Origin of the sequence: Candidatus Accumulibacter sp. ACC003 (assembly GCF_907163085.1) — a bacterium.
In the GTDB taxonomy this organism is placed as follows: Bacteria; Pseudomonadota; Gammaproteobacteria; order Burkholderiales; family Rhodocyclaceae; genus Accumulibacter.
The window spans coordinates 113,809-229,151 of the sequence record NZ_CAJQTX010000007.1 but is presented as its reverse complement, the minus strand read 5'-3'; the positions used below and the strand labels follow the sequence as shown (position 1 = coordinate 229,151).

Annotated in this window: 102 protein-coding genes, 5 pseudogenes and 1 riboswitch (2 of these 108 only partly in view); of the genes and pseudogenes, 40 read left to right on the top strand and 67 right to left on the bottom strand. The window is 64.6% G+C overall.

Features of this window, described 5'->3' with window-relative positions; genetic code table 11:
* Together QZ656_RS16460 and QZ656_RS16455 are read right to left on the bottom strand one after the other, a co-directional pair.
* A protein-coding gene (locus QZ656_RS16460) for a DUF1302 family protein (protein ID WP_291994406.1) crosses the window boundary here: on the bottom strand, positions 1-752 show its beginning. 1,030 nt of this gene lie to the left of the window's left edge; only the first 752 of its 1,782 coding nucleotides appear in the window; its start codon is at positions 750-752; the stop codon falls past the left edge of the window.
* On the bottom strand, positions 745-1,566 hold the full coding sequence (locus QZ656_RS16455) for an ABC transporter ATP-binding protein (protein ID WP_291994405.1): 822 nt from the start codon (positions 1,564-1,566) through the stop codon (positions 745-747). The genes QZ656_RS16460 and QZ656_RS16455 overlap by 8 nt, the downstream gene beginning before the upstream one ends.
* 64 nt (positions 1,567-1,630) lie before the next feature.
* Between QZ656_RS16455 and QZ656_RS16450 the strand changes: the two genes are divergently transcribed.
* The 6 genes from QZ656_RS16450 (at position 1,631) to QZ656_RS16425 (ending at position 10,941) form a co-directional block, all read left to right on the top strand.
* Positions 1,631-2,422, top strand: a complete 792-nt coding sequence (locus tag QZ656_RS16450) for an outer membrane lipoprotein-sorting protein (RefSeq protein ID WP_291994404.1) — start codon at positions 1,631-1,633, stop codon at positions 2,420-2,422.
* Positions 2,423-2,521: 99 nt separating this feature from the next.
* Positions 2,522-3,313 carry a PEP-CTERM/exosortase system-associated acyltransferase gene (locus QZ656_RS16445; protein WP_291994403.1) on the top strand — a complete coding sequence of 264 codons (792 nt, stop codon included), beginning with the start codon at positions 2,522-2,524 and terminating at the stop codon, positions 3,311-3,313.
* A 78-nt stretch (positions 3,314-3,391) separates the two neighbouring features.
* The gene (locus QZ656_RS16440) at positions 3,392-5,599 is read left to right on the top strand and encodes an HDOD domain-containing protein (protein ID WP_291994402.1); all 2,208 of its coding nucleotides are present in this window, start codon (positions 3,392-3,394) and stop codon (positions 5,597-5,599) included.
* A gap of 37 nt (positions 5,600-5,636) precedes the next feature.
* A complete protein-coding gene (locus QZ656_RS16435) occupies positions 5,637-7,835 on the top strand; it encodes an EAL domain-containing protein (protein WP_291994401.1) in 2,199 nt (732 codons plus the stop codon).
* A gap of 70 nt (positions 7,836-7,905) precedes the next feature.
* A complete protein-coding gene (locus QZ656_RS16430; RefSeq protein WP_291994400.1) occupies positions 7,906-10,272 on the top strand; it encodes an SEC-C metal-binding domain-containing protein in 2,367 nt (788 codons plus the stop codon).
* Between the two features lie 432 nt (positions 10,273-10,704).
* Positions 10,705-10,941, top strand: a complete 237-nt coding sequence (locus QZ656_RS16425) for a hypothetical protein (protein WP_291994399.1) — start codon at positions 10,705-10,707, stop codon at positions 10,939-10,941.
* A 410-nt stretch (positions 10,942-11,351) separates the two neighbouring features.
* Here QZ656_RS16425 and QZ656_RS16420 read toward each other — a convergent pair whose 3' ends face one another.
* Both QZ656_RS16420 and QZ656_RS16415 read right to left on the bottom strand, forming a co-directional pair.
* On the bottom strand, positions 11,352-12,356 hold the full coding sequence (locus QZ656_RS16420) for a DUF4325 domain-containing protein (protein ID WP_291994398.1): 1,005 nt from the start codon (positions 12,354-12,356) through the stop codon (positions 11,352-11,354).
* 73 nt (positions 12,357-12,429) lie between these two features.
* Positions 12,430-12,534: pseudogene (locus QZ656_RS16415) on the bottom strand (IS1595 family transposase); the annotation flags it as partial.
* Between the two features lie 207 nt (positions 12,535-12,741).
* Here QZ656_RS16415 and QZ656_RS16410 point away from each other — a divergent pair.
* Entirely contained in the window at positions 12,742-13,326 is a 585-nt protein-coding gene (locus tag QZ656_RS16410; protein ID WP_291994397.1) for a hypothetical protein, read from the top strand.
* A 45-nt stretch (positions 13,327-13,371) separates the two neighbouring features.
* Here the strand turns inward: QZ656_RS16410 and QZ656_RS16405 are convergent, their stop codons facing one another.
* Both QZ656_RS16405 and QZ656_RS16400 read right to left on the bottom strand, forming a co-directional pair.
* Positions 13,372-14,295, bottom strand: coding sequence for an amidoligase family protein (locus QZ656_RS16405; RefSeq protein WP_366522182.1), 924 nt, complete (start codon positions 14,293-14,295; stop codon positions 13,372-13,374).
* An 87-nt stretch (positions 14,296-14,382) separates the two neighbouring features.
* The gene (locus QZ656_RS16400; RefSeq protein ID WP_291994396.1) at positions 14,383-14,817 is read right to left on the bottom strand and encodes a hypothetical protein; all 435 of its coding nucleotides are present in this window, start codon (positions 14,815-14,817) and stop codon (positions 14,383-14,385) included.
* 398 nt (positions 14,818-15,215) lie between these two features.
* Here QZ656_RS16400 and QZ656_RS16395 point away from each other — a divergent pair, with 398 nt between their 5' ends.
* Entirely contained in the window at positions 15,216-15,428 is a 213-nt protein-coding gene (locus QZ656_RS16395) for a hypothetical protein (RefSeq protein ID WP_291994395.1), read from the top strand.
* 71 nt (positions 15,429-15,499) lie between these two features.
* Here the strand turns inward: QZ656_RS16395 and QZ656_RS16390 are convergent, their stop codons facing one another.
* The 3 genes from QZ656_RS16390 to QZ656_RS16380 all read right to left on the bottom strand — a co-directional run bounded on the left by QZ656_RS16390 (position 15,500) and on the right by QZ656_RS16380 (position 17,425).
* The gene (locus tag QZ656_RS16390; protein ID WP_291994394.1) at positions 15,500-15,736 is read right to left on the bottom strand and encodes a hypothetical protein; all 237 of its coding nucleotides are present in this window, start codon (positions 15,734-15,736) and stop codon (positions 15,500-15,502) included.
* Between the two features lie 371 nt (positions 15,737-16,107).
* Positions 16,108-16,575 carry a hypothetical protein gene (locus QZ656_RS16385; RefSeq protein ID WP_291994393.1) on the bottom strand — a complete coding sequence of 156 codons (468 nt, stop codon included), beginning with the start codon at positions 16,573-16,575 and terminating at the stop codon, positions 16,108-16,110.
* A gap of 619 nt (positions 16,576-17,194) precedes the next feature.
* Positions 17,195-17,425 carry a hypothetical protein gene (locus QZ656_RS16380; RefSeq protein WP_291994392.1) on the bottom strand — a complete coding sequence of 77 codons (231 nt, stop codon included), beginning with the start codon at positions 17,423-17,425 and terminating at the stop codon, positions 17,195-17,197.
* A gap of 93 nt (positions 17,426-17,518) precedes the next feature.
* Here QZ656_RS16380 and QZ656_RS16375 point away from each other — a divergent pair.
* From QZ656_RS16375 to QZ656_RS16365, 3 genes are all read left to right on the top strand, one after another.
* Positions 17,519-19,083 (top strand): IS3 family transposase gene (locus tag QZ656_RS16375; RefSeq protein ID WP_291992948.1). Its coding sequence is split into 2 segments (ribosomal slippage): positions 17,519-17,960 and positions 17,960-19,083, totalling 1,566 coding nucleotides; the frame shifts between segments, so codons are not numbered across the junction.
* A 292-nt stretch (positions 19,084-19,375) separates the two neighbouring features.
* Complete coding sequence (locus tag QZ656_RS16370; RefSeq protein ID WP_291994391.1) at positions 19,376-19,609, top strand: antA/AntB antirepressor family protein; 234 nt, start codon at positions 19,376-19,378, stop codon at positions 19,607-19,609.
* Between the two features lie 33 nt (positions 19,610-19,642).
* Positions 19,643-20,137 (top strand): hypothetical protein, encoded by a 495-nt coding sequence (locus tag QZ656_RS16365; RefSeq protein ID WP_291994390.1) that lies wholly within the window; start codon positions 19,643-19,645, stop codon positions 20,135-20,137.
* Between the two features lie 284 nt (positions 20,138-20,421).
* Here QZ656_RS16365 and QZ656_RS16360 read toward each other — a convergent pair.
* The 3 genes and pseudogenes from QZ656_RS16360 to QZ656_RS16350 all read right to left on the bottom strand — a co-directional run.
* Positions 20,422-20,853: pseudogene (locus tag QZ656_RS16360) on the bottom strand (Fis family transcriptional regulator); the annotation flags it as partial.
* A gap of 136 nt (positions 20,854-20,989) precedes the next feature.
* The gene (locus tag QZ656_RS16355; protein ID WP_291994389.1) at positions 20,990-23,437 is read right to left on the bottom strand and encodes a PEP/pyruvate-binding domain-containing protein; all 2,448 of its coding nucleotides are present in this window, start codon (positions 23,435-23,437) and stop codon (positions 20,990-20,992) included.
* On the bottom strand, positions 23,434-24,054 hold the full coding sequence (locus tag QZ656_RS16350) for a TetR/AcrR family transcriptional regulator (protein WP_291994388.1): 621 nt from the start codon (positions 24,052-24,054) through the stop codon (positions 23,434-23,436). The genes QZ656_RS16355 and QZ656_RS16350 overlap by 4 nt, the downstream gene beginning before the upstream one ends.
* Before the next feature lie 158 nt (positions 24,055-24,212).
* Between QZ656_RS16350 and QZ656_RS16345 the strand changes: the two genes are divergently transcribed.
* Positions 24,213-24,644 carry a VOC family protein gene (locus QZ656_RS16345; protein ID WP_291994387.1) on the top strand — a complete coding sequence of 144 codons (432 nt, stop codon included), beginning with the start codon at positions 24,213-24,215 and terminating at the stop codon, positions 24,642-24,644.
* A 387-nt stretch (positions 24,645-25,031) separates the two neighbouring features.
* On the opposite strand, the gene QZ656_RS16340 is transcribed toward QZ656_RS16345, so the two are convergent.
* Entirely contained in the window at positions 25,032-25,700 is a 669-nt protein-coding gene (locus tag QZ656_RS16340) for a hypothetical protein (protein ID WP_291994386.1), read from the bottom strand.
* Between the two features lie 397 nt (positions 25,701-26,097).
* Here QZ656_RS16340 and QZ656_RS16335 point away from each other — a divergent pair.
* The 4 genes and pseudogenes from QZ656_RS16335 to QZ656_RS16315 all read left to right on the top strand — a co-directional run bounded on the left by QZ656_RS16335 (position 26,098) and on the right by QZ656_RS16315 (position 31,202).
* Positions 26,098-27,032: pseudogene (locus tag QZ656_RS16335) on the top strand (site-specific integrase).
* A complete protein-coding gene (locus QZ656_RS16325) occupies positions 27,029-28,135 on the top strand; it encodes a transposase (protein ID WP_291991620.1) in 1,107 nt (368 codons plus the stop codon). Before QZ656_RS16335 ends, QZ656_RS16325 begins: the two are co-directional and overlap by 4 nt.
* Before the next feature lie 512 nt (positions 28,136-28,647).
* Complete coding sequence (locus tag QZ656_RS16320; RefSeq protein WP_291991655.1) at positions 28,648-30,348, top strand: IS66 family transposase; 1,701 nt, start codon at positions 28,648-28,650, stop codon at positions 30,346-30,348.
* Positions 30,345-31,202 carry a DUF4338 domain-containing protein gene (locus tag QZ656_RS16315; protein WP_291991654.1) on the top strand — a complete coding sequence of 286 codons (858 nt, stop codon included), beginning with the start codon at positions 30,345-30,347 and terminating at the stop codon, positions 31,200-31,202. The genes QZ656_RS16320 and QZ656_RS16315 overlap by 4 nt, the downstream gene beginning before the upstream one ends.
* Positions 31,203-31,302: 100 nt before the next feature.
* Here the strand turns inward: QZ656_RS16315 and QZ656_RS16310 are convergent, their stop codons facing one another.
* The 11 genes from QZ656_RS16310 to QZ656_RS16260 form a co-directional block, all read right to left on the bottom strand.
* Complete coding sequence (locus tag QZ656_RS16310) at positions 31,303-32,790, bottom strand: nickel-dependent hydrogenase large subunit (protein ID WP_291994385.1); 1,488 nt, start codon at positions 32,788-32,790, stop codon at positions 31,303-31,305.
* Entirely contained in the window at positions 32,787-33,785 is a 999-nt protein-coding gene (locus tag QZ656_RS16305; protein WP_291994384.1) for a HupU protein, read from the bottom strand. The genes QZ656_RS16310 and QZ656_RS16305 overlap by 4 nt, the downstream gene beginning before the upstream one ends.
* Positions 33,782-35,242 carry a sigma-54 dependent transcriptional regulator gene (locus tag QZ656_RS16300; RefSeq protein WP_291994383.1) on the bottom strand — a complete coding sequence of 487 codons (1,461 nt, stop codon included), beginning with the start codon at positions 35,240-35,242 and terminating at the stop codon, positions 33,782-33,784. Before QZ656_RS16300 ends, QZ656_RS16305 begins: the two co-directional genes overlap by 4 nt.
* Positions 35,239-36,966, bottom strand: coding sequence for a hydrogenase maturation protein (locus tag QZ656_RS16295; RefSeq protein ID WP_291994382.1), 1,728 nt, complete (start codon positions 36,964-36,966; stop codon positions 35,239-35,241). The genes QZ656_RS16300 and QZ656_RS16295 overlap by 4 nt, the downstream gene beginning before the upstream one ends.
* Positions 36,967-36,978: 12 nt before the next feature.
* Positions 36,979-38,028, bottom strand: a complete 1,050-nt coding sequence (gene hypE / locus QZ656_RS16290; protein ID WP_291994381.1) for a hydrogenase expression/formation protein HypE — start codon at positions 38,026-38,028, stop codon at positions 36,979-36,981.
* Entirely contained in the window at positions 38,025-39,179 is a 1,155-nt protein-coding gene (gene hypD / locus QZ656_RS16285; RefSeq protein ID WP_291994380.1) for a hydrogenase formation protein HypD, read from the bottom strand. Before hypD ends, hypE begins: the two co-directional genes overlap by 4 nt.
* A gap of 164 nt (positions 39,180-39,343) precedes the next feature.
* Positions 39,344-39,613: a HypC/HybG/HupF family hydrogenase formation chaperone gene (locus QZ656_RS16280; RefSeq protein ID WP_291994379.1), complete on the bottom strand. Its 270-nt coding sequence runs from the start codon at positions 39,611-39,613 to the stop codon at positions 39,344-39,346.
* 13 nt (positions 39,614-39,626) lie between these two features.
* Positions 39,627-41,930, bottom strand: a complete 2,304-nt coding sequence (gene hypF, locus QZ656_RS16275) for a carbamoyltransferase HypF (RefSeq protein ID WP_291994378.1) — start codon at positions 41,928-41,930, stop codon at positions 39,627-39,629.
* A gap of 1 nt (position 41,931) precedes the next feature.
* Positions 41,932-42,987: a hydrogenase nickel incorporation protein HypB gene (hypB, locus tag QZ656_RS16270; protein WP_291994377.1), complete on the bottom strand. Its 1,056-nt coding sequence runs from the start codon at positions 42,985-42,987 to the stop codon at positions 41,932-41,934.
* A 14-nt stretch (positions 42,988-43,001) separates the two neighbouring features.
* Entirely contained in the window at positions 43,002-43,343 is a 342-nt protein-coding gene (hypA, locus tag QZ656_RS16265) for a hydrogenase maturation nickel metallochaperone HypA (protein WP_291994376.1), read from the bottom strand.
* On the bottom strand, positions 43,336-44,337 hold the full coding sequence (locus tag QZ656_RS16260) for a nickel-dependent hydrogenase large subunit (protein WP_291994375.1): 1,002 nt from the start codon (positions 44,335-44,337) through the stop codon (positions 43,336-43,338). The genes hypA and QZ656_RS16260 overlap by 8 nt, the downstream gene beginning before the upstream one ends.
* A 172-nt stretch (positions 44,338-44,509) precedes the next feature.
* On the opposite strand from QZ656_RS16260, the gene ccmA reads away from it, so the two are divergent.
* From ccmA to ccmI, 9 genes are all read left to right on the top strand, one after another.
* Positions 44,510-45,151 (top strand): cytochrome c biogenesis heme-transporting ATPase CcmA, encoded by a 642-nt coding sequence (ccmA, locus tag QZ656_RS16255; protein WP_291994374.1) that lies wholly within the window; start codon positions 44,510-44,512, stop codon positions 45,149-45,151.
* Between the two features lie 8 nt (positions 45,152-45,159).
* Entirely contained in the window at positions 45,160-45,828 is a 669-nt protein-coding gene (ccmB, locus tag QZ656_RS16250) for a heme exporter protein CcmB (RefSeq protein WP_291994373.1), read from the top strand.
* A 202-nt stretch (positions 45,829-46,030) separates the two neighbouring features.
* Positions 46,031-46,780: a heme ABC transporter permease CcmC gene (gene ccmC / locus QZ656_RS16245; protein WP_291994372.1), complete on the top strand. Its 750-nt coding sequence runs from the start codon at positions 46,031-46,033 to the stop codon at positions 46,778-46,780.
* Positions 46,781-46,784: 4 nt separating this feature from the next.
* A complete protein-coding gene (ccmD, locus tag QZ656_RS16240; protein WP_291994371.1) occupies positions 46,785-47,003 on the top strand; it encodes a heme exporter protein CcmD in 219 nt (72 codons plus the stop codon).
* Positions 47,000-47,479 (top strand): cytochrome c maturation protein CcmE, encoded by a 480-nt coding sequence (gene ccmE / locus QZ656_RS16235; RefSeq protein ID WP_291994370.1) that lies wholly within the window; start codon positions 47,000-47,002, stop codon positions 47,477-47,479. Before ccmD ends, ccmE begins: the two co-directional genes overlap by 4 nt.
* Positions 47,480-47,503: 24 nt before the next feature.
* A complete protein-coding gene (locus QZ656_RS16230) occupies positions 47,504-49,507 on the top strand; it encodes a heme lyase CcmF/NrfE family subunit (RefSeq protein WP_291994369.1) in 2,004 nt (667 codons plus the stop codon).
* A 10-nt stretch (positions 49,508-49,517) separates the two neighbouring features.
* Positions 49,518-50,102: a DsbE family thiol:disulfide interchange protein gene (locus tag QZ656_RS16225; RefSeq protein WP_291994368.1), complete on the top strand. Its 585-nt coding sequence runs from the start codon at positions 49,518-49,520 to the stop codon at positions 50,100-50,102.
* Positions 50,099-50,584, top strand: coding sequence for a cytochrome c-type biogenesis protein (locus QZ656_RS16220; RefSeq protein WP_291994367.1), 486 nt, complete (start codon positions 50,099-50,101; stop codon positions 50,582-50,584). The genes QZ656_RS16225 and QZ656_RS16220 overlap by 4 nt, the downstream gene beginning before the upstream one ends.
* Positions 50,581-51,801 carry a c-type cytochrome biogenesis protein CcmI gene (ccmI, locus tag QZ656_RS16215; protein ID WP_291994366.1) on the top strand — a complete coding sequence of 407 codons (1,221 nt, stop codon included), beginning with the start codon at positions 50,581-50,583 and terminating at the stop codon, positions 51,799-51,801. The genes QZ656_RS16220 and ccmI overlap by 4 nt, the downstream gene beginning before the upstream one ends.
* Positions 51,802-51,939: 138 nt before the next feature.
* Here the strand turns inward: ccmI and pssA are convergent, their stop codons facing one another.
* The 6 genes from pssA to QZ656_RS16185 form a co-directional block, all read right to left on the bottom strand.
* On the bottom strand, positions 51,940-53,364 hold the full coding sequence (pssA, locus tag QZ656_RS16210; protein ID WP_291994365.1) for a CDP-diacylglycerol--serine O-phosphatidyltransferase: 1,425 nt from the start codon (positions 53,362-53,364) through the stop codon (positions 51,940-51,942).
* Positions 53,365-53,678: 314 nt separating this feature from the next.
* The gene (locus QZ656_RS16205) at positions 53,679-53,864 is read right to left on the bottom strand and encodes a DUF5668 domain-containing protein (RefSeq protein WP_291994364.1); all 186 of its coding nucleotides are present in this window, start codon (positions 53,862-53,864) and stop codon (positions 53,679-53,681) included.
* A gap of 90 nt (positions 53,865-53,954) precedes the next feature.
* Entirely contained in the window at positions 53,955-55,397 is a 1,443-nt protein-coding gene (locus QZ656_RS16200) for a bifunctional 2-methylcitrate dehydratase/aconitate hydratase (RefSeq protein ID WP_291994363.1), read from the bottom strand.
* Between the two features lie 303 nt (positions 55,398-55,700).
* Entirely contained in the window at positions 55,701-56,897 is a 1,197-nt protein-coding gene (gene prpC, locus QZ656_RS16195; protein WP_291994362.1) for a 2-methylcitrate synthase, read from the bottom strand.
* Positions 56,898-57,032: 135 nt separating this feature from the next.
* Complete coding sequence (locus QZ656_RS16190; protein WP_291994361.1) at positions 57,033-57,644, bottom strand: septal ring lytic transglycosylase RlpA family protein; 612 nt, start codon at positions 57,642-57,644, stop codon at positions 57,033-57,035.
* Positions 57,645-57,829: 185 nt separating this feature from the next.
* Entirely contained in the window at positions 57,830-58,012 is a 183-nt protein-coding gene (locus QZ656_RS16185; protein ID WP_291994360.1) for a hypothetical protein, read from the bottom strand.
* Positions 58,013-58,189: 177 nt separating this feature from the next.
* Between QZ656_RS16185 and QZ656_RS16180 the strand changes: the two genes are divergently transcribed.
* On the top strand, positions 58,190-58,708 hold the full coding sequence (locus tag QZ656_RS16180) for a hypothetical protein (protein WP_291994359.1): 519 nt from the start codon (positions 58,190-58,192) through the stop codon (positions 58,706-58,708).
* A 74-nt stretch (positions 58,709-58,782) separates the two neighbouring features.
* Here QZ656_RS16180 and lipA read toward each other — a convergent pair whose 3' ends face one another.
* The 5 genes from lipA to QZ656_RS16155 all read right to left on the bottom strand — a co-directional run bounded on the left by lipA (position 58,783) and on the right by QZ656_RS16155 (position 62,784).
* Entirely contained in the window at positions 58,783-59,775 is a 993-nt protein-coding gene (gene lipA, locus QZ656_RS16175; RefSeq protein WP_291994358.1) for a lipoyl synthase, read from the bottom strand.
* Positions 59,772-60,386 carry a lipoyl(octanoyl) transferase LipB gene (gene lipB / locus QZ656_RS16170; protein ID WP_291994694.1) on the bottom strand — a complete coding sequence of 205 codons (615 nt, stop codon included), beginning with the start codon at positions 60,384-60,386 and terminating at the stop codon, positions 59,772-59,774. Before lipB ends, lipA begins: the two co-directional genes overlap by 4 nt.
* Positions 60,387-60,454: 68 nt before the next feature.
* Positions 60,455-60,724: a DUF493 domain-containing protein gene (locus tag QZ656_RS16165; RefSeq protein ID WP_291994357.1), complete on the bottom strand. Its 270-nt coding sequence runs from the start codon at positions 60,722-60,724 to the stop codon at positions 60,455-60,457.
* The gene (locus tag QZ656_RS16160) at positions 60,717-61,577 is read right to left on the bottom strand and encodes a D-amino acid aminotransferase (RefSeq protein WP_291994356.1); all 861 of its coding nucleotides are present in this window, start codon (positions 61,575-61,577) and stop codon (positions 60,717-60,719) included. The genes QZ656_RS16165 and QZ656_RS16160 overlap by 8 nt, the downstream gene beginning before the upstream one ends.
* A 73-nt stretch (positions 61,578-61,650) precedes the next feature.
* A complete protein-coding gene (locus tag QZ656_RS16155; RefSeq protein WP_291994355.1) occupies positions 61,651-62,784 on the bottom strand; it encodes a D-alanyl-D-alanine carboxypeptidase family protein in 1,134 nt (377 codons plus the stop codon).
* Between the two features lie 262 nt (positions 62,785-63,046).
* Between QZ656_RS16155 and QZ656_RS16150 the strand changes: the two genes are divergently transcribed.
* A complete protein-coding gene (locus tag QZ656_RS16150) occupies positions 63,047-63,898 on the top strand; it encodes a GAF domain-containing protein (RefSeq protein WP_291994354.1) in 852 nt (283 codons plus the stop codon).
* Here the strand turns inward: QZ656_RS16150 and QZ656_RS16145 are convergent, their stop codons facing one another.
* From QZ656_RS16145 to QZ656_RS16120, 6 genes are all read right to left on the bottom strand, one after another.
* Positions 63,899-65,002 carry a septal ring lytic transglycosylase RlpA family protein gene (locus QZ656_RS16145; protein ID WP_291994353.1) on the bottom strand — a complete coding sequence of 368 codons (1,104 nt, stop codon included), beginning with the start codon at positions 65,000-65,002 and terminating at the stop codon, positions 63,899-63,901. It abuts the gene before it with no gap.
* Complete coding sequence (rodA, locus tag QZ656_RS16140) at positions 64,999-66,105, bottom strand: rod shape-determining protein RodA (RefSeq protein ID WP_291994352.1); 1,107 nt, start codon at positions 66,103-66,105, stop codon at positions 64,999-65,001. Before rodA ends, QZ656_RS16145 begins: the two co-directional genes overlap by 4 nt.
* Before the next feature lie 3 nt (positions 66,106-66,108).
* Positions 66,109-68,004: a penicillin-binding protein 2 gene (gene mrdA, locus QZ656_RS16135; protein WP_291994351.1), complete on the bottom strand. Its 1,896-nt coding sequence runs from the start codon at positions 68,002-68,004 to the stop codon at positions 66,109-66,111.
* 93 nt (positions 68,005-68,097) lie between these two features.
* On the bottom strand, positions 68,098-68,619 hold the full coding sequence (mreD, locus tag QZ656_RS16130; protein WP_291994350.1) for a rod shape-determining protein MreD: 522 nt from the start codon (positions 68,617-68,619) through the stop codon (positions 68,098-68,100).
* A gap of 3 nt (positions 68,620-68,622) precedes the next feature.
* Positions 68,623-69,555, bottom strand: coding sequence for a rod shape-determining protein MreC (gene mreC, locus QZ656_RS16125; protein WP_291994349.1), 933 nt, complete (start codon positions 69,553-69,555; stop codon positions 68,623-68,625).
* A gap of 48 nt (positions 69,556-69,603) precedes the next feature.
* On the bottom strand, positions 69,604-70,647 hold the full coding sequence (locus QZ656_RS16120; RefSeq protein WP_291994348.1) for a rod shape-determining protein: 1,044 nt from the start codon (positions 70,645-70,647) through the stop codon (positions 69,604-69,606).
* Positions 70,648-70,747: 100 nt separating this feature from the next.
* Here QZ656_RS16120 and gatC point away from each other — a divergent pair, with 100 nt between their 5' ends.
* The 3 genes from gatC to gatB all read left to right on the top strand — a co-directional run bounded on the left by gatC (position 70,748) and on the right by gatB (position 74,032).
* The gene (gene gatC / locus QZ656_RS16115) at positions 70,748-71,044 is read left to right on the top strand and encodes an Asp-tRNA(Asn)/Glu-tRNA(Gln) amidotransferase subunit GatC (RefSeq protein ID WP_291994347.1); all 297 of its coding nucleotides are present in this window, start codon (positions 70,748-70,750) and stop codon (positions 71,042-71,044) included.
* Positions 71,041-72,510 carry an Asp-tRNA(Asn)/Glu-tRNA(Gln) amidotransferase subunit GatA gene (gatA, locus tag QZ656_RS16110; RefSeq protein WP_291994346.1) on the top strand — a complete coding sequence of 490 codons (1,470 nt, stop codon included), beginning with the start codon at positions 71,041-71,043 and terminating at the stop codon, positions 72,508-72,510. The genes gatC and gatA overlap by 4 nt, the downstream gene beginning before the upstream one ends.
* Positions 72,511-72,580: 70 nt before the next feature.
* Positions 72,581-74,032, top strand: a complete 1,452-nt coding sequence (gene gatB, locus QZ656_RS16105) for an Asp-tRNA(Asn)/Glu-tRNA(Gln) amidotransferase subunit GatB (protein ID WP_291994345.1) — start codon at positions 72,581-72,583, stop codon at positions 74,030-74,032.
* A 39-nt stretch (positions 74,033-74,071) separates the two neighbouring features.
* Here gatB and QZ656_RS16100 read toward each other — a convergent pair whose 3' ends face one another.
* Both QZ656_RS16100 and pyrE read right to left on the bottom strand, forming a co-directional pair.
* Entirely contained in the window at positions 74,072-74,701 is a 630-nt protein-coding gene (locus tag QZ656_RS16100) for a hypothetical protein (RefSeq protein ID WP_291994344.1), read from the bottom strand.
* Complete coding sequence (gene pyrE, locus QZ656_RS16095; protein ID WP_291994343.1) at positions 74,682-75,332, bottom strand: orotate phosphoribosyltransferase; 651 nt, start codon at positions 75,330-75,332, stop codon at positions 74,682-74,684. Before pyrE ends, QZ656_RS16100 begins: the two co-directional genes overlap by 20 nt.
* Positions 75,333-75,374: 42 nt before the next feature.
* Here pyrE and QZ656_RS16090 point away from each other — a divergent pair, with 42 nt between their 5' ends.
* The gene (locus QZ656_RS16090) at positions 75,375-76,166 is read left to right on the top strand and encodes an exodeoxyribonuclease III (protein WP_291994342.1); all 792 of its coding nucleotides are present in this window, start codon (positions 75,375-75,377) and stop codon (positions 76,164-76,166) included.
* A gap of 15 nt (positions 76,167-76,181) precedes the next feature.
* Here QZ656_RS16090 and QZ656_RS16085 read toward each other — a convergent pair.
* A pseudogene (locus tag QZ656_RS16085) lies at positions 76,182-76,568 on the bottom strand (transposase); the annotation flags it as partial.
* 195 nt (positions 76,569-76,763) lie between these two features.
* On the opposite strand from QZ656_RS16085, the gene QZ656_RS16080 reads away from it, so the two are divergent.
* Complete coding sequence (locus tag QZ656_RS16080; RefSeq protein WP_291992871.1) at positions 76,764-78,917, top strand: helix-turn-helix domain-containing protein; 2,154 nt, start codon at positions 76,764-76,766, stop codon at positions 78,915-78,917.
* A gap of 38 nt (positions 78,918-78,955) precedes the next feature.
* Here the strand turns inward: QZ656_RS16080 and QZ656_RS16075 are convergent.
* A pseudogene (locus QZ656_RS16075) lies at positions 78,956-79,630 on the bottom strand (IS630 family transposase); the annotation flags it as partial.
* A gap of 249 nt (positions 79,631-79,879) precedes the next feature.
* On the opposite strand from QZ656_RS16075, the gene QZ656_RS16070 reads away from it, so the two are divergent.
* The 3 genes from QZ656_RS16070 to QZ656_RS16060 are packed head-to-tail and all read left to right on the top strand — an operon-like array spanning position 79,880 to position 80,980.
* Complete coding sequence (locus tag QZ656_RS16070) at positions 79,880-80,203, top strand: DUF883 family protein (protein WP_291994693.1); 324 nt, start codon at positions 79,880-79,882, stop codon at positions 80,201-80,203.
* Positions 80,204-80,262: 59 nt separating this feature from the next.
* Complete coding sequence (locus tag QZ656_RS16065; RefSeq protein WP_291994341.1) at positions 80,263-80,676, top strand: phage holin family protein; 414 nt, start codon at positions 80,263-80,265, stop codon at positions 80,674-80,676.
* Complete coding sequence (locus QZ656_RS16060) at positions 80,657-80,980, top strand: YqjK-like family protein (RefSeq protein ID WP_291994340.1); 324 nt, start codon at positions 80,657-80,659, stop codon at positions 80,978-80,980. The genes QZ656_RS16065 and QZ656_RS16060 overlap by 20 nt, the downstream gene beginning before the upstream one ends.
* A gap of 95 nt (positions 80,981-81,075) precedes the next feature.
* Here QZ656_RS16060 and QZ656_RS16055 read toward each other — a convergent pair whose 3' ends face one another.
* The 14 genes from QZ656_RS16055 to QZ656_RS15990 all read right to left on the bottom strand — a co-directional run bounded on the left by QZ656_RS16055 (position 81,076) and on the right by QZ656_RS15990 (position 96,703).
* A complete protein-coding gene (locus tag QZ656_RS16055; protein WP_291994339.1) occupies positions 81,076-81,807 on the bottom strand; it encodes a uracil-DNA glycosylase family protein in 732 nt (243 codons plus the stop codon).
* Positions 81,774-83,033 (bottom strand): AmpG family muropeptide MFS transporter, encoded by a 1,260-nt coding sequence (locus QZ656_RS16050; protein ID WP_291994338.1) that lies wholly within the window; start codon positions 83,031-83,033, stop codon positions 81,774-81,776. The genes QZ656_RS16055 and QZ656_RS16050 overlap by 34 nt, the downstream gene beginning before the upstream one ends.
* The gene (gene metW / locus QZ656_RS16045; RefSeq protein ID WP_291994337.1) at positions 83,033-83,656 is read right to left on the bottom strand and encodes a methionine biosynthesis protein MetW; all 624 of its coding nucleotides are present in this window, start codon (positions 83,654-83,656) and stop codon (positions 83,033-83,035) included. Before metW ends, QZ656_RS16050 begins: the two co-directional genes overlap by 1 nt.
* Entirely contained in the window at positions 83,653-84,780 is a 1,128-nt protein-coding gene (locus QZ656_RS16040; RefSeq protein ID WP_291994336.1) for a homoserine O-acetyltransferase, read from the bottom strand. The genes metW and QZ656_RS16040 overlap by 4 nt, the downstream gene beginning before the upstream one ends.
* Positions 84,781-84,834: 54 nt before the next feature.
* Positions 84,835-84,909: riboswitch (SAM riboswitch) on the bottom strand.
* A gap of 31 nt (positions 84,910-84,940) precedes the next feature.
* Positions 84,941-86,683: a phosphoenolpyruvate--protein phosphotransferase gene (gene ptsP, locus QZ656_RS16035; protein WP_291994335.1), complete on the bottom strand. Its 1,743-nt coding sequence runs from the start codon at positions 86,681-86,683 to the stop codon at positions 84,941-84,943.
* Positions 86,684-86,690: 7 nt separating this feature from the next.
* Positions 86,691-86,960: an HPr family phosphocarrier protein gene (locus tag QZ656_RS16030; RefSeq protein WP_291994334.1), complete on the bottom strand. Its 270-nt coding sequence runs from the start codon at positions 86,958-86,960 to the stop codon at positions 86,691-86,693.
* 23 nt (positions 86,961-86,983) lie between these two features.
* Complete coding sequence (locus QZ656_RS16025; RefSeq protein ID WP_291994333.1) at positions 86,984-87,373, bottom strand: PTS fructose transporter subunit IIA; 390 nt, start codon at positions 87,371-87,373, stop codon at positions 86,984-86,986.
* 76 nt (positions 87,374-87,449) lie between these two features.
* Positions 87,450-88,481, bottom strand: coding sequence for an FAD:protein FMN transferase (locus QZ656_RS16020; protein WP_291994692.1), 1,032 nt, complete (start codon positions 88,479-88,481; stop codon positions 87,450-87,452).
* The gene (gene gshB, locus QZ656_RS16015; protein ID WP_291994332.1) at positions 88,469-89,422 is read right to left on the bottom strand and encodes a glutathione synthase; all 954 of its coding nucleotides are present in this window, start codon (positions 89,420-89,422) and stop codon (positions 88,469-88,471) included. The genes QZ656_RS16020 and gshB overlap by 13 nt, the downstream gene beginning before the upstream one ends.
* Positions 89,413-90,447 carry a glutamate--cysteine ligase gene (gene gshA, locus QZ656_RS16010; RefSeq protein ID WP_291994331.1) on the bottom strand — a complete coding sequence of 345 codons (1,035 nt, stop codon included), beginning with the start codon at positions 90,445-90,447 and terminating at the stop codon, positions 89,413-89,415. Before gshA ends, gshB begins: the two co-directional genes overlap by 10 nt.
* Positions 90,448-90,451: 4 nt before the next feature.
* Entirely contained in the window at positions 90,452-91,777 is a 1,326-nt protein-coding gene (locus QZ656_RS16005; RefSeq protein ID WP_291994330.1) for a class I SAM-dependent methyltransferase, read from the bottom strand.
* 55 nt (positions 91,778-91,832) lie between these two features.
* Positions 91,833-92,282 (bottom strand): CreA family protein, encoded by a 450-nt coding sequence (locus QZ656_RS16000; protein WP_291994691.1) that lies wholly within the window; start codon positions 92,280-92,282, stop codon positions 91,833-91,835.
* Positions 92,283-92,370: 88 nt separating this feature from the next.
* Positions 92,371-94,737 carry a DNA topoisomerase IV subunit A gene (gene parC, locus QZ656_RS15995; RefSeq protein ID WP_291994690.1) on the bottom strand — a complete coding sequence of 789 codons (2,367 nt, stop codon included), beginning with the start codon at positions 94,735-94,737 and terminating at the stop codon, positions 92,371-92,373.
* Between the two features lie 16 nt (positions 94,738-94,753).
* Positions 94,754-96,703: a DNA topoisomerase IV subunit B gene (locus QZ656_RS15990; protein WP_291994329.1), complete on the bottom strand. Its 1,950-nt coding sequence runs from the start codon at positions 96,701-96,703 to the stop codon at positions 94,754-94,756.
* A 141-nt stretch (positions 96,704-96,844) separates the two neighbouring features.
* Between QZ656_RS15990 and QZ656_RS15985 the strand changes: the two genes are divergently transcribed.
* Both QZ656_RS15985 and QZ656_RS15980 read left to right on the top strand, forming a co-directional pair.
* Positions 96,845-97,111: a hypothetical protein gene (locus tag QZ656_RS15985; protein ID WP_291994328.1), complete on the top strand. Its 267-nt coding sequence runs from the start codon at positions 96,845-96,847 to the stop codon at positions 97,109-97,111.
* 304 nt (positions 97,112-97,415) lie between these two features.
* Positions 97,416-101,681 (top strand): hypothetical protein, encoded by a 4,266-nt coding sequence (locus tag QZ656_RS15980; RefSeq protein WP_291994327.1) that lies wholly within the window; start codon positions 97,416-97,418, stop codon positions 101,679-101,681.
* A 382-nt stretch (positions 101,682-102,063) separates the two neighbouring features.
* Here the strand turns inward: QZ656_RS15980 and QZ656_RS15975 are convergent, their stop codons facing one another.
* The 3 genes from QZ656_RS15975 to aceK form a co-directional block, all read right to left on the bottom strand.
* Entirely contained in the window at positions 102,064-102,621 is a 558-nt protein-coding gene (locus QZ656_RS15975; RefSeq protein ID WP_291994326.1) for a hypothetical protein, read from the bottom strand.
* 35 nt (positions 102,622-102,656) lie between these two features.
* Positions 102,657-103,217 (bottom strand): cob(I)yrinic acid a,c-diamide adenosyltransferase, encoded by a 561-nt coding sequence (locus QZ656_RS15970; protein ID WP_291994325.1) that lies wholly within the window; start codon positions 103,215-103,217, stop codon positions 102,657-102,659.
* 132 nt (positions 103,218-103,349) lie between these two features.
* Positions 103,350-105,101, bottom strand: a complete 1,752-nt coding sequence (aceK, locus tag QZ656_RS15965; RefSeq protein WP_291994689.1) for a bifunctional isocitrate dehydrogenase kinase/phosphatase — start codon at positions 105,099-105,101, stop codon at positions 103,350-103,352.
* A gap of 335 nt (positions 105,102-105,436) precedes the next feature.
* Between aceK and icd the strand changes: the two genes are divergently transcribed.
* On the top strand, positions 105,437-106,666 hold the full coding sequence (gene icd / locus QZ656_RS15960) for an NADP-dependent isocitrate dehydrogenase (protein ID WP_291994324.1): 1,230 nt from the start codon (positions 105,437-105,439) through the stop codon (positions 106,664-106,666).
* Positions 106,667-106,770: 104 nt separating this feature from the next.
* The gene (locus tag QZ656_RS15955; RefSeq protein ID WP_291994323.1) at positions 106,771-107,970 is read left to right on the top strand and encodes a CaiB/BaiF CoA-transferase family protein; all 1,200 of its coding nucleotides are present in this window, start codon (positions 106,771-106,773) and stop codon (positions 107,968-107,970) included.
* A 27-nt stretch (positions 107,971-107,997) separates the two neighbouring features.
* Here QZ656_RS15955 and QZ656_RS15950 read toward each other — a convergent pair whose 3' ends face one another.
* The 5 genes from QZ656_RS15950 to QZ656_RS15930 form a co-directional block, all read right to left on the bottom strand.
* Complete coding sequence (locus tag QZ656_RS15950; RefSeq protein WP_291994322.1) at positions 107,998-108,837, bottom strand: DUF6544 family protein; 840 nt, start codon at positions 108,835-108,837, stop codon at positions 107,998-108,000.
* Positions 108,838-108,922: 85 nt separating this feature from the next.
* Positions 108,923-110,245 carry a UDP-glucose/GDP-mannose dehydrogenase family protein gene (locus tag QZ656_RS15945; protein WP_291994321.1) on the bottom strand — a complete coding sequence of 441 codons (1,323 nt, stop codon included), beginning with the start codon at positions 110,243-110,245 and terminating at the stop codon, positions 108,923-108,925.
* 97 nt (positions 110,246-110,342) lie between these two features.
* Complete coding sequence (locus tag QZ656_RS15940) at positions 110,343-112,796, bottom strand: cytochrome P450 (protein ID WP_291994320.1); 2,454 nt, start codon at positions 112,794-112,796, stop codon at positions 110,343-110,345.
* A gap of 78 nt (positions 112,797-112,874) precedes the next feature.
* Positions 112,875-113,954, bottom strand: a complete 1,080-nt coding sequence (locus QZ656_RS15935; RefSeq protein ID WP_291994319.1) for a glycosyltransferase — start codon at positions 113,952-113,954, stop codon at positions 112,875-112,877.
* 59 nt (positions 113,955-114,013) lie between these two features.
* Positions 114,014-114,199 (bottom strand): hypothetical protein, encoded by a 186-nt coding sequence (locus QZ656_RS15930; RefSeq protein ID WP_291994318.1) that lies wholly within the window; start codon positions 114,197-114,199, stop codon positions 114,014-114,016.
* Between the two features lie 215 nt (positions 114,200-114,414).
* Between QZ656_RS15930 and QZ656_RS15925 the strand changes: the two genes are divergently transcribed.
* Positions 114,415-115,343 carry the 5' portion of a VanZ family protein gene (locus tag QZ656_RS15925; RefSeq protein WP_291994317.1) on the top strand. Its footprint extends 208 nt past the window's final position, so 929 of the gene's 1,137 nt are visible here — the first part of the coding sequence; it begins with the start codon at positions 114,415-114,417; its stop codon lies off the right edge, out of view.

The window sequence follows — 115,343 nt, the reverse complement described above, 5'->3', positions numbered from 1 at the left end:
GGGTAGAAGTCGCTCATCGGATAAACGGCGTCGAAGTCGACGCGCGCACCGAGTTTCCATTTGATCCCGCCGCCGAGATCACCATGCCCGCTGAGGTCGGCGCGCATCATCGCCTGCGACCAATGCGATGGCTTGGGCGTGGTATAGGCCATGATGTTCTCGACAAAGCCGCTGATCCGCGCCGGGCGTTCCGTCGGCGCCAGCGCGGCGACCTGCCGCTGCGGCGAATCGACGTCACCGAACAGCGAGTCGCGACTCGCTGGCGCGGCCGGCGCGCTGGCCGGCGGCTCATCGGCAAACAGCGATTCCCGACTCGCTGGCGCGGCCGGCGCACTGGCCGGCGGCTCATCGGCAAACAGCGACTCCCGGCTCGCTGGCGCGGCCGGCGCGCTGGCCGGCGGCTCATCGGCAAACAGCGATTCCCGACTCGCTGGCGCGGCCGGCGCACTGGCCGGCGGCTCATCGGCGAACAGCGATTCCCGACTCGCTGGCGCGGCCGGCGCACTGGCCGGCGGCTCATCGGCAAACAGCGACTCCCGGCTCGCTGGCGCGGCCGGCGCGCTGGCCGGCGGCTCATCGGCAAACAAGGACTCCCGGCTCAGCGGCAGGTCGGCATCGGCCTTGGCGGCCAGCAACGTCGGCGCGGCGTGTGCAAGACCCGGGACAGCCGGGCTTTCGGCAGAGTCGGCCAGCGCCGACCATGGCAGCGCCGCCAGGACGAGCGCGAGATACGTGCAGGATGGTCTAGTCATCGGTCTTCTCATGATCGGCATTACTGTTTTCCCCGGCTGCAGCAGACGCCTCGCTGGGCGCGCTGGTCGGTGATTCGCTGCCGCTGGCTTCGGGCGGTCGATGCCGCGCGACCGACCATCGGGACTGCGAGCGGACGCCGAGCAAGGCGATCTCGCCGTCCTCGACGCGCACCAGTCGGTCGGCCTTGGCGATCACCCGCTTGTCGTGCGTCGAAAAGATGAAGGTCGTTTTCAGCGCGCGGTTGATCTTCTTCATCAGCAGAAGAATTTCCTCGCCGGTCTTGTGATCAAGGTTGGCCGTCGGTTCGTCGGCCAGGACGATGGCCGGTTTGATCACCAGCGCCCGGGCAATCGCTACCCGCTGCCGCTGCCCGCCGCTCAATTGGTTGGGACGATGACTGGCGTATTTCGCCAGGCCGACGATGTCGAGGAAGTAGTCCACGCGCCTTTTCCGATCGGCAGCGCTCATTTCCTTGCGTTGCAGCAGCGGATACTCGACGTTTTCGGCGGCGGACAAGACCGGCAAGAGATTGAAGGTCTGGAAAATGAAACCGATCGTGCGGGCGCGCAGATCGGCAAGTTGATCGGGCGTCCGACCGCTGACGTCGCGATCGTTGATGAAAATCTTGCCGCTGGTCGGCGTATCGATACAGCCGATCAGGTTCAGCAGGGTGGTCTTGCCACTGCCCGACGGACCGGCAATCGCCAGGAAGACACCCCGGTCAAAGGCCAGGGTAATGTCTTTGAGAGCTTGGACTTTCTGGTCGCCGAGCAGATAATCCTTGCAAACGTGTTCGATGCGGACAACGCTCATTCGGTGGCACTTCCTGCCAACCGCCTAAACGATCAGCACACGGGGGGTAAAAATTTTGGAAAGCATGACGATCCGCCATGGTGGTGTCAAGGCTCGCTTGACTCTTCTCGCTGCGCTCTTCTTTGCCGCGGCCGCGCCAGCGAGCGCGGCCGACACCATTCAGGCCGATACGGCGGGCGCCGAGGCGCAAGCACGGCTGATCGTCGAGAAGGCCGACCTGGTTCGCTTTCCCGCTGACGGCTTTCAGGTCGACGTAACGATCACCACGACCGGCGGCGACCCGGGCAGCGAAGTGCGCAAGTATCGCGTGCTCTCCAAGGGCAACACCAACAGCGTCGTGATGGTCGTCGAGCCAGCCTCCGAGCGTGGCCAGATCCTCTTGATGAGAGGCCGCGACCTGTGGGTATTCATGCCCGACGTGTCACAGCCGATTCGCCTCGCGTTATCGCAAAGGCTGACCGGCCAGGTCGCCAACGGCGATCTGGCGCGCGCCAACTTCGCCGCCGACTACAACCCGAAGCTGCTGCGCAGCGAAAAAATCGCCGGCGACGACTACCAGGTCCTCGAATTGACGGCAGCCGACCGCGGCGTGACGTATCAACGGGTCATCTACTGGGTTCGCGAGAAGGACTCCTGGCCGCACCGGGCCGAGTTCTATTCGCTCTCCAATCGCCTGCTGAAGACCTGCAAGTACGAAGACTTCAGGAACATGGAAGGCCGCAAGCGGCCCACCCGACTGGTCATGGAAGACGCGCTGCGCGGCGGCGAACAGTCGGTGATGGAATACGGCAACATGCGCCTACGCGACCTACCGGACAAGGTCTTCACCAAGGACTATCTCAAGAAGCTCGATTAAGGCCACTGTCGCCGGCAATGCCGGCGGCACTTCGTAGTACCATGCACAGCTTATTTCGGCAGCGCGCCGGACAGCACGCAATCAGCACAAGGGCGGCGAATGTTTCTTTCGAATCTGACCGAACTGACGATGAGCCAGGGCTATCGGCGCTTCTTCAAGGTCGTCCCGGCGCTGTCCGACGAGCTACGTGCCGAGAACTACCGCATTCGGCACGAAGTGTACTGCCGCGAACTGGCCTACGAGTCGCTGCGACCGGAAGGTCTCGAGGCCGACGCCTACGACGAACGCTCGGTGCACTGCCTGGTGCAATCGGTGTCGACCGGACTGTTCGTCGGCTGTGCTCGCCTGGTGCTGGTCGATCCGGCAAATCCCACGGAGTCGCTGCTACCCGTCGAGATTTCCTGCGCCGCGACGATCGACCGCTCGATCGTCGATCCGCTGGCACTCGACCGCGGCCGCATCGCCGAAATTTCGCGCCTGGCAGTGGTCGGCAGTTATCGCCGTCGGCAAGGCGAACAGAACCAGCCAATTTCGATCTCGGAAGAGGACTTCGGAACTCCCAAAAGGCCACGCCAGCCTTATCTGGCGCTGGCCGTCTACCTGTGCCTGATCGCTCTCGCGCGCCACTACCGCATCAGCACGCTGTTCGTCCTGACCGAGCCGCGACTGGCGGCAAACCTGTCGCGTCTCGGCGTGCGCGTCGAACAGATCGGCGGCGCCATCGAGCATCGCGGCACCCGCGTTCCATCGATGCTGTCAGTGGACGAAATCATCGGCGGCATGAATTTTGTCGTCCGCGCACTCTTCGAGGTTGTCTCGCGCGAGGTCAGGGACGGCATCGAAGCCGCCGGACCGGCAGCCGTCCGGGCCAGCCACCCCCCTTTCGTCTAGCAACGCCGGCCGCCATGCACGCTCGATTCGTTTCATCCATCAGCGCCAGCAAGGTAGTCAGCAGCCTCCTCGACGGTCATGCTTAGCCTGCCGGAGCCGATCCGGCACGCCATCGAGTCGGGACGCGCGCCGTCGCCGCCGCAAGTACTGCTACGGCTCCTGCAGATGGTCGACGACGACAGCACGACGATGGCCAGACTGGCGGCGCTCGTCGAGCAGGATGCGGGCTTGTGCACGCGCGTGCTGACCGCCGCCAACTCGCCGGCCATTCGCCGCGGCACGGCGTTTCGCAATATCGAAAGCTGCCTGATCGCCCTCGGCACCCGGCTGGTTCGTTCGATTGCCACCTGCCTGTCGGTACAGAGCCTGTTCGACGAACGAACGAGCAGCCGCTCGGTCGATCTGGCGGCGTTCTGGACGCACTCCCTGCTGGTCGCCGAATTGTCGCGCAGTGTCGCCAGCAGCGCCGGCCAGCCGCGTCCCGACGAAGCCTACCTGGCCGGCCTGCTGCACGACGTCGGCGAGCTGATCCTGCTCTCGGCACTTGGCGAACCCTATCTGCAACTGCTGGCCGCCTGCCCTGGTGAAAGCGAACTATCGGACCGGGAAAGCGCGCAGTTCGGTGTGCACCACGGCCAGATCGGCACCTGGCTGGCCGATCAGTGGCAGCTCGATTCGTCGTTCGCCGACGGCATCCTGTTCCACCACGTGCCGGCCGAGCAGATCGTCAGCGCGGCGCCGCTGCCGCAAGCGGTCTGGCTGGCGCACGCGCTGGCTTCATCTTCGCCGGCGCCGGCGGCGATCGAGGAACTCGAACGAGTTGCCGTACAGATGTTCGGCGAGCGCCATGGCCAATCGCTGAGCAGCTTGCGCGATGCCGCCGCGCAGCGCATGCAGGTCTTTGCCGAAGCGCTCGGCATCGCGCCGCCAGCAAGTGCCGGCGACGGCAGCTCGAGCGGCCTACCACGCGTGCTCGGCCTTGTTGGCCAGCACAGCAGCGGCGCCAGCGACGGCGACGCGCACAGCCAGATGGCGACGATGATCGGCGACAAAGCGCTGCTTCAGCCCTTGCAGCAAGACCTGTGCACGCTCGAGACCGACGCCGAATTGCTGCTCTCGCTGCGCGAGTCGGCACGCATCCTGTTTGACCTGAACCACGTCGCCTTTCTGCTCTGCGCGCCCGATGGCCGCCTGACGGGACAAGGAATTGCCGGCCAGCCAGCGCTTTTCGCGCAAGTCAGCATCGTCCCCGAAGCGCCGCGCAGCCTCGCTGCCGCCGCCGCACTCGGCGGCAGCATCACTTCGTCTTACGAGCCGGCGCCGGCAGCCGCGCCGTCGCTGATCGACATCCAGTTTGCCCGCGCGCTGGCGAGCAGCGGTCTGCTGTGTATTCCGATGCCTGGCCGCAGCCGCAGCATCGGCGTCATCGTCGTCGGGCTGAGCGCCGGCCAGCACCAGCGCCTCGCTCGCCGCCGGCCCGGCCTGAGCAACTTCGGACGGCTTGCCGGCGTCTCGCTGGAAAGTTGGGGCGACGCGCAGAACGTTCGCCAGGAGAACGAAGCCGCCACTCTGGCGCACTTCACACACCACAGCCGGCGCGCCGTCCACGAGGCCGGCAACCCGCTGACGATCATCAAGGGCTACCTGAAAATTCTCGACGCCAAACTGCCTCACGACGCGGGCGTGCACCACGAACTGAGCATCCTGGGCGAAGAAATCGAGCGCGTCGCCAAGATCGTGCGGCGGCTCAGCGAGGTGCCGGCAAGCGGCGTCGGCGAAGCGCTGGTCGACGTCAGCGAACTGCTTCGCGAACTGCTGCTGCTTTACCGCCAGACGCTCTTTGATTCGCGAGGGATTGCCGTCGAGACGAGCTTGCCGGGGCAGCCGATTCGCGTCGCCTGCGATCGCGACAGTCTCAAGCAAATCGTCCTCAATCTGTGGAAGAACGCCTCCGAGGCCTTGTCGCGCGGCGAGCGCTGCAAGCTGTCGCTGACCGCCGACATCCTGCACCAGGGTCAGCGCTTCGCCGAACTGAAAATCGAGGACAACGGCCCGGGCATGAGCGAAGCGGCGATGGCAGCGCTGCACCAGCCCGCGCAGCGGCAACTCGGTGCCGAGCGCGCGGCGCGCGGCATGGGCCTGGCGATCGTCGGCACGCTCGCGCAGCGCCTGCAAATCCCGCTCAGTTGCCGCAGCAAGGCGGGTCACGGGACAATGATCGCGCTGCTCTTGCCGACCCCCGAGCGCGCCGAACAGCGCCGCGACCACGACAGCAAACACCACTGAAAACAATCGCATCGCCGGACACTTGTCAGGAGTCAGGATGAAGGCCATACCGAACGTCGATTTTTCACCACCGGCCCGACCAGCGCAGCAGGCCAGCAAGGTTCTGATCGTCGACGATGAGGAAAGGATCAGATCGGCCTACCGGCAACTGCTGGCCGCCGACGGACGCCATATCGACGACTGCGGCAGCGGCATCGAAGCGCTCCGCCGTCTCGAACAGCGCGACGTCGACATTCTGATCCTCGACCTCACTCTCCCCGACCTGCACGGCCTTGAGGTCATGGAATGGATGGTGCACAAGCACATCCCGACGGCGGTGATCGTCTTCAGCGCCGACGAATCGATCGACTCGGCGATCCGCGCGCTGCGCCATGGCGCTTTCGAGTTCGTCCGCAAGAATGGCGATCCGCAGCAGCTCATCGACACCGTAGACCGCGTCCAGCGTCGCCGCCAGCTCGAACGCGAACACACGCTGATGACCGTCCGCCTCGAACAATCGGAACGTCTGCACCGCTTTCTCGTGGAGCGGTCGCCGGACATCATCTACACACTCGACTGCACTGGCCATTTCATCTTCATCAACAGCCGCGTCGAAGCGCTGCTCGGCTACGCGCGCGATGAACTGCACGGCAAGCACTACTCGTTGATCGTCCATCCCGATGACCTGGAACGTGCCCGCTTTGCCTTCAACGAACGGCGGATCGGCGATCGGGCGAGCACCAACGTCGAAATCCGGCTGCAGACCAGGACCCAGGGCGTCCGCCATTTCGAGAACCAGACGATCGTCACCATCCTCACCTCACAAGGCATCTACGCGGCCACCGAAGAGCCCTCGACGCCACACTTCATGGGCACCTCGGGCGTCGCCCGCGACATCACCGACCGCAAGAAGGCCGAAGAGATAATCGCCTTCCAGGCCTTTCACGACCTCCTCACCGGGCTGCCCAACCGCGTCCTCTTCAAGGACCGGCTAGGCATCGCGCTGACGCAGGCGACGCGCAACGGCCAGCGGCTCGGCGTGATGTTCATCGACCTCGATCGCTTCAAGCTGGTCAATGACACCTACGGCCATCACGAGGGTGACGAGCTGCTCAAGTGTTTCGCCCAGCGTGCCCGTGCCTGCCTGCGTGCCGGCGACACGCTGGCTCGCCAGGGCGGCGACGAATTCACCGTCCTGTTACCCGACCTGAGCAGCGGCGACGACGCGGCGATCATTGCCGGCAAGATCCTCGGCGAGCTCAAACGGCCGTTCAAGATCGCCGGCGTGGATTTCCATACGACCATCAGCGTCGGCATCTCGCTGTTCCCGGAAGACGGTGATACGCCGGAAATTCTCCTGCGCAACGCCGACATCGCGATGTACCAGATCAAGGGGCGTGGCAAGAACGGTTATTTGCAGTTCTCGCCCGAAATGAACAGCGAGCACAGCCTGCGCGTGACGCTCGAGAGCGATCTGCGGCAGGCGCTGGCCAGCGGCGATCAGTTCGAGCTGTACTATCAGCCGCAGGTCAGCCACCGGCAGCGGCGGACGGTCGGCATGGAAGCGCTGCTGCGCTGGCACCACCCACGGCACGGGCTGCTACTGCCCGACGCCTTCATCCCTCTCGCCGAAGAAAGCGGATTGATCGTCGAGCTCGGCGACTGGGTCCTCGAACACGCGCTGCAACAGCTGGCCGAATGGCGCCGCAAGGGCTTCACCAGCCTGCAACTGGCGATCAACGTGTCGCCCAAGGAGTTCGACCGTAGCGACCTGCCCGAACGCCTGCTGCAGCGTCTCGAGGCGCACGCCGTGCCGGCCGACGCACTCGACGTCGAGATCACCGAGAACCTGCTGATGAAGGACGCCGAGAAGAACATCAACATCGTCACGCAACTGCGCAACGGCGGGCTGCGCGTGTCGATCGACGACTTCGGCACGCGCTACTCGTCGCTCAATTATCTACGGCGCTTTCCGATCAACAGCATCAAGATCGACCAGTCCTTCGTTCGCGACCTCAACCCGCACAACGACAGCTCGACGGCGATCATTCACGCCATTTCGTGCATCGCCCGCAGCTTCGGCTTGCGGGTCCTTGCCGAGGGCGTCGAAAGCGAAACCCAGCGGCAGCTGCTCAGCGGCCTGGCGTGCGACGACATGCAGGGCTTCCTGTTCAGCCGGCCGCTGCCGGCCGACGAATTCGAGACTTTCCTGCGCAGCAGCGATTTTCCCTGCCACGGGCACGCCAGCCCAGCATAGATAGCCACACGCAGGCGACGCGGCGTTCGCCGCCTGCGATCCCGCCTACTCAATCGAGGAGAAACAGCCTTTGGAACATCCCTGCCTGGTGCGCGCGCCAGCCCTGCGCGACGACGTCATCATGGTCGAATGGGCGCTCCGCTACTACGCCGATCTGCCACGCCACTCGCCACTGCGCGAGCGCATCGTCGCCGCGTGGTTTGACGATACAGCACTGGCGCAGTGGCTCGCTGGCGACGACCTGGAGACCATCGGTCTCCTGCTCCGTTATCTTCCCGAGCAAAGCTTCGCCCACTTCACCGCGACGATCGCCGAGCTTTACGGCGGCTGGCCGTCGTCGCTGGCCAACGCCGCCGCGCGAGTCCTGGCGCGCTGCGCTCCGGAGCTGGCGGCGCAAAGCTTCGCGCGAATCCTGCAGAGTCCCGAGCGATGCGTCAGCGAATACGCGCTCGGCATTCTTGAAAACCTCGATCAACTGCCGCCGACGGCCGCGCTGCCGCTCGCCGAGAAGCTGCTGCCGCTGGCCTGGCGCAAGGACCACCAGCTCGCCGCGGTGGCACGTCCGGCGGCTTTCGCCGTGGCGCTCAGGCTGCAGCAGACGCCGGCCTTGCCACGTCTGTTCGACGCCTTGTGCACGGCAAGGGAAAACCGTCTCGACGGCGAAATCAACGCCGCCGCGACGGCTCTTTTCGGTCACGACGCCTTCACCGACGTCTACTTTGCGCAGCGCAGCGCTTATGACAACGCCGCGTTCTTCAGCGACCTGGCGCCCTTGTTCGAAGACGACGCGCCGCTCGCCGCCATGGACGAAGTGCTGCGTGCGACCCCCGCACTGCCGCAGGCACTTCGTCTGCTGGACGACTGCCACGGCCGCTCGCCGGAGTCGGCGGCAGCATGGACGATGATCCAGGAAAGCGACGCTTACCAGAAGCAGCAGCTGCCCGAGCCGCTGACCGCTCTGCTGCTGGCGGCGGTCGCCTGCGCTTTCGAGCGCAAGACGCTGGACACGGCGACGATGACGATCGCCGACAGCGTCGATCTGCTGGCGCTAGAAGTGTCTACCAACATCCACCGCCAACAACTGCTGGCGCACTTGCGCCGCTTGCCACGCCAGCAAGTCGCCGCGGCGCTGTCCTTGCAGCTGACGAGCAGCGGCGATTCCTGGGCCAGCGTCACCCTGGCCAAGACCATGGGCGAGCTCGCCTGGGACGAATTCACGGCGCCGCTGTTGGCGCGCCTCGACGACAGCAACGGCGACATGCTGTGTGAGGCCGCCAGTGACTCCTTGAAGGCCATCGGCGAAGCCGCGCGCGATGCCTTGATCGAGCAATGGGAAACGCTCGACCACTGCCAGCGGATTTATGGGGGATCGGTTCTGGTAGCGATCGGCGGCCAGGCGGTCGCCGATTTCACGCTGCGCCATAGCGAGCAGCTGCTGCACGACGATATCGCTCGTATCGGCGCGCTGACCTCGACCGCACCCGACCCGCGCCTGCTCGAACTGCTGCGCGCCGAGCTGACGCTGCAGCAGCCCGCGATCAACAAGGCGTATTACTGCCTCGCTCGCCTGCTCGACGCGACCAGCCCCGAACTGAGCGACTTACGCGTGCAGATCATGCAGCGACGCGCAAAGCAGCAGCAGTCGCGCGCGCGCTTCGACAGTGCCTTCGGCCTCTTGCCGGCAGCGCCCAACAGCCTGGAGCTGACGCTGCGCTGCCCGGCCTGCGGTCGCAGCGGTCTCTATGACGTCAAGGGCGTTGTCGTCGGCGAGGCCAGCGAGCCGCTGATGCTGGCCGACGAACTGGCGTGCGTGGCCTGCGGCGAAGCCAGCGAACTCGAGTTCGGGCCGGAAGCAAAAATGGCGATCGTTGCCCAAACGATGCTGCTCGAGGTGGCCAGCACGGGTGCGGCCAGGACGACCAGCACGTGCTTGATCGTCGACAAGATCGAGTCGCCCGACGGCCGGCGCGAAACGATCCCGAAGGCCTACGCCCGCCTGCAGGAAAAAGTCCAGCGTGATCCGCTCGACTGGCGATCATGGTTTCGCCTTGGCAAGGTCCTGCGCCATATCAGCAGGCCGCGCGCGGCGCTGGCGGCGCTGCAACAAGCGCATGCGCAAAACCCGCTAGCGCTCGACGCGATCCTCATCCTGGCCGAGGTTCTGGTTGATGGCGGACGGCAGGACGAGGCCTTCCAGCTGTTGAACAAGGCCCGCCCCGACAGCGGCCGCTGGCACATCATCTCGACGCGGCCCGAGCAAACGCGCGGCGACTTCGCGGCGTTCTACCGCGAGCTGCAACAGCAACTCGGCCATGAAGATCCCCCGGCGGCTGCCGCGCCGAGCGTCCAGCACGATGCCAGCGAAGCCAAAGTCGGACGCAACGACCCCTGCCCTTGCGGCAGCGGCAAGAAATTCAAGAAATGCTGCATGCCTTGAGCACGCTGCACGCGGCGTGCCGGTTGAAGGAGGCGCAGGCGACACTGGACGAGCCAAAAAACCACCTGCCGCGTGCAACGCCTGCGCGAGCGACCCCTCCCACCCCCACCGTCATTGCGAGGAGGCGCAGCCGACGCGGCAATCCAGTGCCGGCCTGCCAGGAAACGAAAACGCAAGTCATCGTTTCTTCGCGAGCGCCCGGCCCCGCCCGCGCTTGCGAGGCTCACGGCCTCTCCGCCGCCTCGACCACGACAAACCGCTGGATTGCCGCGTCGGCTACGCCTCCTCGCAATGACGTGTTCGCGGCTGTCGTGCCGTGCCTCGACGCCGTGTGGCTAGCTGCCTTGAGCCACACAGCGGCTGCCGTTTCACGGTATCGCCAACGCACCCCGGCGGGATCCTCAAGGCCTCAACGACCGCGCCGAAAACATCATGGCGCGGATCGTCTTTTTCGACCTCGAGTCCAAACCCATCGATAAAGAGCTGAGCGCCGCCGACCAGCGCTGGCACCTGCGGGACATCGAGAAAGACATCCACTATTTCGGGAAAAGCTACCGACACGCCGACCTGCAGCTAGACATCGCCGGCCTTGACGTGCTGCACGCGGCGTGCCGGGTGAAGGAGGCGCTGGCGGCGCTGCAGAAGCCGAAAGAACCGCCCGCCGCCTGAAACCCCTGCGCGAGCGACCCCTCCCACACCCACCGTCATTGCGAGGAGGCGCAGCCGACGCGGCAATCCAGTGCCAGCCTCCGAGGAAACAAGAACGCAAGGCATCGTTTCTTTGCAAGAGCCCTGCCCGCGCCCGCGCTTGCGAGGCCCAGAAAGATACCCGCGCCGACGACCGGCCAACGCCCTGCCCGCGCCCGCGCTTGCGAGGCTCACGACCTCTCCGCCGCCTCGACAACAGCCAAACCGCTGGACTGCCGCGTCGGCTACGCCTCCTCGCAATGACGTGTGCGCGGCTGTCGTGCCGTGCCTCGACGCCGTGTGGCTAGCTGCCTTGAGCCACACAGCGGCTGCCGTTTCACGCTGTCCAGAGCGCACCCCGGCGGGGTCTCAAGGCCTGGCAGGTCACGCCGCTATGATTTGCTGGTGGCGCGTGAAATCATTTCCCGCACATGCTCGGTCATGTTGATGGGGATCAGCACCAGGCCGGGGTGTGACGAGGCAAATACCCGGAAGATCTCGTCAGCGAACGCCTGCCCGATGGCCTCCACGGCAGTGAAGTCGAGGACTACGGTCTTGAACTTGTCGAAACGCTGCGCCAGGCGCCGCGCCTGCGACCGTGAGACGAGCTTTTCGCCCTCGTGCTGTGCCAGGCGAACCGGAACGACGGTCTTCGCGAAGCTGTACTCGTCAGGCTCGGCAAACTGATCAAAGATCTCCTTTGTCGTGCGCTTGCTGTCGTTTGCCAATTCCATGGTCACAAAGGTTCCTGGTGAGTCGTCATCGACGTCAATCAGCCAGTCGTCGCGATCCGAGTCGTGAGAAAAGAACAGGTTTCGCGACAAGATGGAAAAACGATCAAACACGCGTGAGGTAAAGAACACCCCTTCTCCGCTGTGCCTCTCCGGGTCGGTCGTCAACTTCCCCTTGGCCAGTTCCAGGATAGCCTCCCGAGGATCATAAAAGCCCAACAGCCGCTGTAAGCGATGGAAAATCCCTTCGCCGTCGTCAGACACGCGAATCGTCGTCGTCAGCGCCGTTCTTTGCAGGCGCACAATTACTTCAGACCCTTCCGAGTGATCGACGGCGTTGTTCACCATTTCCGTGACGCCATAGCGACAGATGTCGACCACGTTCTCGGGCAAGTCCGCCAACAAGGGCGCGACATCTTCTTGCCACACTCGAAATTCGTCTATCCCCTCGCGCGGCCGCGCCTTGCTCACCGACAGGATCGGCACTAAAGCGTAGCAGCGCCCCCGCCCGCGACCGCTGCCCTCGATGAGTTGCGCATCCGCCAGCCGGCGAAGGCGTGCCGCGATGGTCTGTCGCGACAAGCCAAGCCGCCCAGCGGCGGCACTGGCCACATGTGGTTCACCCGAAGCGATGATCTTGAGGATCAATTTGTCGACGATGTCCATGGAGAATTTTTGTAAAGCGGCGGAAAGATAAATGTAAAGTCATGGAGTGGAAATGTAAAGGCGCTGACAGAGCACGCCGCGCGACGACGGAAGGCTGATGAATACACCCGGCATCGGTGAGCGCGCTGAAACAGGCCAGCCCATCGGAACAACCGGTACTGCCCACGGCCAGGTTCGTGCTGGTCGCGCGGCGTGTCGATACGCCGTGCGGCTGCACGCTCGGCGATTGTTTTTGGGCGCTCCCGGGCTACAATCGCCAACGCTCCCGTGCGTGGCGCGGAGGACGCCCACATGCCTCGCCACCGCCGCCAGACCTTGGCGCCTCCGTCGAGATTTTCCACGACGGGGCCGATGAACGCTATTCGCCAATTTCCAGAAAGCCATGATGCGTAAACTCGCCGCCCTCCTTGTTTCGCTTTGCCTTCTCCTCGCTGCACCGGCGACGTGGGCGTCGGGTGCACGCACCGTCGATGCGGCCATGCAGGATCTGGTTTCCTTGCTCAGCGACACGCAAACCCAGGAGTACACGGACGCCCGGACGACGCACCAGGTGCAGAACGCGGCCAAATGGGTGCTGGTCTTCTTCACTCTCGAAGGCTTTGCCGGCAGCAACGACTACACCCTCTACATGGCGGTGTTCGAACCCGACTTCGGTAGAGATACGCCAGAACACGAAGGCCGAAAACACGCCTCTGGCGAAGTCGACAAGTACAGACTCGTCGGCTATGCGCCCGTTGGTGGGAAGGGATGGCGGGAAGTCGACTTCGCGAAATTCAAAGTCGACTCCGACACGATCATTCTGCAAACCACCGAGTACCGGGACAGCGACTCGATGTCGACTCCGAGCCAGCCCGGCCGGGCGGTTTTCAAGGTCCAGCCGCGGCAGGTCGTGGAAGTTCTGCCGCCTGGCCAGGCGCCAGCGCCGGCAGCCGCCGGCAAAACGTCTGCCGCGCCGCGTGGGCCACATTGATCATTGGCGAGCGACCCGTCTGCAAGCCGTTTCCGCGCCGCCAACTCAGGTCATTCCGAGAAGTTCTTTCGCCCATTCGTCGGTCGGTTCGCCTTCGATCAGCCGCCGCAACAGCGTCTCGAAGAGTTCGATGTTCTTCAGGATCGGCGCGGCGTCGGCCAGCCCGGGAAGAATACGAACCTCGAAAGTGGGCTTGCCGGGAATATCGTGAACGAGATTCTTGAGGTTGAAATCGCAGTACTTGGACAGGCCAAGCGCCTGTAGCCGTTCCTGGGCGGCTGGCCAGTCAAGGTCCTCGAAGCCGGGCTCGGATACCGTTTGGCGGAGCTCGTCGGGCCAGCCGCCGAGCCGCCTGCACGCCGGGTTGGTGCCGACCCGCCGCCGCAGTTCCGGCCCCCAGCGCTCGAAAAAGCGGACCAGGCGCGCGATAGTTCGCGCCGAGCGCAGCGGCGCGGCGTCGAAGTGGACATGCGTGGCAGACTCGCGAGCGATCCGGAAGCCGAGCTCGCGCGCGGGCGCCAGCAGCGCCTCCAGGCGCTCGGCGCGATCGGCTCCCAGCGGTGGCGTGACGATTTCGCAGGGTCGCTCGCGCTCGCCGGGCAGCGGTGTGGCGATGGCGATCGGCGCCCGACTCTCGTCGCAGGCGCGGACCATTCCCCCGGGAAACAGCTCGGGCTGCGTCCCGAAGAGCTGGCACACCGGCGCCAGCGCTTCGAGCGGGCCGGCGTCGGCTCTGCCGGTACGGGCGACGAGGTGCAGCAAGCGCAAGTCGTCGCCGACGATGCGGAAGCAGCCCGGCTGCGGCAAGCATTGGCGATCGAGATCGTCCTGCAAGGTCAGATCGTCCACGCAGCGGGCGATCGGCTCGCCAGCGGCGCCGAGAACCTCGAAGCCGATCGTCAGGTTCTCGAAGACCGGCGTGCCCGGAACCAGCGAGAGCTCGGACTGCGGATGAAAGAAGGGCCGCACGCGGCCGCCGGCGTCGCTGGCCAGCCGCTCGGCAAGCGCACGGCGCGATCAGCTCAATTTCGACGCCGACGCGCCAGGGAACGCCCATCAGCGGCCTGGCTTGCGGCCGTTCTCGGCGAGAATCTGGCGAACGAGCAATTCATCGCCAGCCAGGATCTTCTCCTGCACGAAGGCCTTGGATTCGTCGATCGAGAGCTTCCAGACGCCGGCCAAGACCTCGGCGTCCTGGTAGTTCAAGCCCGCTTCCCAGAAATCGCAACTGCGCTTGGGATGCGTGCGCGCCTCGCCGCGCGCCTTGCGGAGCGCGCTGTTGAGCGTCTGCTGATCACCCCAGCCGATCTTGCGACCGATCATCGACTTCGACTCCCAGACCGATTCCTTCCACATGCCCGAGAGCATCTTGGCATCGCAGTAGGTGTACTGGCTGGCAGCGAACACCTCGATCTCTTTGTCGGTCGCCAGCGCCGTCGCCGGGATCCCCAGCGCGAGCAGAGCACAGGCGTAAGGTGAGTGTTTTTTCATGGCATCCTCGGAGCTAAGGGGGTAGCGATAGTGGGCGCAGATCGACGGGTGACGATGGCCGGGCGCTTACGGGCTTCAGCGTTGCGGCGACAATCGCCAGTTTCATCCGGCGTCCGCCAGCTTGAGGACAGGAACGCCAACGACCCTACCCGAGGCGAATATAGGCTGGTTGACGAGTCGCGCGTGGCCATTGCGCGAGGGGCGGCGCGCGTGCAGGCTGCGCAGACCAGGCGAGAGGCCATGGCGCCGCTTGCGGGCAAGCGTTGGCGAAGCCGAGTCGCCGGAAAATCTGGCTAGCTGGCAGAGCCTGGCGGCCGTCGGTGACAGAGAAAGGCAGGTGGCGCTTCGCTTCGCCGGCCCGGGCGCCAGGCCTTTGAACAGCGCGGGTCGAACGCTGGATGGCGTCGATCGAGCCGTCGATCGTCGGCGACCAGCGTTTGATCGAGGCGACCAAGGCTTCGACGCGTGACGGCGATGGCGGCGTGTTTTCGATCGCAGCGCCGAGCGCCGCCAGCGAAGCCTGCAGCGAATTGATCGGGCGCTGCAGGGATGTCGATCGCGCGTCGATCTTTTTGATCCATGCTGCACACTTTCCGATCCAGCGCCGATAGTTTTTGATCCAGCGCCGATACTTTTTAATCCAGCACCGATAGTTTTTGAACCAGCTTTCGTCCTTCCGCAATCATCGTTCCATCGCCGGAAGCGAACGATCAATGCGCGCTATCGATAGCGATCGATGCCGATCAAGGATCGTTCCATCGTCGCCATCGATCGGCCGATGGCGACGATCGAAGCGGCGATGATTTTTGCTGACGCGTGATTCTTTTTCACCCAGGCTTCGATCGCGACGATCCAGCGCCGATACTTTTTGATCCGGCGCCGATACTTTTTGATCCAGCTTTCGTCCTTCCGCAATCATCGTTCCATCGCCGGAAGCGAACGATCAAGGCGCGCTATCGATAGTGATCGATGCGGATCAACGATCGTTCCATGGTCGCTATCGATCGGCCGATGGCGACGATGGAAGCGAGGATGATTCTTGCTGACGGGTGATTCTTTTTCACCCAGGCTTCGATCGCGACGATCCAGCGCCGATACTTTTTGATTCGGCGCCGATATTTCAGGATCGGCGCTTCGAGGGCTGAACTCGCGCCATGATCGTCGATGACCACAGTCCGAGCGGGCGACGCTCGACGGTCAGCGGAGCGCATCGCTGGCGCCGTCCGCCGACCCGCGCCAGTGCCGGCGCCGGCGGCCCGGAACAGACGCCTGGCGGCCGGCTCGGCGTGCTCAGGCGGTCGGCGCGCGCGCGTGGCCCTTGCGGGCAAAACGCTGGCCGAGGTCGTCGAGCGTTTCCTCGAGAGCGCCGGAAGCGACGTTGTGCATCTTGGCGTATTGATAGACCAGCAGGGCGGCGGCGTAGGCCTCGCTACCGGCGGCGAAATAGGTATCGTCGACCTGGCGCGACAGTGTTTCGATGGCGTGGCGAAGCGGATAAAGGCTCTCGACGAGCGCCACGTCGGTACGGAATTCGTCGAGATGGAAGCTGTGCGGGAGCATTTCCGGCTGCGCTTCGGCAATCGCCAGCGCCTTGACCACGAAGGAGCGGTTCTTCTCGCCGAACTTGAGCATCGTCGTCCGCTCGTCGGCGCCCAGGTTAATCAGGAAGGGCAAGGATTCGGCGAGACTGGCCAAGGCCGCTCTGGCCTTTTCGCGCTGCTCGGAAGTAAAGGTGGCGTCGATGCGATTGGTGGGCACGGCAGTCTCCTCAATGGTCGTGCGTGCAAAGACATTTTGCACGCGATTTTATTAAAGAGCAGGCGCCACAGCGTCGTCAAGAATCTTTGCGAAAAACATTCCGGAGAAACGCCTGGAATGATAATCGGAAAGCAGCAGCGATCGTCGCCGTCGACAACAGCGCCGCGGCGCTAGCGCTTCACGGTGCCAACCTGAACTACAACCGGACATCTACGAGTCGCTAAAATCGGCCCGTGAAATATCCGCCGGGCGCTGATAGGCATACGGGGTTTGCGGCATTTGAAACTTCGTGACGGCTATTTGCCCAGGCGAAGGGGATGAAAGGAACGATAGTGGCCACATGGAATTAGCAAGTGATTAAGTTCGTCGACCCAGGCGCAGAAGCCTGGCAGGCAATACACGAAGTCCACTACGACGATGCCGGAAAGCCGACCGGCTACGGCTAAAATCCAGCTTCAATCTGGTCTGCCGACGTTGCCGGGAACAAAGCCGACGGCGGTATCGCATGGGTTCTGGACACGATGCGAGAGACTCTCGACAGACCTGTCCTGCGTGAGTCGGATTTCTCTTTTAGGGCTTGCCAATGCTGCGATCAGGCATGATCGCGCCCGTGTTTGGCTCAGAAGAACTGTTTGGCGAAGTTGGCCAGGGCCAGCGCCAGCACGGTGGTGACAATCCACTTGACAAGGAGCAACTCGGCCTTGACCTCGGGGAGGTCCACCTTGGTGGCTATTCTCTCGTCGATCAGGCGCGCCTGCTCTTCCGCGAGGATCTCCGCCTGTGCTTCAGGCATGCCCGCTTCGATCAGTCGCTTGACGAACTTGTGGGTGTCGAAAGTGATCGTGCTCATGCCGAGCATCCTACCCCCTTGACGACCCCCTGTGTCAGAGTAGTTGTCGCCTCGATAGAATCTGAAACTTGGGGGCGATAGCGAGGTGAAGAAATGGCACGATACGGACAAGCGATGAAGGATCGAGTGGTGGCGAGGTTGCTGCCGCCGGAGAGTGTGGCGATAGAGACCCTGTCGCAAGAGGTCGGGATCTCGGTGACAACGTTGGAGCGTTGGCGGGGAGAGGCGCTGACCAGGCCCGCTCGCGAGCGGGCCTGGTCAGCGGCCGCCCGGCTGGAGGCGGTGGTTGTCACGGCGGCGCTGGATGAGGCGGGACAGAACGCCTGGTGCCGGGAGCACGGGCTGTATCGCAGCGAACTCGAACGCTGGCGGCAAGGCGCGAGGGAAGCGCTCGCCGACCCGGGCGAGGCACGCGCCAGCCGCGCCGAGACACAGATCGACAGGAAGCGCATCAAGGAACTGGAACGGGAACTACTGCGCAAGGACAAGGCGCTGGCAGAAACCGCCGCGCTCCTGGTGCTCTCAAAAAAGCTCTCGGCGATCTTCCTGGGGGGCGCGGACGAATGATCCGTCTGGAAGATCGCCGAACCATCGTGGCCCACATCGACAGCGCACGTCAGGCCGGCGCCCGGCTTGCCAAGGCGTGCGAGATCGTCGGCATTGATGCGCGCACTTGCCAGCGCTGGAAGGCGGGCGCCGGCCTGCAAGACGGTGATGGTCGGCCACTGGCCGAGCGCCCCGTCCCGGCGCACGCATTGACTGATACCGAGCGTGCCGAGATTGTCAGCGTCGCCAATGAGCCCCGCTTCGCGGCATTGTCACCTGCCCGGATCGTCCCCGCCTTGGCCGACGAAGGGCGCTATATCGCCAGCGAATCGAGCTTCTACCGGGTTTTGCGGGAACACGATCAAGTGCACCACCGCGGTCGCGCGCAGGCGCCGAACGCCAATCCCAAACCTCCCACGACACAGATCGCGACCGAACCGCGTCAGGTCTGGTGCTGGGATATGACTTATCTGCCCACCCAGGTCATCGGCCAGTGGTTCTACCTCTACCTGATCCTGGACTTGTATAGCCGCAAGATCGTCGGCTTCACAGTCGAGGTTAAGGACGATTCTGACCACGCCGCCCATTTGGTCAAACGCACGGCCCTGGCCGAAGGTATTCACTCCCTGGCGTCCAAACCGGTTTTGCACGGTGACAATGGCTCAACCCTGAAGGCCACCACGGTCCTGGCGATGCTGCATTGGCTGGGGATCAAACCGTCCTACTCGCGACCGCGCGTGTCCGACGACAACGCCTATGCCGAGGCGCTCTTCCGCACCGCGAAGTACCGGCCGGAATTCCCGGCACGGGGGTTCGAGAGCATCGACCAGGCACGCCTCTGGGGCAGCGACTTCGTACGCTGGTACAACACCGAGCACCGCCATAGCGGCATTCGCTACGTCACCCCAGAGCAACGTCATGCCGGCAACGATGAGGCCCTCTTGGCAGCCCGTCATTTGCTCTACCAAGCCGCGCGTGCGAAGAACCCTGCGCGCTGGAGTCGACAGACTCGGAACTGGTCGCCCATCGCTGCGGTGACGCTCAACCCGGAACGGGATGGCGTCGTGGCCGCTGCTACCTCTACCAGCAAGAGTATGCCATTGGCAGCATGAACTCAGGCGACAACTATCTTGACATTTACCGACGAACCGCCAGCAACGGGCCTGGGGGGCTCCCCGCGTAGCTGCAGATCAGCGGCACGGGTTTAGCAGCCCGGCAATTTGGCGGACGAGCCGCCCTGAGCGGTATTTTTTCGTCTGATGCATGGCGTCCAAGTCTTGTGCGCTCGTGCGGGGAGCCTTTGGGCTCGCCGGTGCCAACTACCGGTCTGCTAAGCCGCACGATCGCCCACCCGTTTGGCGACGGGAAAGCGGAAAGACAAACCGTTTTCAGAGGATCATTGCCATGACCACCACCGATCTGCTGCCGGAATTCGTCGGCACGCTCGCAGGACAAGACACCCCACTCGGTAACGCCCGCGATCTGCACGCCGCTCTCGGCGACGGCCGCCACGTCGCCACCTGGATCAAGCAACGCATCGCAGAGTATGGCTTTGCGGAAGGTGAAGACTCTGTTTTTGATTCCCAAAAACGGGGGAATCAAACCGGACGAGGCGCCGATCGACGCAGCCGAGACTAGCACCTGACCATCGACACGGGCAAAGAACTGTCGATGGTCGAGAACAACGACACCGGCCGCCGCATTCGTCGCTACTTCATCGCCCTCGAAAAGCGACAGACCGCCGCGCTTGCCATCTCCGCCGTCCCGTCGACGACCCTGCGGCGCGGGCTGATTTCCTTCGATCACCTCGGCCGTGAGCAGGCCACGCCCATCGGCATGGACGAGTCGATCGTAAAGTGGGACGAGCTGCCGGCGCTGATCCGGGATCCGGGATCCGGGACTCTTGATCGAGGGACAGCTCCTGGCTGTTATCATCCGCGCTTGCGTCGATCGGACGTCCAGGAAGATCGCGGGCGGAGCGCACCGGGTACCTGCTTGACCAAGGCGCCCGCCATGGCTACGGCACGTGCGGCGTTCAGTCTGCCGGTTCAAGAACATCACGACGACCAATTGGGAAACCCTTGGCCGCAAGCGCTACGGCATCACTTTGCTTACCGCTTCGGTGGGTGCTTGGGACTAGCCGCTGTCGACCCAAAGCGGAAGTAGCGATCGCCCGATAGCGGCCATTCAGCTAAACCCAGGTTCAGCGAACTGGAATTCTCCGAAGCGGCCATTTGCGACCTCACCCTCCCGGCCATCACCTGCCGTTGGGCTGTCGCAGGGAGCCGTCATTCAGATGACTGGTCCAATCGGAAACCTGCCGGACGACCTACGGAAGGACCTCGGCCTGACCTGACGGTGGGGGTCTCAGCTCCCAGCGTCCGCAATGATTTCGGTTGCGGCCATTGAGCTGATGACATTCGCCAATACCCCTTTGCCTCTCGTCGACGTTACGGAATGGACACGATCTCTTCGGGGGTAAACCAGCCACTTTCGTCCTTGATGTGTGCGAGTGCCGCGGCTGGCTGTGCCGACCATAGAACCAGCGCCAGAGACTCGCAAGCTCGGCTGCAGGTGACGTACAGCAGGCGCAGACTACGATCGATGGTGGTTTCCTTGCCGGCATCCACGTTTGACATGTCCGTGTCGCTCAGCTCTTTTCCACCGAAGAGTTTATCGTACGAAATCTGGAAGCCTCCCGCTTGGCTGTCATCCATCACGACCATGACGTGCGCGAACTCCGCGCCCTTCACTACTTGGTGGGTAGCCAGTTCGGAGTTGCCGGCGAGATAGCGCCGGTACCTTCCAAGTTCTTCCCACGGTGCCGCAAAGAGCGCGCACCAACCGCGGCGCATCCTCGCTTGCGTGGTTTCCGTTTCCTTGTCTGACCGGGGTAACCCCTGCGACCTATCGCCGCATGTTCAAAGAGCTGCCCCAGGCGACCCCGAGCGGCGCCAAGGCTGAGCGAAGATGAGCCAAGCCGGGCCGCCCAGGATGGTGGCCAATCGACTGTTTGAATCAATCGACGAACGTGACCTCGCCACGTTGCCCGTCGACTCTGATTCGGTCACCGTCGCGCACCCGGGCGCGTATACCGGGCAGGTTCACGACGGCTGGAATTCCGAACTCCCGTGCCACGATCGCTCCGTGGGAGAGGTAGCCACCGGTTTCCATCACCAGGCCGCCTGCGCGAAGAAACAGCGGTGTCCAGGCCGGATCCGTAGACGGTGCAATGAGGATCTCGCCGGTCAGGAGTCGGTCTCCCTGCTCGGGCGAATCGATACGCCGCGCGGCACCTTCGGCAACGCCGGCACCAACGGCAATGCCATTCCAGGTCCTGGCGGATTGCCGATGCGGCTCGGCAGCCGGTAGCGCCCGGTTTCCGAGTACGACTTCGGGCGCTTCGCCCTTCTCGTACGCTTGGCGCTGGCTCCGGCGCCACGAGACGCGCGCCGTGAGGCAATGGCCTGTCGACTGGCCGAGCAATGCGGCAAGCGCTTCATGGGGAGTCAAGTCGAAGATGTCCTCTGGGCGCTTCAGCAAGCCGCGCGCGCAAATTCGCCTGGCGATTTCGAGCAACAGACGCCTCATCTCTGCGCCGTAGACGGTCATCGCGCTGCGCGCCAATTCGCGCTCGTTCGATTCCGTTTGGGCGAGCTTGACCAGCATGCGGGCTCGCCAGCGTTGCAGTGGCGACAATCGCCCGCGCAACTTCGCCCAGGCCTCCTCGCTGATCGCCTGCCGCTGCGCTTCGGCATCGCGGCGACGGTCGGACGATCCATTAATTTCCGCGGAGATCAGGTCCAACAGGTAGTCGGTGTTCTCCGCGAAACGGGGACTTGCCAGGTAGCTCTCGTAGATGCCGCGATGGCCGTACTTCCGCAGGAAATCATTTAGCGCCGTCCGGAATCGGCTGTCCTTTGGCAGGTCGGCGAGGTCGCGTGGCGGGGGGCCTGCCAGAAACGCGTGCGTCTTCGGTTCTTCTGCCGCGATCGCTGCCAGCGACCGTAGCTCGTACGCCTGGCGGGCCGTGATGCTGGGCGGACCGCCTGCCATGATCGCGGCAACCAGCGCGTGTCGCTCTGTCGGAAACGCTTTGCCGACGAGTTCCAGCAGGAGGTAGAGGTTTCCCCCGCTTGAACCCTGGAGGAACATGAGGCCTTCTCGCGTGCGCGCCTTCTCGGTCACCTCGCGCAACCGAGCGGCGAGTTGATCGTCTGACCATGAGGCTGGAGTTTCACCCCGGAATTGCGCCGCATCCTCGAAGGCGGCTTCGGCCTGCTGGCGCCCACGTTGCCGGCAAGCTGGCGAGCGTGCGATGAAGCGGAGCAGGCGCCCCAGGCGGCGCATCCGGTCGCCCAAGGACGGGGCAGGCACAGCGATCTCCGGGTGGTGGCCGCCCATGAGTTCGTTGAGCGCCGACGGCGCGAATCCCAAGGCGTCGAAGGCTTCCCACTGGATGAACGAGGCGTTCAGATATAGCCGGCCGTGCATGAGCGCCGACCGCCGTGCGCCAGACAGCAGCGGGTAGCCAGCCAGGCGGTAACCCTGTTCCAGCATCATGTCGACCATGCGGCGCCAGCCAATCCAATCCATCGCCCCCATCACATGCGGGACGACATCTCGCGTGTTGCCGTTCGACCAGAGCGCCTCCTGCCCTGCCAGCGCGGGGTAGGTGTGCCAGGGACGTGCGGTTACCGGACGAGCCTGGACGAGCCAGAATTCTTGTCCATCAAACACCCACTCGAAATCGAACGCGGGATCGGCGTAGTCGAGGGCTTGCGCGGCGTCGCGGAGCAGATGGCCGAGCGCGAGCGCCTGGGCCTCGGTCAACGGCATTGACTGCCCCTCCGCCGCCCGTTGGTTGAGCACGCTCAGGGTCTCGCTTTGCCGTTCCTCGGCGAGCACGATTTCGGCGCCATTTTCGGTGCCGCCGACCAGCCGGTCGGCCAGACCGTGCACGGCCTGCATCACGATCCGGTCGTCGCGACCGCTGACCGGATCGCAGGTGAAAGCGACCCCGGCAGCATGGGCATCCAAGAGCGGCATGACCAGAACCGCCATGCCGTCGTCGGCAATTCCCTTTCGCGACCGGTAGGCCACGGCCTGTGGGGTATCGCGCGAGCCGTATACGCGTGCAACCGCCGACTGGATGGCGGCGAAGCCGCGGACATCGAGCTCGCTGTGGAAGATGCCAGCGAAAGATGCGGTGGCGGAATCCTCTTGGGGAGCGGACGAACGGACGGCCAAAGCCTTCTCGGCCCACCCGCGACGAGTGATTTCCGCTTGCAGGTTTTCAGCGAGCGCCGGCGTGATTCCTGATGCGAGCGCCGGGGCGGTTACCACCAATCCGGGCGGGACTGGGAGGCCGAGCCGCTTCATGCGGCCAAGCGTGAGTGCCTTTCCCCCGACGACGGCGCTATGCGCGTCCGCAGCGTCGGCCAGATCGATGAGGGGCGGAATCACGAGGCCGTTCCTGCGGCACAGCCGTGGAAGAACATGTCAAGCATCCAGTCGAACGCCACACGCAGATCAGTCTCCGGTTGCGCCAGCCAGTGGAGCAGCGCGCCGAGGTGAAGGAACTGCAGGTGGGAGGCCAATTCCTCGGCCTTGAGGTGGGACGCGATTTCTCCACCCGCTTGCCCGGCATCGATCAGGTCAACGAAAACCTGGTCCAAGCCGCTACGGGTGGCGCCCTGCATGTCCGCGATCGGTTGGCCAAGCCGGTATTGAAGATAGGCGGGGAGGTACTCGCGCGCGCCCTGGAGGTAGTCCGCAGATGCATGCAGGAAGGCACGAAGGCGCTCGGCGCACCCGGCCCCGTCCGGAACGGCTTTCAGCAGGACGGGCAGATGGGCAGCCAGATCGGCGTGCATCCGGTGCCGCACCAGCGCCTCCTTGACCGGGAAGTAGTTGTACAGCGTCCCTTTGGCGACATCGGCCGCCGCGGCGATCTGCTCCATGGTGACTGCGGCGTAGCCATGCTCGGCAAAAAGCGCGAAGGCCGTCTGGACCAGGCGGTCCGCTGTCTGCTGGCGCTTTCGCTCGCGACGCGGGGTGTCGGGGATGGGTTCGAGTGGCACGGCTGACGCATGAGCTCCACAAAATATACGACGTACAGAATTGTACAACGTACCTTTAGAATGGCAGGCCCTTTGAAACCAATCGCTGTCACAGAGGCATCGTGTGACGGCGCCAGCTGGCCTGTTTAGGCTGGCCCAACGAAGAGGAGAGCAAGCAGATGACCGACGTCGGCCTAACCCACGTAGCGCTCACGGTAACGGATATGCAGCGCAGTCTTGCCTTCTATGCGGCCTACGCAGATCTGTACGAGGTTCACCGCAGGCAAGACAGCGCATCTGGCGCCGACGTGGCCTGGATCACGGACGGAACGCGGCCATTTGTCGTCGTTCTCATTCAGTCGAACGAAGTGACGGCAAGGCTCAGCCCCCTTGCCCACCTCGGTGTTGGATGTCGCAGCAGGCAAGAGGTAATTGAGCGCTGCGCGCGAGCCACTGTAGACGGGATATCGGTAGATGGGCCGACCGACAGCGGCCCTCCGGTCGGCTTCTGGGCGTTCCTTAGAGACCCGGACGGGCACACGCTTGAGCTTTCGTATGGGCAGGAAATCGGGCTCGCGGTCGCTACACCATCGAACGAACAGTCGAAATGACATCGGTTCAGATAATCAGGCGCCCGGATTTAAGCACCGCCAAGAGCGGCAGGTAACGTAATCAAAGCAGACGGAGTAGGAGTGAATGGCGTACGTCCGCAAAGGCCGACGACTTGTCCGTGACCATTCGTCACGAACGGCCGGTTCACTCAATCACCGGCCGTAGAACCTCGGGTACCGCGTAGGACCGCTGAGGGTCGCTACGCGACCGTCCTCTCGTCTAATTCGTCGCCGGAAAGCGGTCAGTGAAGTTTCGCTTCCCGTAAGCGGCCATTGATCACCGAGTGCTGACGACCCGATGCAGACAGTCGAGGTCATCGAGAGCGGACGCCCAACGTCCACGCTCAGCAGCCGCGGGGGCTCGGTGGGCTGTGAACTCCAGAAAGCCTACATGCCCCCGCGGTCTGCTGCAGCGGATGGTTCGGCCGGATTCGTTGTTGTCGCGAGCACGTGATCTTTCGACAGCTGAGCGAACTGCACGAGCCAGTTGCCGCCAATCAACCAGTTGACGGCGGCGAAGACGACAGCCCCGAGGGTCAACAGAACCGCAGCCCAAACCTGGGACCAGTCGAATGTCTTGCAGCCAAGCAACACGAACGCCAAATCAAAGGGGATGATTGCCAACATCATGCCCAGAACGGCAACCAAGGTGAAGACAACCGCGGGATCGCCGGGATCGCGGATGTACAGATTCGGATACTTGGGGTGTGGCTTCATCGCCGCCACGGCACCGCGGACAAACAGGTTTCCACTCGCAGAGACCTCTTGCCACGCCGTATGACAGAGGTCAGCAGTGCCCTTCTCTTTCAGTTTGGTAATCGCCATCAGCAACAATGCCGCCGCGTACCAGTGAGCGAACGTGAAGAGTAGGAAGGGAAACCAAGCATGAACAATGGGGTACTCGGCATCAAACAGCTTGAAGTTCTCCGCGCCTGTCAGCTTTACCAGCAAGATCATGCCGGCAAGCCCTGTCCCCGTCATGAGGACCTTCCCCACTGTTTCAGCATTGGTCACGACTCCTTTTTCCAGGAAGTCCGGATCCTTGTCGTCACTCACGGGCTTGCTCTCCTCAGGCACAGGAGCCCTTCGGCCCCACCTATAAGTTAACGTCCTGATGATAACCATCTCAGCAGACATGTTTAACGCCATGAAGCATATCACGCCCACAGAGGTTATATGCTCGGCTCATCATCGCTAGACCGGTTGAAGGTTTCGATGGGATGTCCGCTATGGGAGTGGCTCCCTCACTGGCTGCTTCTGGCCGAGTCGAGGCGGAGCGTACTTCAATTTACTCGCCGCAAACCCGTCATCCGGCGAAGTCCAGAGCTAGGAATTTCAACGGCACCTCAAATGGCTGGTTGGACGAAGCCGCTACGCGGAGGAAACCCCGGTGCTGTCGTCGCGTTGACTCAAGATGTGACCTCGCCCCTCATCCGAGGGACGTTCATGACGAATGCGAGGTTACCGCAAGATGGAAGAGATGTCCGCTGTCGCAACGACGATTTTTGACACGAACTACGAGCTGCACCAGAAGCACCTGAAGCTCAAGGGCTTGCAGCCGAAGACGATCGACGCGTATTCGCGCGCCGTCCGCCGGGTGGGAGATTACTTCGCTCATCAGATCGACGATCTGAGCGAGGCCGACCTGTTGGATTACTTCGCCGACCTGCGTGAGATGCACTCCTGGAGTTCGCTCAAGCTCGATCTGTACGGGCTCAAGTTTTACTACGAGCACGTGCTGAAGAAACCCTGGGTGGCGCCCGGTCTGATCAAGCCGCCGCGCTCGCTGCGCCTGCCGGACATCGTCACGGTCGAGGAGACCGAGCGGATTTTTCTGGCCACGCAGGTGCTCAGTTACCGCGTTTTCTTCTTCACCCTCTACAGTCTCGGCCTGCGCCTGGGCGAAGGCTTACGGCTGACGGTCGCCGACATCGACGGCGCGCGCGGGCGGGTGCATATCCGCGATGCCAAGGGCAACAAGGATCGCCTGGTGCCGCTGCCGACGGCCACCTACCGACTCCTGCGTTGTTTCTGGCAGCGCCACCGTAATCCCGTTCTGCTGTTTCCCAATCGCCGCGGCGGCTTGCCAGGTGCGAGCAGCGCCAGGACACCGCTCAATCGCAGCGGCGTTCAGAAGGCACTGCGGGCGGTGGTCGAATCCTGCGGGCTAAAAAAAACATTTCGCCGCACAGTTTGCGTCACGCCTATGCCACGCACCTGATCGAGGCGGGCGTCGAGCTCACCGAGGTGCAGAGCATTCTCGGCCATCACTCGATTCTCACGACGGTTCGCTACACCCATCTGACGGATCAAACCCGGCATCACGCCATCGACCGCATCAACGCGCTGATGGACCGCTTTTGTCTGAGCAAGGGGACGCCGCGATGATCCGCCTCGGCTCTGTCATTGCCGAATTCGAAGCGGACTTCATGACGCAATTTCGCCACCGCCTGAGCTTCGATCAGCTTCGGGCACTCTCGGCGATGCGCGATTGCCGCGGCCCGGCCAGCCCGATGATGCAGCTCCAGTGCGAAGGCTGCGATCAGCAAAAACTCGTTCCGCATTCCTGCGGCCATCGCCTTTGCCCGCACTGCCAGCACCACGAGAGCCAGCAATGGCTGGAACGTCAGATAGAGCGCCTCGTCCCGGCCGACTACTTTCTGCTGACCTTCACGCTGCCGGCCGAATTGCGCGGGCTCGCTGCGGCGCACGCCGACGTCGTCTTCGATGGCTTGATGCGCTGTGCCTGGGAAACGGTGCACCGCTTCAGTCAGAACGACCGGCAGTTGCAGGGCACGCCCGGCGCCATCGCGGTCCTGCACACGCACTCGCGTCGGCTCGACTTCCACCCGCATGTCCATCTCGTCGTCCCCGCGGCAGCGATCGATGCCGCGAAGCAGCGCTGGCGACGCAAGCGGCGCGGCAAGAACGGCACCTACCTGTTCAACGAGAAGGCGATGGCCAAGGTCTTCCGGGCCAAAATGCTGGCGGCGATCGAGGCGGCCGGCATTTGCCTGCCGGCGTCCTATCCGCGGGAATGGGTAGCGCACTGCAAATCGGTGGGCAGCGGCGAGAAGGCCCTGATCTACCTCGGTCGTTACCTCTACCGCGGCGTCATCCGTGAACAGGACATCCTCGCTTGTAAGGATGGGCGGGTGAGCTTCCGCTACCGCAACGCACAAACCGGCAAGTCGGAAAAGCGCTCGCTAGCCGGCGCCGATTTCCTCTGGCTGATCCTCCAGCACGTGCTACCCAAGGGCTTTCGCCGCGCCCGCAATTTCGGCTTCCTGCACGCCAACTGCAAGCGCCTGATCAGTTTGCTGCACCGCTTGCTGAAGTTCGATCCCAGCCGCTTCACGCCGCCGCGCAAGGAGCGGCCAGCGATGCTTTGCCCGTGCTGTGGCTCCGTGATGTCAATTGTCCGGACGCGTATTCGATCAACATCGCCCGCCTTCGTCGCTGCTCCACCGCTCGTCGCGATCGCTGCCTGATCGTGTAAGCCGCCTTCACAGCGCTGTCCGGCCGCCTTTGGGACTTCAGTTTCCCCAAGCTGAGTGACGGGGTCGCCCGGAGTTCAGTGGCCGGGACGCCAAAACGGCCGGATTTGCGCGATCTTCGCTGACGGTGCCGCAGCGCGCGGCGACGGCCCGCTCCCCGCCCTTCGGCATTCATGCCTGCGGGGTAAATCCAAAAAAGATATTTGCAGAGGGCGCGCCCAGCGCTCCGGCCCGGGCTCGTCCAACAAACGGATCAGATCGTGGCTTCGCACGATCTATCCTTATTCGTTATGGCCGGAAGCTGACCTCCGCGGTCTCTCTCGATGGCGCCGCTACCGCTGCCGCACCCACACAACTCTTCACCTTCTCGAAACAGCTACGCCGCGCAGTTGGTGTAAGTATTCGGTGAACCCGTAGCCCCCGCTTTTTTGGTCGGCGTGGTTCAGTCAGCGATTGGCGGGTAGACCGGAAATCTGGACTGGACACAGCAGCGGAAATCCGGCACCATGCGGCGCATGGACACGGGTGCGGACATCATTGGCGGAGGATCGGCGGCAAGTCACCGCCAAGTGGCGCCGTTCGCCGAGGTGTTGGTGACGTTGACCAAGGAGCAGGAAATCAAGCTCCGCTGGGAGGCCAGCTTCTGGCGGAGCCAACATCGACAAGCGCTGGTTCGGTTGGCGCAATCGGAGGCCGCTCATCGGGTGGAAATGGCGCAAGCGGCGGCGCGCGAGGCGGCCTTGCGCAGCGAACTGGAGCAGGCCAAGGGCAAGATCCGCGATCTGCAAAAACGCCTGTTTGGTCGCAAGTCAGAACGCTCTTCGGGAGCCGAGAAGAACCCGGCGGCGGACCAAAAATCGTCGCGAGCTCGAGGTCAGCAACCGGGAGCAGCGGGTCACGGGCGGAACCCGGAAAGTCACTTGCCGACGCAGATCGAGGTCATCGACATCGACTGCCCGCATTGCCCGGACTGTGGTCTGGGCTACGTCGACTTTCCCGGCACGGAAGACAGTGAAGTCCTCGAGATCGAGGTCAAGGCCTACCGCCGGAAGATCTGCCGGCGGCGCTACCGGCGGACCTGTCAGTGTTCGGGCGCGCGGGGTATTCTGACCGCGCCACCGCCGGCACGATTGATCCCGCGTGGAAAGTACGGCGTGTCGATCTGGGTGCACCTGCTGCTGTCGAAGTTCTTGTACGGCCAGCCGACGCATCGGCTTCTGCGAGACTTGTCCGACCACGGACTGACGCTCTCGGCAGGAACGGTGGCCGGCGGACTGCGTGCCTTGGCACCGCTGTTCGAGCCGCTTGAAGAAGCACTGCTTGGCCAACTACGCAGCGAGAAACAGTGGCACGCAGACGAGACCCGCTGGCGGGTCTTTGCCGAGACCGAAGGGAAGGTCGGACATCGCTGGTATTTCTGGGTGTTCCACGGCCCATCGGTCATCCACTTCGTGCTCGACCCGAGCCGCTCGGCGGCGGTGCCGATCCGGGAGCTCTCCGGTAGCGCCGGAGGAGTCATCATCTGTGATCGCTATTCGGCCTACAAGAAGCTCGCGCGAGTCCTTGACCACTTCATTCTGGCTTTCTGCTGGGCACATCAGCGGCGTGATTTCCTGGAACTGGCCAACGCCCATCCGGAGCTCGCGGACTGGGCACTGGCCTGGGTCGAGCAGATCGCTCAGCTCTACCACTTGAATGGACGGCGCCTGGAAGTCCGTAGCGACCCAGTACAGTGGGCCGAACGCGACCGCGCCTTGCGGCAGGCGATCACGCAAATGGCCAGTCAACGGGAAAGCGAACTGGCGAACCCGGCGCTCAAAATGCCGGCGAGCAAGGTGCTGCGAAGCATGCGCAAACATTGGTCCGGCCTGACCGTCTTTGTCGACCGCCCCGAGGTGGCGATGGACAATAATGCCGCCGAGCGCGCACAGCGCACGCCGGTGGTCGCACGCAAGAACTTCTATGGGTCGGGCAGTCTCTGGTCCGGCGCACTCGCCGCGACGATGTTCAGCTTGCTGCTGACGCTGCGCTTGTGGGGAATCAACCCGCGCACCTGGCTGACGGCGTATCTGGAGGCCTGCGCCGCCAACGGCAACCTGCCGCCGACGGACTTGAGTGCCTTTCTGCCCTGGGCGATGGCGACCGATCGACTGGCTCAGATGCGTGGCATCCCGGTCGATCAGAGCCGTCCCATCGATAGCTCGTGAAGCCTTATTGCGGGCGTCACTTTACCGACGACGAACTGCAGGCCCTCTGCCGCCTGATCGAAGCCCATCCTGGCAGCAGCCGCGCGCAACTGTCGCGCCAGGTGTGTGAGCTCTTCGACTGGCGTAAGCCCAATGGCGAGCTGAAGGATATGACCTGCCGGGTGGCCATGCTGCGTATGCAGGCCGACGGCCTGCTCACCCTGCCGGCGGCACGACGGGCCGCTCCTCGCCAACCCGAGTATCTGCCTACTCACGCCACCGATCCACAACCGTTGCTCACCCAGCCGGTGCATGAACTGCCGCCGCTGCGTCTGCATCAGGTCGTCGGTTCGGCGAACTCGCGTCTGTGGAACGAGTACATCGCCCGCTACCACTATCTCGGCCACACGCCCATGGCGGGCAGTCAGAGCCGCTACTTCGTCTTCGCCGGCGAGACCCTGGTCGCCTTGCTCAGCTTCGGCGCCAGCGCCTGGAAACTCGCCGCGCGCGAGCAATTCATCGGTTGGCACGATGAGCAGCGACAAAGGAACCTGCAACTGGTGGTGAACAATGCCCGCTTTCTGATCCTGCCCTGGATCCAGTGCAAGGGCCTGGCCTCCAAGATCCTCTCGCTTATGCAGCGGCAATTGCCCAAGGACTGGCTGGCGCGCTACGGCTACCGCCCCGTACTACTCGAAACCTTCGTCGAGACGCCCCGCCATCGCGGCACCTGCTACCAGGCCGCCAACTGGATCAAGGTCGGCCAAACCGCCGGCCGAGGCAAGAAGTGCCCCACCCGCAAGTCGATCCTCCCGATCAAGGATATCTGGCTCTATCCCCTTCACCGATCCTTCCGATCAGTCCTCTGCCGCTAACCCGCCTCGGCAATGGCGCTGGCGCGCTACGGGTTGGCCGAATACTTACCAGTTGGTAGCACGGGGCTCGTCCAACATCTTGGTTTATACATTCTGTTTTTCAATGCACGGTGCACACCATGCACGGATCAAACGAGCGCACGACGTGTTGCACCACGAGCGGCGCGCTTTCGCCCTCTTCTACCGGCAGGCCGACCAGCGCCTGTTCGAGTGCGCCGGGAACGCCGACGGCGTCGCGGGGTGAGAAGTTCCAGGTGGTCGGGGCGATGATCTGGTAGCGGCTGATCTTGCCGCGCTCGATGCGCAGCCAGTGGCCGAGCGCGCCGCGCGCGGCTTCGACGAGGCCGACGGCGTCGGCGTGGTCGGGGAGTTGCCATTGGCTGCAGAAGGCTTCGTCGGGAGTCAGCGCGTGTGCCCAGCGCTCCATCGCCGGGACGACCAGCGCCAGTTCGAAGACGCGGGCGACGACGCGCGCCAGGACGCTGCCGCCGCTGGCGGCGACCAGCGCGCGCAATAACGGCTGGCCGGCGACCATCTGCCGCGCCAGCGCGCCGGTCTCGACGACGTCGCCAGCGTAGCGCGGCGCCTTGCACCAGGTATAGGCGTCGGGGCGCTCGGCAAACTCGCCGAGCAGCGGCCGTGTTTCGCCTTGCCGCGGGTGCAGCGGCTGCTCGCCGAGTAGCCAGGCGTGCGTCACGTCTTCGCTGATCAGTGGTTCTTCAAGACGCCGCAGCGCGCCGTCGTGCCAGACGCCGCGGGCGAAGAGCGGCAGACTGCCAGCGCCGCCCTGCCCCTGATCGCTGCCAGCCGGCTGGCCGTAGGCACCATAGCTGAGGAAGCAGTCGCTGGCGCGACCGATGCGCTCGAGGCCGAGATCGTCGGCGATTTCGAGGAAACGCGGGAAGTCGCCTGGCCGCCCGCGCGCCCAGGCGGCGAGCTGCTCGACGCTGCTGATGGCGGTGACGTTCTCGAGCGTATCGCCAAACAGCGTGGCGCTGAGGAAGGCGCGAAACTCGCGCAGGACGGTCAGCAGGCGGACGCGCTCGGTAGCGCTCACCGCGCGCGTCGTGCCGCCGGGTTGCAGCGCCAGGCTATGCGGCCACTTGCCGGCCAGGTAGCCCATCAGCCGCAGCCAGTCGGCGCGCGCCGGCAGGACCTCGCGCAGCGCTTCGCCGGTCTCGGCCTTGAAGCGCCGCTCGGCGTGCGCGTGCCAGGCGCGGCCGCGATACGCGGCGCGCGCAAAGTCGGGCATGAAGAACAGGTAGAAGTGCGTCAGGTGGTCGGCAAGGTTTTCGCAAGCGAGGATCAGCTGGCTGGCGAGGCGGCCGTTGGCCGGCATCGCCACGCCGCTGGCGTCGGCCAGCGCGGCGGCCGCCGCGGCCGACTGCGAGACCGAGCAGATGCCGCAGATGCGCGGCACGATCACCAGCGCGTCGAGCGGATGCTTGCCGAGCAGCAGTTGCTCGAAGCCGCGATAGAGCGACGAGCAAACCTGCGCCGACTCGACGCGACCGTCGGCGATGCTCAGCGTCACTTCGAGGTCGCCTTCGACGCGATTGAACGGGCCGATGCTCAGCCGGCGAGTCATTTGGGACCGCTCTTGCGGATGCCGGGCCGGATCAGCGGATGGTCGGCGCGCGAGTTCTCGCGCACGCGCCGGGGCGTCGCCGACTTCGACAAGGCGGCGAGCGCGACGAACCACGCCTTCGGCATGTCGGTCGGCAAGCCGGTCGGGATGCCGGCGACCTTCGGCGTCTCCATGAACGGATGGCCGGGCTCCTCAAAACCCGGTTCGGTACACGAAATGCACGCAAAACCGCCGCGCAGGCACGAGCCGACGCCGTTCCACGGCCGCAGGTTGCAGTCGGCGTTGGCCTGGGTACCCTTGCAGCCCATGTTTTCCATCAGGCAGCCGAGGTCGGAAAGCTTCTGCGCGCTGGCCTTGAACTCGTAGTACTCGTTGCGTGGGCAGCCGTGATGGACCAGTTGTTCGCTGTAGAAGTGCGGCCGCTGCCAGGCGTCGAGATCGCTGGCGCCGAGCGCGCCAAGTCCCAGCGACAGCAGCGTGTCGACGATCCAGCCGGGATGCGCCGGGCAACCGGCGACGTTGATCACCGGCAAGCCGGCCAGCGCCCGGAAGTCGCCGCCGAGCACGCCGCCTTCCTGGTCGCCGTCGAACTGCAGGCCGCAGGCGTCGGTGAGATTTTCGCCGGCCGAGATGATGCCGCCGAAAGCGCTGCAACTGCCGATCGCCAACACGTAGCGCGCCCGCGCCGCGAGCTCGCGCAGCCAGTCGATCAGCGGCCGGCCACTGCCGGCGAGCAGCTGGAAGCGGCCGCTGCCGTTCGGCCCGCGCAGCAGCGCGCCTTCGACGCAGAGGATGTCGAAAGGCAGGCTGCCGTCGGCGGCGGCGCGCAGCAGCGCCAGCGACTCCTCGCCGCTGGCTTCCGACAGCGCCGGGTGGAAGAGCAGTTCGACGCCGGCGTCGGCGAGCTGCGCGAGAACGCCGGCGCGGTTCTCGGCGCCGAGCAGCGACTGCGTGCAGCCGCCGCAACCGGCGGCCTGTAGCCAGAGCAGTTTCATCCGCGCTCGAGTCCGTAACGCAGCAGTTTGTGGCGCAGGCCGACGCGCGACAGGCCCAATTCGCTGGCCGCCCGCGACTTGTTCCAGCGGTGGCGGATCAGCGTCTCCTTGAGGACCCGCACTTCGAGTCCTTCGAGGCGTTCCTTGAGGCCGCCATCGACGGCGATCAGCTCGAGCAGCTCGTCTTCGCGCTGGTCGAGCGCCGGCGTGCGCAGGATGCGCGGCGCCAGCAGGTCGGCGCCGAGGCGCGGCGATTCGGCGATCGCCAGCATGCGCAGGATCTCGTTCTGCAACTCGCGGACGTTGCCCGGCCACGCATACGCCGCCAGGCACGCCAGCGCCTCGGTGGTGAAGCCGTCGACGTTCTTGCCGAGAACGCGCTGGCTGGCGTCGAGCAGACGACCGGCGAGCAGCGGAATGTCCATCGCCCGCTCGCGCAAGGCCGGCACGTGTAGCGGCACGGTCGCCAGGCGGTAGTAGAGATCCTCGCGGAAGCTGCCGGCACGGACGTCGGCCTCGAGGTCGTGATGGGTGGCGGCGACGACGCGGACGTCGGTCGATTGCGGCCGCGTTGCGCCGAGCGGCCGGAACTCGCCTTCCTGCAGGACGCGCAGCAGCTTGACCTGGAAAGCCGGGCTGGTGTCGCCAATTTCGTCGAGAAACAGCGTGCCGCCGTCGGCCTGCTGGAAGCGACCGCTGCGATCTTCGTAAGCGCCGGTGAAGGCGCCGCGCTTGTAGCCGAAGAGCTCGGCTTCGAGCAACTGGTCGGGCAGCGCGCCGCAGTTTTCGACGACGAAGGGTTTTTCGGCGCGGCGGCTGCAGAAGTGGATGGCGCGCGCCAGCATCTCCTTGCCGGTACCCGATTCGCCGCTGATCAGCACCGACAGATCGAAAGGCGCGATCTTCTCGATCAGTTCGCAGACCGCGTTGAGCGGGCTGTCGGGAGTGCGAATCAGGCCGTCGAGACCGAACTCGCGCTTGACGCGTTCGTATTTCATCGCGACGCGGCGGGCGAGCTCGGGTTCGGCGGTGCGCAGGTCGAGCGACAGCCGCTGATTCTCCTGTTGCAGGCGATAGAGCTTGGCGGCGGTCTGCAAGGTCAGCAACAACTGCTCGGGCTGCCAGGGCTTCATCAGGTACTGGTAGATGCCGGCTTCGTTGACGCCGGCGATGATTTCTTCGGCGTCGGTATAACCCGAGAGGATGATCCGCAAGGTGTCGGGCCACTGGCTGCGCACCGCCTTGAGAAACTCGACGCCGGTGGTCTGCGGCATGCGCTGGTCGCAGACGATGATCTGCACCCACTCGGTCTCCATGATCCGCTGCGCCTCTTCGGCGCTGGCCGCGGTGAACACCTCGAAGTCGTCCTCGAGCGTCCGCCGCAGCGCTTCCTGCGAGCGCAGCTCGTCGTCGACGACGAGCACCGTCGGCAGCTTGGGCCGCGCCCTGGCGCTCATTCCGGAACGCTCCAGCCGAGCTCGCGATGAATCGCCAGATGGCGCGGCGTCCACGACTGCGGCGTCTTGTGCACGAAATGGTAGCGGGCAACGTGATAGCTCGGGTCGAAGCCGTAGAAGTTGCGCTGCAGCTCGGCGAGTTCTTCGGCGCGATAGCTGGCCAGCGGTTTCGCCGCCTCGTCGGCCTGGCGGCGCGCGCGCTTGTTCTGCAAGCGCTCGGCGAGTTCGGGCGCCGCCGCCAGTTCGCCGGCGCGACGCGCGACGTCGACGCGGAAAGCGGCGGGGTCGGCCGCCAGGCAGGCGTCGACGAAGCCCGCCGCGACGCCGGCGGCGGCGCTCATCGGCAAGCGGTTGCGCATCATCGCCTGCGCGCCTTCGACGCCGACGCGCGGCGGCAGCAGATAGGTCCAGTACTCCGAACCGAAGAGGTTGCCCATGTTGCGGTAGTGCGGATTGAGGAGAACGCCAGCGCGCGCCCAGACCAGGTCGGCCGCGCGCGCCAGGAAGCAGCCACCGGCGCCACAATTGCCCTGCAGCGCGGCGACGGTCAACTGGCGATCGCCGCCGATGATCGCTGCGGCGAGGTCGTCGATGGCGTTGATGTTGGCCCACGACTCGTCGGCCGGTGATTCGGCAGCCTCGATGCTGTGCAGGTGGATGCCGTTCGACCAGTAGTCGCGGCCACCCATCAGGACGATGACGGCGACCGGCTGCTGCGTCGCCCAGCGCCAGGCGGCGAGCAGACGCTGACACTGGCGCGTGCTCATGGCGCCGTTGTAGAAGTCGAAATGCAGGAAACCGACGCCGCCGGCCTGTTCGTAACGGATGTCCTGCCAGGTTGCGCCACGCGGCGCGAAAGGCTGCAGGTCGCTGGCCAGCGGCGCCTCCGGAACATTCGCCAGTTGCGCGGCAAAGACCTGCGCCGCCGGCAGCTTGAACGACGTCGCCGGCTCTGATTGCCGGACATGGCCGATCCATAGCGCGCCATCGACCGTCGCCCGCAGGATCGCCGTTTCGCGCCAGGCGATCACGGCGCCAGGCGGGCCGCCAGCCAGCGTGTCTTCACGGCAGCCGTCGAACAGCCGGCAGGGCTCGCCAAACAGTTGATCGGCGACGCCCGGGAAACCATCGGCGGCGTTGAGGCTGGCGAGAATGGCCTCGCTGCTGTCGCACTGCCAGTCGATGGCGCGCTGCGCCTGCTTCATCAAGGGTCGCTGGCGGCCACGCACGCTGGTGTCGGCGGCATCGACCGGCAGCGGCGTGAAGGTGCCGCTGGCGAAGCGCTCGACGGCGCGCAGCACGGCGCTGGTCGCCGCTTCGCTGACTTCGTGGCGATAGACGCTAGCCTTGCTGGCGACGCGCATGGCAAAGCGTTCGCTGGCCCACACCGGACCGCCGTCGAGTTCGCCGGTCGCCTGCAGGACGGTGACTCCCCACTCCGGCTCGCCGTCCTGGATCGCCCAGTCGAGCGCCGACGGACCACGGTCGCCGACGATTCCGGGATGGACGATCAGGCAGGTGTGCGTTTGCCAGATCGACGCCGGGATCGCCCGCCGCAGGTAGGGCGCGACAATCAGCTCGGGCCGGAACAGCGCGACGGCTTCTTCGGCGACCGAATCGGCGATATCGAACTCGACGGCCAGCTGGTGGCCGCGGGCGCCGAGCTCGCTATGGACGCGCTGGCTGAGACTGTTGAAGGCGTGACACAGGAGAAGGATGCGCACGATCGTCCCGGCTTAGCAGATCCGCGGCAACTGCTCGCCGGTCAGCCAGTCGACGATCCGCCGGCCACCGAAACTGGTGGTCATCTGGACGAAATGGTGGGCGTCGGCATGGACGCTGCCGATCACCGCGGCGTGCACACCCAGGGGATGCGCGCGCATCGCCGCCAGTAGCGCATCGGCGTCAGCGGCGGCGACGATCGCCAGCAACTTGCCCTCGTTGGCCACATAGAGCGGGTCCAGGCCGAGGAATTCGCACGCGGCGGCGACCTCGGGCTGCACCGGGATGGCGCTTTCCTGGAGCATCATGCCGACGCCCGACTGGCGGGCGATTTCGTTGAGCGTCGTCGCGACGCCGCCGCGCGTCGGGTCGCGCAGCGCGCGGATCGCCGCGCCGCTGGCGCGCATCGCGGCGATCAGGCCGTGCAGCGCCGCGGTATCGGAAACGATCTGCGCCGCGAAGCCGATACTTTCGCGTTGCGCCATGATCGCCATGCCGTGCTCGCCGATACTGCCGGAAACGATGATCTGGTCGCCGACGCGCGCGCGGTCGCCGGAAAAGTCGTCGCCATCGGCGACGACGCCGACGCCGGTAGTCGTGATGTACACGCCGTCGCCGGCCCCCTTCTGGACGACCTTGGTATCGCCGGTGACCACCGGCACGCCGGCAGCGCTCGCCGCGCTGGCCATCGAATCGACGATCCGCGCCAGATCGGCGAGCGGAAATCCCTCCTCGAGAATGAAGCCGGCGGCCAGATAGAGCGGCGTCGCGCCGAGCACGGCGACGTCGTTGATGGTGCCGTTGACCGACAGGCAGCCGATGTCGCCACCGGGAAAGAACAGCGGCGAAACGACGTGCCCGTCGGTAGACATCACCAGCCGGCCCGGCGGCATCGGCATGACGGCGCCGTCGTTACCCTGGCGCAGGTAGGAATTGCCCAGCCGCCGCGCGAACAGTTCGTCGATCAGCTGCGCCATCGCCCGGCCGCCGCCGCCGTGCGTCATGTCGACGACGCCATTCTTGAAGTCCAGCGGCCGCACGTAGCCCTGGCGCACGCCACTCACGACGCCACCGCCAGATCGGCAAAGCGGCCGAACGAGTAATGCGCCGCGCAAGCGCCCTCGGACGACACCATGCACGAACCAATCGGGTTTTCCGGGGTGCACACGCTGCCGAAGATGCGGCACTCCTGCGGCCGCTTGACGCCGCGCAGGACGGCGCCGCACTCGCACGCCGGATGATCTTCGACCGCCTGATAGTCGACGCCGAAGCGCCGCTCGGCGTCAAACTCGGCGAATTCACGGCGGATGCGCAGTGCGCTATACGGCAGTTCGCCGAGTCCCCGCCAGGCAAACGAGCGCCGCAACTCGAAGACTTCAGACACCAGCTGCTGCGCCTTGCGGTTGCCGGCACGCGTTACGGCGCGCGAAAACTGGTTTTCGACCAACGCCCGGCCGGCGTTGACCTGCTTGATCAGCATCAGGATCGCCTGCATCACGTCGAGTGGTTCGAAGCCGGCGATGACCACCGGCTTGCGGTACTCGTCGGCGAAGAACTCGTAGGGCCGCGTACCGATGATCGTCGACACGTGCGCCGGGCCGATGAAACCGTCGAGCGGCAGCGTTCCCCAACGTCGGACTTCGGGCGACTCGAGGATGCTGGCGATCGCCGACGGCGTCAGCACGTGGCAGCAGAGCACCGAGAAATTGCGCAGGCCGAGCGCCTGCGCCTGCTTGATCAACACCGCCGTCGGCGGCGTCGTCGTCTCAAAGCCGATGGCGAAAAAGACGACCTGCCGCTCGGGGTGTTGCTGCGCCAGCGCCAGCGCGTCAGCGCCCGAATAGAGCATGCGAATCTCGCCGCCGCCGGACTTGCCGTTCAGAGCGGCTTTCGCCTTGAGCAGCGACAGCCCACCCGACGCCGGTACGCGCAGCGGGTCGCCGTAACTGCACAGGCTGACGCCGGCTTCGCGCGCCAGGCGAATCGCCATGTCGATGCGGCCGACCGGCAGCACGCAGACCGGGCAGCCGGGACCATGAATCAGACGCACGCTGGGCGGCAGCAGGTCGGTCACGCCATAGCGGGCGATGGCGTGCGTATGACCGCCGCAGAACTCCATGAAATGGTAGTCGCGATCGTCACGCGCCGCCTGCCGGATCGCGGCGGCCAGGCCAGTCGCCAGTTTGCCGTCCCGGAACTCGTCGATGAACCTCATCGACGGCAGCCCGTAGTTCTCGATGAAAGCATTCCCCGCCCCCCAAGCTGTGCTGCCATGCCGCGTCAAACAACGTTAATGTGAAAGTCGCGTACGCGACTCACGAATCTCCCGTCTCCCCTTGCGGGAGAAGGGCCAGGGGAAGAGGGAAACGGTCATGACTTTCATGATCTGGGGTATCTCAACATGTCATGACCGTTAGGCGATGTCTCCAGAGCCGCCTGGCCGAGTTCGGCAAACAGCGCCAGCGTCTTTTCGGCCTCTTCCGGATCGAGCCGGGTCAGCGCGTAGCCGACGTGCACGATGACGTAGTCACCGACGGCGACGTCTTCGACCAGCGCCAGCGAAATTTCCTTGCCGACGCCGGCGACGTCGATCCGCGCCTGCTCGGCAGGCAGCAGCTCGACGATTCGGCACGGCAGCGCAAGACACATGCTAGCCGTCCGCCTAATGCCGCGCCAGGTGCTGCAAGGCCACCCACGCCTGACCGAGGCTCAGGCCGCCGTCGTTCGGTGGCAGCTGCCGCGCTTCGATGATGCGCATGCCTTGCGCGCTGAGGCGCGCACGCAGACCGCGCACCAGGACCTGGTTGAGGAAGCAACCACCGCTACCGACCACCACCTGTTCGCCGGGAACCAGGACGCGCAGCCAGTCACCCAGCGCCGCGATCAGCGTCGCGTGAAAAACAGCGGCGCCACGCTCGGCATTCTTTTCGTCGGCCAGAACCGCCAGCAAGGGCAGCAGATCGAGGCGATCGCCGGCGATCTCCCAGCCCATGTCGAGCGGCAAGACGTCGCCGTAGCGCTGCGCCAGCCCCTCCAGCAGCATCGCCGCCTGGCCCTCATAAGCCATCACCTGGGTGATCCCGAGCAGGCCGGCAGCGGCGTCGAAGAGGCGGCCCATGCTCGAAGTCGGCGGGCAATTGACACCGCCGCTGAGCATCTGCGCGACGGCCGGAGCTGCGTGCTGCGCCGCAAAGCGCTCGGCGATCTCGCTGCCGCGGCCCAGTCGATGCAGTGCCGACGCGGCCATTCGCCAGGGTTCAGCGGCCGCGCGGTCGCCACCCGGCAGCGCCAGCGGCATTAAAGAGCCGAGGCGCTGGAAACGCTCGCCATCGACCCGCAACAGCTCGCCACCCCAGGCCGCGCCGTCGCTGCCGATGCCGACACCATCGAGCGCCAGGGCCAGCGTCCGACCCTGGATAGCGTGTTCGGCGAGTATCGCGGCGGCGTGCGCGTGGTGGTGCTGGACGCCGAGCAAGGGCACGTTCCAGCGCTGCGCGCACTCGGCCGCAAAATGCGTCGAGTGAAAATCGGGATGCAGGTCGTGCGCGACAATAGCCGGGTCGACGCCCAGCATCTTCACCATTTGCACGACGTTCTCTTCGAGAAACTCGCAGACAGCCGCGTTGTCGAGATCGCCGATATGCGGCGACACGAAGGCCTCGTCGCCGCGCGTGACGCAAATGGTGTTCTTGAACCAGCCACCGACGGCCAGCACCGAGGGCCCGGCAAGCGGCAACTTGATCGCCCGCGGCGTGTAGCCACGCGCCCGCCGAATGAACTGCAGGCCACCGCTGGTGATGCGCGCGACGCTGTCGTCACAGCGATTGACGATCTCGCGATCGTGCATCAGGAAGGCGTCGGCAATACCGTAGAGCCGCAGCAAGGCTTCGCTGTTGCCGATCACCAGGGGTTCGCCACCGGGGTTGGCGCTGGTCATGACCAGCGCCAGATCCTGTGCTCGCTCGATCCATCCCATACCCGGCGGACGCTTGGCTGCTTCGTGAAAGAGCAGGAACTGCAGCGGCGTGTACGGCAGCATGACTCCCAGCCAGGCCAGCCCGGGGGCCACACCGGGCAAGGCGGCGTCGCAATTGGCGCGCTTGCGGATGAGGATCGCCGGCCGCGTGGCCAGCGTCAGCAGACCCGGTTCGCCAATCCCCATCTGAACGAAAGTGGCCGCCGATGGCGCGTTGGCGAGCATCACTACAAAGGGCTTTTCGTCGCGTTGCTTGCGTTCGCGCAGCAGCGCGACGGCGACCGCATTGCGCGCGTCGCATACCAGGTGGAAACCGCCCAGGCCCTTGATGGCGACAATCTTCCCCTGCTGCAACAAGGCCAGCGCGCCGGCGATCGGATCGTCGGGCAAGGGATGTCCTTCGCCGTCGAGCAGGAACAGCTGCGGCCCACACTTCGGACAGCAGTTGGCCTCGGCGTGAAAGCGCCGGTTCTCGGGCTGCCGGTACTCGTGCTGACACTTCGGACACATCACGAAGGGCTTGAGGCTGGTGCGCACCCGGTCGTACGGCAAACCACGGCTAATCGTATAGCGCGGCCCGCAGTTGGTGCAGTTGGCAAAGGCGTAGCGCCAGCGCCGGCTGCTGGGCTCGAAAACTTCTGCCAGGCAGTCGCGGCAGACGGCCGTATCGTGCGCGATCATCGTCGCCGCGCGGCCGCTGCGACTGTCGACGATCACGAAATCGTGGCCAGTATGTCCTGCCGGTGCCGCGTCGCGAGTAACCACGGTATTGACCTTGGCCAGCGGCGGCGCATCGTTGCCGAGCCGGTCGATAAGACTTTGCACCTGCGCCGCGGCACCGCAAACCTCGATTTCGACGCCGCGAGAGTCGTTGCGAACCCAGCCGGCAAGACCCAGTTCCTTGGCCAGCCGCCAGACGAAGGGGCGAAAACCAACACCCTGAACAACGCCGCTGACGCGGATGTTCTGGCAAACCGTGTTCCCACTCATTTCAGGGCCTCCGTCCATCGCCAGCGAGCCGTTCTTCAAGTTCGACGATCCGCCGCCGTAGGGCCGCGATCGTCGCCGTTTTCTTCTCCTGGCTGGCGGCGCAACCCGCGCTCAGCCAGTCCAACCACTCGTCGAAGCCCGCGCCGGTGGTCGCCGAGAGCTGGATCACCTGCAAGCCCGGATTGACGCGTCGAGCGTAGGCGATCGCCAGATCGCTGTCGAAAGACACGTAAGGCAGCAGGTCGATCTTGTTGAGCAGCATCAGCGAAGCGGCGTGGAACATTCCAGAATACTTGAGCGGCTTGTCTTCGCCCTCGGTGACCGACAGGATCACCACCTTGTGCGCCTCGCCGAGATCAAAGGCCGCAGGACAGACGAGATTGCCGACGTTCTCGATCAGCAGCAGCGAATCGTCGGCCGGCGCCAGCTCGTGCAGCGCGTGCCCGACCATGTGCGCGTCCAGATGGCAACCCTTGCCGGTGTTGATCTGGACCGCCGCAACGCCGGTGGCGCGGATTCGTTCGGCGTCGTGACTGGTTTGCTGGTCGCCCTCGATCACCGCCATCGACAGCTTTTCCTTGAGCCGCTCGATGCTGCGACACAGCAGGCTGGTTTTCCCCGAGCCGGGGCTGGACACCAGGTTGAGGGCAAAGATCCCCTGCTCCTCGAAACGACGGCGATTCTGCGCGGCATAGCCATCGTTCTTGGCCAGGATGTCGCGTTCGATCTGCAGCATCCGCGAGGGGGTCATCGCTGGCGCTTCGGCAGCGGTGTCGCCGTGCGCCGGCGACGGCGCGTGCGCCTCCTGGTGCGAATGTTCATGGCCATCGGCGTGCCGGTGGCCATGCCCGTGCCAGTGGCCGTCGCCATGCTGATGACCGCCGTCAGCGCCGGCAACGGCACGGTAGCTCACCCCGGCGTGCCCGGCGCGGCCCGGCTCAAGCGCCGGCTGTGGCGGCGCATGGCCCTGCTGGTGGTGCGCGCCGTCCGAGTCGTCCGCCAGACGCTTTTCGCCGATGCGAGTCTCCCCGGCACCGCAACCGCATGTCGTACACATCTCCTGTCTCCTTATTATTCAACCTCCAGCTCCTTGACCCGCATCTCGGTACCACCGGTCGCCTGCACCGGGTACCCACCGCAGGCTGGGCAGGGGTCGTAACGAGCCGCAAGCGGCACCGTCTGATGGCAATTAAAACATAAACCTTCGCCGGCTACCTCGACTACGTTCAGAACAGCACCTTCGGCCAGCGTGCCGGCGATTACAGCGTCGAAACAGAAACGTATCGCCGCGGGTTCGACGGCCGAAAGTTCGCCGATTTCGACGAAGACCGACCTGACACGGCGAAAGCTCTGCGCCCGCGCCGCGTCCTCGACAATCTGCAGAATGCCCATGGCCAGCGACATCTCATGCATCCTCGAGTTCCTTGACGAGCACCTCGCAGGGCACGCAGGGATCGAGCGACAAGGCGACGCGACGAGCCGCCTGCTCGGCTTCGGCACGCGTCCGCGCCGCGCGGCCGCGGATCTCGTGGACAAAAGCGCCCTGCGGGTGGAAGTTCCACTCGGTCGGCGCGACGATGACGTAGCGTGCGACGCGCTCGCCGGCGAGCTCGATGGCGTGCAGCAAGGTGCCACGAGCCGTTTCGACGCGCGCCAGCCCACCGCCTTCGGCCAGTTCTGCCGCGTCGAGCCAGGTCGCCAGGCGCGCCGGCTCGACGAGTCCCTGCGCCAGCCAACGCAAATCGGCGTAGCGCGCGGCCAGACGCGCCTGCAAGCGTTGCCCGCCGTTGAGCAGCGCCGCCACCGCGCGATCTTCGGCGTGCCGCGCCAGCGCGCCGGTCTCGGCCACCTGCCCAGCGAAGGTGGGCAAGCCGACAACGGCCGCCGCGACCAAGTGCGCGCGCCATTCGGCAGCCGTCAGGCAGGGCAGCAAGGGCACCGCGGCGTGCGTCGTTCGAGCGTCGGCTAGCGGCAGCTTCTCGTCATCCAGCCAGGCCGCCAGACGCGCTCCGAAAGCCGCCGCAGTCGCCTCATCGACGACCGCCAGCAGGCCTTTGCGCCAGCTCAGGAACTCGCTTTGGCGAACCGGCTGGGCGCACAGTTGTGGGCAGTCGAGCAACAAGCGCCACAGGTGCTCGCCGATTGCTTCGCAGGCGACCGCCCGTGCCAGTACCGCGCTGAGCGCAGGCGCCGGTCGCTGACCGCGCGCGGCGTAGCACGCCAGACGCGCCGCCGCTTCCTGCGCGCAACGGCAAATGCTGAACACGCGGGGGACCACTTCGAGAACGCGCGCGACCGGCAGGCCGCGCAGCGCACGCGCCGCCGCTGGCCGGGTCGAAACGACGCCGGCGGCGACAATTTGCCGCCGGTCCCAGCTCAGAGTCAGCTGCAGAACACCCTGTTCCACGATCACCCTCCGCGAAGATTTCTCGCCACCATAGCAAAAGCCATTGAATCGATTTTGATTTCGGTCAATCCGCGGCTAAACTGCCGCGTTCACAATACCGCCTCGGCGGCTTCTGGCCGCGGCCGTTGCCTGCCTCGGTCTGCCGCAGTCTTTTCCCCGGATCCCCTCGTGCATGCTTGAAGCTTCAAATCTGGAATGCGTACGCGGCGAACGCCGGCTGTTCGCCGACCTCAGCTTTCGGCTGGCCGCTGGCGAAATGCTCTACCTGCAGGGCAGCAATGGTTCGGGCAAAACCAGCCTGCTGCGCATGCTCTGCGCGCTGACGCCAGCGGCCAGCGGCGATATTCGCTGGCGCGGTAGGGCGATCGGCAAGCTCGGCGAGGAGTTTCGTAGCGAACTGTGCTACCTCGGACACCTCAACGCGATCAAGGAAGAATTGACGCCGCTCGAAAACCTGCTGTTGGCGGCGCAACTGGCGCAGGAGTCGCTCGACCACGATGCGGCGCTGGACGCGCTCGAACTGGTCGGGCTGCTGGGCCGCGAGGACCTGCCCTGCCGCTACCTTTCGCAGGGGCAGAAGCGGCGCGCCGCGCTGGCCCGTCTGGTCAACGAAAGACGCGCGCTGTGGGTCCTCGACGAGCCCTACGTGGCACTCGACGCGGCCGCCGTCGAACTTGTCGCCGGACTGATTGGCGCGCATCTGCAGCGCGGGGGACTGGCCGTCCTGACCACTCACCAGGCGGTGCCGGTAACCGCCGGAACGGTACGTGAACTGTCGCTTGACGGCGCTCATGCAACGTCCGGCTGGGGCTAGCTGAAGCGATGCTGCGAGCTCTCCGGGCGGTGATCGGCCGCGACCTGCGATTGGCCATGCGGCGGCAGGCGGACATCGTCGCGGCGATGTTCTTCTTCATCATCGTCGTCAGCCTGTTCCCGCTCGGCGTCGGGCCAGAACCCGATCAACTGCGGCGGCTGGCGCCGGGCGTGCTGTGGGTCGCCGCGCTGCTGGCGACGATGCTGTCCCTGCCACGGCTGTTCGCCGACGATCACCGCGACGGCACGCTCGAACAATTGGCGCTGGCGCCACAGCCGCTGGGCTTGATCGTTCTCGGCAAGGTCATCGCGCACTGGCTGGTCGCCGGACTGCCGCTGGTCGTGCTGGCGCCGGTGCTCGGCATTCAGTTCGATCTGCCGAGCGACGCGCTGGCGGTACTGACGCTGTCGCTACTGATTGGCACGCCGGCGCTGTCCGGAATCGGCGCCATCGGCGCGGCGCTGACGCTGGGGGTGCGCGGCGGCGGCGTGCTGTTGTCGCTGCTGGTGCTACCGCTGTACATCCCGGTGCTGATTTTCGGCGCTGGCGCGGTCGACGCCAGCGTCAGCGGCCTCGGGCCGCAAGCCCACTTGTCGCTGCTTGGCGCGCTGGCGCTTGGCGGCGTGTTCTTCGCGCCGTGGCCGACCGCGGCGGCTTTGCGAGTGGCGCTGGAATGAAGGCGATTCGCAAGCCGCCAGACGGCGCATCGAAAATGCTCGCGCCAGCACTTGCGGTAGAATCGCGAGTTACCGTGCACAGCGTCACCGCCTGATTCATTGTGGAAAGCCTCATGTATCCCAGTAGCACCATTCTTTCTCGAGCGTATCCGATCAGCACTGCCGCGACCCAGCGGCGCGCACCGACGCCCTTGGCGCGGCGATGAGCAACGGCTTGATCAACTGGTTCAAGTACGCCAGTCCGCAAAGCTTCTACCCGCTTGCCGGCAAGCTGATCCCGTGGTTCTGGGCGCTCGCCGCGTTGTTCGGCGTCGCCGGACTGAGCATCGGCTTTCTGCTGGCGCCGACCGACGCGCAGCAGGGCGAGGGCTACCGGATCATCTTCCTGCACGTGCCGGCGTCTTGGCTGTCGATGTTCATCTATCTGGTGATGGCCTTCTGGGCCGGCCTCGGGCTGGCGTTCAACATCCGCCTGTCGGGAATGATGGCCTCGGCACTGGCGCCGACCGGCGCGCTGTTCGCTTTCCTCTCGCTGTGGACCGGCGCCCTGTGGGGCAAGCCGATGTGGGGAGCCTGGTGGGTCTGGGATGCGCGCCTGACGTCCGAGCTGATCCTGCTTTTCCTGTATATCGGCTTCATCGCCCTGCAGGCGGCGATCGACGACCCGCGCCGCGCCGACAAGGCCGGCGCGATCCTGGCGCTGGTCGGCGTCGTGAACATCCCGATCATCTATTTTTCGGTGAAGTGGTGGAACACCCTGCACCAGGGTGCTTCGGTCAGTCTGACCAAGGCGCCGAGCATGGCCGCGATGATGCTCTGGGGGATGCTGCTGTGCGCGCTGGCGTGCTGGATGTACAGCATTGCCGTCGCCCTGATGCGCGTGCGAACGATCATGCTCGAACGCGAGCGACACACCGATTGGGTGCGCGCGCTGCTCACCAACCAGGAGTAAGAACGTGCATTGGAACAGCTTTGGCGATTTTCTGGCGATGGGCAACCACGGCCTCTACGTCTGGGGCTCGCTGCTGGTGATGGCGCTGCTGATGGTAGCGGAACCGACCCTGGTGTTGCGTGGTCGCAGGACACTTGTTGAACGTTTGCGACGCCAGTACCGTGCCGAGAGCGGCGAAGCCAGCCGATCGCGCAGCGCCGCTGGCCGCAGGAGAAACGATTGAAACCTCGTCACAAACGCCTGGCGCTGATCGTCGGCGGTCTGGTCATTCTTGGCGTCGCCGCGATGCTGGTGCTCAATGCCTTTCAGAGCAATCTGGTGTTCTTCTTTTCGCCGACGCAGGTCGCCGCCGGTGAAGCACCCAGCGGCAAGAGTTTCCGCATCGGCGGCATGGTCAAGGAAGGCTCCTTGCAGCGGCAGGCCGACGGCGTGACGATGCGTTTCGTCGTCACCGACACCGACCAGGAGATGACCGTCGCCTACCGCGGCATCCTGCCGGACCTCTTCCGCGAAGGCAAAGGCGTCGTCGCGCAAGGCAAACTCGGCGAAGGCGGCATCTTCGCCGCCTCCGAGGTGCTCGCCAAACACGACGAAAACTACATGCCGCCGGAAGCTGCCAAGGCCGTCGGCGACGCGCACCAGCGGGCGGCGGCCAACAAGGCCGCGGCAGAAGCCGCCAGCAAGACCGTCACGCAATAACGCGGACCTACGGACGATACGCTCATGATCCCTGAACTCGGCAATTTCGCGCTCATCTTGGCGCTCTGCGTCGCGCTCACGCAGAGCACACTGTCGCTGCTCGGCGCCCACCGCAACCAGCCGCAATGGATTGCCCTGGCCCGCCCGGCGACGATCGCGCAGGCGCTACTGGTGGCGGTCGCTTTCGCCTGCCTGATGACCGCTTTCGTGCAGAACGACTTCTCGGTGATCTACGTCGTCCAGCATTCGAACACCCTGTTGCCGCTGCAGTACCGAGTCGCCGCGCTGTGGGGCGGCCACGAAGGCTCGCTGCTGTTGTGGGTGATGATGCTGATGCTGTGGGCACTGGCGGTGGCGCTACTGTCCCGGCAACTGCCCGACCACATGGTCGCCCGCGTGCTTGGCGTTCTCGGACTGCTGACCGCCGGCTTCCTGCTCTTCATTCTATTCACCTCGAACCCCTTCGACCGCCTGCTGCCGGGTGCCGAAGAGGGGCGCGACCTGAACCCGCTGCTGCAGGACCCTGGCCTGATCTTTCACCCACCGATGCTGTACATGGGTTACGTCGGCTTTTCGGTGGCCTTCGCCTTCGCCATCGCCGCCTTGCTCTCGGGTCAGCTCGACGCCGCCTGGGCACGCTGGTCGCGACCGTGGACCACCGCGGCCTGGGTCTTCCTGACACTCGGTATCGCGCTCGGCTCGTGGTGGGCGTACTACGAACTCGGCTGGGGCGGCTGGTGGTTCTGGGACCCGGTCGAAAACGCGTCGTTCATGCCGTGGCTGGTCGGCACGGCGCTGCTGCACTCGCTGGCGACGACCGAAAAGCGCGGCAGCTTCAAGAACTGGACGGTGCTGCTGGCGATCTCGGCGTTTTCGCTGTCGCTGCTCGGCACCTTCCTGGTCCGCTCGGGCGTCCTCACTTCGGTCCACGCCTTTGCCACCGACCCGCGCCGCGGCATCTTCATCCTGGCCTTCCTGGTCACGGTCATCGGCAGTTCGCTGGCATTGTTTGCCTGGCGGGCACCGAAGGTCGGCCTCGGCGGTCGCTTCGGCCTGTTCTCGCGCGAGTCGCTGCTGCTGACCAACAACGTGCTGCTGGTCGTCGCCTGCGCGTCGGTCTTGCTCGGCACGCTCTACCCCTTGCTGATCGACGCGCTGGGCGCCGGCAAGCTGTCGGTCGGGCCGCCCTACTTCGACGCCGTCTTCGTGCCCCTGATGTTGCCGGCGGCATTCCTGATCGGCGTCGCCCCCTTTGCCCGCTGGAAGCACGCCAGCGTCGGCGAAATAGCGCGCACGCTGCGCTGGGCGTTTCTGGCGGCAGCGCTGGTCGGCATCGGCACACCCCTGCTGCTCGGCGAGTGGCAGCCGCTGGTCGCGCTGTGCCTGCTGCTGGCGACATGGATCGTTCTCAGCGCCTTGCTCAACATCTTCAAGCGCGTGCAAGCGACGCGCGCCGGCCAGCCGTTCATGCGCGCCGCGGCCAGGCAACCGCGGAGCTTCTTCGGCATGCATCTGGCGCACATCGGCATTGCCGTATTCATCATCGGAGTAAGCATGGTCGGCGCTTACCAGGAAGAGAAAGACGTCAAGATGGAAATCGCCGACACGGTCAACGTCGGCGGCTACACCTTCCGCTTCAACGGCGTTCGCCAGCAGCAGGGGCCGAACTACCGGGCGCTGGTCGGCGAAATCGACCTGATCAAGAACGGCGTCCAGGTCCGGAAGATATTTCCCGAGAAACGCTTCTACGTCGCCTCGTCGATGCCGATGACCGAAGCGGCGATCGATACCGGTTTCCTGCGCGACGTCTATGTCTCGCTTGGCGAGCCGATCGACAAGGCCAGACCCGAAGCCGCGTGGGCCGTTCGCGTCTACTACAAGCCCTTCGTCGACTGGATCTGGGGCGGCTGCTTACTGATGGCGATCGGTGGCTTGATCGCCATGAGCGACCGCCGTTACCGGATCAAGGCGCGCGCCAGCGCCGCCAGCGCGCCTCTGGCCGGCGCATCGCTGCCGCAAAAAGCCTGAGGAATTGGCGATGAACAGATTTCTCTGGCCGCTGATCGGCTTTATCGTGCTGGTCGTCCTGCTCGCCGTCGGGCTCAACCTCAACCCCCGCGATGTTCCTTCGCCGCTGATCGGCAAGCCGGCGCCGAACTTCTCGCTGGCGCGGCTGCACGCGCCCGATCAGGAATTCTCGCCCAAGGAGCTGCTGGGCAAGGTCTGGCTGCTCAACGTCTGGGCGTCGTGGTGCGTCTCGTGCCGACAGGAGCATCCGGTGCTGGTCGAACTGGCGAAAAGCCAGACCGTGCCGCTGGTCGGCCTCAACTACAAGGAAGTGCGCGGTGACGGCGCCATCGACATGGACAAGGTCGCCGCCGGCAGCGAAAAAGGCATGGTCGTCGAACGCGCGGGCGCCTGGCTCAGCAAGCACGGCGACCCCTATACGCTGTCGGTGCTCGATATCGACGGTCGCGTCGGCATCGACTACGGCGTCTACGGTGTTCCCGAAACCTACGTCATCGACAAGGCGGGAATCATCCGCATGAAGCACACCGGTCCGATCACTCCCGAGATTTACTCCAGCAAGATTCTGCCCTTGCTCGCCGAGCTGTCGAAATGAGGCGCGCACTGATGCTCCTGCTGCTCGCCATGGCGGCCATCGCCGGGCAGGCGACGCACGCCGGTAAAGCCAAGCCGCTCGCCGACGACGAACTGACCGAGAAACGCCTGATCGCCATTTCCTCCGAGTTACGCTGCCTGGTCTGCCAGAACGAGTCGCTCGCCGGCTCGCACGCGGAACTGGCCAACGACTTGCGCCGCGAGATCCGGACGCTGATCCATGACGGCAAGAGCGACAACGAAATCATGGAATTCATGGTCAGCCGCTATGGTGACTTCGTCCGCTATCGGCCACCCTTGAAGGGAAGCACTTTGCTGCTGTGGTTTGGTCCCGGGCTGCTGTTCGTGCTGGGACTTGGTGGGCTGGTTCTCTACCTGCGCCGCCGCGATCTGGCGATCAAGGACACGCCCTTGACCGCCGACGAGCAGCGCCAGGCCGATGTGCTGCTGCACGACCACGAATCCAGCCAGGGACGCTCATGACCGCTTTTCTCATCGCTGCGGCGCTGCTTGTCGTCGCCGTCCTGGCCATTCTCTTGCCGCCGCTGCTGCGGGCGCCACGACCGTCGGCTGCGGCCGACCGCCGCGAAGCAAACCTGGCCATTTTTCGCGACCAGCTCGGCGAGCTCGAACGCGAGCGCCGCGACGGCTCGCTCGCCGAAGACGACTTTGCGCAGGCCCACCAGGAGTTGCAGCGTCGTCTACTCGATGAGCTGCAAGTACCCGCCAGCGTACCGACCAGCGCCAGCGCCGGCGGCAAGACAGCCTTCGCCCTGCTGCTGATCATCCCGCTCGCCGCTGCTGCCGGCTACGCCCTGCTCGGCAATCAACAAGCGCTGGACCCGCTGCAACGACAGGCGCGGATCACGCCGCAACAGATCGAGGGAATGGTCGCCGGGCTGGTCGAAAAACTGCGGCAGAACCCCGACGACAGCCAGGGCTGGCTGATGCTGGCGCGTTCATACAGGGTGCTTGAGCGCTTTCCCCAGGCGGCCGAGGCCTACGCTCGCGCCGGTGCGCTGGTCGATCACGATCCGGCATTGCTCGCCGACTACGCCGACGTCCTCAGCCGCTCGACAGGCGCTGGCCTGAAGGGCAAACCAACGGCGTTGATCGAACAGGCGCTCAAAATCGATCCGAATGAACCGCAAGCGCTCTTGCTGGCTGGCGCCGCCGCAGCCGACCGAGAGGACTTCGCCGCCGCGGCCGCGTACTGGCAACGCTTGTTGACGCTAGTCGAACCCGGCTCGGAAGAAGCCATGGCGCTCGAAGCCGCGGTCGACCGCGCGCGCCAGATCGCCGCGGCAAGCGGCGGTGGCAAAGCAAGCACCAGTACCGCCAGCGCTGGCGCCGTCGGTGGCGCGGTCAGCGGCGAAGTCACGCTGAGTGGCCAGCTCGCCGAGCGCGCCAGTCCGGATGACGTGCTGTTCGTCTTTGCGCGCGCCGAAGAAGGGCCGCGCATGCCGCTGGCGGCAACGCGGGCAAGGGTTGGCGACCTGCCGCTGCGCTTCCGCTTCGACGACTCGATGGCGCTGGCTGGCGGCAAGAAGATCTCCGATTTCAATACCGTCAGCATCGAGGCGCGCGTCGCCAAGGCCGGCAAGGCGCAAACTTCAAGCGGTGACCTGTACGGGACGCTGCGCGGCGTCAAGCCTGGCAGCCAGGGCCTGCGCGTGTTGATCGACCAGGTCCAGCCCTGAGTGCTGCACGTCGCGTTCACCCGACAGCTTCTAGCGGCATCGGCCAGGCGCGCGCAAGGCCTGGCCTGAACTCGGCCAGGGTCGGCGGAAGCTAGGCGCCGGCCTTTGGCCGGCGATAGCGGTATCAATCCAGGGTGATCAGAGCAGCTGATTGACCAGGTGGTCGGCGCGGCTATGCGCCAGACGTTTGAGCAGCCGCTGGACGGGCAAGGGGTAGGTGGCAACAGCGTCGAGCGCCTGATGGTGATCGAGGCGCCGGGTGTTCGCCAGAATGCGCTCAAGCTCGACTCGGTTCTGCTCAAGCAGGCAGCCCTGTGGATCATGGATCAGCAGGCCGTTCTCGAGGTCCAGGCGCCAGGCGCGTGGATTGACGTTGCTGCCGGTGAGCAGCACGTAATCGTCGTCGACCAGCAGCCCCTTCAAGTGAAAGCTGTGCTGCTCATGGCGCCAGACGTGCAGATCGAGCAAACCCAGGTCGACGGCGCTCTGATGCGTCTTGCAGAAACGGCGCAGGTTGGCCTCGTAGAGGTAGGGCAGCGCGCCAATCGTCGAGAAAGGCCGATCGGCCGGGATGTAGTAATCGTTGGCCGTCTTGTCGCCGACGACGATGGTCAGCCGGCATTGCTGCTGCCTGATCTTGGCGTCGATCGCCCGGCGAACGGCGCCAGGCAGGTTGAAATACGGTGTAAACAGCACCAGGCGTCGCGTCGCACGCGCGATCAACTGCAGAATGACGGCATTGAGCGCGTTTTCTCGGCCACCCAGGCCCAGTAGCGGCGTGATCCCGACCTGCCGATCGCCGATCGCAGCCGCAGCCGCAGCCATCGGATAGCTGCTCGCCGCCAGGATCCGGCGGAACTTGACGATCGCCGGGCGAAGCGCAGCCGTCTTGGGTCTGGCGACCGTATCGAGGCGACCAACGGCCGGGTCGGGTTGCACGACGTCGGTCAGCAAGGCGGCCAGGCTGTCGGCGAGCGGACGGCTGGCAAGCAAATGGTAGCGATCGAGGCGATAGCGCTGCTGTCGATACAGATAAACGTCGTTGATGCTGGCGCCGCTATAGAGCACCACGCCATCGACCACGAAGCCCTTGAGATGCATCACACCCAGCAATTCCCGCCGGTGCACCGGCACTCCGTAAACCGGCACGCCGGCGCCGAGACGTACCGCCATTTCGGTATATAAGGCGGCGTTGCCGGCGCTCGCCGCCTGGCCAATCAGCCCCCGCTGTGCGCGGTGCCAATCGACGAATACGGCGATCTGCAACTCCGGCCGGGCACTCCTGGCCGCATACAAGGCCGCCAGTACCTGCCGGCCCGCGTCGTCATCCTGCAGATAAAGCGCGCTCAGCAGAATTCGCTGGCGAGCGCCGGCAATCAACTGCAACAGCGTCTCGCGGAAGTCTTCCGGACCAGCCAGGGTACGGACGTCTTCAGCGGCCACCGGAATGCACGGCAGAACGTCCAGCGCCGGCCCGGTCGCGCCATCGCCGCGACCGCGCAAGCGGCGCATCGCCGCCAGGAAGGCAGCCGTTCTGGAACGAGGTTCGGGAGTCTTTTTCACCGCTCGCGATTATACCCGGACGGCGACCACAGACCCTGGCAAAACCCTGCCAGCGCCTGACGCAGGACGCTTCGCAAGCACCTCCGGCCAGGCCGCTGGAATCGCCGTCAGGAGCAGCGCCAGGGAGCGTGGGCGCGCTGCCCGATGCGAGGGACCTCGCGAACTGGAATCCGCGAGCACTACCGTTCGCGTGTGCTCATGATTACGCCGCGAATTACACGACGATCGCTCACGGGTGCGACCCTGACGCGAAGCGCAAGAGCGCAATCCGGCACGTCCTTTTCCGGCAAGCGCCGGCGGCGTGGTGGCCGCCGCTAATCGGGTTTCTTGCGCTGCTCGGTCCCCGGAGCAAGAAAGACGCCGACGCCGAGAACGATCAGCAGCAGCGGCCACCAGGTACGCAGCAGCTGCGCCAGATCGACGTCGATGATCCCCAAGTTGATCGCCAGCGCCAGCACACCGACGACGATCAGCGCACTGGCGCCGAAGTTTCCTCTCATGTCATTCCCTCCCCGGGTTGGTGCACAGGCTTGCCGCCGGCAGCGCCTTCAGTCCCTGCCGGTGCCCATCGGCAACGGTGCCGGCGGGAATCAGGGCAGATAGTGGTCAAGGTAAGTGTTCACCGCCAACGAGCCGAGACCGCGCACGTCGAGTGACGAGTCGATGATCGCCGCTTGCCGCGCCGGCGAAAAGTGGCGCGCGAGATGTTTGCGGAATTTTTCGAGCAGTACCGGAATCCCTTCGGCGCGGCGACGGCGGTGGCCCAGCGGGTATTCGACCAGGAGTTCTTCACTGCACGTTCCGTCGGCGAAGAAGACCTGCACGGCGTTGGCGATCGAGCGCTTGGCCGGGTCCAGGTAGTCGGCGGAAAAAGCGGCTTCTTCGACGACCTCGATCCTGGCGCGCAGCACGTCGATGCGTGGGTCCGCCGCGGCTTCGTCCTCGTAGGCGGCGGCGCTCAGCTGCCCTTCGATCAGCGCGAAGGCGACCATGTACTGCAGACAGTGGTCGCGATCGGCGGGATTGTGCAGTGGCCCCTGCTTGTCGATGATCCGCAGCGCCGACTCATGCGTGCGAATGACGACCTTGGCGATGCTGTCCAGGCGTCCGAGCATCTGCGGATGCAGTTCGACGGCACACTCGATCGCCGTCTGGGCGTGAAACTCGGCCGGGAAACTGATCTTGAAGAGTACGTTCTCGATCACGTAGCTGCCGTACGGTCGCGACCGGCGAAAGGCCTGTCCCTTGAACAGGGCGTCGTAGAAACCCCAGGTCGTCGCGGTCAGCGCGGTCGGATAGCCCATTTCGCCCCGGACCGAGAACAGCGCCAAGAGCACGCCGCGGGCCGTCGCGTCGCCGGCCGCCCAGGATTTCCGCGAGCCGGTATTCGGCGCGTGCCGGTAGGTGCGCAGCGGCTGGCCGTCGACAAAAGCCTGCGACACGGCGTTGATGATCTGCTGCCGGTCGCCGCCCAGCAGCCAGGTGCACACCGCCGCGCTGGCCACCTTGACGAGCACGACGTGATCCAGGCCGACGCGATTGAAGCTGTTCTCGAGTGCCAGCACGCCCTGAATCTCGTAGGCCTTGATCATTGCTTCGAGCACCAGCCGCATTTGCAGCGGCGGCTGACCGGCGGCGACGCGCGTTCTCGACAAGAAATCGGCGGTGGCCAGAATACCGCCGAGATTGTCCGAAGGATGACCCCATTCGGCAGCCAGCCAGGTGTCGTTGAAGTCGAGCCAGCGGATCAGCGTGCCGATGTTGAACGCTGCCTGCACCGGGTCGAGCGCAAAGTCGGTGCCGGGAACGCGGGCACCGTGTGGCACGACGGTGCCCGGGACCAGCGGCCCGAGCAGTTTGACGCAGGCGGGGTAGCGCAGCGCTTCGAGAGCGCAGCCGAGCGCGTCGATCAGGCAATAGCGCGCGGTATTGAAGGCCGCGCTCGACTCGATCCGGAAATCCAGAACGTAGTCGGCGATATCGACCAGGACCTGATCGGGCTCGGGGCGGGCGTCTGGAATTGGCGATGACATCCTTACTGCTCCTGCGTTTCTGGCCTACCGGGCCGCCGAGTCGAGCGCGCCAGGCCAACGGCCGCTGGCCAGCTCGCTTTCGCCAGTCGGCATCCGGTAAGCCTTAATGTGAAAGTCGCGCAAGCGACTCACGAAACTCCCGTCTCCCCCTGCGGGAGAAGGGCCAGGGGTGAGGCGGGGAATTCAGGGAGCCTGCTCCCTGCCCGGCGAACGATTCCGGCGTGCAAGCCGGAATGCGCACTGCAAGTGAGAGGGAAACGGTCATAACTTTATGATCTGGGGTATCTCAACATGTCATGACCGTTAGCGACGTTGCGCCAGCGGAATGAAGTCCTGCACCTCGGGACCGACGTAGTTGGCCGACGGACGGATCAGCTTTCCGTCGATACGTTGCTCGATGACGTGCGCAGCCCAACCGCTGGTGCGGGCGATGACGAACAAAGGCGTAAACATCGGCGTCGGCACCGCCAGCATGTGATAGACGACGGCCGAGAACCAGTCGACATTGGGAAACATCTTTTTCTGTTCCCACATCACCTCCTCGATGCGACTGGCGATGTCGAACAGGACGCGATTGTCGCCGTCACTGCACAGTTGCTGGGCGACGGCGCGGATCACCTTGCTGCGCGGGTCGGCGATGGTGTAAAGCGGGTGGCCGAAACCGATAATGATCTCGCGTCCGGCCAGCCGCCGACAGATGTCCTGCTCGGCCTGCTGCGGGTCGTTGTAGCGGCTCTGAATCTCGAAAGCGACCTCGTTGGCGCCACCGTGTCGTCGGCCGCTCAACGCGCCGATGGCGCCGCTGAGCGCCGCGTAGAGGTCGGCACCGGTCCCGGTAATCGTCCGCGCCGTAAAGGTCGAGGCGTTGAACTCGTGCTCGGCGTAGAGCACCAGCGAGCGGTCGAGGCTGCTGGCGTGTAGCGCCGACGGCGCCTTGCCGGACAACAGGTGGAGGAAGTGCGCGGCGATCGACGGATCGTCGGTCTCGGTTTCGATGCGCCGGCCGTTGTGCGACCAGTGGTACCAGTAGAGCAACATCGACCCGAAGCTGGCAATCAGCCGGTCGGCGATCTCGCGGGCAGCGCCGGGATTATGATCCTGCGCTTCCGGCAAGATCGTTCCCAGGGCCGAGCAACCCGTGCGCAGGACGTCCATCGGGTGCGCCGACGCCGGCAGGTTTTCCAGCACCGGCCTGAGCCGCACCGGCAAGCCGCGCAGCGTCTTGAGTTTCTTCCGGTACTGGTTGAGTTGCGTCAAACTGGGCAAGCGCCCGTAGAGCAGCAGGTACGCCACTTCCTCGAAGGTTGCATGCTCGGCGAGGGCAATGACATCGTAGCCGCGATAATGCAGGTCGTTGCCGGTACGCCCGACCGAACAAATCGCCGTGTCGCCGGCCAGCACGCCCGACAGGGTGACCGATTTTTTGCCGCGGGGCGCTTCACTGTTCTGCTCCGGGCCACTGTCGTTGGGCTCGTCGGTCGCCGCCTCGTTCGTCACCATGCTCACCTCCCTCCCTGGCCCGGATCGCCGGGCGGACACCCCGCGGAGCAGTATTCCCGAGTTTGCCAGGCCAGGTCAACGGCGGCTTGGCAAGCTCGAACAGTGCGCACGTCCACGCTGAATCAGCTGCCGGCGTCAGCGGACGCCAACGCCACCCGCAAGGCTGTCGGCAGAGAACGCGTCGCCGTCACTGTCGGCCACCAGCCCCTCGGCAGCAGGGAGCCGAACCGGCGGCGCGAAGGCCAGCGTGCAAGCACGTTCGTGACCGATCAGTGGTTTCGGCAGGCGGACGATTTCGACGTCGGTGACGCCCACCTCAATCATTCCCAGCTTCTCGGCCGCGGCCCGTGACAGGTCAATCACGCGCCCGCCGCGCCCCATCCGGTCGTTGATCCGGACGACGATGCACAAGGCAGAAGAGGGGCGACGAACGGCGACCATTGTGCCGAGGGGAAAGCGGTTGCTTGCCGCCGAAACGTCTTCGTGATGGAAATGCTTGCCGGAGGCCGTCTTCCGGCCGGTGAATCGCTTTCCGTAAAAGCTCGCGCGACCGGCAACGACCGTCGGCGTATCCGGCCAATCGCTCGCCTTGTAGAGCGTCGAAGCCGATTCACCCAGCGCCAGTCCGGACAGCGCTGAGGCCAACAAGGCCAGTAGCAGCTTCAAGACGCAGAACTCCTCACGGTGGCCAGCAGCGCCAAACGCCTTGCGCGATACGCTGATCGGCAAGCCGCAATAGCCGGCCAATTGACCAAAGCCTGTTCGCCGCACCGCCAGAAACAAGCCGTGTCGGCCGGCACAGGCGCCGCCGCTGACTTGCCAATGACGCCGCAAGCCAGCAGCTGCCAGCCAGCGCCGGCAAAGTCGCCGCCAGTCGCCCGCGTCGGCGGCTTGATCGACAGCCAGGCGCTGGCGTGTGCCGTCTTGGTGAGCTAGCGTTCACGACCGAACTCTTGCTGATCGAGCACGCCGCAAAGCCCGGCGGCTTGTCCGGCGCAGACTTTGCGGGCCAGGGTGTTCGCCTGGCCAAACAGATTGCCGCCGCCAGGCGTCCCGCCGTGTTTAACGCCGAGCGGCGCGCATACAATGGCGACTATTTGTACGGTACAACACATGCGCAGGATATCCTCGGTGAGATTTGCCTACCCGCAGCGGCGCGAGCGCCTAAGGATAGCCTGCCCGCGGACGCCGGCACAAGCCGTGCGACGATCGAAGTGGCGCCGTAGCGATAGCAGCGCTTGCTCCAACGCATGGCCAAGGCAGCACGGGCAGCGACCAGGAGGGCCTGTACGATGAAGACACACCTGCTCCCAGACTGGTTGCGGCGCCTGTTGATGCGCAGCGTCGGCCATCGCTACTATGCGCTGGTGGTGGCGCTGATCGCCTTTGTGACCACCATCACCTTCAGTTTTCCCTTCGTCGCCGTGCTGATTCCGGCGGTCTTGCTGGCGCCTCGGCGCTGGGCAAACCTGGCCGTGCTCTGTGGCGTCGCCAGCGGCTTCGGGGCGGCCGCGCTGGTCGAGATCTTTCAGTATCTGGGCAGCGACCTGGTCCTCGCGCGCTACCCCGAACTGCAAACCACGGAAGTCTGGCGCTTGGCCAGCGAATGGCTGCAAAGCTGGGGCCTGCTGGCGATCCTGATCATTGCCGGATCGCCAATGCCGCAGACGCCCGCCCTGCTCTTCTGCGCCCTGGCCAACGTCTCGTCGCCGGGCATCCTGGTCGCCGTGGCGATCGGCAAGACGGTCAAGTATCTGTTCATGGCCTGGGCCACGGCGCAATATCCGGCGCGCTTCGTCCGTTACAACTGATCGCCGGCAGAGCTCGCTCGCCTGCCGGCGGCGCGGCCGCGGAGCAACCGACAAGCCGCCACCGGACGCGTTCATCAGCCAACGCCGGCGCTTTCAGCCTGGACATCGGCCCAGTAGCTGGAGCGCACCATCGGTCCGCAGGCGGCGCCGCTAAAGCCCATCGCCAGGGCCTCTTCCTCGTACATTTTGAAAACCTCCGGATGGACGTAGCGAGCCACCGGCAGGTGGTGGCCGGAGGGCGCGAGATACTGGCCGATGGTCAGCATTTCGACGCCATTGGCGCGCAAGTCGCGCAGCACTTCGAGGATCTCGTCGTCGCTTTCGCCAAGGCCGACCATCAGCCCGGATTTGGTCGGGATCTGCGGATAGCGCGCCTTGAAGCCTTTCATGAACGCCAGCGAATGCGCGTAGTCGGCACCCGGACGCGCCTGCCGGTACAGACGCGGCACCGTTTCCATGTTGTGGTTGAGGACGTCCGGCAAGGACTTGCCAAGCACTTCCAGGGCAATCTCCATACGCCCGCGAAAATCGGGAACCAGTGTCTCAATGGTCGTCGTCGGTGAGCTTTGCCGCACCGCGCCGATGACGTCGACGAAGTGCTGCGCGCCACCATCACGCAGGTCGTCGCGATCGACACTGGTAATCACCACGTAGCGCAGCTTGAGCTGGGCCACGCTAGCGGCGAGATTGGCGGGCTCGTTGACGTCGGGCGGCAGCGGCTTGCCATGACCGACGTCGCAGAACGGGCAACGGCGCGTACAGATGTCGCCGAGGATCATGAACGTGGCGGTGCCGCGACCGAAACACTCGCCGATATTGGGACAAGCCGCTTCTTCGCAAACGGTATGCAAATTCTGTTCGCGCAGCAGCTTCTTGATTTCGCCAAAGCGGCCAGCCGAGTTGCCGGCCTTGACCCGAATCCAGTCGGGCTTGCGCTGTGGCGCTTGCGGGACGATCTTGATCGGAATGCGCGCGGTCTTCAGCTCGCCGCGCTCCTTGACGCCGGCAACTTTGGCGCCTGGCTTGCTCACGGCATGATCTTCGCGATCTTCGTTCTGACTGCTCATTGCTTGCGCTCCAGTTGTGCTGCGAGATGGCTGGCCAATGCCGTCGCCGCTTCCGCCGGCGTCAGCGCGACGCCGAGGTCGCTGGTCTGGGTGACCGGCAGCCCCGGGTAGCCGCAAGGATTAATCGCCGCAAAAGGCGACAGATCCATATCGACGTTGAGGCTGACGCCGTGATAACTGCAACTCTTGCGGACGCGCAGGCCAAGTGCGGCGACCTTGGCCGGCCCAACGTAGACCCCCGGCGCACCGCCGTGACGCTCGGCGCCGACGCCGTGGCCGGCCAGCAGGTCGATCACCGCCTGCTCGATGGCCGACACCAGTTCGCGAACTTTCAAGCGCCGGCGAGCGAGGTCGAGGAGCACGTAGATCACGACCTGGCCGGGACCGTGGTAGGTAATCTGGCCGCCCCGATCGCTTTTCACCAGCGGGATGCCGAGGTCGGCCAACAAGTGCTCCGGCTTGCCGGCCTGACCCAGGGTCAGCACCGGCCAATGCTCGCAGCACCACAATTCGTCGCGGGTCTGATCGCCGCGTGCGGCCGTAAAGTCGATCATTTCGCGCCAGGTCTGCTGGTAGTCGGTGCGCCCCAGCTGACGGACCAGCGGCGGCAGGAGCGTCGCTGGCACCAAGGACAGCGCCTGACCATCGAGGCCGACGCCGGCAGGCCGCCGTTCGTCCGTCACAGAACGATCTTGACCAGCGGATGGCCGCTCAGTTCCCGGTACAGCGCATTGAGTTGCGCTTTACTGGTGGCGTTGATGGTGCAGGTCAGGCTGACGTACTTGCCACCGCTCGAAGCACGCATTTCCATGGTTGCCGCGTCGAAGTCCGCAGCGTGCCGCAGCACTACCTCGACGACCGCCTGCGCCAGCGAGGCGTTGGCCTGACCCATGATCTTGAGCGGGAATTCGCACGGGAACTCGAACAGCGTGTCTTGCTCTTCAGACATCGACGCGCCTCGTCGCCTGCTCGCGATAGGCGCGGTACCAGGCGGCCATCTGCCGTCCCAGCGGACCGGGAACGCCGCTACCGACCGCTTGGCCGTCGAGCGTGCTGACCGGCAGCACTTCGCGGGTCGACGAAGTCAGCCATAGCTCGTCGGCGCTGCGCATTTCGGCCTCCGAAACGTCGCGAATCTCGCACGGCACGCCGTTCCGGTCCGCCAGTTCGAGCACCAGCTGGCGGCTGATGCCGGCCAGTATGCGTTGGTCCGCCGGCGGCGTCAGCAGTACTCCGTCGCTGACCAGGAAGACATTGGAAGACGCTCCCTCGGTCAGCAACCCGTCACGAAGCATGATCGCTTCGGCGCAGCCGACAGCAACCGCCTGCTGCCGTAGCAGAACATTGGCCAACAGCGCAACGGTCTTCAGGTCGCAATGCAGCCAACGGCTGTCGGCCACACTCAGCGCTGCGACGCCGAGCTCGCGCTGCGCCGCCGACGGTGACACCAGCGCGTGCGAGCAGATGAATACCGTCGGCGCGACGGCGCTCGGAAAGGCGTGCTCGCGCTTGCTATCGGCACCGCGGGTCACTTGCAGGTATAGCGCCTGATCGTCGAACGCGCTATCGGCGAGCACGCGCTGCAGCAGTTCGCGCCAGACGGCGAAAGTGTGCGGGTTGGGCAACCCGATGCCATCGAGCGTGCGCTGCAGACGTTGCAGGTGCGCTTCGACGAGAAAAGGCCGGCGCTGATACACCGGAACGACTTCGTAGGCGCCGTCGGCGAAAAGGAATCCTCGATCCAGCGGCGAGATCCTGGCCTCGTCGAGCGGCAGGAACTGGCCGTTCAGGTAGGCGGTCATTGGCAATTCCTCACGTGGCGACGCCGCCGGACAATCGGACAATCGGACGAATGGCGAATGGCGAATGCGCCGCCTAGTTGAACCACATCCGGACGGTGTCCATGGCCCGGCCCAGGATCCCCGCCGCCGGCACGGCTTCGAGCGCCACTACCGGATAGTCAGCGTAGGGTTTGCCGTCCACGCTGACCTTCAGCGTGGCCAGCTTCTGCCCCAGCGCCACCGGCGCCAGCAGAGGCTGCTCAGAGACCAGTTCGGTCTTGATTTTCGGCCCGAAGCCCTTGGCAACGACGACCACCAGGTCCTCGGGGAAACCGATCTTGACCGTGCTCTCTTGACCCTTCCAGACCTTCAGGCTCGATACCGGGTCGTTCTTGGCATAGAGCTGCACGCCATCGTAGAACTGAAAGCCATAGTTAAGCAGCTTCAGGGATTCCTGGATCCGCGTATTGGGCGACTTGGCGCCGAGCACCACCGACAGCAAACGGCGCGGACCGCGCTTCGCCGACGACACCAGGCAATAGCCTGCCGCGTCAGTGTAGCCGGTCTTCAGGCCATCGACGGTCGGATCGATCCACAGCAGCCGATTGCGGTTCGGCTGCGTGATGTCGTTGTAGCGGAATTCCTTCATCGAGTAATACTTCGCGTACTCCTCCGGGAAGTCGCGAATCAAGGCACTGGCGAGGGTCGCCAGGTCGCGCGCCGTCGTGTAGTGGTCGGCGTCGGGCAGACCGTTCGAATTGCGGAAATGCGAACCCTTCATGCCCAAACGCTGCGCCTCACGGTTCATCATTTGCGCGAAGTTTTCCTCGTCGCCGGCGATCGCTTCGGACAGCGCCACGCAGGCGTCGTTACCCGACTGGACGATCATCCCCTTGATCAGATCGTCGACCTTGACCTCGCTGTTGACCTGGATGAACATCCTGGAACCGCCGGTCTTCCAGGCCTTGCGCGAGATCAGCACTTCCTGGTCGAGTTTGATGGTGCCCTGTTTGAGTGCCGAAAAAGTCAGATAGGCGGTCATCAACTTGGTCAGCGACGCCGGTTCAAGACGCTCATCGGGCGCCTGCGCGGCCAGCTCCTGGCCGGCGGTCATGTCCAGAAGGAGCCAGGACTTGGCAGCCAGCGAGGGCGGCGTCGGCAAGGATTGAGCCGTCGCGAGAAACGGAAGACAGAGCAATACAAGAATGAGGGATCGAAGCTTGAGCATGACGGGTTTCTTGGCAAAAGCCGGATTATAACAAGCCTGCCCGCTCTGGCCTGCACGGATTTGGCACCAGGCCAGGCCTGGAATTGCCACTCTCCGTGACAAAATGCACAGCGGCTACCACCGAGCGACACGTAGCATGGGCGCTGTTCCCCGGCCTGCCGGCCCACGCGCATGTGGGCTTTACTGGACCCCCATGTTGCCACCCTTTCGACCACGTCCAAGCTCACTCGACCTGCAAGCTGCCTTTGCGCAGCTGTCAAGATTGGGGTTTTCCAGCCATAGCCTGGATGACACCCTGCGCCATCTGACCGCCGCAACGGGGCGCTCGCTCGACATCGAACGGGTCAGTCTGTGGGGCTTCACGGCGCAGCGCGCGAGTCTCGAATGCATCGATCTCTACGAGTTATCGCGCAATCGGCACAGCCTCGGAACGACCCTCGACGCCGCCCGCTACCCGGAATACTTCCGGGCGCTCGAGCGCGGCGAGGCGATCGTCGCCGACGATGCCATGCAGCACCCAACGACGCGGGCCTTCACCGAGGACTACCTGCTGATGAACGGCATCAGCGCGGTCATCAACTCGCCGATCCACGTCAATGGCGAACTGCAGGGGGTGCTCTGCATCGAACGCGTCGGGCCGCACTCGGCCTGGTCTTCGGTGCAACGACTGTTCGCGAATTCGGTCGCCAACCTGGTCAGCCTGGCGCTGCTGCAAAACCAGTTGCACCAGCTCGAGGAAGAACTGCGCGATGCCAACAGCCTGCGGCAGGCACTGTTCGCCGGCGGCCGCGACGCGATCCTGATTGCCGATGCTCGCACCGGGCTCGTTCTCGACGCCAATCCGCAGGCCGAACGGCTGTTCGGACGACAGCTGCAGCAGCTTCTCGGCGTACTACAAAGCGAGCTTCACAGCGCCGACGACCGCCTGGACATTGGCCAGTTGCTGACGCTGATCAAGACCGACACCAGCGAAGCGCTCCGCAGCACCGTCGTCAAGCTCGACGGCACGATCGTTCCCGTGGAAATCGTCGGCCAGGAGGTGCAGCTGGAAAAAGGCAAGAAGGTCGTCCATGGCGTATTCCGAGCGCTGGCGCCGACGTCTGACGACCACTGATCAGCGGCTGACGAAAGTCGGCTTGTAACCCAGCGCCAGCCGAATCTTCTCGGCGATTGCTTCGGCATCGGCACGGTTGCGATAGGGGCCCATGTGCACGCGATGCATGCCACCGCCGGCATTGATCACAACCCCCTCGCTGAGCCAATCGAGTTCACGCGTCAGGTGCAAACGCAAACTCTCGGCGTTGTCGGCGCTGGCAAAGGCGCCCAGCTGCAGGAAGACACCGTGCGCCGGCGGCGACGCAGCTGCTGCCGTAGCGGTCGATACCACGGCCGGCGAGAGAGCCGTTGGCGGTGTCGGCGGCGGCGAGGATTCCGGCAGCGCTGACGACGCCACTGACGGCACTGACCCCACTGACGCCAATTCCAGGCCCAGGTTTGCCGCCAGCACTTCGATCTGGTCACGGCCGCCAGCCGGCAGCGCATTCCCCGGACGTGCCGCCGGCATCACCTGCGCGTAGCTCATCGCCGTCACCTCGTCCGGCAAAATCGACTCGACCTGCACCTGCGCACTGCCGTCGTCCACGTAGCCCAGCCGATAGGCGGCGACGTACGACAGATCGATGATCCGGTCAGCGTGGAAGGGGCCACGATCGATGACCCGTACGACCACCGATTTGCCGTTGCGGAGATTGGTCACTCGCGCATACGAGGGGATCGCCAGCGTCGGGTGCGCAGCGGTCATCGAGAACATGTCGTAGCGCTCGCCGATCGACGTCTTCTGTCCGTGAAACTTCTTCCCGTACCAACTGGCAACGCCCTGCTGCCGGTACGGTGCCAGGTCGGTATTCGGCTGATAAGATTTGCCGAGGACGACGTACGGCCGGTTGGCGAAGCGATGCAAGGGCTCCAACTGCGGCTGCGCGTCGGGAATCTCATCGAGATTGTCGGGAATCTGATCGCCCGGGCCATCGTCCTTGTAATAGCCGCCGCCGCGCTTCTGTACTACCCCCGACTTGCGCGCCATCTTGCCAGATGCCTGCTCGCCAGTCGTTGATCGTGACGGCTGGCCGCCACAACCGGCAAGCAGCACCGCCAGGGCCGACAAGCAGAGCACAGAGCGGCCCACGCGCACGCCAAATCCCGAGTTCGTGCGCGTCATGTCCTGACCAGCATGCGGTGCGAGTGGATGCTCATCAGAATGCCGATACCAACCGACAGCGTCACCAGCGCGGTGCCGCCATAACTCATGAACGGCAGTGGTACACCGACCACGGGCAGCACCCCGCTGACCATCCCCATGTTGACAAAAACATAGGTGAATAGGCTCAGCGACACCGACCCGGCCATCACTCGCGCAAAAACCGTCGACGCCTTGGCGGCGATCATCAGCCCGCGACCAACCAGCAACAGGTAGAGCAGCAACAGAATGCCGTTGCCCAGCAAGCCGCGCTCCTCCGAAAAGACGGCCAGGATGAAGTCGGTGTGGCGCTCGGGAATGAACTCCAGGTGCGTCTGCGTGCCGGCCAGCCAGCCCTTGCCAAAGCTCCCCCCCGAGCCAATGGCGATGGTCGACTGGATAATGTGATAACCCGAGCCGAGTGGATCGGTAGTCGGGTCGATCAAGGTCAGGATGCGCTTCCGCTGGTAGTCATGCAGCATCGTCCACGCAAAAGGAGTGGCGCCGGCGGCGACGGCCAACAGGCCGCCGATCACCCACCACGACAAACCGGCAAAGAAGATCACGTAAAAGCCGGCGGCGCCAACGAGAATCGCCGTTCCAAGGTCCGGCTGCTTGGCGATCAGCGCGAACGGCAGTAGCAGCAGCAGACAGGCGATGACGTAATGACGAAACTTGAGCAGCGCTTCGTGCTTGTGAAAGTAGCAGGCGAGCATCAACGGCACGGCAATCTTGAGCAGTTCTGCCGGTTGCACCCGCGTAAACCCCAGCGACAACCAGCGCCTGGCGCCATTGACCTTGATCCCGAAGAAGAAAACCAGAATCAACAACAGCAGGCCAAGGACGTAGAGCGGGACGCCGAAACGCATCAGTTTTTGTGGTGGCAACTGCGCCACTGCCCACATCGCGATGAGCCCGACGGCCATGTTCAGCGTTTGTGCCAGCAGCCGGTTGTCGTCGTCGTAGGTGGCGCTGAAGACCGTTGTCAAACCGATCGCCATGATCGTCAGGGTGATCAGCAACAGCGGCACGTCGACATGCGCGACCAGACGCGACCACAGGCGCGCCAGGAACTGCTGCAACATCAGCTAGTCCTCCTCGACATCGTCTTCCTTGGCGGCGCCTTGCGGCAACTTGCCAAGCAGGTAGTAATCGAAAACCATGCGGGCGATCGGGGCAGCCGACTGGGCCCCGAAGCCGCCGTTTTCGACGACCACCGCGACGGCAATCTTCGGCTGCTCTGCCGGCGCGAAAGCGATAAACAAGGCATGGTCACGGAGATGCTCCTTGAGCCTGGACGACTTGTAATCGCCGCCCTTGAGGCTGAACACCTGCGCCGTCCCGGTCTTGCCGCCGGAAGTATAGCCCGCACCGGCGAACGCGCGCGCGCCGGTGCCCTGGGTATTGACGCCAATCATCGCGTTCTTGATGGTTTCGACATGCTGCGGTTTCCACGGCAAACGGCGCAAGGGCTCGCGCTCGATCATCGTCTGCTCGCCGGTCCGGCTATCGGTGATGTACTTGACCAGGTGCGGTCGGAACATCACGCCGTTATTGGCCACGGTCGCCGTTGCCTGCGCCAGCTGGATCGGCGTGTACGAATTGTAACCCTGGCCGATGCCGATCGAGATCGTCTCGCCGGCGAACCATTTCTGCTGCTCGGGCCGCCTGAAACGACGCTTCTTCCACTCCGGCGACGGCAGCACGCCTTCCGATTCACCCTCGAGGTCGACGCCGGTCTTCTGGCCAAAACCGAGCTGGCCCATGAAGCGCGCGATGGCGTCTATGCCCATGTCGTTGGCCAGCATGTAGTAGTAGGTATCGCAGGACTGGACGATCGACTTGTACATGTCGACCGTGCCGTGACCACCTTTCTTGTCGTCACGAAACTGGTGGCCGGCAAAATTGAAAAATCCGGGGTCAGAAATGGTCTGGCCGGGCGTCCGCTTGCCGGTTTCCAGCGCCGCCAGGGCCATGAACGGCTTGAACGTCGAACCCGGGGGATAGGTCCCGTTGAGCGCCCGGTTGAGCATCGGCCGGTCAGGCGAATTGTTGAGCAGATCCCAGTCATCACTGCGAATGCCGTCAATGAACAAGTTCGGATCGAAAGACGGATTGGAGACCATTGCGAGGATGCCGCCGGTCGCCGGCTCGATCGCCACCAGCGCCCCACGACGATCGCCAAAAGCTTTCTCGGCCATTTCCTGCAACTTGATGTCCAGCGTCAGCGTCAGCCTGCTGCCCTGGACCGGTGGGGTGTGCGACAGACTGCGAATGGCTCGCCCACCGGCATCGATCTCGACCTGCTCGTAGCCGGTTTCGCCGTGCAAAGCGAATTCGTACTTCTGCTCGATGCCGGTCTTGCCGATGTGGTCGGTGCCCTTGTAGTTCGCCGCCTGCTCGCTTTCCTCGATCATTTCCAGATCGCGCTTGTTGATGCGATTGATGTAGCCAATGGCGTGCGAAGCGATCGGACCCAGCGGATACTGACGAAACAGTCGCGCCTTGACTTCGACGCCCGGGAAAAGATAGCGATTGGCGGCAAATTTCGCCACTTCTTCCTCGCTCAAGCGGGTGCGAATCGGGATGCTTTCGAAGTTCTTGCTTTCGTCGAGCAACTTGCGAAAACGCCGGCGGTCCTTGGGCAGGACTTCGATCAACTGGCCGAGCCCGTCGATCGTCGCCTCCAGGTCGTCCACCTTCGACGGCGTGATTTCCAGCGTGAACGCCGAGTAATTGCGCGCCAGCACGGTGCCGTCCCGGTCGACGATGACGCCGCGATTGGGAACGATCGGCACCACCGAAATGCGATTGTCCTCGGCGCGCGTCGTGTAATAGTCGTGCTGAACGACCTGCAGATAGAAAAATCGGGTGCCCAGCAAGGCCAGCGCCAACACCACCCCGACGCCGGCCAGGACGACACGGAAATGAAAGCGACGGAGCTCGCTATCCGAAGCGTTCAGCGGCGACTGATTAGCAGCCAAGAGCAATCCCCCAGCGACAGTGCCCCGCCGCCGCGCCGCGACAGGACGAGCAGAAGGCGCCGCAGCGCCAGCGCCGCGCGCTCGTCAAGCGATTCAGAGCGGCCGGTTGTCATCACGATCGACCGCCTGGTGCTGCGGTAGCAGGAGGAGGAAAGTAAGCGAAGGCCACAACAAAGTGGCAAAGAGCGGTCCGAGCAGATACGCCATGCCGGGGAAATCGGCACCGACCACGGCCCACACGGCGAGTTGCACCAACTGCACCAGGAGCAGTAGCGGAAAGACCTGCAAAGCTTGCTGACCCAGCGGAAACCACAGGATCCGTCGTGACAGCGCCGCCCCACCATACGCCGCCAGGACGTAGGCGAGCGCGTGCTGGCCGAGCAAACTGGCATCGGCGACGTCCATCACCAGCCCAAAAACGAAGGCCAGCCCCATGCCGACCAGGCGCGGCTCGCGAACGCTCCAGAAGACGATCAGCAGCGCCAGCCAATCGGGCACGGCGGGCCACACCGAAGTCGGCAGGAAGTTCAGCAGCAGCGCGGTCAACAAGGTGAAGCCGATAAACCACGGCCGCACCGGTAACAGAATGCGTGACGACGAGTAGCTGGTCTGCATGCGCTAGTCCTTTTTGAGGCGCTTTTTCTTCGCCTGCCCGGAGCGACCCGAAGACTTGGCGCCCTTGCTCGCCACCTCGCTTGCCAGCGCTTCCGGCAAGACCAGCGCCGGCAGCGGGTCGAGCACCATCACCTCGCTGAAGTGTTCGACGGCGGCCAGCGGGACGCAGAAAATGCGGGCGAACGAGTAGGCGGTATCGCTTTCGATGTGCACCACCTTGGCGACCGGAAAGCCCGCCGGAAAGATCCCGTCCAGCCCTGAAGTCACCAGCACGTCGCCATTCTGGACATCGGCATTGGCCGGAACAAAGCGCAGTTCGAGCTGGCCGCTGCCGAGGCCGAAAACGACCGAGCGCAGACCCGTCCGCACCACCTGTACCGGTACCGCCTGCTCCTTGTCGGTAATCAGCGTGACTTCGGCGACGAAGGGAAACACCCGCGTCACCTGACCGACGATTCCCGCGTCATCGATGACCGGCTGCCCGGCGACGACCTTGTCCTGCTGGCCCTTGTCGATGACGATACGCCGGGCGTACGGATCGCGCGCCGAATAGAGAATCTGCGCAACCTGGCCGCTGACCTGCCGCCGTTCCTTGACGCCAAGCAGCTTGCGCAGACGCTCGTTCTCGACCTCCACCTGCTGGCTGCGCAAAAGCGTCGCGACGTTCTCGAGGCGGGCGCGTTTCAGTTGCGCATTCTCGTCCTGCAGGCGCACCAGGCTGGCGAAATAGCTGCCGGCATTGTCGAAGAACTGCGCCGGCAAGTGGGCGAGGTGCTGTACGGGGTGAGTGAACATCGACAGCCCCTGGCGCACTACCTCAAGCGCACGGAAGCGTGCATCGACGACCAGCAGGGCAACCGCCAGCGCCACATAGAACGACAGTAGCGCTAGGGGTGCCGGCCCGCGCTTGAAGAACGGTGGCGGCTGATGATCCATCAATCGAGCGTCAAAGTTGGCGACGCGCGGCGCCTACGCCGCGCGCCGTCAATCGGAAGCGAAAATGCTGCCGAGATTATCCATCTTCTCGAGCGCCAGACCACAGCCTCGGGCGACGCAGGTCAGCGGCTCCTCGGCAACGATCACCGGCAAACCGGTCTCCTCCATCAGCAAGCGATCGAGGTCGCGCAGCAAGGCACCGCCACCGGTGAGCACCATGCCTTTGTCGGCGATGTCGGCACCGAGTTCCGGCGGGGTCTTCTCGAGCGCCGACTTGACCGCCGAAACGACGCTGTTCAGCGGCTCGGTAAGCGCCTCGAGGATCTCATTCGAAGAAATGGTAAACTTGCGCGGAATTCCTTCGGCCTTGTTGATCCCCGAGACCTCCATCTCGCGCACCTCGGCGCCGGGAAACGCCGAGCCAATTTTCTTCTTGATGTTTTCTGCGGTGTTCTCGCCGATCAACATGCCGTAGTTGCGGCTGATGTAATTCATGATCGCCTCGTCGAGCTTGTCGCCACCGACGCGCACCGAACCCGCATAGACCATGCCGCCCAGCGAAATGACGCCGACTTCGGTCGTTCCGCCACCGATGTCGACGACCATCGAACCGGTCGGCTCGGACACCGGCAGGCCGGCGCCGATCGCTGCTGCCATCGGCTCCTCGATCAGGAACACCTGACTCGCGCCGGCACCGATCGCCGACTCGCGAATGGCGCGGCGCTCGACCTGCGTCGAACCCGACGGCACGCAGATGATGATCCGTGGCGACGGTGACAGCAGTCGCGAATCGTGCACCTTCTTGATGAACTGCTTGAGCATCTGCTCGGTCACGGTGAAGTCGGCGATCACGCCGTCCTTCATCGGCCGAATGACGGTAATCGCCCCCGGCGCCTTGCCAAGCATCTCCTTGGCCGCCTTGCCGACGGCCTGGATGGTCTTCTTGGAACTCGGCCCACCCTCGGTCCGGATAGCGACCACCGAGGGCTCGTCGAGAACGATTCCCTTCGAGCGCACATAGATCAAGGTATTGGCCGTACCCAAGTCGATGGCGAGATCGTTCGAAAAATAACTGCGCAGGAAACTGAACATGCTTGCGAAATCCGTGATGGCCCGCGGGGGCTGCGGTTGGAAAAACTTTTATGATACCTTATATGGCTACCTCGTTTAACACCTTAGTGATTTCCCAACCATGTCGCTCACCCTAGAACAGGTTCACCGGGTCGCCCACCTCGCCCGTATCGAAATCAGCGACCATGAGGCGGCGAGCACGCTCGGCCACCTGAATGGTATTTTCGCCCTGATCGAAGAGATGCAGGCGGTTGATACGCAAGGCGTAGCACCGATGGCGCATGCTCAGGACCTCGCGCAGCGCCTGCGTGCAGACCGCGTCAGCGAGTCGGCGACGATCGAGCAACGCGCCGCTTTCCAGGCCATCGCCCCGGAAACCGAGGCCGGCCTCTACCTCGTGCCGAAGGTCATCGAATGATCGAGCGCAGCCTGCAGGCCCTCCAGCAAGCGCTGGCGGCAAAAGAAATTTCCAGCGTCGAACTGACGCAGCTCTACCTCGAACGTATCGCGCAGCACAACCCGCAGCTCAACGCCTACATTACGGTCGACCCGGCCAGCAGTCTGGCCAGGGCGCGCGCTGCCGACGCGCAACTGGCCAGGGGCGATGGCGGCCCGCTGACCGGCATCCCGATCGCCCACAAGGATATTTTCTGCAGCCGCGGCTGGTTGACTACCTGCGGCTCGAAGATGCTCAGCAACTTCGTCAGCCCCTACGACGCGGCGGTCATTGCCCGCTTCGAAACCGCCGGCGCGGTCTTGCTCGGCAAGACCAACATGGACGAGTTCGCCATGGGCTCGTCGAACGAAACGTCGTTCTACGGGCCGGTCAAGAATCCCTGGAACGACAGTTGCGTTCCCGGCGGCTCGTCGGGCGGTTCCGCGGCCGCCGTCGCCGCGCGCCTGGCGCCGGCAGCCACCGGCACCGACACCGGCGGCTCGATCCGCCAGCCGGCTGCGCTCTGCAATCTCACCGGCATGAAGCCGAGCTATGGCGTGGTCTCACGCTACGGCATGATCGCCTTCGCCTCGTCACTCGACCAGGCCGGTCCGCTGGCGCGTTCGGCGGCCGACTGCGCGCTGCTGCTCAACGCCATGGCCGGCTTCGACGAGCGCGACTCGACCAGCCTTGACCGTCCTGCCGAGGACTACAGCCGCGAGCTCCAGACGGGCGCTGGCGAAAAGCCGCTGGCGGGCTTCAAAATCGGCCTGCCGGAAGAGTTTTTTGGCGACGGGTGCAGTCCGGAAGTGATGCAGCTGGTCGAAGCGGCGATTACCGAGTACCGCCGGCTGGGTGCTGAAACGGTCGCCGTCAGCCTGCCCAGCACGCATCTTTCGGTCGCCGCCTACTATGTCATCGCACCGGCCGAAGCGAGCTCGAACCTGGCCCGTTTCGACGGCGTTCGCTATGGCTATCGGGCGCCGCAATACCGGGACCTCAACGAGCTCTACAGCAAGAGCCGCGCGCAGGGCTTCGGCGCCGAAGTCAAGCGCCGCATTCTGATCGGCACCTACGTCCTGTCGCACGGCTACTACGACGCTTACTATCTGCAGGCGCAACGCATTCGCCGGCTGATCGCCGATGACTTCGCCAAGGCCTTCGAGCAGTGCGACGTAATCCTCGGGCCAACCAGCCCGAGCACCGCCTTCAAGCTCGGCGAGAAAGCCGCCGACCCGGTGCAGATGTACCTGTCGGACATCTACACCATCGCCGTCAACCTGGCCGGCCTGCCGGCGATTTCGTTGCCCTGCGGATTTGCCGGCGGCCTACCGGCCGGCCTGCAGCTGATCGGCAACTATTTCACCGAGAGCCGCCTGTTGAACGTCGCCCACCGCTACCAGCAGATCAGTTCCTGGCATCTGCAACGCCCGGGTGGCTTCGCCTGATGACCCGACGGTCGTCCCGGCGTCGGCGCGCTGCCGGCGCTCGCCGTTGTTGAAGAGAGAGTACGCAGTGATGAAAGCATGGGAAGTGGTGATCGGCATCGAAACGCACGCACAGCTGTCGACGCAAGCGAAGATTTTTTCGGGCAGCTCGACGGCCTTCGGTGCGGCACCAAACGTCCAGGCGAACGCCGTCGATCTGGCGCTACCCGGCGTGCTGCCGGTACTCAACAAGGGCGCCGTCGAATGCGCAATCAGGTTTGGCCTGGCGGTCGGCGCAGAGATCGCACCGCGATCGGTTTTCGCACGCAAGAACTATTTCTACCCCGACCTCCCCAAGGGCTACCAGATCAGCCAGTACGAATTGCCGGTGGTCGTCGGCGGCAAGCTGACGATTCAGCTCGGCGAGAGCGAAAAAGTGGTGACCCTGGCGCGTGCCCACCTCGAGGAGGACGCCGGCAAGTCGCTGCACGAAGGCCAGGGCCAGCATTTCCATGGCCGCTCGGGAATCGACCTCAACCGCGCCGGAACACCACTGCTGGAGATCGTCACCGAACCGGACATGCGTTCGGCGGCCGAGGCGGTGGCTTATGCGCGGGCACTGCACGCGCTGGTGCGCTGGATCGGCATCTGCGACGGCAATATGCAGGAGGGCTCGTTCCGCTGTGACGCCAACGTCTCGGTGCGCCGCGTCGGCCAGACACAGCTCGGGACCCGACGTGAAATCAAGAACCTGAACTCGTTCCGCTTCATGCAGCAAGCGATCGACTACGAAGTGCAGTGGCAGATCGCGACCCTCGAAGAAGGCGGTACGATCGAGCAGGCGACGGTGCTGTTCGACGTCGATAGCGGCGAAACGCGCGCCATGCGCTCGAAGGAAGACGCCCACGACTACCGCTACTTCCCCGACCCCGACCTGCTGCCACTGCTGATCGATCGCCAGTGGGTCGAGCGCGTCGCCGCACAGATGCCCGAGTTGCCAACAGCCAAACGCGAGCGCCTGCTTGCCGAATACGCGCTGTCGGACTACGACGCCAAGCTGCTGACGAGCTCGCTTGAGATGGCTGCCTACTACGAGGCGGCGGTGGCCGTCGCTGGCGCGGCAAACGCCAAGGCCTGCGCCAACTGGGTGATGGTCGACCTGACCGCCCGGCTCAACAAGGAAGACCGGGAGATCGACGAGTCGCCGGTGTCGGCGGAACAACTCGGCGGCATCGTCCTGCGCATTGCCGACGGCACGATCTCGACCAATATCGCCAGGAAAGTCTTCGACGCCCTGTGGAACGGCGATGGCAATTCGGCCGACGAGGTCATCAACAAACACGGCTGGCAGCAGATTTCCGACAGTGACGCGCTGGAATCGACCATCGACGCCTTGCTCGCGGCGAACCCGACGATGGTCGCCGAGTTCCGCGCCGGCAAGGAAAAGGCCTTCAACGCGTTGGTCGGCCAGGCGATGAAGATGACCCGCGGCAAGGCCAACCCGCAGCAGGTCAGCGAACTGCTGCGCAAGAAAATTACCTGAACCGGCACGACCACGCTGGCCGTGGCGATGGCCAGCGTTTCAGCGTCGCGCGGCGGCGGCACGCCTGGAAATATCGATGAAGCGGCGCAGGTCCTCGTCATACTTGAGGCGCGTCGCGTCCATGTCCTTGCGCTTCGCGTCGATCACCGACTCCTGCGCCCTGATTTCGTAGTCGGCATCGCGCAAGCCCTTGGCCACTTCCGCCGGCAAACGCCGATTCTTGTAGAACTCGGCCTCGTTCTCGAACTTCTTGCGGTGTTTGCGGATCTCGGCAATGCGCTCCTCGGCCGCCGCGATCGACGCCTCGAGGTTACGCTCGGCGCGACTGCGCATCAGTTCGATATCTTTCTCGCTACCGTAGGTATTGAGCAGCGCCTGATCTTTTCGCCGCTGCTCGTTGAGCACGCGCTGCTCTTCCTGAAAGCGCTTGTCTTCAGCCTCTTTGGCGGCACGCTCGGCAGCGGTCAGCGGCGCTTCGACCACCCTCGACGTCCGCCCGGACTGCCCGAGTTCGCGATAGGCGCGCCCATAGCACGCTGCTGGCAAGATATCGCCGCAAACCTGCTTGCCCGATTCGTCGTGGCAGCAAAAAATGCGCGGTGCCGCGACACTCGAAGCGACGCCCAGTGCGACCAGCAGCAGCCCCAGCCTAACCGCTGCTGCGAGCAATGCCATAATCCTGCCGATAGTTCGCCACCGCCGCCTCGTTGGCCCTGAAATCGGGGCGGTTCTGGAGGAAGGCCAGCAAATCGTCGAGACTGGCGACGGCAATCACCGGGATGCCGTAGTCGCGCTGCACTTCCTGCACCGCCGAAAGTTGGCCGCGACCGCGCTCCATGCGATCAAGGGCGATCACCACGCCGCAGGGCGTCGCGCCGGCGGCCGCAATCAGCTCGACCGACTCGCGAACCGACGTCCCCGCTGAAATCACATCGTCAACGATCAGCACCCGACCGGCCAATGGCGCGCCGACGATGCTACCGCCTTCGCCGTGGTCCTTGGCCTCCTTGCGATTGAACGAGAAAGGCAGGTTGGTCCCGGCCCGCGCCAGCGCCACGGCAATCACCGCCACCAGCGGGATGCCCTTGTAGGCCGGCCCAAACAAAGCATCAACGGCGAGGCCACTGGCGGCAATCGCCTTGGCGTAGAATTCCGCCAGGCGGCCGAGCGCGGCGCCATCGTTGAACAGGCCGGCATTGAAGAAGTAGGGCGACCGGCGACCGGCCTTGGTCGTGAACTCACCAAAACTCAGGACGTCCTGCTCGACGGCAAACTCGATAAATTCCTGACGAAAGTCCATAACGCCTTTTCTGGATCAGGGCCGCTACCGGCCCGGTGCCCTATGTTACGCATCATTAACTTGAACCTCAACGGCATTCGCTCGGCCTGGCGCAAGGGCGTCCTGCCCTGGCTCATCGAGCAGCGTGCCGAGATCGTTTGTTTGCAGGAACTGAAAGCTCAGCACGCCGACCTCAGCGAAGAAATGAACGCGCCGCCTGGTTTCCGCGCCTATTACCATTGCGCGGCAAAGAAGGGCTATAGCGGTGTCGGACTGTGGTGCCGGAGCGAGCCCGACCGGGTCATCGACCAGCTCGGCAGCGCCGAGTTTGACGTCGAAGGGCGTTATCTGCGTGCTGATTTCGGCAACTTGTCGGTGGTCTCGCTCTACCAACCTTCAGGATCCAGTTCGGAGCAACGGCAGGAGGCGAAATACCGCTTCATGGCGCTCATTTACCCACTACTCCTTGAACTCGTGACGAGCGGCCGCGACGTCGTCGTCGGCGGCGACTGGAACATCGCTCATCGGGAACTCGACCTAAAAAACTGGCGGAGCAACCGCCAGAACTCCGGCTTTCTGCCCGAAGAACGCGCCTGGATCAGCCGACTGCTCGACGAAGCCGGCTGGTGCGACGCCTTCCGCCAATTGCACCCGACGGCTAGCGACGATTCGTATACCTGGTGGTCCAATCGCGGCCAGGCCTGGGCGAAAAACGTCGGCTGGCGGCTCGACTATCAGCTGGCAACGCCTGCCATCGCGGCCAGGGCGAAGCGCGCAGCGGTCTTCAAGGAACAGCGCTTCAGCGACCACGCGCCGCTGACCATCGACTACGACCATGACCCGGGCAGCACCTGAAACGCGCGCTAGTGTTTAATTGCATAGATTAACGATAGTATTCCGCAGCTGCGCGCCCTTGACCTCTCGCTTTCGCCAGGCGAATGGGGCGGCGTTCTGGTTGTAAGCCGCGGTGAAGCTGTGAATGGCGGCAACGAGTTGATCCAGGCTCGAGAAGCTGGCGTTTCTCAGGGTCTTGCGCTGGAAGATGCCGAACCAAATCTCCACTTGGTTTAGCCAACTGGCGCTGGTGGGCGTGAAGTGAAAGGTGACGTTGGGGTGAGCGGCGAGCCACTCGTCGTTTTTCTTGTGCGTGTTGAGGTTGTCCAAGATGACGTGGATCTCACGGTCGACGGGTTCATCAGCGATGGTCTCCTCCATGAAGGCCTGGAAATCAGCGCGCTTCTTGGTTAGGGTAGTCTTGCCTCGAATGCAGATTTCCTGATCCCGGCCGGGAATGTAGGTAGAATTCCGGAATTGCACGTGGCACTTTATTTTGACGGCCATGATTTTCTTATGGCATAAACCAAGCTTCGCTAGGAGTGCAAGGAGGAGCAGACGTTGAGGCAATCGTGGCTTCCAGGGTTTCCGGATGGTGCGCAGAAAGTGGGAGAAGGGTTGGCGATTCTGGAGAAGGATGGCCAAGCGATCTACTTTGTTGGGGGAGACAATTACTTCTCGCACCCCGTAGGAGACGACGCTGGCCGCAGGTTCGCTCTGACCAGCCTGATGGAGAACGGGCACGTCAAGGCGGTCGAACTGGAAAGGCCACCGCTGTGCATCCCGCACCGCACGCTGATGAACTGGGTGGGACAAAGCCGCAAAGCCGGGCCATCGTCTTTCTTTCGACCGGCGGCGGCGAGCCGGCCGCGGATCATGACGCCGGACAAGAGTGCCGAATGCGCGCGGCTGTTGAGCGAGGGAAAGCGTCCTGCCGAAGTGGCACGGCAGGTGGGCGTCCAGGAGTCGACGCTGCGCAAGGCGATCCGGCGCCAGGGCGTGCCGCAGTTGGCCGCCTTGCCGCAAGAGGCAGGGGAGTTGGAAGCGGCGAGCACCAAGAGTGAGCGCAGCCGGGCGGATGCGGAAGCCGCCGCGGGGATGGGCACCGCCTGCACGCGCGCCGACGAGCGGATCCAAACGGCGCTGGGATTGGCGACCGGTGCGACGACGCGCTTCGAAGCGAGCCACGATGTGGCGATGGGGGGGCTGTTGGCCGGCTTGCCGGCCTTGTGCGCGAACGGGCTACTGACCGGCCTGGATCGCCATCTCAAGCTGCCCCGGGGATTCTACAGCGCCTTGCACATCCTTCTCGTCCTCGGCTTCATGGCCCTGGGGCGAATCAAGCGGCCGGAACATCTGCGACAAACCTCGCCCGGAGAACTCGGCAAAGTCATCGGCCTGGACCGGGTACCGGAAGTCCGCACCCTGCGGGAAAAGGTCCATCTGCTGGCCAAGACGGGTGACCCGGCAGCCTGGATGCGGGATCTCGCGAAGCTCTGGATGGAAAGCGAGCCAGAAGAAGCGGGTTACCTGTATGTCGATGGTCATGTTCGGGTGTATCACGGCGAGCAGGCCAGGCTGTCGAAGCGCTACGTCTCGCGCGAACGCCTGTGCCTGCGGGGCACCACCGACTACTGGGTTAACGATGCCCTGGGTCGCCCGTTCTTTGTGGTTTCGCAGCCGCTCAATGACGGACTCGCCGAGACCCTGCTCAAGGACATCGTCCCCCAACTGCTGGAGATTGTCCCGGGACAGCCGACGCCGGCCGAACTGGACGCCGACCCGACCCTGCACCGGTTTGTCATGGTCTTCGATCGGGAAGGGGCCACCCAGAGTCTCCTCGGCAGACTCTGGAAACAGCGCATCGGCGCACTGACCTACCGCAAGAACGTCAAGGACCTCTGGTCCGAAGAGGTGTTTCAGGAACAGGAAGTCCATCTGCCGGCAGGCGGCAGCACCGGGATGAAACTCGCCATGCGCGAAACCCGACTCGGCACAGGCGATGGCAGCCTGGCCGTGAGCGAAGTTCGTCGGCTGACCCAGACGGGACATCAAACAGCCGTGATCACGACCGCCCGGCAACTCGGAAACACCACCATCGCTGGGCGGATGTTCGCCCGTTGGTGCCAGGAAAACTACTTCGCGTACATGATGGAACATTATGATATTGATGGACTTATCGAGTACGGAGACGACTCTCTTCCCGGCACTCACCAGGTCGTTAACCCCCGCTGGCGGGAACTCGACAAGGCCGTCAGGCAAACCCGCCAGAGCGAAAGAAAACTGCAGGCCGCAATCGCCAGGACGGCCTTGAACGACGGCGGCGAAATCCAGAAAAACGCCGAGTCTGTCGAAGCACTGCAGGCCGTTCAGGAGGAGCTCAAGCGACTTTGCGCGGCGCGCAAGGCAAGCCCCCGAAAGGTGACGATCGACAGTCTGCCCGAGGCCGAGCGACCGACCCAACTGCCGCCGCTGAACAAGATGCTCTGCGATACCGTGAAAATGGTCGCCTACCGGGCCGAGACCGCCATGGTGGCGCTATTGCGCCGCCACTTGAAGAAGGAGGACGACGCACGTGCGCTCATTCGCGAATTGTTCGTTTCTTCCGCTGACATCGAACCGAACGCGCTAGCCAACACCCTGACCATCAAAATTCACCGGATGGCCAGCCCAGCTCATGATCGCGCTATCGCCGCGCTCCTCGAGGAACTCACCCTGCAAGATTTTCCGCATCCGGAAACCGGGGCAAGAATGACCTTCACTCTTGTCTGAAGTGCCAACCCGGTTTCCTCCGAGATCAGGAAATCTGGAATGACGCCGGTGGCCACTTCGAGGGCGGCGAACAGGTTGACCGTGCCATGGCGTTTGTAGGTGCTTTTCAGTCCCTGAACCACCTTTCCGCTACTGGTTTGGACATAGCCGCGCCGACGCTCCAGAGCCTGGATCGAGGGTTTCTCGTCGACGCTCAGGACCAGCGCGTTTTCAGGTGGGTTAAGGTACAACCCGATGACATCCGCTGCTTTGGCGGCGAACTCTGGGTCCGTGCTCACGCACCAGGAGCGATGCCGCTGCAGCTGGATGCCCTCCCGACGCAACACGCGCCACACGGCATCGTCCGATACTTCCAGCGCCTTCGCCAGCGAACCACCATCCCAACTTGCCATACCTTCCGGCGGTGTCCGTTCGAGTTGCGCCAGAATGCGGTCACGCAGATCCTGCCCGTACTTCGCCGGCTTGCCCGGCCGCGCAGCATCACGCAAGCCCGACAAACCATGCTCGGCAAAGCGCCGACGCCACAGCCCCACCGTGTTCGCACGTACGCCAACTGCGCGGGCAACCTCGTCGTTTCGCAGACCCTCCAAACAACCCAGCACGATTCTCGCTCGCTCGGCCAAGCGAACCTCGCCACTGCGACTCCGTGACATACGCTCCAATTCCTCCTTCACCTCCGCTGTGCAAGACAGCGCCACCGCCACACGTCCCACCACATCTCCTCCACCACGAAGCAATGGAGAAGCATGATAGTTACTACCGGTTAATAATGCAATTAGACACTAGCGCCGTGCCGCGCCGGCAAGGACGACGCTATGCCCTGCACGCCGACATTGATCTACGCCGGCAACTTCTATACCCTGAACAAACTATTGAGCGCTTGGCTGGTGTTGCCTCATCGCTGCTGCGGCAGTCGCTTACACCCGCCTTCCCTATCATTGCTTTCCACTGCGAGGTCCATCATGCCCGACGTCAATAACGAACTGTCCGCCTCTAGCAAGCAGAAACTGGTTTCTGACATGCGAGTCGTCGTTTCCGACGCAGAGGAAATCCTGCGTGCCACCGCCGGCGTTGCCGGTGAAAAAATGGGCGACCTGCGCGAACGCATCGGCGAACGGCTGCGTGACGCCAAGCTCCGCCTGGCTGATGCGGAAGTGGCGGTGGTCGACAGGACCAAAGCCGCAGCGCGCGCCACCGACGATTTCGTCCACGAAAATCCGTGGCGAGCGGTCGGCGCTGCCGCCTTCGTCGGTCTGCTGCTCGGCGCGCTGATCAGCCGCCGCTAGGTGGCTCGCGGCACGTTCGCGAGCGCTTTGTCGACGCTTTTTCGACCACTCCCAGCGGCATGAGCGAGACGCCTGCCAGCCAACGCCGCGGCGGCCTGTTCGGCGGCGCCGCAGACGCTGCCGCGACGCTGCTCGGCAGCGGACGAACACGGCTGGAACTCCTGGGCAACGAGCTCAAGGAAGAAAAGCTGCGCGCTGTCCGCCTGCTGCTGTGGTCGCAACTGCTGGCTTTCTGCCTGGCGATCGGCACGGTCCTGCTGGTCGCCTTGCTGGTGGTCGTGTTCTGGGAGAGCAGGGTCGTCGTCCTGGTTTGTTCGATTGCCGTCTTCACGGTCTGTAGCGCGCTCGCTTACGGCGCTCTGAAACGTGCCATGCAGCAACCCAAGCACCTCTTCGCCAGCAGCCTTGCCGAGCTTGACGAGGATCGGCGACAACTGCAGCGTAGCGCTGGCGATGAATCAAGAGCTGCTTGATCTGGCCGTCGAGCGCGGCCGACTGATCGAACGTATCAGCAATCAGCGCCAGCGTCTTGCCGACGAACTGCAACCCGTCGGCAATGCCTTGCAGACCGCCGACCGGGCGCTGGCGACCGTCCGCCAAGGCCGTGATTACGTCAAGCAACACCCGGAGATAGTCGCTGTTGGCGTCGCGCTACTGATCGTCGTGCAACCACGCCGTGTCTGGCGTTGGAGCAAACGCGGCTTCTTTGCCTGGCGCACCTGGCGCATGCTGCGTAGCGAGATATCTAAGCTCGGCGTGCTCACGCCGCGCCCGTAGAGCGGCCAGGCCGGCGACAAGCTCACGGCCGCCGGGCCTTGGTCACAGCGCCAGCCGAACTGCAACGCGCCGCGGTGCATCCTTTCTTCACTTCTTCATTCCCAGACACCAAGCGCTGCCAACTGGCTGCTGGCCGCTGCCGCCCAGCCACGATTGGCGGCCGGACTGGCTGGACTCGGATGCAGCACCCGCCCGATTCTGACGCTCGTTCCGGTCAGCGCCTGGCGCGCCCGTGCCTCGGCGAAAGCGCCGACGCCGATCAGCCATTCGGGCTGCAGTGCCGCGACCATGGTCTGCAGATGCGCGTCGCACGCCGCCTGCAGCGCTGCCGCCTCGGCAGCCGGCAATTTGTCCGGCGTCAGATTGCGCGCCCGCTCGAAAAATGCCAGAGGGCAATAGTTGGCGACAAAGTGTTCGGCAAAAAAAAGTTCGGCGGTGCCGAAGCGCTCGCGGAACAATCCCCACAGCCGCCGCCCGCTGACTTCTGAACGGCGACAGGCAAAGCCCTCGATCGGCCGCCACGGATTCTCCACTGTCGGCGTCTCGACTGGGCAATCGATCGCCAGCCAGTCACGTACAGCGGCGATTTCTCCGAACGGCACACCGCACTGCACCATCCCGAAAGGCCCCGGGTTCATGCCGAGAAATAGCACCCGCCGACGACCGGCAGCGTAGCGGCGCAAGTACATTTCGTGCGCGGCCCGGGCATAGGTCAGCGGATCGTAGACATGCGTAACGGGCGGCGCGAAACGCAGCGTCGCCAGCCTTGCCGACAACTGCCGGGCGGCGGCAATCAGCGCCTCGGTGACGTCGGCGTCTCGTTCCAAGGGGCAACCCTGAACAGCAGCAGCATGCCCGGCGCGGCGAGCACGAAGCACAGAAAGAAGAAGTTGACCCAGCCCAGTGACTCGACCAGCGCCCCGGCGGTGGCGTTGATGAAGGTCCGGGGAACCGCGGCAAGACTGGTAAACAAGGCAAACTGCGTGGCCGTAAACGCCGGGTTGGTGGCCCGGGCAATGAAGGCGATAAACGCCGCGGTTCCCAGCCCGACGCCGAGGTACTCGGCGCCGATCACCCCGGCCAGCGCCAAGCGATCGCCGATGTCGATCAGCGGCTGTACGCCACGCGACGCCAACCAGGCGAAGCCGAGGATGGTCGCCATCTGCACGGCGCCAAACAGCCACAGCGCGCGGTTGATCCCCAGGCGCACCATCCATAGCCCACCAAGCAGGCCACCGAATACGGCCGGCCACAGGCCGGCGTGTTTGGCGATCACCCCGATGTCGGTCATGCTGTAGCCGAGGTCGAGATAGAAGGGCGTCGACAGGCTGGTCGCCAGTGAGTCGCCGAGCTTGTAGAGGAAGATGAAGCCCAGCACCAGCGCCGCACCCTGCCAGCCCTGGCGGCCGACGAACTCGTTGAAGGGCTCGACGACCGCGGCCCGCAGCGTCTTCGGCGCAGCCAGCGCCGGCGGCTCGTCGACCAGCAGGACCATCGCCATACCCGGCAACATGAAAGCAGCGGTAATCCAGAATACCTGCGACCAGGGAATCAGGTCGGCGAGGATCAGCGACAGCGAGCCGGGAACCAGCCCGGCAATCCGGTAGGCGTTGACATGCACCGAGTTGCCGAGCCCGAGTTCCTGGTCACTGAGGATCTCGCGGCGAAACGCATCGAGCGCCACGTCCTGCGTCGCCGACAGGAACGCCAGAGCGACCGACAGCCAGATCACCGGCGTCAGATTGGTCGCCGGCGAGAAGCCTCCGAGCAGGCCGATCGACAACAGCAGGCCGACTTGCGAGAGCAGCATCCAGCCACGCCGGCGGCCCAGCGGCAGGCGATAGCGGTCGAGCGCTGGCGCCCACAGGAACTTCCACGTGTATGGAAACTGGATCAGCGCGAAGAAGCCGATGACCTTGAGGTCGACACCGTCACTGCGCAGCCAGGCCGGCAACAGGTTCAGCAGCAGGTACAGCGGCAGACCCGAACTGAAACCGGTGAACACGCAGATCAGCATGCGCCGGGTCAGCAGCAGGCGCAGCCAATCGGGCATCAAGACTTTCGCCCGAGCCGATAAAAGGCGAGACTACCGTTCAGGTTGGGATCGTCGGCGACCTCTTGCCCGGCCTCGTCGAACGCCAGGCGCTCACGGATTTCGATCTCCAGACGGGCACACAGGCCCTCGAAATCGACGATCGTGAAGAAGCGCACGTTCGGCGTATCAAACCAGTCGTAGGGCAGGTCTTCAGAGACCGGCATGTGGCCGGCGGCAATCGCCACGCGGTTGGCTCGATAGGCAAAATTGGGGAAGCTGACGACCGCTTCGTCGGCCACGCGCAGCATCTCGGTCAGGATGCGCTCGGTGGCTCGCATGGTCTGCAGCGCCTGCGAGATGACCACGTGATCGAAGGAGCGATCCTCGAAACCGAGCAACCCGCACTCGATGTCCATCTGAATCACATCGACGCCATTGCGGATGCAGCCGAGAACGCTGCCATGGTCGATTTCGACGCCGTAACCGGTGACGTCGCGCGTTTCGTTGAGGTAGCGCAACAGCCTGCCGTCACCGCAACCGAGGTCAAGAACGCGTTCGCCGGGCGATAACCAGTTGGCGATCACCGCAAAATCGAAGCGCTCGCGCTGCTCGGCCCTGGCTCTCCTTTCGTGCTCGGTCATACGGCGATATTCCCCAGGTAGGCGCGCAGCAGGGCATGGTAGTGCTGATCGTCAAGCAGGAAGGAGTCGTGGCCGGCGTCGCAATCGATCTCCGCATAAACCACGCGCAGGCGGTTTTGCAGCAGCGCAAAGACGATCTCCCGCGAGCGTGCCGGCGCGAAACGCCAGTCGGTCGAGAAACTGGCGACGAAGAACCGGGCTTTGGCGCGCGCCAGAGCACTCGCCAGATGGCCTCCATAGTCGTAGGCGGGGTCGAAATAGTCGAGCGCCTTGGTCATCATCAGGTAGGTATTGGCGTCGAAAAAAGCGGCGAACTTGTTGCCCTGGTAGCGCAGATACGACTCGATCTCGAAATCGACGTCGTAGCTGAACTTGTGCTCGCCATGGCGCAGTTGCCGACCGAATTTATCGGCCATCTGACTATCCGACAGATAGGTGATATGGCCGACCATTCGTGCCAGCCGCAAGCCTCTGGTCGGCACGACGCCGTGTTCGGCGTAGTAGCCGCCGTGGAAGTCCGGATCGGAAATGATCGCCTGCCGCGCGACCTCGTTGAAAGCGATGTTCTGCGCCGACAGTTTGGGAGCCGAGGCGATGACTATGGCGTGCCGGATGCGATCGGGGAACTGCAGCGACCACTCCAGCGCCTGCATGCCGCCGAGGCTACCGCCAACGACCGCGGCCCAGGTGTCGACACCCAGGCGGTCGGCCAAGCGGGCTTGCGCCGCCACCCAGTCGGCGACCGTCACCAGCGGGAAATCGGCGCCATAGCGCTTGCCGGTCTCCGGCCTGATCGACAGGGGGCCCGTTGATCCGTAGCAACCGCCCAGGTTATTGACGCCGACGACAAAAAATTTGCGCGTATCGAGCGGCTTGCCCGGGCCGACCAGGTTGTCCCACCAACCGATGTTCTCGGGGTCGTCGGCATAGCGGCCGGCCACGTGGTGGCTGCCGGCCAGTGCGTGGCAGACCAGCACGGCGTTGGAACGTGCTTCGTTGAGCGTGCCGTAGGTTTCGAAGACCAGTTCGAAACCCGGTAGCTGAGCACCGCTCTTCAGTATCAGTGGCGTATCGAACTGCATGCGCCGCGGCACAACGAGTCCGACAGAATTCTCGGGTGACATCGTAATCGTATCGGTAACAAGGGCAGAAAAAAACCCGGTCAGCTATCAGCGCAGACCGGGCTTGCCACGCTTTAGCGGTATTTATAGGGCGCCCGCAAGCTGCTCGGTCAAATCGGCGCCAAGGCGGCGAAACTTACCTGCAGCCTGGGGAAAAGTCAATTCAGCCGTTAAGTTTTTCCAGTTGCTCGCGAATTTTCCCGGGCTCCTCGTGGCGCAGCAGGCGGCGAACGAGCGGCGCCAGCTCGGAACAATTGCTCTGCATGACGCGCTGCTTAACCGACAGGATCTGCCCTGGGTGCATCGAAAACTGACGCAGTCCCATGCCCAGCAGCAGGCGCGTCAGCGACGCGTCACCGGCCAGTTCGCCGCAGATCGAAACCGGGATGTGCACCTTTTCGGCGCTGGCGATGGTGTGCGCCAGCAGCATCAACACCGCCGGATGCAGCGGATCGTAGAGATGCGCAACCTGTTCGTCGCTGCGATCGATGGCCAGCGTGTACTGGATCAGGTCATTGGTGCCGATCGACAGGAAATGCAGGCGGCGCAGGAACAGGCCAACGGCCAGCGCGGCCGCCGGAATCTCGATCATCGCCCCGACCTCGATGGCCTCGTCAAAAGCGACGTTCTCGCCGCGCAGGCTCGATTTGGCGCGCTCGATCGCCGCCAGGGACTGGTCGATCTCGTGCGCCTGCGAGAGCATCGGAATCAGCAACTTGATCTTGCCGTGCCGGGACGCACGCAGGATCGCCCGCAGCTGCGTCTGGAACATGTTCACCTCGGCCAGCGACAGGCGGATGGCGCGCAGGCCCAGCGCCGGATTGCTTTGCATGCGATCGCCGACGACTTTCTCCGGATGCAGGTCCTTGTCGTAGCCGAGATCGAAGGTACGGATCGTCACCGGCCGGCCGCCCATGCCCTTGACCACCGTCCGGTAGGCCTCGAACTGTTCGTCCTCGGTCGGCATGTCGCCGCGATCGAGAAACAGGAACTCGGTGCGAAACAGACCGATGCCTTCGGCGCCGCCGTCGAGCGCATTGGCGACGTCGCCCGGCAGTTCGATGTTGGCGTGCAGGGCGATGTCTACGCCGTCCAGCGTCGACGATTTCGCCGTCTTGAGCCGCCGCAGCTTCGAGCGCTCGAGTTCGATCTGGCTTTTCCGCAGCCGATACTCGTCGAGGACGCGCGCGTCGGGGTTGACGATCAGCACGCCGCGCGTGCCATCGACGATCAGGACTTCCTTGTCGCGAATCAATTGCCGAGCATTGTGCAAACCGAGCACTGCCGGGATGCGCAGGCTGCGCGCCAGGATCGCGGTGTGCGACGTCGAGCCGCCGACGTCGGTCACGAAGGCCGCGAAGTGATGGTCCTTGTAGGCGATGACGTCGGCCGGCGAGAGGTCGTGAGCGACGACGATCAGGTCCTCCTCCTTGACGCCCTTGCCGGTGCGCAGCGCCATCCGTCCCGGTTGGCCGACAAGTTCCTTGATCACCCGTTCGACGACCTGCCGCACGTCATAGCTGCGCTCGCGCAGATACTGGTCTTCAAAGCTCTCGAACTGCCCGACCAGCACCTCCATCTGCTGCACCAGCGCCCATTCGGCATTGCAGCGGCGCTCGCGGATCAGTTGCTTGGGCGTCTCGGCGAGTTCCGGATCGGCCAGAATCATCGTATGCAGGTCGATGAAAGCGCCGAATTCGCCGGGTGCGTGCTGCATGCGGTCCTTCAGGCTGGCAAACTCGTCGCGCACTTCGGCCAGCGCCGCGTCGAAGCGAGCGACCTCCCTTTCGACCTGACGAGGGGCGATATGCAGGTGCGACACCTCGAGGGTCGCGTGCGACATCAAGTGCGCCTGACCAATGGCAATGCCGCCGGAAACCGGCAGACCATGTAGCGTAAAACTCATAAGCGATTCACTCCGCCTCGCCAAACCTGTCGGCGACCAAGGCCAGGAGCGCGGCGCTGGCCTCTTGCTCGTCGCTGCCCGAGGTCTCGACGAGCACCGTCGAACCCTTGCCAGCCGCCAGCATCATCACCCCCATGATGCTCTTGGCGTTGATCCGGCGGGCGCCCTTCTCCATCCACACCTCGCTGACGAAGCTGGCGGCGAGTTGCGTCAGCTTCGCCGACGCACGCGCGTGCAGCCCCAGTTTATTGAGAATTGCCGTTTCGACACGGACCATTCGGTGCTCCTGTTCTTGGCCAGCTACGATGTCGTCAGCTTCATGACGCCGTCGTGGGCGCCGCTGACGGCCTTCTGCAAAATAATTTCCATCCCTTTCTCACGATACGTCAGAGCCCGCAGCAGCATCGGCAGGCTGAGTCCGGAAACGCCTTCGACGCGACCGGGTTCGAGCAGCTTGAGCGACAGATTGGCCGGCGTCGCGCCAAAGATATCGGTCATCACCAGAACGCCGCTGCCGCCGTCGACTTCTTGCAAGCGCCGGCGAGCCAGCGGCAGCAGGTCGAGCGGGTCATCCTGCCACGACACGCCCAGCTGGGCGATCAGCGGCGGCCGTTTGTTGAGGACATTACACGCGTTCTGGACCAGGCTTTCGCCAAAGCAACCATGCGATATCAGAAGGATTCCAATCATTACCGCCACCCCCAGCCAGCCAGACAGGCCGCCATTCTAAGCGATTCCCGGTCACTCGGCAGGATCCGTAAAGGTCTCATGGCATGACTTCGAGCGACTTCGGCTGGCCGCCGCTGTAGTCCAGCCGAGCGTGCATCGCGCGGCTGACCTGCAGGCGCCCGGCGGCGTCAATGCGCAGCACGTGCTCGACCTGCAGCGCCCGCGCCAGACGCGGCCAATCGCTGCCCGCGATGAACAGCGGCTTGCTGGCGACGTCAGACAGCGTGCCGGCGGCGACGCGCGGCGTGATCAGCACGGTCAGTGCCTGGCTAGCCGTCGCCGGCTGCGCGCTGTGTGGGTCGAGCAGATGGCTATAGCGCTGGCCGGCGACCTCGAAGTAGCGCTGGTAATCGCCCGAGGTGCCAATCGCCTCGCCATCGTCGAGTTCGAGAGTCGCCAGCGGACCCGGTTGCCGCGGATGCTGGATACCGACCCGCCAGCGCTGACCGTTCTTGCTGCCCAGCGCCAGGACGTTGCCGCCGATGTTGATCAGCGCGTTATGCACGCCCTGCTCCTTGAGAATCGCTGCCGCGCGGTCGAGCGCTACGCCCTTGAGGTAACCGCCGAAGTCGAGCGCCAGCGCGCGCTTTTCACTGCTGACTTCGAGACCATCGAGGTGCAGGTCGGCAATCCCCGGCCTGGCCGCCCGCCAGGCCGCCAGCGCGTCGGCGTCGGGCAGCGCCGCCGGCAGATCGTCGGACTGAAAACCCCAGAGAGCGATCAGGCGACCGATTCCGGGGTCGAACAGCCCCTCGCTGGCGAGCGACAGACGCTGCCCTTCGCCGATCAGTGCGGCCAGTTCGGGCGACACCGTTTGCGTCCGGCCGGCGGCGATGGCCTCGTTCAGCGCGCTCAGCTCGGAAGGCTTCCAGGCGTGGTAGCTGCGGTGCAGGCGGTCGAACTCGCGCAACACGGCGGCGGCGGCGGGACGCGCCGCGTCCTCCGGAAGTCCGGCGATCAGTAGCTCGACACGGGTACCAAAAACGAAAGCCTGCTGGTAATGCAAGGGCGCCTTGCCGCAGGCCGCCAGGCTCGCCAGCAGAACGAACAGGAAAACTAGGCGCCGGATGCGCACGCCCGCTCCAGCGCGGCGACGAACAGTTCGGCGGCGTCGAAGCCGGTCTGCTCGGCGATTTCGACGAAGCACGTCGGACTGGTGACGTTGATCTCGGTCAGCCAGTCGCCAATCACGTCGAGGCCGACCAGCAACAGGCCGCGCGCGGCGAGCACCGGCGCCAGCGTGCCGGCGATCTCGCGGTCACGGTCGCTCAGCGCGCGCGCCACGCCGCGGCCGCCAACGGCCAGATTGCCGCGCGTCTCGCCGGCCTTGGGAATGCGTGCCAGGCAATAGGGAACGACTTCGCCGCCGACGATCAGGATGCGCTTGTCGCCGTCGCTGATCTCGGGAATGTAGCGCTGCGCCATGATCGTTCTGGCGCCGTGGTGCGTCAGCGTCTCGACGATCACGTTACGGTTCGGGTCATCGTGGCGAACGCGGAAGATCTCGCTACCGCCCATGCCGTCGAGCGGCTTCAGGATGGTGTCGCGCTCGCGCTCGACGAAGGCGTGGATCAGCGCCGGGTCGCGGGCGACGACGCTGGCCACGGCAAACGACGCAAACTCGGCGACCGACAGCTTCTCGGAATGATCGCGCAAGGCCCGCGGCGAGTTGAAGACGCGCGCGCCCTCGGCCTCGGCGCGCTCGAGCAGCCAGGTGGTGGTGACGTATTCGGCATCGAAAGGCGGATCCTTGCGCATCAGCACGGCGCCGAAATCGCGCAGCGCGACGACGTGGCGATCGACCTCGACGAACCAGTCGTCATCGTCGGCGAGCATTTCCAGGTGCACCGCTTCGGCGCACACGCCGTGCACCGCCGACCAGTGGATCGCCGGCTGCTGGACCACCCAGATGGCGTGCCCGGCGGCCTGCGCGGCGCGCATCATGGCGATACTGGTGTCCTTGTAGGCCTTGAGCAAGGGCAAGGGGTCGACGACGAAGGCTATGCGCATGCGAGCTGCTCCTCAAGGGGCGCCGTGCGCTCGAGTTCGAGCGCCGCGGCGAGTTGCGCCAGGCGGGCAACGACGCCGTAGGCGTAGAAGCGGTTTGGCGCGGCGTCTGGATTCTGGCACTGGTCGGGCAGCGAACAGCTGGTCTCGAAAGCCAGCGGCTCGAAATGCATTCCCGGTACGTTCAGGCTTTCGTCGCGGCCGCGGCTGCCATGCACGCGGTAGAAGCCACCGACGACAAAGCGATCGATCATATACACCACCGGTTCGGCGACGCCGGCCTGATCACCGCTGCCGACCTGCTCGAAAGTATGCACGCCTTCCTGGATGATCACCTGCGAGACCGCCAGGCCTTCCTTGATCACCGACATCTTGTTGCGCTGTTTGCGATTGAGCGCGACCACCTGCGACGTGTCCTTGACGGTCATCACGGCCATTCCGTAGGTGCCGGCATCGGCCTTGACGACGACGTACGGCGTCTTGTAAATAGCGTACTCTTGGTACTTCTCGCGAATCAGCCCGAGCACCGCATCGACGTTGGCCGCCAGGCACTCCTCACCCTGCCGCTCGTGAAAATTGACCGCCTCGCAAACCGCGAAGTAGGGATTGATCCGCCACGGGTCGATGCCGATCAGGCGGGCAAAATCGCCGGCGACCTCGTCGTAGGCGGCGAAGTGGTTCGACTTGCGGCGCACCGCCCAAGCGGCGTGCAAGGGCGGCCGGACGAACTGCTCGTCGAGATCGCGCAGGATCGCCGGAATGCCGCTCGACAGATCGTTGTTGAGCAGGATCGCACAGGGGTCGAAGTCGTCAAGACCGAGCCGGTTTTGCCGGCGCAACAGCGGCTCGAGCAGCAGCGTCGACCCGTCCGGCAGGTCGACGGTCGTCGGCTTGACGACGTCCGGCGACAGCGAACCCAGGCGAACCTCGAGGCCGGTCAAACGCAGGATCTCCGGCAAGGCCTCGAGGAAACGGCTCTCGATCTCCAGCAGCGGCCCCTTGAGGGCAGTGCTTAGGTGCGGAACCATGGGCTTATCTCCTCCCCGTTGCCAGCGGGCTGCGCGGTGGCGAAGGCGGTTGCGGCTGCGGCTGCGGCGACAGCAGTGCGGGTAGCTCGGCCGACGATCTTACACCGGCCGCGGGCACGAAAGAACGGAAGGATTCCGGCAGCGGCGTCTGCTCGAGGCTGCGCTGGGTAAACAGGAAGCGACCATCGCAAACAAAACCGAGGTCGGCCCAGTCGACGCCGTTCAAGGCCAGCGCCAGCGCCTGCACATCGACCGTCGGATCGCGTGCAAAGATCGCCAGCACGCTGCCGTCGTAGTTCCGGCAGGGGTGCACAAAAAACGGCTGCTGGCGGCGGGTCTTGTTGTTCACATACACCCGCGGCTCTGGCGACTGATAATAGCCCCGCCCCCAGCGCCACCAGTTGGACTCGTCGAAGGCTCGTATGCGGCGCGCGATCAGGCGTTCCTTGTGTGGCCGCAGCGCCGCTGGCGGCGGCTCGCCCGGCTCGCACCAGAGCATCCGCCGGGTGTCGCCAGTGGCCACCGTCGCCGAACAGACGAAGCTGCGGTTGCCGTAATCGTCGTTGGCGTAGAGGTCGTCGGCGCCGGACACCGCGCCGACCTTGACGAAAGCGATGTCGTCCAGGTGCAGGCCGTAGTCGCCGCGCGTAAACAGCAGGTGGCCGGCACTCTCGACGAAATGGCGCTCGGCCCACTGCAGTCGCGTCAACCCGGCGATGCCGTCGGCGACGCCCTGCGCAGCGTAGCGCGTCAGGCGGGAGAAATTGTCGCGTTCGAAACGCCAGATCGCGCAATTCGGCGCGGCGTCGTCGAACAGCCGCGAGTCGCCGAGATCGACCAGGTCGGTAATCGTCCCGGCGGCGTAGAGCAGCCGGTTCAGCGGCACCGCCGAAGTCGCCTTCAGGAAATCGCGCGGCGTGATGAACACCAGCTCGCCGCCGGGCGCCAGATGACGCAGGCACTTCTCGATAAAAAACAGATAGAGATTGGCGCGCCCGTCGAGAACGCTGCCGCGGATGTTGGCACGCGCCGTCGCGGCGATGTCCTGATAGCGCACGTAGGGCGGATTGCCGATGATCGTGGCGAACACTTCATGCTCGGGCAGCGCAAAGAAATCCATCACGCGCGCGCCCACCGGCGCATGCCCGGGGTCGATCTCGATTCCCACCGCGAACGGGAAATGCTGCAGGAAGACACCGTCGCCGCACGCCGGCTCGAGCACCCGCCCGCGATTGCGCACCAGCGTGAGCATCAAGTCGACGATCGCGCTCGGCGTGAACACCTGCCCAAGACCCGCGATGTCGCGCGCCGCCGGCGCCGCCGCGTTCACCGCCATCGCCAGCCCGCTGTCGACAAAATCCCGATCACCGTCGGCGCGCGCATTTTCAACGGCCGCCCCAGGGCATCACCGGCACCGTCGAAATGCTGTTCGCTGGCGCGCCGTCGATCAGCTTGCGGCTGATCGCCAGGTAGACCAGGGTATTGTTGGCGGCGTCCCACATCCTGATGACGCGCGTCTCCTTGAACAGGATCGAGGTATCTTCGGCAAAGACCGTCGCCTCTTTCGGCAGCTTCGCCGGCAGGACGATCGGGCCGGTCTGCCGACACGCCAGCGAGAACTGCGAGGGGTCCTGCGCCAGACCGAAGGAGCCACTGACGCCGCCGGTTCGCGCCTGGCTGACGTGACACGTCACCCCCGACACCTTCGGGTCGGCAAAGCTGTCGACGCAAACCTTGTGGTTCGAACCAATCAGCTTCCATTCGGTGGTCACACAACCAACCTGCTCGGCGGCCGCCGCCGCACCGAAAAAAGCCAGCACGCCAGCGATCGCCAGGCGCTTGAGCAGATTCTGTTTTTGGAAAGTCGTCAATTCCTCGCTCCTTGACATGCGCAACGTGCCGGCAACACGCGCCGGCGCGTGCTTACTCGGGATGGGCGACCAGCGTCACATGGCTGATCTGCCCGACCGGCGAACCCCGGCGTGCGCGCAGGCCAAAATGGCGGTCCTCGGAGAGCAGCGTCTTGGTGCGGCCGCGCAGCGTTCCCTTGATCGTCACTTGGGCGCCCTGCGTGGCGATTACCGCACGCAGCGACTCGCCGTCGCGCAGGCCGATGATCTGCACACCCTTGCCGCTGCTCAGGCGTTTCATCTGCTCGAGCGGGAAGACCAGCAGGCGGCCGTCTTCCGACAGCGCCGCGAGATGGTCGCGCCCGGCCAGCCGCAGCAGCGGCAGGATGCTGGCGCCGTCCTCGACGCTGACGAAGGCCTTGCCAGCCTTCTGCCGCGACAGCAGGTCGCCGAAAGTGCAAACGAAGCCGTAACCAGAGGTCTTGGCGACCAGCAAGGGCTCGTCCGGGCGAGCGGTCAGCACGTGCGCGATCTTGCCGACGCCGAGTTCGGCGAAGGACGACAGCGGCGCGCCCATGCCGCGACCGTCGGGCAGGCTGGCGACGGCGACGGTGAACGCGCGTCCGGCAGTCGACACGATCACCAGCGAGTCGACCGAGCGGCACTCCTGCGCCGAACCGGCGCGGTCACCGTCCTTGAAAACGACGCCGGAAACGTCGAGGCCATGCCCCTGGCGAACGCGCGCCCAGCCCTTCTCGGAAATAATCACCGTCACCGGCTCATCGGCGACGGCAGCGGCTTCAGCGCGTGACGCCATCGTCGCAGTCTCAATGATCGTCCGCCGCGCGTCGCCGTGCTTCTCGGCGTCGGCCTTGATTTCGCGGATCACCTGCCGGCGCAGCAGCGCGTCGCTGCCGAGCAGCTTGAGCAAGCCCTCGCGCTCGCTGCGCAGCTTGGCCAGCTCCTGCTCGATGCGAATCCCCTCCAGCCGCGCCAACTGCCGCAGGCGGATTTCCAGGATGTCCTCGGCCTGCCGATCGGACAGCGCGAAGCGGGCAATCAGCGCCGCTTTCGGCTCGTCGGACTGGCGGATGATGCGGATCACTTCGTCGATGTTCAGGTAGACGATGTGCCGGCCTTCGAGAATGTGGATACGGTCGTCGGCTTTCTGCAGGCGAAACGCCGTGCGGCGGTGCACCGTCCGGATCCGGAAAGTACACCACTCGCCGATCAGGTCGAGCAGCGACTTCTGGCACGGCCGGCCGTCAATGCCGACAGCGACCAGGTTGATCGGCGCCGAGGTCTCGAGGCTGGTATGCGCCAGCAGCAGCGAGACGAACTCGCTACGATCGATGCGCGAGGTGCTTGGCTCGAAAACCAGGCGGACGTCGGCGTCCTTGCCCGATTCGTCGCGCGCGCGGTCAAGCTGCGACGCCATCAGCGCCTTCAGTTGCGCCGTTGACTGCTCGATCACTTTCTTGCCCGGTCGCGGCTGCGGGTTGAGCAGGACGCCTATTTCGGAGAGCACCTTGGCCGAAGAAACGCCCGGCGGCAACTCGGTGAACACCACTTGCCAGGCGCCACGCGCCATTTCCTCGATCTCGTAGCGGGCGCGTACGCGCAGGCTGCCACGGCCGCTGCGGTAGGCGGCGGCAATATCGCCCGGCGACGAAATGATCTGCCCGCCGCCCGGGTAATCGGGACCGGGAACGTATTCGAGCATCTCGTCGAGGCCGGCTTGCGGATGCTCGATCTTGTGGATCGCCGCGGCGGCGACTTCGCGCAGGTTGTGCGCCGGGATTTCGGTGGCCATCCCGACGGCAATTCCCGAGGCGCCGTTGAGCAACAGGAAAGGCAGGCGCGCCGGTAGAAACGCCGGTTCGTCGAAAGAGCCGTCGTAATTCGGCTGGAAATCGACCGTCCCTTCGCCGAGTTCGCCGAGCAACAGCTCGGCGATCGCCGTCAGGCGCGCTTCGGTGTAGCGCATGGCGGCGGCGTTGTCGCCGTCGCGCGAGCCGAAATTGCCCTGGCCATCGACCAGCGGGTAACGCAACATGAACGGCTGCGCGACACGGACCATCGCGTCGTACGCCGAGGTATCGCCGTGCGGGTGGTATTTGCCGATCACGTCGCCGACGACGCGTGCCGACTTGACCGGCTTGGCGGTCGCCGACAGCCCGAGTTCACGCATCGCGAAGAGCACCCGCCGCTGCACCGGCTTGAGGCCGTCCTTGACGTCGGGCAGCGCGCGGCCCTTGACGACGGCGATCGCGTATTCGAGGTAATCGCGCGCCGCCGAGTCATGCAGCAGGATGCTGTCGTCTTCGTCGTCGGCGGCCAGCGCTGGCGAGTCCGGTGGCGCGGGTGGCACGGGTGGCGCCGGTGGCGGTGCCAGCGGCGGCAGTTCGCTAAACAGGTCTGGCGTCGAGTCGTCCTTGATCACGTTCAGCTGGCCCTCACACTTCGGCGCCGATCAGCGCGCCGTTATCTTCCATCCACGCCCGCCGGCCCGCCGACTCGCTCTTGCCCATCAACATCTGCATCACCGGCCTGGCCGCTTCGGCGCCCGGCATGCGGATGCGCATCAGGCGGCGCGTATCGGGCGACATCGTCGTTTCCCAGAGTTGCTCCGAATTCATTTCGCCGAGGCCCTTGAAGCGCGAGATGCCGACCGCTTCGGGCTTGATCCCCTCGAGCCGCAGGCGATCGAGCGACGCTTCGCGCTCGGCGCTGTCGAGCGCATAGATCTTGCGCGGCGGCCGGTTCTTGCCATGACCAGGGACGTCCAGGCGATAGAGCGGCGGCTGCGCGAAGTACAAATGACCAGCGGCAATCAGCTTCGGAAAATGGCGGTAGAACAGCGTGCACAACAGGACGCGGATGTGCGAACCGTCGACGTCGGCGTCGGTCATGATCACCACCTTGCCATAGCGCAGGTTGGCCAGCACCGAGTCGGCCGCGCTCGCCGGATGCGGATCGATACCGAGCGCGACGGCGATATCGTGCACCTCGCGGTTGGCGAACAGACTGCCGGCATCGACCTCCCAGGTATTCAAGACCTTGCCGCGCAGCGGCAGGATCGCCTGCAATTCCTTGTCGCGGCCGGCTTTCGCCGAGCCGCCGGCAGAGTCGCCTTCGACCAGAAAGATCTCGTTGCGACGGCTGTCCTCGCTCTGGCAATCGGAAAGCTTTCCCGGCAGGATCGCGACGCCCGACTGCTTGCGCTTCTCGACCTTCTGGCCGGCGCGGGCGCGCGCTTGCGCGGCACGGATCGCCAGGTCGGTGATTTTCTTGGCGGCATCGGGATGCTCGTTGAGCCACAACTCCAGGGGATCGCGCAGCATGCGCGCGACCAGTGCGACCGCGTCGCGCGAATTCAGGCGCTCCTTGGTCTGCCCCTGAAACGACGGATCGAGCATGCGCACCGCAAGAACGAAGCTGGCGCGCGAGAAGACGTCCTCGGCGGCGAGCTTGACGCCCTTCGGCAGCAGCGCGTGATGATCGGCGAAACTCTTGACCGATTCGAGCACCGCCTGCCGCAGACCGGCCTCGTGCGTACCGCCGGCGGGTGTCGGAATCAGGTTAACGTACGATTCGCGCGCCAGGCCGCCGTCGGCCGTCCAGCAGATCGCCCAGGACGCGCCCGAGCCGACCGGGAAGTTCTCGTCGCCTTTGCGCGCGTACTTCTCGCTGCTGAATACCGGTGCGACGAGCTCGCCGTCGATCTGCTCGCTCAGATACTGCAGCATGCCGCTGGCGAAACACCATTCGGTCGTCGCGCCGCCCTCGACGTGCAGTGAAACCTGCAGGCCGGGTAGCAGCAACGCCTTGCTGCGCAGCAGGCGCTCGAGCGGCGGCGCCGGGATCAGCGGCGAATCGAAGAAGACCGGGTCGGGCCAGGCGCGCACGCGCGTCCCCGAGGCCTTCTTCGGCGCGTCGCCGACGCGCTGCAGCGGTTCGAGCAGAGCGCCGCTGGCAAAAGCCAGCCGGTGGCGCGCGCCACCGCGGACGACCTCGACCTCGAGCCGCGTCGACAGCGCGTTGGTCACCGAAACGCCGACGCCGTGCAGACCGCCCGAGAAACGATACGCCGAGTCGTGGTCGTCCTTGCTGAACTTGCCACCGGCGTGCAGCTGGGTGAACACCACTTCGACCGTCGGTACGCCTTCGAGCGGATGAACCTCGACCGGAATACCGCGACCGTCGTCCTCGACGCTGACCGACTGGTCGCTGTGCAGCGTCACCTCGATGCGTTTGCAATGGCCGCCGAGCGCCTCGTCGGCGGCGTTGTCGATCGCTTCCTGAATGATGTGCAAGGGACAGTCGGTACGCGTGTACATCCCGGGACGATGGCGCACCGGCTCCAGCCCCTTGAGGACAGCGATCGATTCTGCGGTGTAACTCATAGTGCGCTGATTTCTCCAGCAAGGCGCTCGGCAACGGCAGGCGGTCAGTGGCGCTGCTCGCGGTGGCCACCAGCCCACGCTTCGCAGCAGGCTTCCTGGCCGGCAGTGGCAACAACCCGCCACCCTGCCCAACCCGGCCAAATGCAAGAACGCCAGAGCAAAGTCCGGCGCGCCAATGTTTCGAGCTGCGGAGTGTACTACCGAATGCGAGTGAAGCAATCGATATGGCCGGCGATCCATTGCTTCAAGGGTGCAGCAGAGTCCGGCTCCATCGCTCGCGCGATCGGCGAACCGAGTAAGCCGTCGCCGGCAAACGAAGGCAAAACGTTCAGGCAACAGGTCGAAGCTGGCTGGCGGCACGTCGCCACGGCCGCCGATACCGTGCGCAGCTTCAGCACCGCCAAATGACCACAAGACTCCGCCGACCACCCCACCCCGTCACTGCGAGGAGCGCAGCGACGCGGCAGTCCAGCAGCCACTTTGGCCAGTGATCGTGCCCCTCGATTCGTGCGGCGTCGACCTACGCGAAAAGCCGTGCTCTGTCCTCCGTGCTCTCCGCGCGTTGCCGCGCGCTTGTGGACCCCGCGCGTTTTGCTGACTGACCCAGCGCGTTGTAATGAAGAAGAAATAGCGGAGCCACTTCCGGTCGTACAATGACGCCGTCGCACGCGAAGTGCGGCGGCGTTCTCTTGTCGGGGTAGAGCATCCTTTCGTGACAAAAGAAATTCACCATGACTGGCCGCGATACTGGCTGCCGGTCAACGAGGCTTTGACGCTCGAGACTGACGGCTTCCCGCCCGACCCCGAGGACACTTTCGGTCGTCACTACAATCCTCTGCTTCGACGACTGGATGCTCTCCGTGAGGAACCGATTCTGGTCCTCCTGGGCGAACCCGGATGTGGCAAATCGACTGCCCTCGACGATGAAGCTCGGCAGCTGCGCGCGGCCGGCGAGCGCGTTCATCACGTCAAGCTCGAGACCTGCGCCGCCGCGGATCTCGTTTCCATCGTCTTCCAAGCCCAAGAGGTGCGGGATTGGTGTCGAGGATCTGGCAGGCTGTTCCTGCTCCTGGACAGTCTTGACGAGTGCCGTCTGACGCTGCCCATGCCCAATGTGGTCAGTATCCTGATGCGGGAACTCGAGCACCTGCCGACGGAAAGGTTGCTTCTGCGCCTGAGTTGCCGAACCACGGAATGGCCGCGGGGTGTCGAGGACAAGCTGGCGCGTCTCTGGGCGACGGGCGCGGAGAACTCTGAGCCTGAACGACAGGAGATCGAGAGCCAACCAGAAGCGCCATGGAAGAAGAGCGACAGCGCACCCGTTTGCGAACTGGTCCCGCTGCGCCGAAAAGATGTCGAACAGGCGGCGCGAGATTGTCTCGTCGATCCGGCACACTTCCTGACGCAGGTGCATCGGCGCGACATCGAGGCTTTCGCAGCTTTGCCGAACACCTTGCGCATGCTCTTGAGCATTTACACCATTGACGGCAGTCTGCCGGATGCGAAAGCCGACATATTTGCTCGCGGATGTACCCTGCTGGCTGACGAGCGTTCTCCGAATCGCCTTCAGGCCGGTATTCAAGGAGGGCTGAGCGCTGTTCAGCGCCTGGCAGTAGCGGGCCGCATTGCGGCCATGCTGTTGCTGGGAAGCCGGCAGTCGCTGTGGCTGGGAAATGAGCTGCAGATCGCCGCGGACGACCTCTCACCGCGGGAGGTTTACGGCGATGGCGAGCGCGCTGACCGCTTCACTTTCTGCATCGACCACAAGGTCCTGACCGAGGTGCTGAACAGCACTCTATTCACGGCGAAGGGAAGTCAGAAACTCGGTTTCGGACACCAGAGCTGGGCAGAGTATCTGGCCGCAGCCTACCTCTCAGAACGCGTTCAAGACGCAGAGCGGTTGCTCTCTTTGCTCCGCTGGGCGGAAGACGGCCGCATTCCGCCAAGACTGTCGGAACTGGCGGCCTGGTTGGCGAGCTTGTCGTTGCCCGTTTTTGATGCCTTGGCGAATACCGAGCCGGCTCTCCTATTGAGGAGCGATCTGGCGCGGCGTGACGGGGTGAGAAAGGAAAAGCTGGTAGGCGGAGTCCTGGCGGCCGTTCAGGCGGAGGACCCAACTGTTTGGCGCTGGGAAAGTCGAAGGAACTTCTCGAAACTCGCATACCCCGGTCTTGCCGAACAGTTGCGTCCGTGGATTGCCGATCGCAGCTTGCGCGAAGACGTTCGTGCTGCTGCGCTGCAGATCGCATTGGCTTGCAAAGTGACGCAACTCACCGAACTGGCAGCAGAACTGGCGTTGGCGGCCGACGAGAGGCCACGCATTCGCCATGCCGCTGCCCGCCTGGTGGCGGGGCACGCTGATGCCGAGCAACTGGCACGCTTGCGGCCACTGGTCGTCGGCCCAACCGCCACGGAAGACCTGCAGTCCATCCTGTTGACTCGCCTGTGGCCTGATCACGTGAGCACGCGCGAACTGTTTGCGACAAGTAACTTTGCTGGCAGTTGGCAATGCCTGGGCGACTACCGCTACGCGGCTGACCAATTGCTCGATCGCTTCAACGCCGTCGATGTCGTTGTGGCGCTGGAGTGGCTACGGGGGACAGTGCCTTCCCATGTCGACCTTGACGGCAATCGCCTGGCCAACGCCATTGCCGCGCGCGCTTGGGAGCTGTTGGATGATCCCCGCGTGATGCACGTTTTTTCCCGCGTCGTGTGGCAATGCAGGAAGCGTCATGAGCGGATCTTCAAACGGCTGGGAGAGCGCACGGACGATGCGCATCCTTTCTCGGCCGACAGTGAAAAGAGAAGGCGTCTGCTTCTCGCCGTTCTGCCCTTGGTTGACCAGCCGGAGAGTGAGGTAATCGATCTGGCTTACGTTGCGGACCGACTGCTGTTCGATGAAGATCTGCCGTGGCTGCTGGATCAATACGAGCATGCGCACAACGACATGTTAAAGGCGCGACTGGCTCAGTGTGTTCGGGTTCTCTTCTCGCCAAGCGCCGATGGTCACTGGAGCGACCGTCCGGTCGATGTTGCTTGCCGCGATGCACCCAATTCGCTTTCGCCGTTGGCGGATGTGGTCTCTGCCTTCATGGCGCCGATTTACTTCGGTAGCGATGCCGAAACGAGCGCCCGTGACATCTACCAGCGCCGGCTTAGCTTTGTAAAATCCTGGTCCGAGGTGCTGAATCCCCCGCCTGCCGCCAGGGTGCGAAGCGACTTGGCCGACTTCGTTTCAGGCGAAACGGGGACCTGGATGCGCCTTTGGCCTGACCTTTGCTTGGCGGATGATGCCGTCGAGTACCCGCACTTTTGGTGCCAGATTACAAAGGCTCCCGGTTGGCTGCGCGCCAGTTCCGAGGAAAGACGACAAATCGTCGACTGCGCTGCCGCCTGGGCGATGGAGATATCGCAGTCTGAGGTGGTGGAGTTGTCGCTGCCGGTTGAAACCGTGTCTGAATTGCACGTTGGCCTCTGGCTTGCCCTCGCTCTGCTGGCGCATCAGCGTCCTCATGTCTTGCAGAAAACCGCGGCAGAACGATGGTCGATCTGGATTCCCGCACTGGTATTCTTTCCACTTGATCACGGCGAAAATAGCCGCGGGATGCTCCTGAAGATCGCTCGCGACAAGAGTCCCGACGTCGCACTGGCCGAAATCGACCGCAAACTCGACCACGAAATCGCCACTGGACGCACTTGCTTGAGCGGGCTGGATGATCTGCAAGCGATCTGGTCTACAGAAACCGCCGAACTTGTTTGTCGGCACTTGCAGTCGCTTCACGCTCCAGCGCAGCGCCGGGCCTTTCTGAAGGTGCTGCTCGATCAGAAGCAACCCGAAGGCGTGACGCTTGCCCTCGCTGACTTCGGCCGAGCCGCGGATAGTCAGGATGAAACGCAACGGCAGTCGTCGTTCGAGATTGCCGAGTTGCTGATGGAGCACGTACCGAGCGAGTCGTGGCCGGTTCTCTGGGCCCGCTCGCAATCCGACGCCGTCTACGGCGACGCACTCTTGACTCGTCTGGCTCCTCGATGGCGGTGGGACGCCTCCTGGCTGGTGGAGCTTCAGGAGGCGGACTTGAGCGAATTATATGGATGGCTGGAGGAGCATTTTCCGGCGGAAGGTGATCCGCCACATCGTTCAAGACAGCCTTACACGCCAACCCCTCGCGATGACCTCGCCGACCTGCGCGAGTCCTGCATTCATCGACTGGCGGCCTTGGGTACCGCTCAAGCGGTTGAGGAAATCGAGCGCCTGGCAGAGCGATTTCCCGGTCAGCCCCGTTGGCGCGAGCTTCTGCACGCGGCGCGCGCCGCGCGGCGCGAAAAGGAATGGCATCCGCTTTCTCCGCAAAGCTTGATCACCTTTGTTCAAGAGACGGACAAGCGCTTTGTTCGCGACGCGGCCGAACTGAGCGTGGCTGTGATCGCCTCGCTGGAACGGCTTCAGCAGCTGTTGCAGGGCGATACGCCGCTGGCGCCTTTTCTCTGGAACGTGGCGAAAGATGGGCGTTCGGGCAGACCGAAGAGCGAGGACCGCCTCTCGGACTTTGTGCTGCAGCATTTGCGCCGCGATCTCCCCGGCGCGGTCATCGATCGTGAAGTGCAGGTACGCAACGTCCAAGAAAGCCGTATCGGCGAACGTACGGACCTAAAGGTGGAAGCACGCACGAAGAATGGGGCACCGATCGTGGTGATCGTCGAGTCCAAGGGTTCCTGGAACCGCGACTTGATGACTGCCATGCGCACCCAGCTCAAGGAGCGCTACCTTCAAGCCCATGGTTGGCGGCAGGGCATCTACCTGGCCGGCTATTTCGACTGCGACTTCTGGTCAGGCGATGACCGCAAAAAGCAAGTAGCTCGGACGAACAGTGACAACTGGGAAGCCCTGCAGGAGAGGCTGGCAAAGCAAGCGACTGAACTGTCCGACTCCAGGTGTCAGATTACTGCGCTGGTGCTAGATATTCGCCACCCGCGGTAGACGGATTAAACCTCGGATGTCACTCGGCCTCTGTCTATGTGTTGATCAGTTACGCTGGGCCCTGATCAAGATTCCTCGGCCCAAACCATTCTCGGTTGAAACGATGGCCGAGGCCGACGCTGTAGCTTGTAGGAAGAGCGCACAGAAACGGCGTCTTGACTATTGCCCAAGGCATAGGGGAAGACCTGGACCCGCACGTTTTCGACCCCTGCCTTGGCTGCAAGACGAACCGGCCGCGCGATTCGGCCTGAAACGTTGGCACACTTTCCAGCGGGTCGCGTCGTCTGCGGCCTCCGGAGGAAAACCGCTTGCCCAACGGGGCAGCGCGAGACCATAACCGGCACCGGCCATAGTCGTCTCTCGGCTGTGCTACGCCATCGCCTTACGCCGGCTCGGCCAGCCAGGCATCGCGTGGCAGATCGGCAGTACCCGGGGTGATCAGAAAACGCGAAATGGCTGCCGGATTCATCAGCCCAATGCCGCCGTTCGCGAGTCGGTAGTTCATCACCGGTCGTTCAAAAAAGCTGGTCAGATTCATCAGACGCTCGGCGAGCGCTGCCTTGCGAACGCCTTCGGCGAGCGTGTGCAGCACGTGGCCGCCGTTGAAGAAGAAATCGATCCGAACCTTGAAGTGTTCGCCTTCGAAGCTGCCGCTAAATGGCTCCGTGAGCTGCTCGGGCGTCAGCGCGGTCAGTTCCAGGTTGAGCGGACTCGCCACGTAGGCGCTGAGATCTTTGGCCGCTGCAAATTCGACGCAGGCGATCGACGCCCGCGCGAAGACTTCGGTCTGCGCTTCCGAGCCAATGATCAGTGGCTTGCCGACGAACATCTGGCTGCTCCGTCGGAGGCTGTCGATGGTCCGCTCGAGTGCCGCCTCGTCAGTCTGCAAGAAGCGGCGAGCGCGGTTGGCCGTAGTTATGACGGTAATGCCGATCGCCATGTCCAACTCCCCTCAAAGTAAGTGGTTGCCGGCGCTCAATCGGCGCCGCGATTCTGGCCCTGTACCCACAGCACGTCGCCGCGGCCGCCCGCCTTGTTCAGCGCGCGGCCCAGGACAAACATCAGATCGGACAAGCGATTCAGGTACTTGCGGGAAAAGTCGGAAACCTGCTCGGTGGCCGCCAGGTGTACGACCTGGCGCTCGGCGCGGCGGCAGACGGTGCGCACCAGATGGGCGACCGCGGCAGCGCGCGTGCCACCCGGCAGAATGAAATCCTTGAGCGGCGACAGGTCTTCGTTGAAGCGCTCGACGAGGCCTTCGAGACGCTGCACCTGCGGCTCGGAGATCATGTTCATCCCGGGAATGCACAATTCGCCGCCAAGATCGAAGAGGTCGTGCTGAACGCCGGTCAGCGCCTGCCTGATATCGTCGGGCAGCTCTTCGGTCAGCAGCAGGCCGAGCGTTGAGTTGAGCTCGTCTACCTGACCAATGGTCTCGATGCGCAAGCTGTCCTTGCCGACGCGCGTGCCGTCGCCGAGGCCGGTCGTGCCGGCGTCGCCGGTACGCGTGACGATTTTCGAAAGTCGGTTGCCCATGATCGCGTTCCTGACAGAAGGTAAAGCGCGATTATAGCTGAAGGTCAAAGGTGGTCTTGCTCAGGCACCTGACCGGGCCAGGCGCTGGCGCTGGCGACGCGTAGCGCAGCGGCGCGGCGACGAAGGCCGGCCTCAGTTGCTGGCGAAGACCTTGCAGAACCGCAGCTCTTCGGGGTACGGAAAGAAATCCTCGACATGGCCGGCGCGGATTTTTTCCTGCGCTCCCTGCCAGAACTTCACGTTCAGCAAGTCCCGGTGGTACTTGAGGAAGGCCGAGCGCACTTTCGGCGAGCCGAGCAGGAAGCTGGCGAACTCCTCCGGGAAGACGTCGTGCCGACCGACCGAGTACCAGGGCTCGCTGGACATTTCCATTTCCGGGTACGGCGCTTCCGGAATGACCCGGAAGTTGGTGTCGGTCATGTATTCGATTTCGTCGTAGTCGTAGAACACGACGCGGTCGTAACGCGTGACGCCGAAGTTCTTCCACAGCATGTCGCCCGGGAAGATGTTGGCGCACGCCAGTTCGCGGATGGCGCTGCCGTACTCATGCACGGCGTGGTCGATCTGCTCGGGGGTCGCCGAATCCAGGTAGATGTTCAGCGGCGTCAAACGCCGTTCGATGTACAGGTGCTTGATCACCAGGTCGTCGCCGTCCTCCTCGATCAGCGACGGCGCCAGCGTGCGGAAGGCTTCGAGCAGTTCGTCCGAAAAACGCGCCTTCGGTAGGGCCACATGCGAGAACTCGAGCGTGTCGGCCATCCGGCCAACGCGGTCCACCTGCTTGACCAGCAGGTATTTGCGCTTGACCGTGGCGCGATCCATTTCCTTCGACGCACCGAAGACGTCCTTGATCAGCTTGAAAACGTAGGGATACGACGGCAGCGTGAACACCAGCATCACCAGACCGGCAATACCCGGGGCGATGACGAACTGGTCTTGCGAGTGGCGAAGATGCTGCTTGAGGTCGCGGAAAAACAGGATCTTTCCCTGCTTACCAAGGCCGAGCATGGTGTACAGCTCCGACGGCGGCTTGCCTGGCATGATGCTGCTCAGGAAATGCACGTATCCCGACGGCACCTCCATATCGACCATGAAATAAGCGCGCGACAAGGAGAACAAGACGCTGATCAGCCAGCTGTCGAGCAGGATGGTGTCGAGCACCAGCTTACCTTCCGGCGTATGCAGGACCGGCACGGCGAACGGGTACTCGCGATGGCCGTTGATCGCCTTGCCGAAGACGTAGGCGCCCTTGTTGCGATAGAAAGCCGAGTGCAGAACGCGGATCTGCGCGTTGGCCTCGGCCGCCGGCCACTCGCCGAGACGCTCTCGGCAGGTGCGCATGATGAAGTCAACGTCGCGGTCGAGGTCCTCGAAGGGGCGCTGCCAGTCGAAGTCAAGGATCACCTGTTTGATCGTCGCACGCAGGCCGCCTTGCGCCGGATAGTAGCTGCGGTAGGTCGGTGGAGACGCCTGCAGGTACTCGGTCGACACCGCCGGGCGGGCAAAAATGTAGTCGTTGTTGAAATACGTCCGCGCCAGGATCTTCGAGCACACCGAGTTGAAGAAGGTCTCGGCGAGTTCCGGCTGTTTGTGGTTGATCAGCTGGCCGATGTACAGCAGCTTGAGCTGCTGCCACGTCGCATCGTCGATCGACGCGGCGCCGAAATCGGCAGCCAGCAACTCGGCGGTCTCGGTAACGCGCTCATCGTAGGAGCGGATACGCTCGCGGACGGCGACGTGCACGCCCTTCCAGTCGGCGGCTTCGAAGAGCGCCTGGGCTTCCCGGCCGTAGCGCCGGATCAGTTGATAGTGCCGACTGAAGCCGTCGATCATCGCTTCGGCGATACGTCGAGCGAGTACGTTTTCAACAGTGGAGATGTCCATTGGGCTGCTCATCAGGTCTGACTGAAGCGATTGTAGCATCGCCACTGCTGCGCCGCACCATGCGCAAGCGACCTCGCAAAAACGCCGCCAGGCAAGCGCCGACGCCGCCCTCGCGGACGTGGCCGAGCCCCGACACCCGCGCTCGCGCTGGCCAAGCGCCTGCTTTTACCGCATAATCGCGGGCGGTGCCGCAGGAGAATTTGCTACAGACAAATCCTTCGTGCCCACGTATCCAGCATCGTCCGATGCGCAGGTCCCGAAGCACCGCAGGCGCTGCCCGGCGCCGGTGCCGACCGACCCATCGGCTACACCAAACCACACTATATGGAGTTGGCATGAGCGCAAGTTTGATCAAAGTTCCACAAGGCGGCCAGAAAATCATTCCCGGGGAAGCCATCCCGAACAACCCGATCATCCCGTTCATCGAAGGCGACGGCATTGGCATCGACATCACGCCGGTGATGATCAAGGTCGTCGACGCGGCGGTTGCCAAGGCCTATGGCGGCCAGAAGAAAATCGCCTGGATGGAAGTTTACGCTGGCGAGAAGTCAACCCAGATGTACGGTTCCGACGTGTGGTTGTCGGCCGAGACGCTCGACGCGCTCAAGGAATACTCGGTTTCGATCAAGGGCCCGATGACCACGCCGGTCGGTGGCGGCATTCGTTCGCTGAACGTCGCCCTGCGCCAGGAACTCGATCTCTACCAGTGCGTTCGCCCGATCCACTACTTCCGTGGCGTTCCCTCGCCGCTCAAGGATCCGACGAAGACCGAGATGGTGATCTTCCGCGAAAACACCGAGGACATCTACGCCGGTATCGAATTTCTGTCGGGATCCGACGCCGCCAAGAAGCTCATCAAGTTTCTGCAGGACGAAATGGGCGTCAAGAAAATCCGCTTCCCGGAAACCTCGGGTATCGGCATCAAGCCGATTTCCAGGGAGGGCACCGAGCGGCTGGTGCGTGCCGCCATCAAGTACGCGATCGCCAACAAGCGCAAGTCGGTGACCATCGTGCACAAGGGCAACATCATGAAGTACACCGAAGGCTCGTTCCGTGACTGGGCGTACGACCTGGCCAAGAACGAATTCGGTGGCGTCGAGCTCGACGGTGGCCCGTGGCTCAAGCTCCCCGACGGGATCATCATCAAGGACTCGATCGCCGACGCCTTCCTGCAGCAGATCCTGCTGCGCCCGGCCGAATACGACGTGATCTGCACGACCAACCTCAACGGCGATTACATTTCCGATGCCCTGGCCGCACAGGTCGGCGGTATCGGCATCGCGCCGGGCGCCAACATCTCCGACCTCTACGCGTGCTTCGAAGCGACGCATGGCACGGCACCGAAGTACGCCGGCCTCGACAAGGTGAACCCGGGTTCGTTGATCCTCTCCGCCGAAATGATGCTTCGCCATCTCGGCTGGCTCGAAGCCGCCGACCTGATCATCAAGTCGATGGAAGCGGCGATCGGCGACAAGGTCGTGACCTACGACTTCGCGCGGCTGATGGAAGGCGCCACCGAAGTCTCGTGCTCGGCATTCGGCGACGCGATGATCGAGCGCATGTAAGCGCTGCTGCTCGACCTGCAACACTGACAAGGCCCCCGCAAGGGGGCTTTGTCGTTGCCCGGCCGAACGCTCTGCACCGGCGCCAACCCTTCCGGCTCACGCCCATGACGACATCGACAAAACCCCTGGCCGGCCTGACGGTCATCGAACTCGGCAGCCTGATTGCCGGCCCCTTCGCGGCGCGCATCATGGCCGAATTCGGCGCCGAGGTGATCAAGATCGAATCGCCCGATGGCGGCGACCCCTTGCGCAAGTGGCGCAAGCTCTACCAGGGCACGTCGCTGTGGTGGTACGTGCAGTCGCGCAACAAGAAATCGCTGACGATCAATCTGAAGCACCCGGCCGGTCGCGAGATCGTGCACCGCCTGGTTGCCGAAGCCGACATCGTGGTCGAGAACTTTCGCCCCGGCGTCCTCGAAAAACTCGGCCTGGGCTGGCCGGAGCTGTCGGCGATCAACCCCGGCCTGGTGATGCTGCGCCTGTCGGGCTTTGGCCAGAGCGGGCCGCTGGCGCAACAACCCGGCTTTGGCGCGATCGGCGAATCGATGGGTGGCCTGCGTTACGTGACCGGCTTCGCCGACCGACCGCCGGTCAAGACCGGCATTTCGATCGGTGACTCGATCGCCGCGCTGTGGGGTGTCATCGGCACACTGATGGCCTTGCGTCACAAGGAGCACAACGGCGGCCAGGGGCAGGTGGTCGACGTCGCGCTGTACGAAGCGGTTTTCGCGATGATGGAGTCGCTACTCCCCGAATTCGACGTTTTCGGTTTCGTTCGCGAACGCACGGGCAACATCATGCCCGGAATCACCCCGTCGAACACGCACTCGACGCTGGATGGCAGGCACGTCACGATCGGCGCCAATGGCGACGCGATCTTCAAGCGATTGATGCTCACCATCGGCCGCACCGATCTCGCCGATGACCCGCAACTGGCCGACAACGCCGGCCGCGACGGGCGTCGTGACGAGCTCTACGCGGTCATCGACAGCTGGGTTGGCGCGCGTCCGGAAAACGAAGTGCTGCGCACCCTGGCCGCCGCCGACGTCCCGGCGTCGCGCGTTTTCTCGGCGGCCGACATGGTCGCCGACCCGCAGTATTTGGCCAGGCAGATGATCGAAACGGCGACCCTGCCCGACGGCAAGGCGTTCAAGATCCCGGGCATCGTTCCGAAACTGTCGGAAACGCCGGGCAGTACCGAATGGCTGGGACCCAAGCTCGGCGAACATACCGACGAGACGCTGCAGCGACTCGGCTACTCGGCCGCAGCGATCGCCGCCCTGCGCGAAGCCGGCACCATCTGACGCGGCTCGTCGGCGCGCGGCCAGAGCCTACGAAAACTCGTAGTCGAGTCGTCCGATGCGTCCTTGCCAGTACGGTTTTGGCCCCCCTGGCAGCAACCAGCGAACCTCGCCACGCATCGGCACGCACATCCCGTGCTGCTGTTCATGGTCCGACCACAGCCCTTCCCACGGCAGCGAGACAAAGCGGCCGGCAAGCAGACAGGGACGCGCGTCGGCGCGCACCGACTCGACCAGTCCAGCGTCGTTGAAGCAGAACAACAAAGACACGCTGAGTTCGCCATCGCGCAGCGTCGCGGTCGCCGAGTGCGCGTCGACGGCCTGCCAGCTGACGCCCTGACTGGGCAGCAGCGCCGTCGGGTAGCAGACGGCTTCGGCCAGGTAGCGCAGCAGCTCGGCCTCGGCGATGGCGCCCTTGCCGTGCTGCTTGCCCAGCGGCAACAAGCCGAGCAGCGCCGGATGAAGCGTTCCCTCACCCGCCACGTAGGCATCATGGACATGCACCGTAACGCCCGGGGCGACGCGTACCCGTGCGTCCCAGAGAAAGCCCGGCCGGCGCGTGCACACCTGCTGGCCCGAGGTAAATGGCTTCCAGTTGTCGCTACTCTTGCCGATGTTGAGGCGCCCGGCATGCTCGACGCGCAGCCCGCGAACGATCGGCTGCCCGGCCGTCAGCGCCAGGCGAAAGTAGCGTTGCACGGGTTCTGGCAGCCGCTGCAGCTCGCGCGCCTCAAAACGGTCCGGCTTGACCGTTTGCCTGGCGGCCTGCAGGCCGGCGCGCAGCCCGCGCGTCGCCGCCGCCCAGCGCACGGCACCGATGATCGATAGGCCAACAAAGGTCAGCACGGCGACAAATACGACAGTCAGCAATAAATCCATTTCCAGCACCCATGTTCGTGTCGAAGCAGGCAGCCGCCATTACTCGCGGACGCGACCTGCACCGTTCGGACGCGCTCTACAAGCGGCCGATCGCAAAGTACTCGAGCCCGGCCCGGCGAGGCACGGCCGGGTCGTAGAGATTGCGGCCATCGAAGATCGCCGGCGTCTTGAGCGCCGCCTTGATCGCCGCGAAATCGGGCGCGCGAAACTCCTTCCACTCGGTGACGATGGCCAGCACGTCGGCGCCCTGCAGCGCCGTCATCGGTGTTTTGACGAAGGCGATTCGCGTTTCACCGGCAAAGATGCGCTGTGCCTCGTGGCTGGCCACCGGGTCGTAAGCACGCACGCGCGCGCCGCGCGCCAGCAGGTCGGTGATCAGCACCCGGCTCGCGGCTTCGCGCATGTCGTCGGTGTTCGGCTTGAACGCCAGGCCCCACAGGGCAATGGTCTTGCCCGACAGGTCGGCACCGAGGCGTTTGACGATCTTCTGCGTGAGGACGCTTTTCTGGGCGTGATTGGCGTCTTCGACGGCCTGCAGCACCTTCAGCTCCTGGCCCGCCGCGCGCGCCGTACGAATCAGCGCCTGCACGTCTTTCGGAAAGCACGAGCCGCCGTAACCGGCACCGGGATAGAGAAAGTCGAAGCCAATCCGCGGATCGGAGCCAATCCCTCGGCGCACCAGTTCGATATCGGCGCCCAGACGTTCGCTGAGGTTTGCCAGTTCGTTCATGAAGCTGATACGCGTCGCCAACATCGCGTTGGCTGCGTATTTGGTCAGCTCGGCGCTGCGCACGTCCATCACCAGCAAGCGATCGTGGTTGCGCTGGAAGGGTGCGTAGAGTTCGCGCATCACGTCGATCGCCCGCGCGTCTTCGGCACCGACGACGATCCGGTCGGGCTTCATGAAGTCCTCCAACGCCGCTCCCTCCTTGAGGAACTCGGGGTTGGAGACGACGCTAAAGTCGAGCGCCGACGCGCGCGCCGCAAGTTCTTCGGCGATCGCCGCGCGCACCTTGTCGGCGGTGCCCACCGGCACCGTCGATTTGTCGACCACCACCTTGTATTCGCTCATGAACTGGCCGACCTTGCGCGCCGCCGCCAGGACGTACTGCAGGTCGGCCGAACCATCTTCATCGGGCGGCGTGCCGACGGCGATGAACTGCAGCAGGCCATGCGCGACGGCGTCTTCGACGTCGGTGGTGAAGCGCAGCCGGCCGGCTTCGACGTTTATCCTGACCATCGCCTCGAGGCCAGGCTCGAAAATCGGGATGCCGCCGGCCTGCAGAATACGAATCTTCTCGACGTCCACATCGAGACAAAGGACGTCGTTGCCAACGTCGGCCAGACACGTTCCTGAAACGAGACCGACGTAACCGGTGCCGATAACGGTGACTTTCATTTAAACAATCTCCTGGTGCGACGAATCATGAAGCAAGTGCGCAAATAGCACGGGTTCGCAAGGATCCGGACAGCCGAATCGCCGCTCGTTCAGCGACTCAGGGCTGCTGACCCGGTGGCGTAAAGGCCGCCCGCTGCGCCGCGTCGAGCGAACCGTCGAGACGCGAACGCGCGACCAGCATGACGCTGCACGGCTGGCCACCGCGGGGTGGCGGCAGCCAACGCGTCGCCAGGCGAGCGAGCAGATAGCTGATCGCCAGGTTGAGGTGCCAAGCCCAGCGATGGGCAAAATAGCGTTCGTCGGCGCCGCGACCGGCACGCAGCCACGAGAAGCGACTCATCCAGTTGACGGTGACCTCGGCGCCATGCGCCGACGCCGGCACCTCGACGATGTCCACCGCCTCGACGTCGATAGCCCGCGCCAGCGCCTGAAAAGCGCCGACGGTCCACCAGCTGAGGTGGTGTGGTGGCGCGTTGATCAGGAAATTTGGAATCGCGGTCAGGGGTGACGGATGCAGCGGCGCGCAGACGATCAGCGTCCCGCCCGGACGCAGCAGGGCAAGCAACTGCCTGGCGAAGGCGAGCGGGTCGGCGAGGTGTTCGATGACCTGAAAGGCGGTCACCACGTCATAGCGGCCGCGCGCTTCGTCGACGTGCTCGGACAGGCTCTGCTTGATCACATCGGCAAACGTTCCGGCTACGGCAAAGGGGTCGAGCCCGCAATAGGTGCTCTGCGGCAGGTGTTCGCGGAAGGCGCCACTGCCACAACCGACGTCGAGCACCAGCGAACCGGCGGCAATGTGGCGGGCGGCATCGACGAACTCGCGACGCTCTTCGGAACCTGCGCTGAGCGTCGCGTGCGCGGCGTGCGTCGCATAGAAGCGCTGGTAGAAATCGGCGTCGCCAGCACGCCGTGGCGAGAAAAAGTACAGCCCGGTATCCGACTCGTAGAGCACCACCTGCGGCGCATCGGGAAAGAGGTGGGCGAGGTCGCCGGCGCCGGCGGCGCGCCACATCGCCAGCAGCGCCGGGGTCGACACGCCGTGCACGCGGCGGCGCGCCGGCCTGCCGGTGATCGGACACGGGGGCAGCGGTGGACACGCCGCGCTCGCCGACGACGGCAGTGCCACCGGCGCACGCCGCGGCGTGATGCGCAGGCGAAAGTCGTAATCGGGTCGCGACGTGAGGCTGCCCAGCGGCTGCGGCGTGCGACCGCGGCCACGCGCAAAGCGGCAGGCGCCGAGCAACTCGCCGAGAATGGCGTGCATCTCGGCCTCGGCGAAGCGCTTGCCGGGGCACACTCGTGGGCCGTAGCCAAAGGGGATCATCGCCAGACGGTCGGCCATCGCTGCCGGCGGCTCGGCGGCCAGCCAGCGCTGCGGATCGAAGTGATCGGGCTGCGGCCATAGCGCCCGGTGGCGCTGTATCGTCCATGGCGAGACGACGACGAAGCCGCCCGCGCAAATCGGTCGTTGGCGAAAGCTCACCGCTTCGGTCGCTTCACGCAGCAGGAAAGCGATCGGCGGGTAGAGGCGTAGCGCCTCCTGGATCAGTGCGCCGAGACGCCGGGTCACGGTCTGCTCGGGCGCCACGCCGTCGTCGCCGCTGGCGGTGGGCGGCGTGGCGATCAGCGCCGCCACCTCATCCTGCTCGGTCGGCGCGTCAGCCAACTCCCACAACAACCAGCTGAGGACCGACGCCGTCGTCTCGTGGCCGGCGAGCAGCATCACCGCGATTTCGTCGAGCATCGCCGTTTCCCGGCTGCGCGCCCGCGCCGCATTGGCTGCCGACGACAGACCAGGCAGCGCGCCCGCGTCGGCGGCTTCCAGCAAGGCCGCCGCAAACGGCGCCTGCGGCGCGTCGGCGGCAGCGCCGAGCAGCGGTGCGACGAAGCGTTGGCGGATCAGCTCGCGCATCTCGGCGCCGATCGCCACCAGCCCCATCCGCTCGACCAGCGCGTCCTGCGCGGCCGCATCCTGGCTAGCGAGCAGCAGCAGGACCGGGTTTACGCGCCGGTGATACTCGAAGAACAACTCGACGAAGCGCTGCCCCTCGGCGACGGTGAAGCGGGCGCCGAGGCTGGCGACGCTGACGATGTCGATCGTCAGGCGTGACATTTCGCTGGGGATCGCCACCGGGTGGCCCGCGCGCTGCCAGTCGGCGAGGTAGGCGCGCGTCAATTCGCCGGCCACCGCCGCGACGCGCTGCACGGGGATCCGCGTCAGTGCCCGCACATAGATCCGCCGCGCCTGTTTGACTGCGTCGCCGCCGGGCTGGCCAAAAACACCGCTACCGACCAGGGGTCTGAGCAGGCGCTCGAGCGCCGCCGCCTTCGGAAAAGTACCGGCGCGATCACTGAGGATGGTATCGACTACACGCAGGTCGTTGGCCAGGGCCAGTTGCGTTGCCGGCAACTCGTAGACCAGCAATTGCCGCTCGACCGGCTTGCCCTTGAGCCGACGCAACTGGCGCGCCACCAGGCGCCCGGCGAGGCGCGTCAGGAAGCGCGAGCGACCAGCCAGGCCGCCGGCCAGCGACAGAATCAGCGCCATGGCGTGCGCGTCGTCACGGCGATCTGCGCCGGTCCGGAAACGCGGTAAGTGAGGTGGCCCCAGCGAATCGAGCGCGCGTCACCGGCGGCCACCACCAGACTCCAGTGAAAAAACGTCGACCAAGGGCTTGAAGAGGCACAGTGCGCCCTGCGTCAGGCTGACGGCGAAGGGCTCGGAAAAACCCAGGCGACGCCCGACCAGCGCCTGCTGCAGTACGGCCAGCAGCGCTGCCGCGAGCAGGACAGCGATCGCCAGGCGTGCCCAGCCGTGTTCCAGGTTGGCCAGCAGGACTCCCCAGGTCGCCAGGCGCGCGCTCACTGCCAGGAGCGCCAGCCACCACAGGCCGGGGCGATAGACACGGATGATCTGGTATTGTCGGCGCCCGAAACGCCACAACGCGGCCAGTTCACCGGTCGCCGGCGTCGGCACCAACAGCGCGCGTCGGGTCAGAACGCGCAAGCCCAGCGCTGCCGCCTGCTTGCCGATCGTACAGTCGTCGGACAGCGTGTTGGCCAGGATTCGCTCGGTTGCCAGCTTTTCGATGGCTGCCGGCGACAAGGCCAGCGAGCCACCCCAGGTGACCTGAAAAGCCGCCAGGCGCGGCAGCAGGGCGATGCCGCGATCGATCGCCGCCACCAGGTGCGCGGCTAGCTGGTGCTGTTCTATGATCGGCCAGCGATAGCCACTGACCACGTCGGCGCTACCGTCGAGTATCGGCGAAGCCAGCGCCGACAACCACCAGCGCGGCGGCACGATGTCGGCGTCGAGCAGGACCACGACCTCATCGTCCGCGTCGACGCGCTGCAGGCCGGCGATCTGGTTGCGGCACTTCTGCGCGCAGTGCGTCGCCTGGCCGGCAATCACCAGCTCGACCGGCAGGCGCGTCTCGGCAGCCAGCCGAGCCGCGGCGGCGTACGCCGGATCGTCGGTGCCCTCCAGGCAGATCAGCAGGCGCCGCGGCGCCAGGCTTTGCGCGGCGAGCGCCCGCAGCAAGGCAGCGAGACCTGCGGCTTCGCCGGTCAGCGGCAGAATCAGCGTCACCGCACCGGCGCGCTGTACACGCGGCAGACACAGGCCGGCGAGAAAGACCAAGCCGGCGAGCAAGCCAGCGGCGGCAACCAGAAAACCTGGCGCGCAAACGAACAGAAGATCAGGCACGACCATAGGCACCACCACTGACACCAGTCCGCCCGAACTCGTCGGGTCCGGCCGGTCGCTCAGTTGCCGGCGTTGTTCCCCGAGCCGGCGGCGTCGCTGGGCGCCGCTGGCTCGGTCGAGGCGGGCGCCGCGTCGCTATCGGCCGCCGCCTTGGCGGCCAGCGCGAGCTGTCGTTTTTCTTCTTGCTTGCGTTTTTTCTCGAGTTCTCTCTGGCGCTTCTCGAACTGGTAATTTGGTTTTGCCAAGGCGTACTCCTGCTGGTCTCGCAAGCGGCCATGTAGCCGGCCCGAGCGAGTCAAAAAGCTCAGAGTGTCGCACAAATTGGGGCAACAGCGGCGCCGGATATCGATATGGCGAACATCCACGGCGCGCTCGACGGCACCGACGAGCGCCCGGCGGCGGCCGCTGCAACACTTGCCGGCGCTAAAATGGCCGCTTCGCAAAGCCCGGCGACACCCCGATGGAACATGCCCCCCCGCCCACCCCGCCGATGCCGGACGCCGAGCCGGACGCGGAAGCCGAACCGGACGACAACTCCGCGCCACCGGCGCGCGCGCAAGCGACGCGGCTGCCGCTCTATCTGGCGCTGGCGTACGTCGTGCTGATCGGCTACGCCAGCCTCTACCCTTTCATCAACTGGCGCGACCTCGGCATCTCGCCGCTGGAGTTTCTCGGTGCCGCCTGGCCACGCTACTGGACGGCTTTCGACCTCTCGGTCAACGTCATCGCCTACGTGCCGCTGGGCTTCCTGCTGACGCTGGCACTGCACAGCTTGCCCGGCCGCTGGTCGGCGGCGTTGGCCGCGCTGGCGCTCGGCAGCGTGCTGAGCCTCAGCATGGAATGCCTGCAGAACTGGCTGCCGGCGCGCGTGCCGTCGAATCTCGATCTGGCGTGCAATGCCGCCGGCAGCGCGATCGGCGCGGTGATCGCGGTCTGGATTGGCAAGGCCATCTTTCGCCGCCTCGCGCAGCTCCAGCAAAACTGGCTGGCGCCGATCGCCCAAGCCGAACTCGGGCTGGTCCTGATCGGCATGTGGCTGCTGACGCAACTGTCGCCGGAAACGCTGCTGTTCGGCGTCGGCGACCTGCGCCAGATCCTCGGTCTGACGCCGCCCTTGCCCTACGCCGCGCCGGCCTTCTTCATGATCGAAACCGGAGTGATTGCCTGCAACACCATCGTCATCGGCCTCTTTGCGCGCTCGCTGATGACCGACCGGACGTATCCGCACCTGCTGCTGATCTTTCTTTTCGTCCTGGCGCTGGCCATCAGAACGCTCGCCGCCGCCGTCCTGGTGGCGCCGCAGGACGCGCTGGCCTGGTTGACGCCGGGAGCGCGGCTCGGCCTGCTGATCGGTGGCGTGCTGCTGTCGCTGCTCCTGCTGCTGCCGGC

Bases quoted from the DNA above. Each gene is read 5' to 3' on its own strand.
- QZ656_RS16455 (WP_291994405.1), bottom strand. From the start codon at position 1,566: ATGAGCGTTGTCCGCATCGAACACGTTTGCAAGGATTATCTGCTCGGC.
- QZ656_RS16450 (WP_291994404.1), top strand. From the start codon at position 1,631: ATGACGATCCGCCATGGTGGTGTCAAGGCTCGCTTGACTCTTCTCGCT.
- QZ656_RS16445 (WP_291994403.1), top strand. From the start codon at position 2,522: ATGTTTCTTTCGAATCTGACCGAACTGACGATGAGCCAGGGCTATCGG.
- QZ656_RS16440 (WP_291994402.1), top strand. From the start codon at position 3,392: ATGCTTAGCCTGCCGGAGCCGATCCGGCACGCCATCGAGTCGGGACGC.
- QZ656_RS16435 (WP_291994401.1), top strand. From the start codon at position 5,637: ATGAAGGCCATACCGAACGTCGATTTTTCACCACCGGCCCGACCAGCG.
- QZ656_RS16425 (WP_291994399.1), top strand. From the start codon at position 10,705: ATGGCGCGGATCGTCTTTTTCGACCTCGAGTCCAAACCCATCGATAAA.
- QZ656_RS16420 (WP_291994398.1), bottom strand. From the start codon at position 12,356: ATGGACATCGTCGACAAATTGATCCTCAAGATCATCGCTTCGGGTGAA.
- QZ656_RS16410 (WP_291994397.1), top strand. From the start codon at position 12,742: ATGCGTAAACTCGCCGCCCTCCTTGTTTCGCTTTGCCTTCTCCTCGCT.
- QZ656_RS16400 (WP_291994396.1), bottom strand. From the start codon at position 14,817: ATGAAAAAACACTCACCTTACGCCTGTGCTCTGCTCGCGCTGGGGATC.
- QZ656_RS16395 (WP_291994395.1), top strand. From the start codon at position 15,216: ATGGCGTCGATCGAGCCGTCGATCGTCGGCGACCAGCGTTTGATCGAG.
- QZ656_RS16390 (WP_291994394.1), bottom strand. From the start codon at position 15,736: ATGATTGCGGAAGGACGAAAGCTGGATCAAAAAGTATCGGCGCCGGAT.
- QZ656_RS16380 (WP_291994392.1), bottom strand. From the start codon at position 17,425: ATGAGCACGATCACTTTCGACACCCACAAGTTCGTCAAGCGACTGATC.
- QZ656_RS16370 (WP_291994391.1), top strand. From the start codon at position 19,376: ATGACCACCACCGATCTGCTGCCGGAATTCGTCGGCACGCTCGCAGGA.
- QZ656_RS16365 (WP_291994390.1), top strand. From the start codon at position 19,643: ATGGTCGAGAACAACGACACCGGCCGCCGCATTCGTCGCTACTTCATC.
- QZ656_RS16345 (WP_291994387.1), top strand. From the start codon at position 24,213: ATGACCGACGTCGGCCTAACCCACGTAGCGCTCACGGTAACGGATATG.
- QZ656_RS16325 (WP_291991620.1), top strand. From the start codon at position 27,029: ATGATCCGCCTCGGCTCTGTCATTGCCGAATTCGAAGCGGACTTCATG.
- QZ656_RS16320 (WP_291991655.1), top strand. From the start codon at position 28,648: ATGCGGCGCATGGACACGGGTGCGGACATCATTGGCGGAGGATCGGCG.
- QZ656_RS16310 (WP_291994385.1), bottom strand. From the start codon at position 32,790: ATGACTCGCCGGCTGAGCATCGGCCCGTTCAATCGCGTCGAAGGCGAC.
- QZ656_RS16305 (WP_291994384.1), bottom strand. From the start codon at position 33,785: ATGAAACTGCTCTGGCTACAGGCCGCCGGTTGCGGCGGCTGCACGCAG.
- QZ656_RS16300 (WP_291994383.1), bottom strand. From the start codon at position 35,242: ATGAGCGCCAGGGCGCGGCCCAAGCTGCCGACGGTGCTCGTCGTCGAC.
- hypD (WP_291994380.1), bottom strand. From the start codon at position 39,179: ATGAGGTTCATCGACGAGTTCCGGGACGGCAAACTGGCGACTGGCCTG.
- QZ656_RS16280 (WP_291994379.1), bottom strand. From the start codon at position 39,613: ATGTGTCTTGCGCTGCCGTGCCGAATCGTCGAGCTGCTGCCTGCCGAG.
- hypF (WP_291994378.1), bottom strand. From the start codon at position 41,930: ATGAGTGGGAACACGGTTTGCCAGAACATCCGCGTCAGCGGCGTTGTT.
- hypB (WP_291994377.1), bottom strand. From the start codon at position 42,987: ATGTGTACGACATGCGGTTGCGGTGCCGGGGAGACTCGCATCGGCGAA.
- hypA (WP_291994376.1), bottom strand. From the start codon at position 43,343: ATGCATGAGATGTCGCTGGCCATGGGCATTCTGCAGATTGTCGAGGAC.
- ccmA (WP_291994374.1), top strand. From the start codon at position 44,510: ATGCTTGAAGCTTCAAATCTGGAATGCGTACGCGGCGAACGCCGGCTG.
- ccmB (WP_291994373.1), top strand. From the start codon at position 45,160: ATGCTGCGAGCTCTCCGGGCGGTGATCGGCCGCGACCTGCGATTGGCC.
- ccmC (WP_291994372.1), top strand. From the start codon at position 46,031: ATGAGCAACGGCTTGATCAACTGGTTCAAGTACGCCAGTCCGCAAAGC.
- QZ656_RS16230 (WP_291994369.1), top strand. From the start codon at position 47,504: ATGATCCCTGAACTCGGCAATTTCGCGCTCATCTTGGCGCTCTGCGTC.
- QZ656_RS16225 (WP_291994368.1), top strand. From the start codon at position 49,518: ATGAACAGATTTCTCTGGCCGCTGATCGGCTTTATCGTGCTGGTCGTC.
- QZ656_RS16220 (WP_291994367.1), top strand. From the start codon at position 50,099: ATGAGGCGCGCACTGATGCTCCTGCTGCTCGCCATGGCGGCCATCGCC.
- ccmI (WP_291994366.1), top strand. From the start codon at position 50,581: ATGACCGCTTTTCTCATCGCTGCGGCGCTGCTTGTCGTCGCCGTCCTG.
- QZ656_RS16205 (WP_291994364.1), bottom strand. From the start codon at position 53,864: ATGAGAGGAAACTTCGGCGCCAGTGCGCTGATCGTCGTCGGTGTGCTG.
- QZ656_RS16200 (WP_291994363.1), bottom strand. From the start codon at position 55,397: ATGTCATCGCCAATTCCAGACGCCCGCCCCGAGCCCGATCAGGTCCTG.
- prpC (WP_291994362.1), bottom strand. From the start codon at position 56,897: ATGGTGACGAACGAGGCGGCGACCGACGAGCCCAACGACAGTGGCCCG.
- QZ656_RS16185 (WP_291994360.1), bottom strand. From the start codon at position 58,012: ATGTGTTGTACCGTACAAATAGTCGCCATTGTATGCGCGCCGCTCGGC.
- QZ656_RS16180 (WP_291994359.1), top strand. From the start codon at position 58,190: ATGAAGACACACCTGCTCCCAGACTGGTTGCGGCGCCTGTTGATGCGC.
- lipA (WP_291994358.1), bottom strand. From the start codon at position 59,775: ATGAGCAGTCAGAACGAAGATCGCGAAGATCATGCCGTGAGCAAGCCA.
- QZ656_RS16165 (WP_291994357.1), bottom strand. From the start codon at position 60,724: ATGTCTGAAGAGCAAGACACGCTGTTCGAGTTCCCGTGCGAATTCCCG.
- QZ656_RS16160 (WP_291994356.1), bottom strand. From the start codon at position 61,577: ATGACCGCCTACCTGAACGGCCAGTTCCTGCCGCTCGACGAGGCCAGG.
- QZ656_RS16155 (WP_291994355.1), bottom strand. From the start codon at position 62,784: ATGCTCAAGCTTCGATCCCTCATTCTTGTATTGCTCTGTCTTCCGTTT.
- QZ656_RS16145 (WP_291994353.1), bottom strand. From the start codon at position 65,002: ATGACGCGCACGAACTCGGGATTTGGCGTGCGCGTGGGCCGCTCTGTG.
- rodA (WP_291994352.1), bottom strand. From the start codon at position 66,105: ATGTTGCAGCAGTTCCTGGCGCGCCTGTGGTCGCGTCTGGTCGCGCAT.
- mreD (WP_291994350.1), bottom strand. From the start codon at position 68,619: ATGCAGACCAGCTACTCGTCGTCACGCATTCTGTTACCGGTGCGGCCG.
- mreC (WP_291994349.1), bottom strand. From the start codon at position 69,555: ATGGATCATCAGCCGCCACCGTTCTTCAAGCGCGGGCCGGCACCCCTA.
- QZ656_RS16120 (WP_291994348.1), bottom strand. From the start codon at position 70,647: ATGTTCAGTTTCCTGCGCAGTTATTTTTCGAACGATCTCGCCATCGAC.
- gatC (WP_291994347.1), top strand. From the start codon at position 70,748: ATGTCGCTCACCCTAGAACAGGTTCACCGGGTCGCCCACCTCGCCCGT.
- gatA (WP_291994346.1), top strand. From the start codon at position 71,041: ATGATCGAGCGCAGCCTGCAGGCCCTCCAGCAAGCGCTGGCGGCAAAA.
- gatB (WP_291994345.1), top strand. From the start codon at position 72,581: ATGAAAGCATGGGAAGTGGTGATCGGCATCGAAACGCACGCACAGCTG.
- pyrE (WP_291994343.1), bottom strand. From the start codon at position 75,332: ATGGACTTTCGTCAGGAATTTATCGAGTTTGCCGTCGAGCAGGACGTC.
- QZ656_RS16090 (WP_291994342.1), top strand. From the start codon at position 75,375: ATGTTACGCATCATTAACTTGAACCTCAACGGCATTCGCTCGGCCTGG.
- QZ656_RS16070 (WP_291994693.1), top strand. From the start codon at position 79,880: ATGCCCGACGTCAATAACGAACTGTCCGCCTCTAGCAAGCAGAAACTG.
- QZ656_RS16065 (WP_291994341.1), top strand. From the start codon at position 80,263: ATGAGCGAGACGCCTGCCAGCCAACGCCGCGGCGGCCTGTTCGGCGGC.
- QZ656_RS16060 (WP_291994340.1), top strand. From the start codon at position 80,657: ATGAATCAAGAGCTGCTTGATCTGGCCGTCGAGCGCGGCCGACTGATC.
- QZ656_RS16050 (WP_291994338.1), bottom strand. From the start codon at position 83,033: ATGCCCGATTGGCTGCGCCTGCTGCTGACCCGGCGCATGCTGATCTGC.
- metW (WP_291994337.1), bottom strand. From the start codon at position 83,656: ATGACCGAGCACGAAAGGAGAGCCAGGGCCGAGCAGCGCGAGCGCTTC.
- QZ656_RS16040 (WP_291994336.1), bottom strand. From the start codon at position 84,780: ATGTCACCCGAGAATTCTGTCGGACTCGTTGTGCCGCGGCGCATGCAG.
- ptsP (WP_291994335.1), bottom strand. From the start codon at position 86,683: ATGAGTTTTACGCTACATGGTCTGCCGGTTTCCGGCGGCATTGCCATT.
- QZ656_RS16030 (WP_291994334.1), bottom strand. From the start codon at position 86,960: ATGGTCCGTGTCGAAACGGCAATTCTCAATAAACTGGGGCTGCACGCG.
- QZ656_RS16025 (WP_291994333.1), bottom strand. From the start codon at position 87,373: ATGATTGGAATCCTTCTGATATCGCATGGTTGCTTTGGCGAAAGCCTG.
- gshB (WP_291994332.1), bottom strand. From the start codon at position 89,422: ATGCGCATAGCCTTCGTCGTCGACCCCTTGCCCTTGCTCAAGGCCTAC.
- gshA (WP_291994331.1), bottom strand. From the start codon at position 90,447: ATGGTTCCGCACCTAAGCACTGCCCTCAAGGGGCCGCTGCTGGAGATC.
- QZ656_RS15990 (WP_291994329.1), bottom strand. From the start codon at position 96,703: ATGAGTTACACCGCAGAATCGATCGCTGTCCTCAAGGGGCTGGAGCCG.
- QZ656_RS15985 (WP_291994328.1), top strand. From the start codon at position 96,845: ATGCAAGAACGCCAGAGCAAAGTCCGGCGCGCCAATGTTTCGAGCTGC.
- QZ656_RS15975 (WP_291994326.1), bottom strand. From the start codon at position 102,621: ATGGCGATCGGCATTACCGTCATAACTACGGCCAACCGCGCTCGCCGC.
- QZ656_RS15970 (WP_291994325.1), bottom strand. From the start codon at position 103,217: ATGGGCAACCGACTTTCGAAAATCGTCACGCGTACCGGCGACGCCGGC.
- aceK (WP_291994689.1), bottom strand. From the start codon at position 105,101: ATGGACATCTCCACTGTTGAAAACGTACTCGCTCGACGTATCGCCGAA.
- icd (WP_291994324.1), top strand. From the start codon at position 105,437: ATGAGCGCAAGTTTGATCAAAGTTCCACAAGGCGGCCAGAAAATCATT.
- QZ656_RS15955 (WP_291994323.1), top strand. From the start codon at position 106,771: ATGACGACATCGACAAAACCCCTGGCCGGCCTGACGGTCATCGAACTC.
- QZ656_RS15945 (WP_291994321.1), bottom strand. From the start codon at position 110,245: ATGAAAGTCACCGTTATCGGCACCGGTTACGTCGGTCTCGTTTCAGGA.
- QZ656_RS15940 (WP_291994320.1), bottom strand. From the start codon at position 112,796: ATGGCGCTGATTCTGTCGCTGGCCGGCGGCCTGGCTGGTCGCTCGCGC.